Annotated in this window: 115 protein-coding genes, 1 pseudogene and 1 other annotated feature (1 of these 117 cut by a window edge); of the genes and pseudogenes, 101 read left to right on the forward strand and 15 right to left on the reverse strand. The window is 44.7% G+C overall.

From position 1 onward, the window contains the following. From V6W81_RS11275 to V6W81_RS11520, 50 genes are all read left to right on the forward strand, one after another. Positions 1 to 1,316, forward strand: the end of a protein-coding gene (locus V6W81_RS11275) for a PolC-type DNA polymerase III (RefSeq protein WP_338543215.1). The gene continues 3,004 nt to the left of window position 1, outside the view; 1,316 of the gene's 4,320 nt are visible here — the last part of the coding sequence; its start codon lies off the left edge, out of view; its stop codon occupies positions 1,314 to 1,316. Between the two features lie 252 nt (positions 1,317 to 1,568). After that, positions 1,569 to 2,030, forward strand: a complete 462-nt coding sequence (gene rimP, locus V6W81_RS11280) for a ribosome maturation factor RimP (protein ID WP_145046355.1) — start codon at positions 1,569 to 1,571, stop codon at positions 2,028 to 2,030. Positions 2,031 to 2,153: 123 nt separating this feature from the next. Then, positions 2,154 to 3,251: a transcription termination factor NusA gene (nusA, locus tag V6W81_RS11285; protein WP_062326087.1), complete on the forward strand. Its 1,098-nt coding sequence runs from the start codon at positions 2,154 to 2,156 to the stop codon at positions 3,249 to 3,251. A 25-nt stretch (positions 3,252 to 3,276) separates the two neighbouring features. After that, a complete protein-coding gene (rnpM, locus tag V6W81_RS11290; protein WP_056700658.1) occupies positions 3,277 to 3,585 on the forward strand; it encodes an RNase P modulator RnpM in 309 nt (102 codons plus the stop codon). Beyond that, positions 3,575 to 3,904, forward strand: coding sequence for a YlxQ family RNA-binding protein (locus V6W81_RS11295; RefSeq protein ID WP_145046357.1), 330 nt, complete (start codon positions 3,575 to 3,577; stop codon positions 3,902 to 3,904). Before rnpM ends, V6W81_RS11295 begins: the two co-directional genes overlap by 11 nt. Then, complete coding sequence (gene infB / locus V6W81_RS11300; RefSeq protein WP_338543219.1) at positions 3,897 to 6,470, forward strand: translation initiation factor IF-2; 2,574 nt, start codon at positions 3,897 to 3,899, stop codon at positions 6,468 to 6,470. The genes V6W81_RS11295 and infB overlap by 8 nt, the downstream gene beginning before the upstream one ends. Before the next feature lie 25 nt (positions 6,471 to 6,495). Next, positions 6,496 to 6,855, forward strand: a complete 360-nt coding sequence (rbfA, locus tag V6W81_RS11305) for a 30S ribosome-binding factor RbfA (RefSeq protein ID WP_056700664.1) — start codon at positions 6,496 to 6,498, stop codon at positions 6,853 to 6,855. Between the two features lie 19 nt (positions 6,856 to 6,874). Continuing rightward, on the forward strand, positions 6,875 to 7,852 hold the full coding sequence (locus tag V6W81_RS11310; RefSeq protein WP_338543222.1) for a DHH family phosphoesterase: 978 nt from the start codon (positions 6,875 to 6,877) through the stop codon (positions 7,850 to 7,852). After that, the gene (truB, locus tag V6W81_RS11315; protein ID WP_338543224.1) at positions 7,846 to 8,769 is read left to right on the forward strand and encodes a tRNA pseudouridine(55) synthase TruB; all 924 of its coding nucleotides are present in this window, start codon (positions 7,846 to 7,848) and stop codon (positions 8,767 to 8,769) included. Before V6W81_RS11310 ends, truB begins: the two co-directional genes overlap by 7 nt. Positions 8,770 to 8,836: 67 nt before the next feature. Then, a complete protein-coding gene (locus tag V6W81_RS11320; protein ID WP_338543226.1) occupies positions 8,837 to 9,775 on the forward strand; it encodes a bifunctional riboflavin kinase/FAD synthetase in 939 nt (312 codons plus the stop codon). Between the two features lie 159 nt (positions 9,776 to 9,934). Next, positions 9,935 to 10,204: a 30S ribosomal protein S15 gene (rpsO, locus tag V6W81_RS11325; RefSeq protein ID WP_056700672.1), complete on the forward strand. Its 270-nt coding sequence runs from the start codon at positions 9,935 to 9,937 to the stop codon at positions 10,202 to 10,204. Positions 10,205 to 10,480: 276 nt separating this feature from the next. Further along, positions 10,481 to 12,583: a polyribonucleotide nucleotidyltransferase gene (pnp, locus tag V6W81_RS11330; protein ID WP_145046367.1), complete on the forward strand. Its 2,103-nt coding sequence runs from the start codon at positions 10,481 to 10,483 to the stop codon at positions 12,581 to 12,583. 193 nt (positions 12,584 to 12,776) lie between these two features. Next, positions 12,777 to 13,772, forward strand: a complete 996-nt coding sequence (locus tag V6W81_RS11335; protein WP_338543231.1) for a polysaccharide deacetylase family protein — start codon at positions 12,777 to 12,779, stop codon at positions 13,770 to 13,772. A gap of 102 nt (positions 13,773 to 13,874) precedes the next feature. Further along, a complete protein-coding gene (locus tag V6W81_RS11340) occupies positions 13,875 to 15,158 on the forward strand; it encodes a M16 family metallopeptidase (RefSeq protein ID WP_338543233.1) in 1,284 nt (427 codons plus the stop codon). Next, positions 15,118 to 15,564 carry a dUTP diphosphatase gene (gene dut / locus V6W81_RS11345; protein ID WP_174715284.1) on the forward strand — a complete coding sequence of 149 codons (447 nt, stop codon included), beginning with the start codon at positions 15,118 to 15,120 and terminating at the stop codon, positions 15,562 to 15,564. The genes V6W81_RS11340 and dut overlap by 41 nt, the downstream gene beginning before the upstream one ends. Positions 15,565 to 15,742: 178 nt before the next feature. Continuing rightward, on the forward strand, positions 15,743 to 16,642 hold the full coding sequence (gene dpsA / locus V6W81_RS11350; RefSeq protein ID WP_338543235.1) for a dipicolinate synthase subunit DpsA: 900 nt from the start codon (positions 15,743 to 15,745) through the stop codon (positions 16,640 to 16,642). Then, positions 16,639 to 17,235 carry a dipicolinate synthase subunit B gene (locus V6W81_RS11355; protein WP_145046375.1) on the forward strand — a complete coding sequence of 199 codons (597 nt, stop codon included), beginning with the start codon at positions 16,639 to 16,641 and terminating at the stop codon, positions 17,233 to 17,235. Before dpsA ends, V6W81_RS11355 begins: the two co-directional genes overlap by 4 nt. Before the next feature lie 411 nt (positions 17,236 to 17,646). Next, positions 17,647 to 18,864, forward strand: a complete 1,218-nt coding sequence (gene dapG / locus V6W81_RS11360) for an aspartate kinase (protein ID WP_145046377.1) — start codon at positions 17,647 to 17,649, stop codon at positions 18,862 to 18,864. A 42-nt stretch (positions 18,865 to 18,906) separates the two neighbouring features. After that, positions 18,907 to 19,782 (forward strand): 4-hydroxy-tetrahydrodipicolinate synthase, encoded by an 876-nt coding sequence (gene dapA, locus V6W81_RS11365; protein WP_056700689.1) that lies wholly within the window; start codon positions 18,907 to 18,909, stop codon positions 19,780 to 19,782. Positions 19,783 to 20,271: 489 nt separating this feature from the next. Further along, complete coding sequence (locus V6W81_RS11370) at positions 20,272 to 21,951, forward strand: ribonuclease J (protein WP_145046379.1); 1,680 nt, start codon at positions 20,272 to 20,274, stop codon at positions 21,949 to 21,951. A gap of 214 nt (positions 21,952 to 22,165) precedes the next feature. Then, positions 22,166 to 22,939, forward strand: coding sequence for a ClpP family protease (locus V6W81_RS11375; RefSeq protein WP_313960630.1), 774 nt, complete (start codon positions 22,166 to 22,168; stop codon positions 22,937 to 22,939). Next, a complete protein-coding gene (locus V6W81_RS11380; RefSeq protein WP_338543242.1) occupies positions 22,936 to 23,154 on the forward strand; it encodes a YlzJ-like family protein in 219 nt (72 codons plus the stop codon). Before V6W81_RS11375 ends, V6W81_RS11380 begins: the two co-directional genes overlap by 4 nt. A 102-nt stretch (positions 23,155 to 23,256) precedes the next feature. Beyond that, positions 23,257 to 25,983: an FtsK/SpoIIIE family DNA translocase gene (locus V6W81_RS11385; RefSeq protein WP_338543244.1), complete on the forward strand. Its 2,727-nt coding sequence runs from the start codon at positions 23,257 to 23,259 to the stop codon at positions 25,981 to 25,983. Between the two features lie 193 nt (positions 25,984 to 26,176). Beyond that, entirely contained in the window at positions 26,177 to 27,004 is an 828-nt protein-coding gene (sleB, locus tag V6W81_RS11390) for a spore cortex-lytic enzyme (RefSeq protein ID WP_056700695.1), read from the forward strand. A gap of 217 nt (positions 27,005 to 27,221) precedes the next feature. After that, positions 27,222 to 28,502: an EF-P 5-aminopentanol modification-associated protein YfmF gene (yfmF, locus tag V6W81_RS11395; protein ID WP_338543246.1), complete on the forward strand. Its 1,281-nt coding sequence runs from the start codon at positions 27,222 to 27,224 to the stop codon at positions 28,500 to 28,502. Positions 28,503 to 28,505: 3 nt separating this feature from the next. Beyond that, on the forward strand, positions 28,506 to 29,786 hold the full coding sequence (gene yfmH / locus V6W81_RS11400; RefSeq protein ID WP_338543247.1) for an EF-P 5-aminopentanol modification-associated protein YfmH: 1,281 nt from the start codon (positions 28,506 to 28,508) through the stop codon (positions 29,784 to 29,786). 1 nt (position 29,787) lies between these two features. Next, positions 29,788 to 30,561 carry an elongation factor P 5-aminopentanone reductase gene (gene ymfI, locus V6W81_RS11405; RefSeq protein ID WP_145046387.1) on the forward strand — a complete coding sequence of 258 codons (774 nt, stop codon included), beginning with the start codon at positions 29,788 to 29,790 and terminating at the stop codon, positions 30,559 to 30,561. Between the two features lie 121 nt (positions 30,562 to 30,682). Continuing rightward, entirely contained in the window at positions 30,683 to 30,946 is a 264-nt protein-coding gene (locus V6W81_RS11410; RefSeq protein WP_145046389.1) for a DUF3243 domain-containing protein, read from the forward strand. Between the two features lie 198 nt (positions 30,947 to 31,144). After that, on the forward strand, positions 31,145 to 31,912 hold the full coding sequence (locus V6W81_RS11415) for a DUF3388 domain-containing protein (RefSeq protein WP_056700702.1): 768 nt from the start codon (positions 31,145 to 31,147) through the stop codon (positions 31,910 to 31,912). A gap of 194 nt (positions 31,913 to 32,106) precedes the next feature. Continuing rightward, a complete protein-coding gene (locus tag V6W81_RS11420; protein ID WP_145046391.1) occupies positions 32,107 to 33,141 on the forward strand; it encodes a helix-turn-helix domain-containing protein in 1,035 nt (344 codons plus the stop codon). 73 nt (positions 33,142 to 33,214) lie between these two features. Then, on the forward strand, positions 33,215 to 33,379 hold the full coding sequence (locus V6W81_RS11425; RefSeq protein WP_164848671.1) for a hypothetical protein: 165 nt from the start codon (positions 33,215 to 33,217) through the stop codon (positions 33,377 to 33,379). 153 nt (positions 33,380 to 33,532) lie between these two features. Beyond that, positions 33,533 to 34,024 (forward strand): YajQ family cyclic di-GMP-binding protein, encoded by a 492-nt coding sequence (locus V6W81_RS11430; RefSeq protein WP_145046393.1) that lies wholly within the window; start codon positions 33,533 to 33,535, stop codon positions 34,022 to 34,024. A gap of 319 nt (positions 34,025 to 34,343) precedes the next feature. Next, on the forward strand, positions 34,344 to 34,931 hold the full coding sequence (gene pgsA, locus V6W81_RS11435) for a CDP-diacylglycerol--glycerol-3-phosphate 3-phosphatidyltransferase (protein WP_338543252.1): 588 nt from the start codon (positions 34,344 to 34,346) through the stop codon (positions 34,929 to 34,931). Between the two features lie 106 nt (positions 34,932 to 35,037). Then, positions 35,038 to 36,294 (forward strand): competence/damage-inducible protein A, encoded by a 1,257-nt coding sequence (locus tag V6W81_RS11440; protein WP_338543254.1) that lies wholly within the window; start codon positions 35,038 to 35,040, stop codon positions 36,292 to 36,294. Between the two features lie 240 nt (positions 36,295 to 36,534). After that, the gene (gene recA / locus V6W81_RS11445; protein WP_145046399.1) at positions 36,535 to 37,599 is read left to right on the forward strand and encodes a recombinase RecA; all 1,065 of its coding nucleotides are present in this window, start codon (positions 36,535 to 36,537) and stop codon (positions 37,597 to 37,599) included. A 407-nt stretch (positions 37,600 to 38,006) separates the two neighbouring features. Next, positions 38,007 to 38,747: a regulatory protein RecX gene (locus V6W81_RS11450; RefSeq protein ID WP_338543255.1), complete on the forward strand. Its 741-nt coding sequence runs from the start codon at positions 38,007 to 38,009 to the stop codon at positions 38,745 to 38,747. A 306-nt stretch (positions 38,748 to 39,053) separates the two neighbouring features. Further along, positions 39,054 to 40,595, forward strand: coding sequence for a ribonuclease Y (rny, locus tag V6W81_RS11455; RefSeq protein ID WP_239289469.1), 1,542 nt, complete (start codon positions 39,054 to 39,056; stop codon positions 40,593 to 40,595). Between the two features lie 108 nt (positions 40,596 to 40,703). Beyond that, a complete protein-coding gene (locus tag V6W81_RS11460; protein ID WP_128101453.1) occupies positions 40,704 to 41,498 on the forward strand; it encodes a TIGR00282 family metallophosphoesterase in 795 nt (264 codons plus the stop codon). A 117-nt stretch (positions 41,499 to 41,615) separates the two neighbouring features. Beyond that, positions 41,616 to 41,876, forward strand: a complete 261-nt coding sequence (locus V6W81_RS11465) for a stage V sporulation protein S (protein WP_019005392.1) — start codon at positions 41,616 to 41,618, stop codon at positions 41,874 to 41,876. Between the two features lie 90 nt (positions 41,877 to 41,966). Continuing rightward, positions 41,967 to 42,944 (forward strand): dipeptidase, encoded by a 978-nt coding sequence (locus tag V6W81_RS11470; protein ID WP_338543262.1) that lies wholly within the window; start codon positions 41,967 to 41,969, stop codon positions 42,942 to 42,944. A 276-nt stretch (positions 42,945 to 43,220) separates the two neighbouring features. Continuing rightward, a complete protein-coding gene (gene pduL, locus V6W81_RS11475) occupies positions 43,221 to 43,793 on the forward strand; it encodes a phosphate propanoyltransferase (RefSeq protein ID WP_017689107.1) in 573 nt (190 codons plus the stop codon). Between the two features lie 307 nt (positions 43,794 to 44,100). Beyond that, a complete protein-coding gene (miaB, locus tag V6W81_RS11480; protein ID WP_338543265.1) occupies positions 44,101 to 45,657 on the forward strand; it encodes a tRNA (N6-isopentenyl adenosine(37)-C2)-methylthiotransferase MiaB in 1,557 nt (518 codons plus the stop codon). Positions 45,658 to 45,973: 316 nt separating this feature from the next. Beyond that, positions 45,974 to 46,387 carry a RicAFT regulatory complex protein RicA family protein gene (locus V6W81_RS11485; protein ID WP_430701349.1) on the forward strand — a complete coding sequence of 138 codons (414 nt, stop codon included), beginning with the start codon at positions 45,974 to 45,976 and terminating at the stop codon, positions 46,385 to 46,387. Positions 46,388 to 46,622: 235 nt separating this feature from the next. After that, positions 46,623 to 47,048 (forward strand): PaaI family thioesterase, encoded by a 426-nt coding sequence (locus V6W81_RS11490; RefSeq protein WP_338543268.1) that lies wholly within the window; start codon positions 46,623 to 46,625, stop codon positions 47,046 to 47,048. Between the two features lie 58 nt (positions 47,049 to 47,106). Then, positions 47,107 to 47,910 (forward strand): NUDIX hydrolase, encoded by an 804-nt coding sequence (locus V6W81_RS11495; RefSeq protein ID WP_056700728.1) that lies wholly within the window; start codon positions 47,107 to 47,109, stop codon positions 47,908 to 47,910. A gap of 65 nt (positions 47,911 to 47,975) precedes the next feature. Beyond that, positions 47,976 to 48,536, forward strand: a complete 561-nt coding sequence (locus V6W81_RS11500) for a cysteine hydrolase family protein (protein ID WP_145046406.1) — start codon at positions 47,976 to 47,978, stop codon at positions 48,534 to 48,536. Between the two features lie 192 nt (positions 48,537 to 48,728). Then, positions 48,729 to 50,186: a nicotinate phosphoribosyltransferase gene (locus V6W81_RS11505; protein ID WP_338543271.1), complete on the forward strand. Its 1,458-nt coding sequence runs from the start codon at positions 48,729 to 48,731 to the stop codon at positions 50,184 to 50,186. Positions 50,187 to 50,559: 373 nt separating this feature from the next. Next, a complete protein-coding gene (locus tag V6W81_RS11510) occupies positions 50,560 to 51,210 on the forward strand; it encodes a hypothetical protein (protein ID WP_145046410.1) in 651 nt (216 codons plus the stop codon). Between the two features lie 159 nt (positions 51,211 to 51,369). After that, the gene (locus tag V6W81_RS11515; protein ID WP_338543274.1) at positions 51,370 to 52,383 is read left to right on the forward strand and encodes an acryloyl-CoA reductase; all 1,014 of its coding nucleotides are present in this window, start codon (positions 51,370 to 51,372) and stop codon (positions 52,381 to 52,383) included. Between the two features lie 92 nt (positions 52,384 to 52,475). Continuing rightward, the gene (locus V6W81_RS11520) at positions 52,476 to 53,030 is read left to right on the forward strand and encodes a hypothetical protein (protein ID WP_145046414.1); all 555 of its coding nucleotides are present in this window, start codon (positions 52,476 to 52,478) and stop codon (positions 53,028 to 53,030) included. Between the two features lie 109 nt (positions 53,031 to 53,139). Here V6W81_RS11520 and V6W81_RS11525 read toward each other — a convergent pair whose 3' ends face one another. Then, positions 53,140 to 53,658, reverse strand: coding sequence for a MogA/MoaB family molybdenum cofactor biosynthesis protein (locus V6W81_RS11525; RefSeq protein ID WP_338543276.1), 519 nt, complete (start codon positions 53,656 to 53,658; stop codon positions 53,140 to 53,142). Positions 53,659 to 53,830: 172 nt separating this feature from the next. On the opposite strand from V6W81_RS11525, the gene V6W81_RS11530 reads away from it, so the two are divergent. The 7 genes from V6W81_RS11530 to V6W81_RS11560 all read left to right on the forward strand — a co-directional run bounded on the left by V6W81_RS11530 (position 53,831) and on the right by V6W81_RS11560 (position 60,843). Beyond that, the gene (locus V6W81_RS11530; protein WP_338543278.1) at positions 53,831 to 55,003 is read left to right on the forward strand and encodes a CobW family GTP-binding protein; all 1,173 of its coding nucleotides are present in this window, start codon (positions 53,831 to 53,833) and stop codon (positions 55,001 to 55,003) included. A 67-nt stretch (positions 55,004 to 55,070) separates the two neighbouring features. Then, a complete protein-coding gene (locus tag V6W81_RS11535; RefSeq protein WP_145046419.1) occupies positions 55,071 to 55,409 on the forward strand; it encodes a four-helix bundle copper-binding protein in 339 nt (112 codons plus the stop codon). Between the two features lie 256 nt (positions 55,410 to 55,665). Next, positions 55,666 to 55,950, forward strand: a binding site (T-box leader). Positions 55,951 to 56,018: 68 nt separating this feature from the next. Then, positions 56,019 to 57,746 carry an arginine--tRNA ligase gene (gene argS, locus V6W81_RS11540; RefSeq protein WP_338543281.1) on the forward strand — a complete coding sequence of 576 codons (1,728 nt, stop codon included), beginning with the start codon at positions 56,019 to 56,021 and terminating at the stop codon, positions 57,744 to 57,746. A 7-nt stretch (positions 57,747 to 57,753) separates the two neighbouring features. After that, a complete protein-coding gene (locus V6W81_RS11545) occupies positions 57,754 to 58,842 on the forward strand; it encodes an ABC transporter ATP-binding protein (protein ID WP_338543283.1) in 1,089 nt (362 codons plus the stop codon). Beyond that, complete coding sequence (locus V6W81_RS11550) at positions 58,839 to 59,549, forward strand: ABC transporter permease (protein ID WP_338543285.1); 711 nt, start codon at positions 58,839 to 58,841, stop codon at positions 59,547 to 59,549. Before V6W81_RS11545 ends, V6W81_RS11550 begins: the two co-directional genes overlap by 4 nt. A gap of 101 nt (positions 59,550 to 59,650) precedes the next feature. Then, a complete protein-coding gene (locus tag V6W81_RS11555) occupies positions 59,651 to 60,202 on the forward strand; it encodes a hypothetical protein (protein ID WP_056700750.1) in 552 nt (183 codons plus the stop codon). Next, positions 60,199 to 60,843 carry a YdcF family protein gene (locus V6W81_RS11560; protein WP_145046426.1) on the forward strand — a complete coding sequence of 215 codons (645 nt, stop codon included), beginning with the start codon at positions 60,199 to 60,201 and terminating at the stop codon, positions 60,841 to 60,843. Before V6W81_RS11555 ends, V6W81_RS11560 begins: the two co-directional genes overlap by 4 nt. A 65-nt stretch (positions 60,844 to 60,908) precedes the next feature. Here V6W81_RS11560 and V6W81_RS11565 read toward each other — a convergent pair whose 3' ends face one another. From V6W81_RS11565 to V6W81_RS11585, 5 genes are all read right to left on the reverse strand, one after another. Continuing rightward, entirely contained in the window at positions 60,909 to 61,082 is a 174-nt protein-coding gene (locus tag V6W81_RS11565) for a hypothetical protein (protein WP_239289443.1), read from the reverse strand. A 14-nt stretch (positions 61,083 to 61,096) separates the two neighbouring features. After that, a complete protein-coding gene (locus tag V6W81_RS11570) occupies positions 61,097 to 61,891 on the reverse strand; it encodes a DUF4097 family beta strand repeat-containing protein (RefSeq protein WP_338543289.1) in 795 nt (264 codons plus the stop codon). Continuing rightward, positions 61,881 to 62,582 (reverse strand): TetR/AcrR family transcriptional regulator, encoded by a 702-nt coding sequence (locus V6W81_RS11575; RefSeq protein WP_338543291.1) that lies wholly within the window; start codon positions 62,580 to 62,582, stop codon positions 61,881 to 61,883. The genes V6W81_RS11570 and V6W81_RS11575 overlap by 11 nt, the downstream gene beginning before the upstream one ends. A gap of 206 nt (positions 62,583 to 62,788) precedes the next feature. Then, the gene (locus tag V6W81_RS11580; protein WP_338543292.1) at positions 62,789 to 64,876 is read right to left on the reverse strand and encodes an ABC transporter ATP-binding protein; all 2,088 of its coding nucleotides are present in this window, start codon (positions 64,874 to 64,876) and stop codon (positions 62,789 to 62,791) included. Between the two features lie 12 nt (positions 64,877 to 64,888). Beyond that, positions 64,889 to 66,634, reverse strand: a complete 1,746-nt coding sequence (locus tag V6W81_RS11585) for an ABC transporter ATP-binding protein (RefSeq protein WP_145046434.1) — start codon at positions 66,632 to 66,634, stop codon at positions 64,889 to 64,891. Positions 66,635 to 67,275: 641 nt separating this feature from the next. Between V6W81_RS11585 and V6W81_RS11590 the strand changes: the two genes are divergently transcribed. After that, entirely contained in the window at positions 67,276 to 67,572 is a 297-nt protein-coding gene (locus V6W81_RS11590) for a HesB/YadR/YfhF family protein (protein ID WP_145046436.1), read from the forward strand. Between the two features lie 126 nt (positions 67,573 to 67,698). Then, complete coding sequence (locus V6W81_RS11595; RefSeq protein WP_338543295.1) at positions 67,699 to 68,142, forward strand: NUDIX domain-containing protein; 444 nt, start codon at positions 67,699 to 67,701, stop codon at positions 68,140 to 68,142. Between the two features lie 228 nt (positions 68,143 to 68,370). Here V6W81_RS11595 and V6W81_RS11600 read toward each other — a convergent pair whose 3' ends face one another. The 3 genes from V6W81_RS11600 to V6W81_RS11610 form a co-directional block, all read right to left on the reverse strand. Beyond that, the gene (locus V6W81_RS11600) at positions 68,371 to 68,883 is read right to left on the reverse strand and encodes an ADP-heptose synthase (RefSeq protein WP_145046439.1); all 513 of its coding nucleotides are present in this window, start codon (positions 68,881 to 68,883) and stop codon (positions 68,371 to 68,373) included. A gap of 174 nt (positions 68,884 to 69,057) precedes the next feature. Further along, a complete protein-coding gene (locus V6W81_RS11605) occupies positions 69,058 to 69,501 on the reverse strand; it encodes a DUF441 domain-containing protein (RefSeq protein ID WP_128101478.1) in 444 nt (147 codons plus the stop codon). Between the two features lie 5 nt (positions 69,502 to 69,506). Next, a complete protein-coding gene (locus tag V6W81_RS11610) occupies positions 69,507 to 70,505 on the reverse strand; it encodes a YpdA family putative bacillithiol disulfide reductase (protein WP_145046441.1) in 999 nt (332 codons plus the stop codon). A gap of 188 nt (positions 70,506 to 70,693) precedes the next feature. Between V6W81_RS11610 and V6W81_RS11615 the strand changes: the two genes are divergently transcribed. The 5 genes from V6W81_RS11615 (at position 70,694) to V6W81_RS11635 (ending at position 75,692) form a co-directional block, all read left to right on the forward strand. Next, positions 70,694 to 71,287, forward strand: a complete 594-nt coding sequence (locus V6W81_RS11615; RefSeq protein ID WP_145046542.1) for a metalloregulator ArsR/SmtB family transcription factor — start codon at positions 70,694 to 70,696, stop codon at positions 71,285 to 71,287. A gap of 670 nt (positions 71,288 to 71,957) precedes the next feature. Beyond that, positions 71,958 to 73,049 carry a ribosome small subunit-dependent GTPase A gene (gene rsgA, locus V6W81_RS11620; RefSeq protein ID WP_338543299.1) on the forward strand — a complete coding sequence of 364 codons (1,092 nt, stop codon included), beginning with the start codon at positions 71,958 to 71,960 and terminating at the stop codon, positions 73,047 to 73,049. Positions 73,050 to 73,106: 57 nt separating this feature from the next. After that, on the forward strand, positions 73,107 to 73,445 hold the full coding sequence (locus V6W81_RS11625; protein WP_056700775.1) for a L,D-transpeptidase: 339 nt from the start codon (positions 73,107 to 73,109) through the stop codon (positions 73,443 to 73,445). Between the two features lie 61 nt (positions 73,446 to 73,506). Next, positions 73,507 to 74,046: a GNAT family N-acetyltransferase gene (locus V6W81_RS11630; protein ID WP_338543302.1), complete on the forward strand. Its 540-nt coding sequence runs from the start codon at positions 73,507 to 73,509 to the stop codon at positions 74,044 to 74,046. Between the two features lie 164 nt (positions 74,047 to 74,210). Further along, positions 74,211 to 75,692 (forward strand): aldehyde dehydrogenase family protein, encoded by a 1,482-nt coding sequence (locus tag V6W81_RS11635; protein ID WP_338543303.1) that lies wholly within the window; start codon positions 74,211 to 74,213, stop codon positions 75,690 to 75,692. 300 nt (positions 75,693 to 75,992) lie between these two features. On the opposite strand, the gene V6W81_RS11640 is transcribed toward V6W81_RS11635, so the two are convergent. Next, entirely contained in the window at positions 75,993 to 76,271 is a 279-nt protein-coding gene (locus tag V6W81_RS11640) for a hypothetical protein (protein WP_338544086.1), read from the reverse strand. Then, on the reverse strand, positions 76,210 to 76,449 hold the full coding sequence (locus V6W81_RS11645) for a hypothetical protein (protein ID WP_082560509.1): 240 nt from the start codon (positions 76,447 to 76,449) through the stop codon (positions 76,210 to 76,212). The genes V6W81_RS11640 and V6W81_RS11645 overlap by 62 nt, the downstream gene beginning before the upstream one ends. Positions 76,450 to 76,869: 420 nt before the next feature. Between V6W81_RS11645 and V6W81_RS11650 the strand changes: the two genes are divergently transcribed. From V6W81_RS11650 to V6W81_RS11700, 11 genes are all read left to right on the forward strand, one after another. Next, a complete protein-coding gene (locus V6W81_RS11650) occupies positions 76,870 to 77,190 on the forward strand; it encodes a hypothetical protein (protein WP_338543306.1) in 321 nt (106 codons plus the stop codon). A gap of 100 nt (positions 77,191 to 77,290) precedes the next feature. Beyond that, positions 77,291 to 81,292, forward strand: coding sequence for a type VII secretion protein EssC (gene essC, locus V6W81_RS11655; protein ID WP_338543308.1), 4,002 nt, complete (start codon positions 77,291 to 77,293; stop codon positions 81,290 to 81,292). A gap of 16 nt (positions 81,293 to 81,308) precedes the next feature. Beyond that, a complete protein-coding gene (locus tag V6W81_RS11660; RefSeq protein WP_145046453.1) occupies positions 81,309 to 82,139 on the forward strand; it encodes a hypothetical protein in 831 nt (276 codons plus the stop codon). 6 nt (positions 82,140 to 82,145) lie between these two features. Next, the gene (locus V6W81_RS11665; protein ID WP_338543309.1) at positions 82,146 to 82,694 is read left to right on the forward strand and encodes a WXG100 family type VII secretion target; all 549 of its coding nucleotides are present in this window, start codon (positions 82,146 to 82,148) and stop codon (positions 82,692 to 82,694) included. A gap of 197 nt (positions 82,695 to 82,891) precedes the next feature. Continuing rightward, positions 82,892 to 83,167, forward strand: coding sequence for a WXG100 family type VII secretion target (locus V6W81_RS11670; RefSeq protein WP_056700792.1), 276 nt, complete (start codon positions 82,892 to 82,894; stop codon positions 83,165 to 83,167). A 156-nt stretch (positions 83,168 to 83,323) separates the two neighbouring features. Continuing rightward, positions 83,324 to 85,405: a hypothetical protein gene (locus V6W81_RS11675; RefSeq protein WP_338543310.1), complete on the forward strand. Its 2,082-nt coding sequence runs from the start codon at positions 83,324 to 83,326 to the stop codon at positions 85,403 to 85,405. Between the two features lie 39 nt (positions 85,406 to 85,444). Next, the gene (locus V6W81_RS11680) at positions 85,445 to 86,197 is read left to right on the forward strand and encodes a vWA domain-containing protein (protein WP_056700796.1); all 753 of its coding nucleotides are present in this window, start codon (positions 85,445 to 85,447) and stop codon (positions 86,195 to 86,197) included. A gap of 22 nt (positions 86,198 to 86,219) precedes the next feature. Next, the gene (locus V6W81_RS11685) at positions 86,220 to 87,053 is read left to right on the forward strand and encodes a protein phosphatase 2C domain-containing protein (RefSeq protein ID WP_260985319.1); all 834 of its coding nucleotides are present in this window, start codon (positions 86,220 to 86,222) and stop codon (positions 87,051 to 87,053) included. A 193-nt stretch (positions 87,054 to 87,246) separates the two neighbouring features. Next, the gene (locus tag V6W81_RS11690) at positions 87,247 to 88,053 is read left to right on the forward strand and encodes an SDR family oxidoreductase (protein WP_338543312.1); all 807 of its coding nucleotides are present in this window, start codon (positions 87,247 to 87,249) and stop codon (positions 88,051 to 88,053) included. A 341-nt stretch (positions 88,054 to 88,394) separates the two neighbouring features. Beyond that, complete coding sequence (gene hrpB, locus V6W81_RS11695; RefSeq protein ID WP_338543313.1) at positions 88,395 to 90,914, forward strand: ATP-dependent helicase HrpB; 2,520 nt, start codon at positions 88,395 to 88,397, stop codon at positions 90,912 to 90,914. A gap of 142 nt (positions 90,915 to 91,056) precedes the next feature. Beyond that, positions 91,057 to 91,659 (forward strand): general stress protein, encoded by a 603-nt coding sequence (locus tag V6W81_RS11700; RefSeq protein ID WP_239289421.1) that lies wholly within the window; start codon positions 91,057 to 91,059, stop codon positions 91,657 to 91,659. Positions 91,660 to 91,790: 131 nt separating this feature from the next. Here the strand turns inward: V6W81_RS11700 and V6W81_RS11705 are convergent, their stop codons facing one another. Next, positions 91,791 to 92,174: a YidH family protein gene (locus tag V6W81_RS11705; RefSeq protein WP_338543315.1), complete on the reverse strand. Its 384-nt coding sequence runs from the start codon at positions 92,172 to 92,174 to the stop codon at positions 91,791 to 91,793. A gap of 88 nt (positions 92,175 to 92,262) precedes the next feature. Here V6W81_RS11705 and V6W81_RS11710 point away from each other — a divergent pair, with 88 nt between their 5' ends. The 5 genes from V6W81_RS11710 to V6W81_RS11730 all read left to right on the forward strand — a co-directional run bounded on the left by V6W81_RS11710 (position 92,263) and on the right by V6W81_RS11730 (position 97,528). Beyond that, positions 92,263 to 93,438: an acyltransferase gene (locus V6W81_RS11710; protein ID WP_338543317.1), complete on the forward strand. Its 1,176-nt coding sequence runs from the start codon at positions 92,263 to 92,265 to the stop codon at positions 93,436 to 93,438. A gap of 348 nt (positions 93,439 to 93,786) precedes the next feature. Beyond that, a complete protein-coding gene (locus tag V6W81_RS11715) occupies positions 93,787 to 94,161 on the forward strand; it encodes a helix-turn-helix transcriptional regulator (protein WP_056700809.1) in 375 nt (124 codons plus the stop codon). A 2-nt stretch (positions 94,162 to 94,163) separates the two neighbouring features. Continuing rightward, a complete protein-coding gene (locus V6W81_RS11720; protein ID WP_338543320.1) occupies positions 94,164 to 95,174 on the forward strand; it encodes a Gfo/Idh/MocA family protein in 1,011 nt (336 codons plus the stop codon). A gap of 277 nt (positions 95,175 to 95,451) precedes the next feature. Continuing rightward, on the forward strand, positions 95,452 to 96,744 hold the full coding sequence (locus tag V6W81_RS11725) for an MFS transporter (RefSeq protein ID WP_338543321.1): 1,293 nt from the start codon (positions 95,452 to 95,454) through the stop codon (positions 96,742 to 96,744). Positions 96,745 to 96,907: 163 nt separating this feature from the next. Continuing rightward, a complete protein-coding gene (locus V6W81_RS11730; RefSeq protein ID WP_056700815.1) occupies positions 96,908 to 97,528 on the forward strand; it encodes an ArsR/SmtB family transcription factor in 621 nt (206 codons plus the stop codon). Between the two features lie 231 nt (positions 97,529 to 97,759). Here the strand turns inward: V6W81_RS11730 and V6W81_RS11735 are convergent, their stop codons facing one another. Then, positions 97,760 to 98,326 carry a TraR/DksA C4-type zinc finger protein gene (locus V6W81_RS11735; RefSeq protein ID WP_056700816.1) on the reverse strand — a complete coding sequence of 189 codons (567 nt, stop codon included), beginning with the start codon at positions 98,324 to 98,326 and terminating at the stop codon, positions 97,760 to 97,762. A gap of 206 nt (positions 98,327 to 98,532) precedes the next feature. Here V6W81_RS11735 and V6W81_RS11740 point away from each other — a divergent pair, with 206 nt between their 5' ends. The 3 genes from V6W81_RS11740 (at position 98,533) to V6W81_RS11750 (ending at position 100,200) form a co-directional block, all read left to right on the forward strand. After that, a complete protein-coding gene (locus V6W81_RS11740; protein WP_128101499.1) occupies positions 98,533 to 98,910 on the forward strand; it encodes a DivIVA domain-containing protein in 378 nt (125 codons plus the stop codon). A 313-nt stretch (positions 98,911 to 99,223) separates the two neighbouring features. Next, a complete protein-coding gene (locus V6W81_RS11745; RefSeq protein WP_338543322.1) occupies positions 99,224 to 99,658 on the forward strand; it encodes an Rrf2 family transcriptional regulator in 435 nt (144 codons plus the stop codon). 44 nt (positions 99,659 to 99,702) lie between these two features. Then, positions 99,703 to 100,200, forward strand: coding sequence for a metallophosphoesterase family protein (locus V6W81_RS11750; RefSeq protein WP_145046478.1), 498 nt, complete (start codon positions 99,703 to 99,705; stop codon positions 100,198 to 100,200). A gap of 114 nt (positions 100,201 to 100,314) precedes the next feature. Here the strand turns inward: V6W81_RS11750 and V6W81_RS11755 are convergent, their stop codons facing one another. Next, entirely contained in the window at positions 100,315 to 101,025 is a 711-nt protein-coding gene (locus V6W81_RS11755; RefSeq protein WP_338543323.1) for a hypothetical protein, read from the reverse strand. 267 nt (positions 101,026 to 101,292) lie between these two features. On the opposite strand from V6W81_RS11755, the gene V6W81_RS11760 reads away from it, so the two are divergent. The 7 genes and pseudogenes from V6W81_RS11760 to V6W81_RS11790 all read left to right on the forward strand — a co-directional run bounded on the left by V6W81_RS11760 (position 101,293) and on the right by V6W81_RS11790 (position 108,098). Next, positions 101,293 to 102,207, forward strand: a complete 915-nt coding sequence (locus V6W81_RS11760; RefSeq protein WP_338543324.1) for a sugar phosphate isomerase/epimerase family protein — start codon at positions 101,293 to 101,295, stop codon at positions 102,205 to 102,207. Next, positions 102,204 to 103,376 (forward strand): Gfo/Idh/MocA family protein, encoded by a 1,173-nt coding sequence (locus V6W81_RS11765; protein ID WP_338543325.1) that lies wholly within the window; start codon positions 102,204 to 102,206, stop codon positions 103,374 to 103,376. The genes V6W81_RS11760 and V6W81_RS11765 overlap by 4 nt, the downstream gene beginning before the upstream one ends. A gap of 59 nt (positions 103,377 to 103,435) precedes the next feature. After that, complete coding sequence (locus V6W81_RS11770; RefSeq protein WP_145046485.1) at positions 103,436 to 104,533, forward strand: Gfo/Idh/MocA family protein; 1,098 nt, start codon at positions 103,436 to 103,438, stop codon at positions 104,531 to 104,533. 222 nt (positions 104,534 to 104,755) lie between these two features. Beyond that, positions 104,756 to 105,139 carry a hypothetical protein gene (locus tag V6W81_RS11775; RefSeq protein WP_338543326.1) on the forward strand — a complete coding sequence of 128 codons (384 nt, stop codon included), beginning with the start codon at positions 104,756 to 104,758 and terminating at the stop codon, positions 105,137 to 105,139. A gap of 154 nt (positions 105,140 to 105,293) precedes the next feature. Further along, positions 105,294 to 105,527 (forward strand): annotated as a pseudogene (locus V6W81_RS11780) (CPCC family cysteine-rich protein); the annotation flags it as partial. Positions 105,528 to 106,125: 598 nt separating this feature from the next. Beyond that, complete coding sequence (locus V6W81_RS11785; RefSeq protein WP_338543985.1) at positions 106,126 to 106,407, forward strand: GNAT family N-acetyltransferase; 282 nt, start codon at positions 106,126 to 106,128, stop codon at positions 106,405 to 106,407. A gap of 422 nt (positions 106,408 to 106,829) precedes the next feature. Beyond that, a complete protein-coding gene (locus V6W81_RS11790; protein WP_338543328.1) occupies positions 106,830 to 108,098 on the forward strand; it encodes an FAD-binding protein in 1,269 nt (422 codons plus the stop codon). Here V6W81_RS11790 and V6W81_RS11795 read toward each other — a convergent pair. Continuing rightward, positions 108,068 to 108,280 carry a hypothetical protein gene (locus V6W81_RS11795; protein ID WP_338543329.1) on the reverse strand — a complete coding sequence of 71 codons (213 nt, stop codon included), beginning with the start codon at positions 108,278 to 108,280 and terminating at the stop codon, positions 108,068 to 108,070. The genes V6W81_RS11790 and V6W81_RS11795 overlap by 31 nt on opposite strands. Positions 108,281 to 108,681: 401 nt before the next feature. On the opposite strand from V6W81_RS11795, the gene V6W81_RS11800 reads away from it, so the two are divergent. From V6W81_RS11800 to V6W81_RS11850, 11 genes are all read left to right on the forward strand, one after another. Continuing rightward, the gene (locus tag V6W81_RS11800; RefSeq protein WP_338543331.1) at positions 108,682 to 109,266 is read left to right on the forward strand and encodes a hypothetical protein; all 585 of its coding nucleotides are present in this window, start codon (positions 108,682 to 108,684) and stop codon (positions 109,264 to 109,266) included. A 150-nt stretch (positions 109,267 to 109,416) separates the two neighbouring features. Beyond that, entirely contained in the window at positions 109,417 to 109,824 is a 408-nt protein-coding gene (locus V6W81_RS11805) for an SMI1/KNR4 family protein (RefSeq protein ID WP_338543332.1), read from the forward strand. 143 nt (positions 109,825 to 109,967) lie between these two features. After that, entirely contained in the window at positions 109,968 to 110,528 is a 561-nt protein-coding gene (locus tag V6W81_RS11810; protein ID WP_338543334.1) for an SMI1/KNR4 family protein, read from the forward strand. A gap of 95 nt (positions 110,529 to 110,623) precedes the next feature. Then, a complete protein-coding gene (locus V6W81_RS11815) occupies positions 110,624 to 110,974 on the forward strand; it encodes a GNAT family N-acetyltransferase (RefSeq protein ID WP_338543335.1) in 351 nt (116 codons plus the stop codon). A 274-nt stretch (positions 110,975 to 111,248) separates the two neighbouring features. Next, positions 111,249 to 111,644, forward strand: a complete 396-nt coding sequence (locus V6W81_RS11820) for a YxiJ family protein (protein ID WP_338543336.1) — start codon at positions 111,249 to 111,251, stop codon at positions 111,642 to 111,644. Between the two features lie 163 nt (positions 111,645 to 111,807). After that, positions 111,808 to 112,224, forward strand: coding sequence for a hypothetical protein (locus tag V6W81_RS11825; protein WP_145048169.1), 417 nt, complete (start codon positions 111,808 to 111,810; stop codon positions 112,222 to 112,224). Positions 112,225 to 112,276: 52 nt separating this feature from the next. Continuing rightward, positions 112,277 to 112,852, forward strand: coding sequence for a hypothetical protein (locus tag V6W81_RS11830; RefSeq protein ID WP_338543337.1), 576 nt, complete (start codon positions 112,277 to 112,279; stop codon positions 112,850 to 112,852). Next, positions 112,845 to 113,291 (forward strand): DinB family protein, encoded by a 447-nt coding sequence (locus V6W81_RS11835; RefSeq protein ID WP_338543338.1) that lies wholly within the window; start codon positions 112,845 to 112,847, stop codon positions 113,289 to 113,291. Before V6W81_RS11830 ends, V6W81_RS11835 begins: the two co-directional genes overlap by 8 nt. Before the next feature lie 165 nt (positions 113,292 to 113,456). Next, positions 113,457 to 114,026, forward strand: coding sequence for a GNAT family N-acetyltransferase (locus tag V6W81_RS11840; RefSeq protein WP_338543339.1), 570 nt, complete (start codon positions 113,457 to 113,459; stop codon positions 114,024 to 114,026). 104 nt (positions 114,027 to 114,130) lie between these two features. Continuing rightward, positions 114,131 to 114,481: a DUF952 domain-containing protein gene (locus V6W81_RS11845; RefSeq protein ID WP_145048175.1), complete on the forward strand. Its 351-nt coding sequence runs from the start codon at positions 114,131 to 114,133 to the stop codon at positions 114,479 to 114,481. A gap of 56 nt (positions 114,482 to 114,537) precedes the next feature. Then, positions 114,538 to 115,065, forward strand: a complete 528-nt coding sequence (locus tag V6W81_RS11850; protein ID WP_338543340.1) for a lysozyme inhibitor LprI family protein — start codon at positions 114,538 to 114,540, stop codon at positions 115,063 to 115,065. The last annotated feature ends 278 nt before the right edge of the window (positions 115,066 to 115,343 follow it).

Raw genomic sequence — 115,343 nt, forward strand, 5'->3', positions numbered from 1 at the left:
TAGCCGAGAAAACTGCATTTGGATTTGCCAAGAAATACGAGGAAGAGCATCATAAGAAGTGGCGCGGCGCCGAGCTGAATCGGTTAGCTTCAGGATGCACGGGCGTAAAACGGAGTACTGGACAGCATCCCGGCGGGATCGTCGTCGTACCCGATTACATTGAAGTAGAAGATGTAACCCCAGTACAATACCCGGCAGATGATGTTACCGCAGAGTGGAAAACGACGCACTTTGACTATCATGCTTTTGAAGAAAATCTGTTGAAACTCGATATCTTAGGACACGATGATCCGACAATGATGCGGATGCTGCAGGATTTGACAGGTGTCGATCCAACGACAATTCCTATGAATGATCCGAAAGTCATGAGTATGTTCAACTCTACAGAAGCTCTTGGTGTAACGCCTGAACAGATTCGTTCCCCTGTTGCCACATTTGGAGTACCGGAGATGGGAACGAAATTTGTGCGTCAGATGTTGATTGAATCCCAGCCAACATCGTTTGCCGATTTATTGCAGATTTCTGGTCTGTCTCACGGAACAGGAGTGTGGTTAGGTAACGCGCAGGATCTGATCAAAAACGGAACATGTAACATCAAAACCGTAATTGGTTGTCGGGATGATATCATGCTGTTCCTTATTTATAAAGCTGGCATGGATGCAAGTTTGGCATTTAAAATTACGGAAAGTGTACGTAAGGGTAGAGGTTTGCCCCAAGAATGGATTGATGAGATGAAAAATTGCAAAGTGCCGCAATGGTACATTGATTCTTGTCTTAAGATCCAGTACATGTTCCCTAAAGCCCATGCGGCTGCTTATGTCATTTCCGCAGTTCGTACTGCGTTCTTCAAGCTTTATCACCCAATTGAATATTATGCAACATACTTCACAGTACGTGCAGATGAGTTTGACATTGGACTAGTATGTCAGGGGTATGAAGCGATCTATAAGAAGATCGTAGAAATCGAACAATTAGGCTTCCAAGCACCACCAAAAGAAAAAAACATGCTGCCAATCCTCGAAATGGCGCTAGAGATGACGGCTCGTGGGTTCTCGCTGAAGCCAATTGATCTCTATCGATCTGAAGCAACTAAATTTATCGTAGATGGCAACTCATTGGTTCCTCCATTTTCCGCTTTGGCTGGAATTGGTGACAATGCTGCGCGTAATATCGCAGGTGCCAGAGAACATGGCGAGTTCCTGTCGATTGAGGACTTCCAGCAGAAGTCTAAAGCGTCTAAAACGATTGTAGAGCTGCTGTCTAATATGGGTTGTTTCCGGGGTCTTCCTGAGAGTAATCAACTATCTCTTTTCTAATGTAGCTCATACTGGGAAAGCATGGTTGAAGTCAACTCGTAATTTTTTCTTCATTAGTGTGTAATTTGCCTTAAAGATCGCTTACTTGTCACTATTACCAGACTATGTTATAATTTTTGAAGTGAACGAGATAGTACGAATTTCTGAAGAGTGGGGAAACCCACTCTTTAGTCTTTGGTATACAAGAATCTTGGGTATTTAATCATCTGCCAGCGATGATGCTGGTGTAACCTAAGTTGGAGGTTATCGGTTTTGAGCACAACGAACATTAAAGATACCGTGGAAGAAATGATCCAACCCTACTTGAATGAACAAGGCTTCGAGCTGGTTGACATCGAATACGTCAAAGAAGGCAGCAACTGGTTTTTACGGGTGTATGTCGACAAAGAAGGTGGCATCGACATCGACGATTGCGTCTTGATCAGCGAAAAGCTGAGCGCCAAGCTGGATGAGAACGATCCGATTCCTACCGTCTATTTCCTTGAAGTGTCTTCTCCCGGTGCGGAACGTCCACTGAAAAAAGCAGAGGATGTTGCCAAAGCCGTAGGCAAAAATGTGTTTGTAACAACCTACGAGCCGGTGAATGGATTGAAGGAATTTGAAGGTAAGTTACTTTCCTTTGATGACGGAACACTCGTGATCGAAGCAGGCAAGAAACAGCATACCGTTTCTTATGAAAAGGTTGCCAGTGCGCGTCTAGCTATTTTGTTTTAAGTGCCTTGTTCACTTTATTAATGAAAAAGACACATCTCACGATAACGGCAAGGTGCTCAGGAGTTCAGAGCCTTTCGCCGTTTTACGTATGAGATGCCATGTTTGAAAGGGGGATCAACATTCATGAGTATGGATTTTATTGAAGCAATGAATGAGTTGGAGCGTGAAAAAGGGATCAGTAAGGATGTGCTGTTCGAAGCGATCGAGGCTGCCCTGATCTCCAGCTATAAGCGGAATTTCAACACCGCTCAGAACGTGCGTGTTGATATGAACCGCAATACTGGGGTTATCCGGGTATATGCTCGCAAACTGATCGTGGAGGAAGTCCTGGATTCACGTACCGAAATTTCATTGCCTGCTGCACGAGAAATCAACCCACACTTCCAGCTGGAAGATATTGCGGAGATCGAAGTAACGCCGCGCGATTTTGGCCGTATCGCCGCACAAACTGCCAAACAGGTAGTGACCCAGCGGATTCGTGAAGCTGAACGTGGCCTGATCTACAACGCTTTCGTTGATAAGGAAGAGGATATCGTTACGGGAGTAGTGCAGCGTCAGGATTTGCGCAATATCTACATCGATCTGGGCAAAATCGAAGCGGCTTTACCGCTGACCGAATTGATGCCGAACGAGAAATTTGTTCATGGTGATCGTATCAAAGCCTACATCACCAAGGTCGAGAATACGACCAAAGGGCCACAGATCATTTTGTCCCGTACACACCCGGGCTTGTTGAAACGCCTCTTTGAACTGGAAGTTCCTGAAATTTTCGACGGTGTAGTTGAGATTAGATCCGTTGCGCGTGAAGCTGGCTTCCGCTCCAAAATTGCTGTGCATTCCCGTAATGAGGAAGTAGATCCAGTTGGATCTTGCGTAGGGCCCAAAGGGATGCGCGTGCAGACCATTGTGGGTGAGCTGCGCGGTGAAAAAATTGACATCGTTCGTTTCTCCGATCAGGTGGACGAATATGTGGCTAATGCACTGAGTCCTTCCAAGGTGTTGGAAGTTCAAGTGTTTGAGGAAGAAAAGATGGCTCGGGTTATCGTTCCTGACTATCAACTTTCCCTCGCGATCGGGATTAAAGGTCAAAATGCCCGATTGGCAGCCAAGCTGACCGGCTGGAAAATCGACATTAAGAGCGAGAGCCAGGCGGAACAGGAATTCGGCAGAGAAAAAGATTCTTCTTCGGAAATGCATCAAGATTCCGTCTCCGTCGACTAAAGTAAAGCACGGGGGGCGTTAACGTATGAAAACCAAAAAAGTACCGCTGCGCAAATGTGTGGCGTGCCAGGAAATGATGCCTAAAAAGCAACTGATCCGAATCGTTAAAACGCCAGAGGATGAAGTGCTAATTGATTTAACTGGCAAAAAATCCGGACGTGGTGCTTATTTATGCGGTAAGGAATCCTGTTTTAAGCTTGCACTCAAAAACCGATCTTTGGATCGGGCGCTGAAAGGCAAGGTCTCACCGGAAATTTATGAGCAATTGGCTGCTGACTTTATTAAGGTAGAGGATGCATTCAAAGCTGCACAGGAGCGTGAAGATGATGAATAATAAGGCTTTGTCTTATCTAGGACTTTCCATGCGTGCAGGTAAGCTTGTAACAGGTGAAGAAATTGTGCTCAAAGCAGTCCGTTCTTCCGAAGCTAAAATGGTTATTGTTGCGGGCGACGCCTCGGCCAATACACAAAAGAAATTTCGCGACAAATGTGGAACGTATAAAGTTCCGCTCGTAATCGGATTTGACCGGGATAGTCTAGGTTCAAGTATCGGTAAAGAAACGCGGGTTGTCCTTGCAGTAACGGACCGGGGGTTTGCAAAAATGATCTCCAAGCAAGTCGGTATAATGTCGGAGGTGGAGTATATTGAGTAAACAGGAAAACAAGGATAAATTGCGGGTTTATGAATATGCGAAGTCCCTTAATATGAGCAGTAAAGAAATTATAACCATTCTTAAAAAGCTGGATATTCCCGTAAACAATCATATGAGTGTCATGGAGAATGGATCAGTGGGTAAGGTGGAACAATTTTTTAAAGATATAAAATCCACTGCAGCCTCAAAACAAAGTAACGAAGTAAAACAAGTTGCTACTTCCGCAGTGGGTAGCAATAAAACAGTGGACAACAGCAAGCCGGCCGGCGGAGTGAACACGCCGAGTGACAGTAATTCATCCGGTAGTCCCGTACTAAAAAAAATACAACAGGAAAAGCAGGTAGGTATGAACAATAGACCAAATTCCAACAATAACAATGGCTCCCAAAGACCTAGCGGCCAAGATAGCCGCAACAGAACAAACTCTTCCCAAGGCTCCAGCCAAGGAGGACAATCAAGTAATCGTCCAAGACCAGCTCAAGGCGGACAAAGCAGTACTTCATCCCGTCCGCAAGGTTCAGGACAACAACGTCCAAACAATAGCGGTGGCGGTCAAGCAAGAAGCGGAGGACCAAGCGGTGGTGGCACTGGTGGCAACCGTACTGGCGGCCAAGGTCAAAGCCAAGGGCAAGGACAACGCAGAAGCGGACAAGGCAACTCAGGTAATAACAACAACAGTGGCAACCGTTCTAACAGCGGTGGCGGCGGTCGTCGTTATGACGACAATCGTGGCGGTAACTTCCGTGGCCGTGGCGGAAAAAACAATCGCAACAGAAATCAACAACAGTACCAACAACGTGAGAAAATTGATAACACGCCTAAGAAAATCATCGTTCGCGGTGACATGACTGTAGGTGAAACTGCTAAGCTTCTTCACAAAGATGCTTCCGAAGTTATCAAAAAACTCATCGGCATGGGCGTTATGGCTACAATCAACCAAGAACTCGATATTGACACTATTCTTCTGCTTGCAGGCGAATTCGGCGTTGAGGTTGAAGTGAAGATCGTTCTTGAAGATGATCGTTTCGAAACGGTAGAAGAGAATGATGATCCAGCAGATCTTCAATCCCGTCCTCCAGTTGTAACGATCATGGGTCACGTTGACCATGGTAAAACAACATTGCTTGATGCGATTCGTTCTACCAATGTAACGGGCGGCGAAGCTGGCGGAATCACGCAGCATATCGGTGCTTATCAAGTTGAAATTAACAACAAAAAAATTACGTTCCTCGATACTCCGGGTCACGAAGCGTTCACAGCGATGCGTGCACGTGGAGCTCAAGTTACGGATATTACGATTATCGTCGTAGCTGCTGATGATGGTGTTATGCCACAAACGGTTGAAGCAATCAACCATGCCAAAGCAGCAGGCCTACCGATTATCGTTGCTGTTAACAAAATCGATAAGCCAGGTGCAGATGCGGATAAAGTGAAGCAAGAATTGACTAACTATGAACTCGTTCCAGAAGAATGGGGCGGAGACACGATCTTTGTTAACGTTTCTGCGAAACAAAGAATCGGTTTAGAAGGTCTGCTTGAGATGATCTTGCTCGTTGCAGAAGTGAATGAATACAAAGCGAACCCGGACAAACGTGCCCGTGGTACAGTGATCGAAGCCGAGCTGGATAAAGGACGTGGTCCAGTTGCACGTATCCTCGTACAGCACGGTACATTGAAAGTCGGAGATGCATTCGTAGCTGGTAACTGCTTCGGTCGTGTACGTGCGATGGTCAATGACAAAGGTCGCAGATTAAAAGAGGCAGGACCATCCACACCTGTAGAAATTACAGGTTTGACTGAGGTACCAGGTGCTGGTGATCCGTTTATGGTGTTTGAAGATGAGCGTAAAGCTCGTTCTATCGCTGATAAGCGTGCGATTACACAACGTGAATCCGATCTGGGTACAAACACTCGCGTAACGTTGGATGATCTGTTCCAACACATCAAAGACGGTGAAATTAAAGACTTGAACGTAATCATCAAAGGTGACGTACAAGGTTCGGTTGAAGCATTGAAAGGTTCCCTTGCTAAAATCGAGGTTGAAGGTGTGCGCGTGAAGATCATTCACAGTGGTGCTGGTGCGATCACAGAATCCGATATCATCTTGGCAGCAGCATCTAATGCGATTGTGATTGGTTTCAACGTTCGTCCAGATAACCAAGCGAAGGTTACAGCAGATCAAGAGCAAGTTGACATTCGTCTGCATCGTGTTATCTACAGTGTTATCGAAGAAATTGAACAAGCGATGAAAGGTATGCTTGATCCGGTTTACAAAGAAAAAGTTATCGGTCATGCTGAAGTTCGGAGCACATTCTCGATTAGTAAAGTGGGTACAATTGCTGGATGTATGGTTACTTCAGGTAAAATTACTCGCTCTGCAGAGGCACGTTTGATTCGTGATGGCATCGTCCTTTACGAAGGCAAACTGGATTCCTTGAAGCGTTACAAAGATGATGCTAAAGAAGTAGCTCAAGGCTACGAATGTGGTATCACGCTGGATAAATACAATGATCTCAAAGAAGGCGACGTTATCGAAGCCTTCATTATGGAGAGCGTACAACGATAAGCAAGGAAGCATGAGGTGAACAACAATGGCTAAGATTCGTACAGGTAGAGTGGGCGAGCAGATCAAGAAAGAACTCAGTGTGCTCATCCAGTCAGAACTGAAAGATCCACGGATCGGTTTTATTACCGTAACGGGAGTTGAAGTAACTGGCGACTTGTCGCAAGCCAAAGTTTATCTGAGTGTCTTCGGTGAACAGGAACAGAAGGATAACTCGCTCAAAGCTCTGGAAAAAGCAAATGGATTTTTGCGTTCTGAGCTGGGCAAGCGTATCCGGTTCCGCCATGTTCCCGAGTTGATATTCAAGATCGACGAATCCATCGCTTATGGTAGCCGGATTGAGAAGCTGCTTGGCGATATTGGTTCAGACAAGAACGAATCCCAGTAACAGAATAGAGGAGACGGCAATGCACACTTATGAACAGGCGCTTCAAAGTGGAAAGAAATTTCTACTGGAGCATGATGATTACCTGGTCGTGTCGCATGTACAGCCGGACGGTGACGCAGTCAGCTCGACGGTAACGGTGGGCTGGCTGCTGTCATGTCTGGGCAAGACATTCACGATGATTAATGAAGGTGAAATCCCCGGGCGTATGCGCTTCTTATGGGGAGCAGATGACATCGTGAACATGACCGAACAACCACCAGCGCGAAAATTTAAAGCAGTCATTTGTGTGGACTGTGCTGATTTTGCACGAGTAGGCTTGACTCGTCATTATTTTGAAGAGGATGCAGTCATCTTAAATATTGATCATCATCCAACCAATAATGCATACGGAACTGTGAACATTATTAAATCAGATGCTGCAGCAACGGCAGAGATTTTGTTTGATTTGGTAAGTCTGTTTCCAGTGACGTTGAATAAAGATGCAGCGACAGCCATTTATACGGGGTTATTAACCGATACAGGTGGTTTTCGTTATGCCAACACAAGTCCAAATGTAATGACAACAGCTTCGAAGTTGCTTGAACATGGTGTGGACGGTCCATACCTAGCTCAGACATTACTAGAGCAAGTTACTCTTCCTCAAGTTCGTATTTTGAATCAGGCACTGAATAGCCTGCAAATGACGGATGATGGCAAGATTGCTTGGGTTATTATCACGCCTGAAGATATGATTACTTGTGGTGCGGCAAATGAAGATCTTGAAGGTATTGTGAACTACCCGCGTAATATTCAAGGGGTAGAAGTAGGGATCTTTTTCAAAGTTATTAATGATTCGGCCGTAAAAGTATCGCTTCGCTCTGCAGGTAAGGTCGATGTAGCTGAACTTGCACAAACATTTGGTGGGGGTGGCCATGTACTTGCTGCAGGCTGCCGACTGGAAGGTACGCTGGAAGACATCGTAGCTAAGGTACTGAAGCAGGTGAATGCACAATGGTAAAATCGTTTGAAGGAATACTAGCGGTATATAAACCAGCAGGTTACACTTCACATGATGTCGTTGCCAAACTGCGTCGTATTCTGAAAATGAAGCGTATCGGACATACTGGAACATTAGATCCACAGGTTACGGGGGTTCTTCCGCTTTGTCTTGGACGTGCAACACGGGTGGTTGAGTATATGCAGGAACTGCCTAAGGAGTATGTGGCTACACTACGTCTTGGTCTCTCGACAGATACAGAGGACATGACAGGTGAAGTCATTGAGCGTTCGGAAGAAGCTGTCAACGTGACGGAGGAGCAGGTACGTCTGGCGCTAGAGAAGTTTCAGGGTACGATCTCTCAGGTTCCACCGATGTATTCAGCCCTCAAAGTGGATGGCAAACGTTTATATGAACTGGCACGTGAAGGAAAAACTGTCGAACGCAAAAGTCGCGAAGTGACGATCTATGAGCTTGAATTCACCGGGATTGAGACTCATGGAGACACAACGGATATCTCATTCCGTGCTTTGTGTTCTAAAGGTACGTATATTCGAACGTTATGTGTGGATATTGGGCGTGAGCTAGGTTATCCTTCCACGATGGTACAGCTCGAACGCACCATGTCGGCAGGGATTCCCGCAGATCGTTGTTTGACAATTGAAGAGATTGAGCAACGCATGGCAGAGAATACAATAACCGAAGCATTCATACCAGTAGACGAAGCAATTGACTTTATACCGTCACACACGGTTAATGATGAACTAGCCAAAGGAGCTCTTCAGGGTCAGAAGTTGTCTGCGCGTTTGTTAGAGCCACCTGTAGAACAACCTGGCCTTCTGCGGTTATACACCCAGGACGGGACGTTCCTGGGCATTTTTGAACGAGACGAACTTAAAGCTACAGTCAGAGCAGTCAAGGTGTTTTTACCAGAGTAAAGGATCTTGAGTTTAGACTGTGTAGATGATAAGCTCTGTCTATCAAGTGAAATGCAGGTGAATGATTGTGAAAACCGTAATGCTAACATATCCGCAGACATTGACTTCCGATGAGCTGCATACACAGCCCCAAGTGCTAGCTATTGGTCAATTTGACGGATTGCATCTCGGACATGCAAGCGTCATTTTGTCAGCTGTCCGCATTGCGCGTGAAACTGGTGTGCAAGCGGCGGTAATGACCTTTCATCCTCATCCGAAGGAAGTTATGCGCAAAGGCGATTACGAAGGATATCTGACTCCACTGCAAGACAAAGAAGAGATCCTGGCGGGGCTTGGCGTAGACATACTATATGTTGTTGAATTTAACGACGAGTTCTCGAAATTGACTCCGGAGCAATTCGCTCGCGATCTGTTGTTGCCACTTCAGACGCGTACGGCTGTTGTTGGTTTTGATTTCCGATTTGGACATCAAGGAGCAGGCGACGAACAACTGCTTCGGTCGTTAGGTGGTAACGACATGACGGTTGAGACGGTACCTCCGTTCTTGTTAAACGGGGAGAAGGTAAGCAGTTCCCTCATCCGAGGTTTGCTCAAACGTGGGCAGATGGATGAAGCTAGTCAGTGGCTGGGTCGACCTTACAGTATCCGAGGAACCGTGGTTCATGGGGAAAAGCGTGGTCGTACCATTGGTTTCCCGACGGCTAACCTTGAACTGTTGGATCGTTATGTGATTCCAGCCAAAGGTGTATATGCAGTTCGGGTGCAATATGGAGAACAGATGCTACGTGGAGTTATGAATTTAGGTGTGAAGCCGACTTTCCACGAAAGTGGGATGAAACCTACGTTTGAAGTGCATCTGCTTGATTTTGAAGGGCAGTTGTATGATCAGGAACTGAAGGTAGAACTTGTTCACTATATCCGTGAAGAGCGTAAATTTGCTTCAATTGATGCATTGATCAGCCAGATCCGTGAGGATGCATTGACGGCTGCTCGTTTGTTATCCTAAAAAAATGAAACAAAATGTAGGTTGAGATTTACTTTAGCCTACGAACTATGATACAATGTACTACGTTGTCGATTGAGACAACAAATAACCTTAGCTTGGTTGCATGCTCTCACCGGCGGTTACGAGGCTAATGGCGATTATATGAAGGAGGTGAATAGGATGGCATTGACTCAAGAACGTAAACAACAACTGATCGACGAGCACAAAACTCACGAGTCCGATACAGGATCTCCAGAGGTGCAAGTTGCTATCCTTACGGAAAACATCAGAAGTTTGACAGACCACTTGCGTACGCATAAGAAAGACCACCACTCACGTCGTGGACTTTTGAAAATGGTAGGTCAACGTCGTAAGCTTTTGGCTTACGTGAAAAACAAAGATGTTAAACGTTACAGCGCATTGATCGAGAAACTCGGATTGCGTCGTTAATTATCGTACATGTTTTCAAAACCAACCTGGCTGTTATCCGCCTTCCTTTTGTCTAAAAGGACAAGCGGAACCTACAGCCGGGTTGTTTTGTAGATGAACATGTTGCCATATATTTGTAGATGGGAGCTCCGCAAGGGGCTTTTGTTTTGCTAGAGGGCTTGTTGTCCTCTTAATGAAATGTTGAAACCTGCCGATGCTAATGAATGTTGGACAAGCAGGAAATACTGTGAAGATGCAGAATCCATTGTGTTAGGAACGATTAAAAGGAGGGATTTCATGGAAAAGCGTGTTGAAATGCAACTTGGTGGAAGAACGCTTGTGCTTGAAACAGGTCGTTTGGCTAAACAAGCTAACGCTGCGGTTAAGGTGACGTACGGAGATACCGTTGTATTGTGTACCGTTACAGCATCCAGCGAACCAAAAGATTTAGACTTTTTCCCATTGACGGTTAACTATGAAGAGAGATTGTACGCTGTAGGAAAGATTCCTGGGGGATTCATCAAACGTGAAGGCAGACCGAGCGAAAAGGCGATCCTTGCCAGCCGTCTGACTGACCGTCCGATTCGTCCGTTGTTCCCAGAAGGCTTCCGTAATGATGTTCAAGTTCTCAACATCGTTATGAGTGTTGATCAAGACTGTGAACCACAAATTGCTGCGATGATCGGTACGTCGGCTGCATTGAGCATTTCTGATGTTCCATTCAGCGGGCCAATCGGTGGTGTGAAAGTGGGACGAATTAATGGTGAATTCATCATTAACCCAACAATTGCACAGCTTGAAGTAAGTGAGATCGAGCTTGTGGTAGCTGGAACGAAAGATGCCATTATGATGGTTGAAGCTGAAGCTAACGAAGTGCCAGAAGAAATCATGCTGGAAGCAATCATGTTTGGTCACGATGAGATCAAAAACATTGTTGCTGTGATTGAACAACTGGTAGAAGTAGCTGGCAAAGAAAAAATGGCTGTGAAACTGCATGCAGTTAACGCTGATGTAAATAGCGCTGTTCGTGAATTTGCGAGTGCACGTCTCGTTGAAGCAGTTAAAATTGCGGAAAAACATGCTCGTCAGGATGCAATTGATGTAGTGAATGACGAAACGGTTGCTCACTTCGAAGAGAAATATATCGAAACACCTGAACTGCTCAAAGATGTAAAAGAAGTGCTTCACGATATTGTAAAAGAAGAAGTACGTCGCCTCATTACACATGATAAGGTTCGTCCGGATGGTCGTGGCCTGGCTGAGATTCGTCCAATTGAATGTGACACATCCCTGTTGCCACGTACGCATGGCTCTGGTCTGTTTACGCGTGGTCAAACACAAGCCCTTAGCATTTGTACGCTTGGTGCGTTAGGTGATGTTCAGATCTTGGATGGTATCAGTCTGGAAGAAACCAAACGTTTCATGCACCACTACAACTTCCCACCGTTCAGCGTAGGTGAAGCTCGTCCATTGCGTGCGCCTGGTCGTCGTGAAATCGGACATGGTGCATTAGGTGAACGTGCCTTGGCGAAAGTGATTCCTTCCGAAACAGATTTCCCATACACCATTCGTCTTGTATCTGAAGTACTTGAATCCAACGGTTCCACTTCACAAGCAAGTATCTGTGCGAGCACGCTCGCAATGATGGATGCTGGTGTACCAATTAAAGCTCCAGTAGCCGGTGTTGCTATGGGTCTGATCAAAGACGGCGATCATGTTTCAATCTTGAGCGATATTCAAGGTATGGAAGATCACCTGGGCGATATGGACTTTAAAGTTGCTGGAACACCTGAAGGTGTAACTGCAATTCAAATGGACATCAAAATTGATGGTATTGATCGTCAAATTTTGTCTGAAGCATTGGCTCAAGCCAAAGAAGGTCGTATGCACATCTTGGGCAAAATGACTGAGGTAATGAAAACTCCACGTGAGCAATTGTCACAATATGCTCCTAAAATCACGACGATGCACATTAACCCGGACAAAATCCGTGATGTTATCGGTGCAGGTGGTAAAATTATCAATAAAATCATCGAGGAAACCGGTGTTAAAATTGATATTGAACAAGACGGACGTGTCTTTATCGCTTCCTCTAATCAGGAAATGAACGATAAAGCAAAAGCAATCATCGAAGGGATCGTGCGTGAAGTACTGGTTGGCGAAATTTATGTCGGCAAAGTAAAACGTGTAGAAAAATTCGGTGCATTTGTTGAAGTTCTTCCGAATAAAGAAGGTCTGGTACACATCTCACAATTGTCCACAGAACGTGTTGCCAAAGTGGAAGATGTTGTAGCTATTGGTGATTCCATTACGGTTAAAGTAACGGAAATTGACCCACAAGGTCGCATCAACCTTTCACGTAAAGCTGTATTGACGGCAGAAGCTCCGGCTCAGTCTTAAGTTCACAGCTGAAGATACAAAGGTTCATTGAATCAAGAGACAGAAGGTTGTATTTCTGGCTCTTTTTTTAACGCCCAAAATAACTTTCATCCACGAAAAGCTGCAAGAAAAGCGATAGCAGGCAGTGTGTTTTATTCATATTCTTGCCCTTGTCCTCATATGATGGGGACAAAGACGGCGGGAGGATGGAGCTGTGAGAAAAAAGTCTAAAAAGCTGGCTGCAGTTCTGGCGGGTATAATCACGGTTATATTGGTCGGACAAGTAGGCAGTGTTCGTACATACATCACGGAGATCCGTGATGGACCGGGAACTCAAAATGCATTTGACATGTTCAAAGAGGCTACGGGTGAAGATGCTTTGTTAACAGCTATTCGGGAAAAAGCGGCTGAAACCAAAATTGCTCCAATGAATGCCAGAGTAGATCGGGTATGGAAAGCAATTCCCGGATATAATGGAACAGAGATTGACGTGGAGGCTACATATCGAAAGGCGCTTGGGGGAAACCTGAATACCAAAATTTCGTATGTTTATCGGCAAACGGAACCGGAGATTGGCCTTGAGGATCTAGGGGCACATCCGATATACCGCGGTAACCCAGAGAAGCCTATGGTATCTTTTATGATCAATGTAGCTTGGGGGAATGAATATATTGTCCCGATGCTCGATACACTCGATGCAGAGCAGGTCAAAGCGACTTTTTTCTTGGATGGTAGTTGGTTAAGCAAAAATGCGGAACTTGCAAAAGAGATTCAAAAACGTGGACATGAGTTATCAAACCATGCATATTCCCACCCCAATATGAGTCGATTAAGTGCAGAACGGGCAAGGCTGGAGATTAGTAAGACTCAGGATTTACTGCAAAAGACGTTGGGGGTAGAAAATCGTTGGTTTGCACCTCCATCTGGAGACTTTAATCAAAAAACGGTAGATATTGCTTCCAGCATGGGTTTACAGACGGTGTTATGGACACTGGATACCGTGGACTGGCGTAAACCAAGCTCAGCGTCGGTTGTAGCCAAAATTGCCAAAAACGTGGATGCTGGAACCTTAATCCTAATGCACCCAACGGCTGCTTCCTCAGGTGCGTTAAAAGGCATGATTGATTCTATTCGAGCCAAAGGACTTATCTTAGGTACCGTCACGGAAACCTTGTCTTCGGAGCGAGTGAAGGCTAAGCCGGTTGAGTGAACGATGTTTTTTTGTTAATATCAAACAGTTGGAACCAAATGTCGATTTCAATTTTAGTTTTATTGAGATCAGCACAATTATAGAGATGTAGGAGGGCCAACCGTGAAAAAAATTCAGCTGGGCAATGGCCTCAGAGTTGTCATGGAACAGATCCCGACCTGTCGTTCCGTGTCTTTCGGTATATGGGTCAAAACAGGTTCGCGTAACGAACAGCTTGCAAGCAACGGGGTTTCTCATTTTATTGAGCACATGTTGTTCAAGGGAACCGATCGTTATGATGCAAAAGCGATTGCGGAACAATTTGATGCTATTGGTGGTAATGTTAATGCCTTTACTTCCAAAGAATACACTTGTTATTATGCAAAAGTATTGGACGAACATCTGCCGATTGCAGTAGACGTATTGTCTGATATGTTTTTCCGATCCAAAATGGATGAGGGTGAACTAAGTAAAGAAAAGAATGTCATCCTTGAAGAAATATCGATGTACGAGGATACACCAGATGATATGGTGCATGATCTTATGGCACTTGCTGCTTATGGCGAGCATCCGCTGGCTTATCCGATCTTAGGTACGGAAGAACGTCTCAAGACGATGGATTCGAGCCATCTGCGTGCATATATGAAAGAGCACTATACCATCGAAAATACCGTCATTAGTATTGCTGGTAATATTGATGACAGTGTCATTGAATTAATGGAAAAGCATTTTGGTGAATTCGATGTGAATGGGGTTGCCGAGCAAGTTACGGAGCCTAAGTTCCACAGTGGACAGCTTTTCCACAAGAAGAAAACCGAACAGAATCATATTTGTATTTCCTTCCCAGGCTGCAAAATTGGTGATCCGCTTCAATTCGCTATGGTTGTGTTGAACAACGCCATTGGTGGGGGAATGAGTTCTCGACTATTCCAGGAAATTCGGGAGAAACGTGGTTTGGCCTATTCAGTCTATTCCTATCATAGCTCTCATGCGGATAGCGGACTCTTTACAATCTATGCAGGTACTGCACCGAAACAGACGAAGGAAGTATTGGATCTGACAAAAGAGGTGCTTAATGATCTGGCAGTTCATGGTTTGTCCGAAGATGAACTACGCAAAGGAAAAGAGCAGCTCAAAGGAAGTCTGATTCTCAGTTTGGAGAGCACGGGCAGTCGTATGAACCGTCTTGGTAAAAACGAGCTTATGCTGGGCAGACACCATACGTTAGATGAAATGATTGCCAAAATTGAACAAGTAACCATGGACGATATCGATGCTGTACTAGACCTGATGTTCGCTGAGCCTTTTGCTCTCGCGATGGTTGGGGCTTCGGATCGATCGATTGCCGGACTCAGAAGGGATGATTTTGTTGCATTACGTTCAAATTCAAAAGCTACCGGGCAATGAAGATATTAAGCTGCCACAAAAAATGTCGGAGCTTGCTTCCGGTTTTGATGTAGTAGCCGCATTACAGGAAGAAGTTACATTGCAACCAGGTCAACGTACACTTATTCCAACAGGTCTCGCAATGGCTATGCCGGCAGGACTTGAAGCACAGATCCGTCCACGTAGTGGACTTGCATTCAAACACGGGATTACGTGTCTGAACACACCTGGCACCATTGATGCCGACTATCGTGGAGAAGTAAAGGTGTTGCTCATTAATCTTGGGCAAGAGCCATTTACTATTGTACGTGGTGAGCGGATTGCTCAAATCGTTTTCCAAACCGTACCTGCAGTGGAGTTATCTGAAGTAAGTGAGCTTTCGGAAACGATTCGTGGAGAAGGCGGATTCGGCCATACAGGAAAATAAATGAAGTACATATGAATTCTTGGTGGAGTCGATCGCGATGACCAGGTATGCGCATATGAACGGATAAGGAAGAGTCATCCCGAGATAGTGGGATGGCTCTTTTTTTAATGTGTTTTCACCCCTATGTAGGCAACTGCATACGATAAGGCATACGTGTGGTGAAAGGAGTGACGTCCCGATGCTGACCGGTGTCCGGATAGTAGTCCTGGGCGGAGATGCGCGGCAGCTTGAAGTCATTCAAAAGTGCGCAGAGTTGGATGCTACGGTAACCGTGGTTGGATTCGACAGGCTGGAGTGCTCTATTCCGGGAATTGAACTTCAGGAATTGGATGATGAAGTATTCGCTTCTGCAGATGTATTGGTTCTACCCGTCGTAGGTTGTGATGACCAGGGTAAAGTGAATACATCATTCAGTGAGTCGCCGATTTTTCTAAAAAAGGAGCATGTTGCGGCATTGCCGGAGCATTGCATTGTCTTTACAGGCATGGCTAAACCATTCTTACGTAATCTGTGTCAAGAGAATGGACTGCGATTAATTGAAGTGTTAAATCGTGATGATATTGCGCTCTATAACTCTATTCCGACAGCAGAGGGCGCTATCGCTATGGCGATTCGCGAGACGGACTTCACGATCCACGGATCGGAATGTATTGTGCTTGGTTTAGGTCGTACGGGATTCACAATGGCCAAAACACTGCAGGGACTTGGAGCAAATGTGCGGGTTGGAATCAGGCGTGAAGAGGATGTTGCTCGCGCGACAATTATGGGCTGGAAGCCTTTTATGACAACGGATTTGGCTGCTCAAACCGGGGAAGTTGACTTGCTTTTTAATACGATACCGACTATGATAATCACAGCACAAATCCTGTCCAGAATGCCGCAAAAAGCAGTCATTATCGACCTTGCATCTGCCCCTGGTGGCTGCGATTTTCGGTATGCTGAGAAACGCGGTATGAAGGCGCTACTAGCGCCTGGCCTCCCCGGTATAGTTGCTCCCAAAACGGCTGGCGGTATAATTGCCGACGCGCTGATCCGTTTGCTTTTGGAAGAACAAAACGCACGGGAGGTTGAACAATGAACTGGCAGGGAAAAACGGTAGGTTACGCAATTACAGGGTCTCATTGTACGTTTGAAGAGGTTATGCCGGTCATTAGCCGGTTCGTAACTGAAGGCGCAAATGTGATCCCTATTATTTCCAATTCAGTTTTAACGACGGATACACGTTTTGGAACGGCTCAGAATTGGCAGAAACAGTTGAAAGATATAACGGGTAATGATATTATTTCTACAATTGTTGAGGCGGAACCGTTAGGGCCTTCCAAATTGCTGGATGTACTCGTTATCGCTCCTTGCACAGGAAATACGACGAGTAAGCTCGCTAATGCAATGACCGATAGTCCTGTACTGATGGCAGCCAAAGCGCAGATGCGCAATCAGCGTCCTGTCGTACTCGCTATTTCTACGAATGATGGTCTGGGTCTGAATGCTGCCAACATCGCCAAATTGCTTGTAGCGAAATACATGTATTTTGTGCCGTTCGGGCAGGATGATCCGGTGAAGAAGCCTAATTCGTTAGTAGCCAAGATGGAACTGATTCCAGAAGCTTGCTGGAGTGCACTGGACGGTAAACAGCTACAGCCAATGATTGTTGAACGTTCTCCACAAGCTTAATGTAATATAATCTTGGTCTGTTGTTAAATACGGTTTCGCAGAGGAACAAGTTCAAGGATAACGGTTATACGCTTGAAGAGATGCATAAGGTTCGATAGACAAAGAAAATCATGGGGGACGATAAACCAGGTGTGAATACCAGCCTGTGTCCGCGTTCCTGTCGTGTAAGGGCATTCCTGTTTGCGATGCTTAAGCTCACCGCAAGCGGGATGCGTTCATAGGTCTTGCGTATTATGGCGGTAACATTTGTGACCTGTGTGTAGATTGTCAGGTGCAAACATTCTACTAACGGGTATGCCATGTATGCCGTACAGTGGGTGAAGTTATCGCATCGGGACGCTCCCTAGGTTGATCCATTTGTTGATTTGGCCCGTGTCTAGTCTTCTTGCGTACACAAATGGAGGAATAAAGATGCGCATCATGGTACAGAAATTCGGTGGCACGTCGCTATCTACCGTTCAGGCTAGAGAGCACGTGCTCCGTCATATTAAACGTGAGCTTGAAGCAGGCCTAAGTTTGGTGGTTGTTGTTTCCGCCATGGGTCGCCGAGGTGAGCCTTACGCAACAGATACATTACTGGACTGGACTGCCCAGAACGGAAATGCCATATCTGCACGTGAGAGGGATTTACTGCTGTGCTGTGGTGAAATCATATCGGCAACTACACTTAGCAGTTTGCTGGAACATGAAGGGATATCCACGACAGTGCTGACCGGAGCGCAAGCAGGGTTTGTGACGGACGACAATTTCGGGAATGCCCGGATTTTGGATGTCCGTCCTGTTCGTGTACTGGAGCAGCTTGAGCAGGGACGGGTCGTTATTGTTACAGGGTTTCAAGGGCAGACAGAGAATGGAGACTTTACTACGCTTGGTCGTGGTGGAAGTGATACGTCGGCTACAGCATTGGGTGCTGCACTACGTGCGGAGATGGTTGATATTTATACCGATGTCAATGGCATATTGACTGCCGATCCGCGGATCGTTGAAGATGCACGTCCTTTGACTGTGGTGAGTTATGCCGAAATCTGCAATATGGCGCATCATGGTGCCAAGGTCATCCATCCCCGTGCGGTAGAGATTGCCATGCAAGCTCAAATTCCGGTGCGTGTACGCTCTACTTTTGCGGACAGTGAAGGTACGCTGGTAACACATCCTGAAGGATTTCAAGATGTACAGACAGGCATTATTGACCGTTATGTAACAGGTATAGCTTATGTAAGCAATGTGACTCAGATTGCGGTTGAAGTTCCTGGCGGTGCGGATCGGTTACAGCTCAAGGTGTTTAAAACGATGGCTGAGAATTCGATCAGTGTCGATTTTATTAATGTGACCCCATCGGGAGTCGTATATACGGTGTTTGACAGTGATTCTGAGAAAGCGATTCAAGTTCTGCAGGAGATTGGTCTTAAACCCCAAAGTTTGTCTGGCTGTGCCAAAGTATCAGTGATCGGTGGGGGCATTAATGGTGTACCAGGGATCATGGCTAGAATTGTGGAGTCATTAACGCTAGCCGATATTCAGATTCTGCAATCCGCAGATTCCAACACGACCATCTGGGTACTCGTAAAAAAAGAAGATATGGTTCAGGCATTGAGGGCGCTTCACGCCTCATTCGAACTTCATTTATAAGCTGAATTGAACCGAGCAGACCTGTTTTGAGGAGGAATCGAAGTGGACTTTGGAAGATTGATTACAGCAATGGTCACTCCGTTTAACGATCAAGGAGAGATTCATTGGGAGGAAACAGCACGACTAATTGACTATCTGATTGTAGAACAAAAGTCTGAAACACTTGTTGTTTCTGGAACGACAGGGGAGTCTCCCACGCTTAGCGATTCGGAAAAGGTACAACTTTTCGAGTTTACAGTCAAACATGCTGCTGGCCGTTGCAAAATTATCGCCGGCACGGGAAGTAATAACACGGCTCATTCGATCCATCTAACACAAGAAGCCGAGCGTGTAGGTGCTGATGGGGTATTGTTGGTGGTTCCGTATTACAACAAGCCAAGTCAGGAAGGGATGTTTAAACATTTTGAGGCTATCGCAGCCTCGACTAAACTCCCGGTTATGCTCTATAACGTCCCTGGACGTACGGTAGCGAGCCTTACTGCGGCTACAACGCTTCGTCTTGCTCAGATTCCAAACATCATTGCAACGAAAGAGTGTGCCTCGTTAGAGCACGTTACGTTAATCGCTGCGGATGCGCCTGAGCATTTCAGAGTGTACACAGGAGACGATGCTTCTGGATTACCAGCGCTTGCCGTAGGTGCCCATGGCATCGTTAGTGTAGCTAGTCATGTGATTGGGGCAGAGATGAAAACGATGATTGATTCGTTTGTCGGAGGAGATCCTCTGCAAGCTGCGAAGATTCATCAGAAACTTTTCCCGATATTCAAAGGGCTATTTGAGTGTCCACAGCCTCTCCCTAACCCGGTCGCGGTTAAATATGCACTGACAATGCGTGGATTAAACGTAGGTTCAGTGCGTCTTCCGCTCATTGCTCCAACCGAGGAAGAGCAAGTGTATATTCGAGGGCTATTTAACTAGAGTAAGTCAGCAATACTTAGGATAATTATTTTATTAATATTTTCCAGAATATTAAACGCATCAAGAACCGTTCTTCTGCTCTATAAGAAGACGGTTCTTTTTTTATTCCCCTATTTTAGGCTGATTCACATTCAATGTCAGAGGGAAACCTATGTATAACGACACAGTGACTTGTTTTTTTTGTTTTTAATCATGTATAATGATGTCAAGTGACTGGGTGCGGTATTTTTTTGAAATTGAAAGCGACATCGTTAGGTGATGTGGCTTTGCGGTGAAAAGGGAAGGAACGGCTAAGAAGGAATCATTTCAAAAATCCAACTTGTTGGTGAAGGGGAATAACTTCGAAGAACTTCTTCCAAATATCGTGAATAGAGGCGTTCATATACATTGATACCTAATATTTAGGTTGAAGATGTGAGGACTGCTTTTCTTAACTTACAATAAATAATAAGGTACGACGTCCAACTACCATAGGAGGTTTAGATTCATTTGTCTAAGAAAAATAATAACGATAAACTGATGATTTTTGCACTGGGCGGCGTAGGTGAAATTGGTAAAAATATGTACGTCATCCAATATGCCAACGACATTGTTGTCGTAGATGCTGGTCTTAAATTCCCTGAAGAAGATATGCTTGGAATCGATATTGTCATTCCTGACATCTCTTATCTGACTGAAAATCGTGACAAAGTAAGAGGCATTATTTTGACTCACGGACACGAGGATCATATCGGCGGCTTGCCATATGTTCTGAAACACTTGAACGTTCCGGTATACGGAACAAAACTTACCCTCGGTCTTGTAGAAAACAAGCTGAAAGAAGCGAATTTGCTGGGTGAAACCAAACGGATTTTGATCGATGCTGATTCCGAGATTCAACTGGGTTCTGTGCTGAAAGCCACATTCTTCGCCACTAACCATAGTATTCCGGATTCTGTGGGTGTATGCGTGGAAACACCAGAAGGTGCTGTTGTTCATACAGGTGACTTCAAATTTGACCACACACCAGTCAACGGTCAATATGCGGATCTTCAACGTATGGCACAGATCGGAACGAATGGCGTCCTTGCTCTCTTGTCCGATAGTACAAATGCAGAGAAGCCAGGATTCACGCCTTCGGAGAAAAATGTGGGCATCGTTCTGGAAGATATTTTCCGTAAAGCGAGTCAACGTGTTGTTGTAGCAACATTCGCTTCGAACGTACACCGGATTCAACAGGTCATCAATGCAGCGGAAGTGACTGGACGTAAAGTTGCAGTTATCGGACGCAGTATGGTGAACGTAGTAGGGATCGCTTCTGAGCTGGGTTATCTTGAAATTCCAGATGGCATGATCATTGAACCGGAAGAAGTAGGCAAAATGGCTGCTGACCGTGTTGTAATTCTCTGCACAGGAAGCCAAGGCGAGCCAATGTCCGCTCTGACTCGGATGGCTCGTTCGACGCATCGTAAAGTAGATATATTGCCAGGTGATACTGTAATCATTGCAGCAACACCAGTTCCTGGTAATGAAAAATATGTGGGACGTACAATTGATGAATTGTTCCGTCTGGGTGCTAACGTGCATTACAGCGGTGCCAACAGTGGCGTTCACGTATCCGGTCACGGTAGTCAGGAAGAATTGAAATTGATGCTCAACTTGATGAAACCAAAATTCTTCTTGCCAATCCACGGTGAATTCCGTATGCAACGTCGCCATGCAGTACTTGGTGAATCGGTTGGCATTGATCCGGATAACATTTTTATCACTGATATTGGTGAAGTAATAGAAATCCAAGGTGGCTCTGCTCGTAGAGCAGGTAAAGTTACTGCAGGTAATGTATTGATTGATGGCCTGGGTGTAGGCGACGTAGGTAATATCGTACTTCGTGACCGCAAACTGTTATCTCAAGATGGTATTCTGGTTGTTGTAGTAACGCTCAGCAAACAGGATGGCAAAATTGTATCAGGTCCGGACATTATCTCCCGTGGTTTTGTATACGTACGGGAATCCGAAGGACTGCTTGATGAAGCGAATCGCATTGTAAGTAGCACATTGCAGAAGCTGATGAGTGAGAACGTTAACGAATGGGCTTCACTCAAAACGAATGTCAAAGATGCACTGGGACGCTTCTTGTATGAGCAAACTCGTCGTAGACCGATGATTTTGCCAATCATCATGGAAGTTTAAACGTACGATAAACAAACATATATTCAGGCACACAGTCGCCCCTTCTCTACGAGTAATATTGGACGGTTCCTCGTAGAGAAGGGGCTTTTTTGTGTTCGTTACATCTTTTCTGCCACGTGACACACCTATTTGAATATGAAGTGGGTATAAGGAGGCTGGAAAATTCCCCATACTAAGGCATACATCAAATGTATTGGAGAAGGGGAATAGCCTAATGAAAAATGAAATGAATGAAAGACAGATGTCTAAATCGAATCAACCTGAGACAGAGCTACCAGAAGTGCCCGACAAAGAGGACAAAGGCATGGCGCCTGTCACGGAGGCGATCCAGCAATTTGGACAAACACAGTCACCTGCAGGGGAGTCCAATATTTTTTGTATGACCATCATTGGTCAGGTGGAAGGCCATCTGATCTTGCCTCCTCAGAACAAAACGACAAAATATGAACATATTATTCCGCAGTTGGTTGCAGCTGAGCAGAACCCACGTATTGAGGGAATATTAATTATTTTGAATACAGTAGGTGGGGACGTTGAGGCAGGTTTGGCAATTGCTGAGATGATTGCTTCTCTGAGCAAACCTACAGTTACGGTTGTGATTGGAGGAGGACACAGCATCGGTGTTCCAATTGCGGTAGCCTCGACTTATTCGCTAATTGCAGGAAGTGCAACGATGACCATTCATCCAATCCGTATGAACGGACTGGTTATTGGAGTACCTCAGACGTTTGAATACATGGAGAAGATGCAAGAACGGGTTGTACGCTTCGTCACCACGCACTCTAATATTTCAGAAGAGATGTTCAAGGAACTGATGTTTAAGACAGGTGAGCTGAATCGAGATATTGGAACTGCGGTAGGAAGTGCAGATGCTGTTAAGTATGGATTAATGGATGCTGTTGGCGGAATTGGTCAGGCCATTGCTCAATTGAATCAGTTGATTGGAGACAAGAAACAAACGATGCAAGTAGGAGGGTATACGCAATGACCATGTATACCGTAATGCCTCCTGAACAGCTCTGGTCTGGAATGTGGCAAGAGGGTGAGGCTACGAGAGAGGTTAAGGTAAACGGTTTGTTGATGCAGGTTAGACCTATCAGCGAGACGGAGGCTGTCATTATTCGTTTGCTGGATTGCCCCCTTGAAGCGTATTTGGATGCTTCCAATACACCTGGATCGAGGGTGCCGCTTTCCGGTAACTAGGAATTAACATGACGCGACGAAATAAGACAAATAGAGCAAGAAAAGAACATATGTACGGATTATATTTGTATGGTATAATATTCTTCTGGGGGTGACCTGATTTTGGCCAGAAGAAAAAAGAAGAAGAAAAAGGCTGCTGCGTTTGGTGGCGTTTTAAAATATGAAATCTACGGGATTGTCCTGATTACCCTTGCGGTCATTGCACTTTCAGGTGAAGCAACGGTAGGACGTTCCCTGTCCAAGATGTTTGGACTAATGTTAGGCAAATTTTATTTTATAATTCCGTTGATCGGAATTTATTACGGATTAATGGTAATGATTCACCGGAAATGGCCGAGTGGTTGGACTACACGCAAGACGGGACTAGTCCTTCTAGTGTTCGCGTTAACCCTAATGAGTACAGTTTCCGCGATGCACCAGAAGCTAATTCCCGTTGGAGCACTTGAACCAGGTGCGGTAATTACGCAGGTACATAATGATATGCAGACCGAGTTGCTTCAGCATGCACCGGGTGAACGAGAATCGATGCTGGGCAAGGATATTAGTGGCGGATACCTTGGAGCAGGTCAGTTTGCTCTTTTCTTATGGTTGTTTGGCAGTTTAGGTGCACGTCTGATTATGATTGTCATGTTTATTATCAGCTTCATGCTGATTACGAATCTGTCCTATGTCGACCTGATTCGTATCTTCAGAACAAAGGTGTGGGATGCGGGCACAACCATGTACAAGAGGTTTGAATCCAGACCTACACGAGTTGCTACGGCAGGTAAGAAGTCGAGCAACAAGCGTAAAGTGGTACCTGTCCCAGCAGACACTTATGAAGATGATGAAGATGACGATCTTGAAGATGCACAGCTTCCTAAACGCAAGACGCCAATCTTCCTCCAATTGTTTGGGAAATGGGGGGCAGATCGTGAACAGACGAATGCTGAACCGAGCAAGCATCAAGATGATGTGTCTGCTTCAGAGCAAGTTTTGTATCGAGCGGCACAAGAAGATGTAGCGGAAACATGGGGTGAAGAGTCTCGCTATACTGCGGAGGCAACGCCTACACCAACTGGAGCTGTGCCAACTAGAGCCAGTTCTGCTCCGATCATTCGTGATTTCTTTGAACATGTTCGTTCAGAGGATAGCAACAAGGATGATGATCTGGATGACGCATATCCATTTCCAGCGGATATAAGTGACCCTGGTAACGAAGGGGATCATGGGATTAAGATCAAAGATGAATCACTTGGCTCTGATGAAGATTGGTCTGTGCCTGAGGAAGGTGTTGGTGAGGTTCATACTGGTGACCACGTTCTGACTGCTGGAGCCACAGAGGACAATTCCACACCGCTTGATCCTGCATCGAATAGTGGTAATGAAGAAGCACAACCTATTCAGCCACCACCACCGCCACCGAAGCCTTATAAATTACCTTCGTTCCGCCTTCTCTCTAAGCCGAACAATGGCGGTAAGGCTGGGGATCAGAAGGATTATATGCAGACAGCACGTAAGCTAGAAGCTACTTTGGAAAGCTTCGGAGTTCGGGCTAAGGTTCTTGAAGTCGTTCGAGGACCTGCGGTGACGCGGTACGAGATTCAACCTGATATCGGTGTGAAGGTCAGCAGAATTGTCAGTCTTACGGATGATATTGCATTGGCTCTCGCAGCCAAGGACATTCGTATGGAAGCACCGATTCCTGGTAAATCAGCCATAGGTATTGAAGTACCTAATGGAGAAGTTTCTATGGTAACCATGAGAGAAGTCATGGAGACGGCAACCTTCCAAGATGCTGAATCCAAAGTGACGATTGCTTTTGGACGCGATATCTCGGGTCAGACCATCATTGGTAATTTAGCTCGGATGCCCCATCTTCTTGTTGCTGGTGCCACGGGTTCGGGTAAATCAGTATGTATTAACGGAATCATCACAAGCATACTGTACAAAGCTAAGCCAGACGAAGTGAAGTTCTTGATGGTCGATCCCAAAATGGTCGAGCTGAACGTATATAACGGCATCCCGCATCTGATGGCTCCTGTTGTAACGGATCCCAAACGGGCGTCGCTTGCTTTGAAAAAAATTGTAGTTGAGATGGAGAAGCGATATGAGCTATTTTCCAAATCGGGTACTCGGAATGTAGAAGGTTACAACAACTTGATGAAGGATAATCCAGCAGCATTTTTACCTTACATCGTAGTTATTGTAGATGAGCTTGCAGACCTTATGATGGTCGCTGCAGGTGACGTGGAGGATGCGATTGCGCGATTGGCTCAGATGGCGCGTGCCGCAGGGATTCATTTGATCATCGCAACCCAGCGGCCTTCGGTTGACGTTATTACAGGGGTAATCAAAGCCAACATCCCATCACGAATTGCCTTTGGCGTGTCTTCCCAAGTCGATTCACGAACAATCCTTGATATGGGTGGTGCGGAGAAGCTTTTAGGACGTGGAGACATGCTGTTCATGCCTATGGGGGCTTCCAAGCCTGTGCGGGTACAAGGAGCGTTCATGAGCGATGAAGAAGTTGAGAACATTGTAAATTATGTACGTGGCCAAGGTGAAGCCCAATATGATGAATCGATCGTGCCTGAGGTGGATGACTCGGTTCAGGCGGCGGACGAAGTACAGGACGAGCTGTATGAGCAGGCTGTACAGATTATATTGGAGGCTAAGCAAGCCTCAGTATCACTATTGCAGCGCCGGATGCGAGTTGGTTATACCCGGGCTGCACGTTTAATTGATTCCATGGAAGCCCGAGGTGTCATAGGCCCTTATGAAGGTAGTAAGCCGAGGGAAGTATTAATCTCACTGGAGCAATATCAGCAAAATAAAATAAGCTCGTAATGTTATAGGTTATAACAGACGACAGAGGAACCCCTCAATCCATTGGATTGAGGGGTTTTTTTGTGTTCAGTTGTTTGATGCATTGGCATCTTGTCCAATCCTCGGGAGAATTGGTGCATAGGAAACAGGCAGGCTTGTCATAATAAGCTTAGCGATTCTGTTAATCCCACAAGAGAAAGGTAGAGCACAATCGATGCGAAAAATGAACATATGGCTTTTCACTGCTATTTTGCTGATGTCCGCATTGGGACTTCGTTATTTGCTCCCTCACAATGCGGCAACGGAAAGTACTAGTCCAAGTAAGCCGCAAACGGAAGAGACGGCTATGCCCACCTTTAGTAGTAATGCTGTTAAGTATGGGAGCTATGGTCAGGATGTCTATGAGTTACAGGGTAGACTGAAGTATCTCGGATTCTACAATGGTAAAATTGACAGTAATTTTGGCAGTAGCACGTTAAAATCTGTAAAGTGGTTTCAGTCCGAATTCGGAATGAAAGCAGATGGAGTCGTTGGCGCTAAGACCAAATTGAAGCTGTACAATGCAACCAAACAGTGGTCACCTACTGAGCCTCCTTTGCATAAGCAGCCGGCTGGAAATAAACAAGGGAATGCGGATTCGGCTAATCAAGAACAGAGTGATATGGGTTCAGCCAACACGATGGGACTTTCCGAGAACGAACTCAAAATTATGGCGAATGCCGTATATGGAGAAGCACGAGGCGAACCCTTTGAAGGTCAAGTCGCTGTAGCAGCAGTCATATTGAATCGTGTCAACTCCCCAAGCTTCCCAAGCACACCGTCAGGAGTGATCTTCCAACCTGGTGCGTTTACTGCGGTAGCGGATGGTCAGATTTATTTAGAGCCTAATGCGCAAGCGCGTAAGGCTGTTGAACAAGCGATGAATGGCTGGGATCCATCAGGTGGATGTCTGTATTATTTTAATCCGAAGACAGCAACATCGAAATGGATCTGGACTCGTCCTCAGGTAAAAACAATTGGTCAGCACATCTTCTGTATGTAATGATCTTATAAGGAGCAGCCATGAAGTCCATTTCTTACTATTTAGGAATATCAATACGGACGTTTTGAATGTTCTCAAGAAGCAACCAGAAGGCGTGTCTTTGGTTGCTTCTTGGCTTTTGGATGGGTTAAAATGGTTGATACGCTTAAGGTTTGCTACGCTTAACATCACAACGCAATCGTGTATGACAAATGACGCCGTAAAGGGGTTTTGACAGTTGAATACATCAGGCTTTGAACGAGGAAGTCGGAAACAATTCCGTATACATGTACTGCCTACGAAACGTTTCAAGACATTCGCTATATCGCTTTACGCGGGGGTTCCTTTACAAGAAGATACAGTTACAAAGGTGGCTCTAACCCCTTTTGTACTTCGACGGGGAACAGAATCATATCCTGAAACAACGCAGTTCCGTGAACAACTGGAGCATTTGTATGGTGCTGGGTTTGGGTTTGATGTATATAAACGCGGAGACTATCAGATTGTACAATTTCGGATGGATACCATTAATGATTCGTTTGTAGGTGGAGATGAGCAGCTGCTGGATCGTTCTTTTGCTTTCCTAGGGGAAGTGCTCACTCGCCCTGCTCAGGAGAACGGACATTTCAGGTCATCTTATGTACAGGCTGAGCGTGAAACGGTACGCAAAAAGCTGGAATCCATCGTGAATGATAAAATGCGTTACGCTGCAGAGCGAAGCATTGAGGAGATGTGTAAGCATGAGCCTTACCGTCTGCATCCATTGGGTGAACGCAAAGATCTTTCTACTATTGAACCTCAGGGTTTGACAAATTCATATCAATCATGGTTGCAGGATGCAAGTATGGATCTCTATGTGGTCGGAGATACAACGTTGGAAGAAGTGGAGAACCTGGTCGAGCGACATTTTAATGTGGAGCGAGTAACGTCTGCTGACTATCATGCGCAAGAAGCTTCTGTCGGAGATAATGAAGTCAATACAGTGGTTGAACGAATGAGTGTCAGTCAAGGTAAACTTAATATGGGATTACGGACATCGATCACGTACAGAGACCCTGAATATGCATCGGCCTTGCTGTACAATGGTATTTTGGGTGGGTATCCTCATTCGAAGTTGTTCGTTAATGTTCGTGAGAAAGAAAGTTTAGCTTATTACGCTTCTTCACGTTATGACGGTCATAAGGGGATTGCAACCATTCAATCAGGGATCGAAATTCCCAATTATGAGAAGGCTGTGACCATTATCAAACAGCAGCTTGAAGAGATGAAAAGTGGAGCAATCACGGATCTGGAGATGTCGCAGACCAAGGCGATGATTCGCAATCTTTTGAAAGAAATGCAGGATTCTGCTTATGAGATGATCGCCTATGATTTTAATCGCCAATTATCAGGGAAAGATCGTACAGTTGAAGAGCTGCTGAATCAAGTAGAGTCCGTTAGCAAAGTTGATGTTCAACAAGCAGCGGAGAAGTTCCGTCTGGATACGATTTATTTCTTGCGCGATGAGAAGGAGGAATAACCGGTGGAGAGCATAAGATATGAACATTTGCAGGAAACGCTGTATTACGAAGTCATGGAAAATGGACTGCATGTCTATATACTGCCTAAGCCGGGATTCCAGAAAACGTATGCTACGTTTGCTACGAAATATGGATCGGTTGATAATCATTTTCGAGTAGAGGGACAAGAAGAGGTGAAAGTGCCAGATGGCATTGCTCACTTTTTGGAGCACAAAATGTTTGAAGAGCCCACTGGTGATATTTTTGCTACTTTTGCGTCTAATGGTGCTTCGGCGAACGCATTTACCAGCTTCGATCAGACCGTTTATTTGTTTTCTGCCACAGAGCATATTAACGAAAATATACAAACATTAATCAATTTTGTGCAAAATCCGTATTTTACGGATCAAAATGTGGACAAGGAAAAAGGTATTATCGGCCAAGAAATTAATATGTATTCCGATAATCCCGATTGGCGTGTTTACTTTGGCTTAATTGAAGCTATGTATCAGAAACATCCTGTGCATATCGACATTGCGGGTACTGTTGAATCCATAAGTGGGATCACGAAGGAAACGTTATACAATTGTTACCATTCTTTCTACCATCCGAGTAACATGCTCTTGTTTGTTGTTGGCGGGGTAGACCCAGAAGAAGTGATGGAGCTGGTTCGTAGGAACCAGGCGGAGAAAAGTTTTGAGTCCCAAGGACAGATCGAGCGTCTGTTCGAGGATGAACCAGAGCAAGTAGGAGAGGCCAGACGGGAATCCAAACTCGCTGTATCCTTGCCTAAGTGTCTCTTTGGTTTCAAGGAAACAGAGGTTGGATTCACTGGAGAAGAATTGCTGCGTCGCGACATGGCTACCAAATTAATGATGGATCTACTCTTTGGCTCCAGTACACCACTGTTCCAGAAGCTGTATGATGAGGATCTGATCTCAGATAGTTTCGGATTTGAATACAACAGCTCGCCGCAGTATGCATTCTCGGCTATTGGTGGTGACACGAAGGATCCAGATCTGCTGCTCACCCGAATCCGTGAAGAAGTCGATGCTATCGTGGCGAAAGGATTTGAAGCCTCTGATTTTGAACGGGCTCGCAAAAAGAAAATAGGTGGATATTTACGAATGCTGAATTCACCAGAGAACATTGCACATGAATTTACACGTCAACAATTCCGTGGAGGGGACTTCTTCAACATGTTACCGGTGTATGAATCCCTTACCTTGGAAGAAGTAAATGACAGATTAAAAGAACACATTCGTTGGGATCAACTAGCGGTATCGCTTGTCGTGAGTCCTTAACATGGAGAGGGGAACAGGACAAATGTTGAAGCCGATTGGAGAAATGACAGTGCTGGTTACTGGTGCGAGTGGAGGCATTGGAGCAGCCATTGCAGAGCGCTTTGCGAGAGTTGGCATGAATGTGGTAATCCACTACATGAAATCACATGAAGCAGCCAATGAAGCGGCTAGAAGATGTATGGAGCAAGGTAGTGGCAAGGTAATGACGGTATCTGCGGATCTTCGCAGCCGGGAACAGATTGGACGTATGCGAGAGAAGCTGGAAAGTCACGGGCTTATGCCTGATATACTGGTCAACAACGCGGGGATATCCCATTACGGAATGCTCGCAGATGTCACGGAAGAAATATGGGATGAAGTGATGGCAATCAATCTGAAAGGTACATTTATGTGTACACAGGAAATGATGCCGCATATGATCTCACAACGATATGGACGAATTATTAACGTGTCATCCATATGGGGGTTGTCAGGTGCCTCCTGTGAAGTGCTGTATTCCACGACTAAGGGAGGCTTAAATGCCTTTACCAAGGCGTTAGCCAAAGAGCTTGCACCATCTGGGGTGACCGTAAATGCGGTCGCTCCCGGGGCGGTTCAGACATCAATGTTAGATCATTTAGATCAGAATGAGTTGAAATTGTTAGAAGAGGAAATTCCCGCTGGAAGACTTGCTCAGCCTGATGAAATTTCGTCACTGGTTTATTTCCTCGCCTTACCAGAGTCTGGATACATTAATGGGCAGATCATAAGTCCTAACGGAGGCTGGCTTACGTAATTCGCTTGGATCATGAGACTGGAGCATTGCTGGATGATTTACCCTGTATATAAAATGTTCGGAAAGCACATATTACAACTGTTGATTTTAAATCTCATGCGACAGCTAAGGAGGATTTATCATGTCAACAGAAAAAACAGTGGTCTCTAACTTTGACACTTGGAAGAAGTTCTTAGGTGATCGCGTACTGCAAGCAGAGAAGATGGGTATGAGTGAAGATACCATCAACAAACTTGCCTACGAGATCGGTGACTTTCTGGATGAGAAAGTCGATCCGGCGAACCATTCCAACCGGGCATTGAAGGAATTATGGGATGTCGGCGATGCAGATGAGCGTCGCACGATCGCGTGCCTGATGGTCAAATTGGCCAAACAAAACGCATAAGTTTAACAGATGGAGAGCTCCCGCAAGGGGGCTTTTCTCTAATGATTACAGACTGATTACAGACCTGTTCTTGTAATTCATTTTCATTTTATATATCATTAACGTGACCCATTTTTAGAAGATGACTCAGTTTGCTGTCTTAAGGACGCGTTCTGTTGCTGTCGAATAATGTGGAATAATGCATTACGGGGTGTTCAAATGGAATCTAAACAATGGTATATGGAATACAAAATACATAAGAACAGACCCGGCCTTTTGGGGGATATCGCCTCCATGCTGGGGATGCTTGAAGTGAATATATTGACCATCAATGGTGTTGAGGGCAAAACTCGTGGTATGCTTCTTGAATCGGATGATGATGAGAAGATTCGTCTTTTAGGCGAGATGCTTGCTAAAGTTAACAGCATTACCGTGTCAGCTTTGCGCCAACCGAAGCTAGTTGATATACTGGCTGTTCGTCATGGTCGATATATCGATCGTGATTCTGATGATCGTAAAACATTTCGTTTTACACGTGATGAACTTGGGTTACTTGTGGACTTTTTGGGTGAAGTATTTAAAAGGGAAGGCAACCAGGTTATCGGGTTACGCGGTATGCCGCGCGTAGGGAAAACGGAATCTATTATTGCGGGTAGTGTGTGCGCGATGAAACGTTGGACCTTTGTGTCGTCCACCCTCCTTCGTCAGACCATAAGGAGTCAACTATCCGAGGACGAAATGAATCCAAACAATGTATTTATCATCGATGGTATTGTCAGTACGATTCGTTCGAGCGAACGGCACTATAACTTGTTACAGGATATCATGACGATGCCAAGTACTAAGGTCATTGAGCATCCAGATATTTTTGTACAGGAATCCGAGTATGATTATAATGATTTTGACATTATCATTGAGCTTCGGAACAATCCAGGCGAAGAAATTATTTATGATACGTTTACGGCCAGCTACACCGATGAACTGTAAGGCTGCGTGAAAGATCATGAAATAGATTAGCACCAACTAGAGCATTTTGCACAATCCGAAAGATCAACTATCAAACCCATAGGATCTAGGCGAGACTTCGTTTTTCGTCTAGATCTTGTACCCTTGAGCATGTGGGATCGAATGATGCAAAATGCTGACTACAGAGAAAAAGAAAAACTGAAGGAGGAGATGGCATGTCTGAACTGGGTCAGCAGTTGAGAGAGGCCCGGCTGCAAAAAGGGATGAGTCTTGACGACGTACAGGAAATGACTAAAATTCGCAAAAGGTACTTGGAGGCAATAGAAGCAGGGGATTACAAGGTGCTTCCAGGTAGCTTCTATGTGCGTGCGTTCATTAAAACCTATGCGGAAACGGTTGGACTGAACCCTGATGAGCTGTTAGAGGGTCACAAAAAGGATGTACCGGCAGAGGAAGCCGAAGCGACTATGGAGCCTGTTATTCAGAAACGTTCCAGTCGTCCGGTCGAGCGGAATAATCGCTGGATGTCAGTCGCTTTAATGTGGACATTCCCATTACTAATTCTAGTGTTGCTTTATGCCTTCTGGTCTTCGGGCAAGGGTGGAGAAGAAACTCCAAGTCTGGATGATACAAAGATTACAGATAGCCAGCAACAACCAGATGATAAGCCAGATCAACCTGCGGATAACGGACAGGCGGCTAATCCACCATCTACGGAAACAGGTGGAGATGAAGGTACTGCAGGTGGTAACGGCGGGGGTCAAGAAGATACGGGACAGACAGGTGAACAAACCGATGATTCTGAAGGCCAAACGCCTGAGGACACGGAGGAGGAGCCAACTAGTCCGCCTACAGGGGTAGCTGTGACTGAAGATGGCAAATCAGGCAATATCACAAACTTTAAAGTGAGTGGAAGTGCAGGACAGCCTGTGACGGTAACGATTAATGCTTCAGGTGAGAGCTGGCTTGAGGTGTACAAAGGTGAAAATTCCAGCGGCGAAAAACTGCAGTTCGGTATGACTGCTGATGGAAACTCATTTACGTTTAATTTGGATAGTTCAGGTCTTTACATTAAATCCGGTCGTGCTTCAGCAACGACTATTGAGGTAGGCGGACAAGTGGTAACAGACGGTAAAGCCACGAATCGGATCCGTTTACAGCTTGGGGATGACAGTGCTGCTAGCACAACAACGGATAGTGTAGACTCTACATCAACGGACGGAAGCGAAGGCACAGCCACTGGCGAATAACCGAAGTCACTGTGGGGGACACTAACGTTGTCTTAACTTGCAGTTAATCTTCGGTAAAGCGAGGTGGAAGGCTATGACAGTCAGCTGGATCGTAACAGGTTTAGGGATTATTGTCAGCCTCCTGGGGTACTATTTAACCCCGAGCGCTTGGGGTTACGGAATTTTGGGTTTTGGACTTGCACATGTGATTCTGGGTGTGCTTGATATGTTCAGACAACCAAACCGCAGCAGGTATTAGGCTATAAACAACAGAAAAAGCATTCTTGATCAGCCAACCATGGAGGGTCAAGAATGCTTTTTCTGTTGTTTATCTTCTCTAAAATTAGACTTTTCAATAGGCTATCCTCTATAATGTTACACAGAACATATGATAACTGAAAGGGTGACCGGTTTGAGTTCAGAAAATTCTTTTGATATCGTGTCTAAGATGGACTTGCAGGAACTGACTAATGCCGTAACACAAACGGAAAAGGAAATAGGCACACGTTATGATTTTAAGGGGAGCAAGAGTAGCTTGAAATTGGACAAAGATGCTCTAACAATTGTGTCTGATGATGAGAGCAAGCTCAAGTCTGTCATTGATGTGTTGCAATCGAAGATGGCTAAACGAGGGCTACCTCTGAAGAATATTGATTATGGCAAGGTTGAACCAGCTTCTTCGGGAACCGTTCGTCAACGTCTGAGCTTCAAACAGGGAATTGACCAGGATATTGCTAAAAAAATCAATATTTTGATTCGTGATTCCAAGATGAAAGTGAAGAGCCAGATTCAGGGTGATCAACTACGGGTAACTGGAAAAAGTAAGAATGATTTGCAAGCGGTAATGCAATTGTTGAATGGTGCAAATCTGCCACTAGATCTGCAGTATACCAACTTTAAATAAGCCATGCGTTCAGAACGCTTGAAATTCACAAGCGTTTTTTGACACTGCAATGGGCGTATATTATACTAAGTGTGCATTGCTGGCAATCCATCATATTAGCCCAGTCATCATCGTTTGCTGACTTTGTGATAAGCAGTACATTTTCTGGAAGTCACCGGAACGTTTTAAACGCTTTTACGTTTGAACGGTGGACTTTATTTTTGCGTTTTTTACATAGTGAGGCATGTTGCTGAAGTGTACAAATTACAAGTTTCTGATGATGCATCTGGGATAAAGATGAGTGTTTGGAGTTATTGGAGGATAAGAGGGAGGGCGTCTTGTGAATTTACCCAACCGGATTACGCTTGCACGAATTTGCTTAATCCCTTTTTTGATGGTGTTTCTGCTCGTGGATTTTCCATTTTATCCAGAGCCGTTGCAGCTTGGAAGCTTGTCGCTTCCTTATAATCAATTGATTGCGGTTGTAATTTTTGTCATTGCAGCAAGTACAGATGGACTCGATGGTTACTTGGCACGCAAGAACAATATGGTTACTAATCTTGGCAAACTGCTTGATCCTTTGGCAGACAAGCTGTTGGTGACTGCTGTACTCATTTCACTCGTAGAAATGGGCAAGTTAGATTCATGGATTGCTGTCGTGATCATTAGCCGTGAATTTGCAGTCACAGGTCTTCGCCAGATTGCATTGCTGGATGGATCTGTTGTAGCGGCAAGCAATTGGGGCAAGCTAAAAACCGTTGTGCAAATTGTAGCTATTGTACTGCTTCTGCTGAATAATTTCCCGTTCTCTTACACAGGGATCCATATGGATGTTATCGCAGTGTGGGCTGCAGCGATTATAACAATCTGGTCAGGAATTGATTATTTCGTTAAAAACAAAAACTTGCTTAATTTATCAAAAGCGTAATCGTTCCGGAAAACGGGTAATTTAGAAGGAACAACTTGTACTAAGGGCAATAGGAATACATCCTATTGCCCTTTGAATACTCACAGCGTGTACAGGAGGATACAGAATGAAGGCAGAAATCATTGCGGTTGGCACAGAGCTATTGCTTGGACAGATTGTGAATACCAATGCGAGATATTTGTCTCGCGAATTAGCCGCGATCGGAATTGATGTGTATTTCCAAACAGTTGTTGGGGATAATCTGAGTCGCCTTAGTGAAGCAATTCGAATTGCTCAGAGTCGGGCAGATGTCATTTTATTTTCCGGTGGCATTGGGCCGACACAGGATGATCTAACCAAGGATGCTCTGGCTGAAGTGTTAGGTCGTAAGCTTCATATAGATCGACTGGCGATGGACAAAATAGAAGGCTTTTTCCGGGATCGCAATGTTACGATGACCGAGAATAATCGCCGTCAGGCTATCGTGATTGAAGGTGGAACACCTCTAGCTAACGAGACGGGGCTTGCAGCGGGAAATGCTATCTCGGACAATGGAAAACACTATGTAGTTATGCCTGGGCCGCCTAAAGAGCTGATTCCTATGTTTGAGCAGGAGGTTAAACCTTGGCTATTCCAACACGTTCTGACAGAAGAGATGCCGATCTATTCCAGAATGCTGAAGTTTGCAGGTATAGGGGAGTCGGCTTTGGAGGATCGTCTGCTTGATCTGATCGACGGACAGACAGACCCTACGATTGCACCGTATGCAAGCGAAGGGGAGGTTACCGTGCGTGTCTCTACCAAAGCACCGAATGAGGGAGAGGCGAAGGTTAAGCTGGATGCGATGGAAGTTCAGATTCGTGAGCGTTTGCCAGAGCATCTGTACGCCAACGAGGATGTGCCTATTGAGTATACGATTGTTACGATGATGGCTGATATGGGTCTGACTCTTAGTGCTGCTGAGAGCTGCACAGGCGGGCTTGTCATGCAGAGCCTGACATCAATTCCAGGCAGTGCGGCAATTCTTAAAGGCGGAATTGTATGTTATTCCAATGAGATGAAAGAAAAACTGCTGAACGTTCCTCATGATTATCTTGAGGGAGAAGATGCGCCCGGAGCCGTAAGTCCTGAGGTTGCTAAAGTATTGGCAGAGCAGGTACGCATGATTGGGGATGCTAATTTTGGATTAGCTGTTACAGGTGTCGCAGGGCCGGGTTATTCTGAGCGTAAGCCACCTGGTCTCGTCTTCATTGCTCTAGCTGAACGTGGCAAAGAGACGGAAATCCATGAATTACGTATTAACGGTAATCGGGAAACGGTTCGCATCCGTTCGACCAAATCTATCTTCTACCGATTGTGGCGCAAGCTTGTTGAACTAGATTAGTTCTTCTGCTTGGTTTGCTTTTACAGTGCAAAACAGGTATACTTTTAACAGACGGAAGAACCGTAGAATCAGGCACTGTAGCCCTGTTTACGGTTCTTTTTTCTGTTTAATTCCAGGTTTTCTTGAGGAAGAGGCGCCTCGGCCTTTACAAAAAAAACGAATGTATGTTCGAAAAAAAGCTTGGCAAACGTGTTAAAACAAGGTATCATTATCTTATAAACAGTAAAGGGTGTGAGCATATTGTCAGACCGTCGTGCCGCGCTTGATATGGCGCTCCGTCAAATAGAGAAGCAATTTGGTAAAGGATCCATCATGAAACTGGGTGAGTCGACCCACATGCAAGTGGAAATCATTCCCAGTGGTTCCTTGGCTTTGGATATTGCATTAGGAACAGGCGGCTTGCCTAAAGGCCGGATTGTTGAAATATATGGACCTGAATCTTCTGGTAAAACAACTGTAGCACTACATGCGATTGCTGAAGTGCAAAAAGTAGGAGGACAAGCTGCATTTATCGATGCTGAGCATGCTCTTGACCCTCAATATGCAAGTAAGCTTGGTGTTAACATTGATGAATTGCTTCTGTCTCAGCCAGACACGGGTGAGCAAGGGCTTGAAATTGCAGAAGCACTCGTTCGCAGTGGTGCTGTAGATATTATCGTTATTGACTCCGTTGCTGCATTGGTACCAAAAGCTGAAATTGAAGGCGAAATGGGGGATTCCCACGTTGGTTTGCAGGCACGTCTGATGTCACAGGCGTTGCGTAAATTGTCGGGTGCAATCAGCAAATCCAAAACAATCGCAATCTTCATTAACCAGCTTCGTGAAAAAGTTGGGGTTATGTTTGGTAACCCTGAAACAACACCTGGTGGTCGTGCCTTGAAATTCTACTCCACAGTTCGTTTGGATGTTCGTCGGATTGAAAGTATCAAGTCAGGCAATGACATCATCGGGAACCGTACACGTGTAAAAGTCGTTAAGAATAAAGTAGCACCACCGTTTAAACAAGCTGAAGTGGATATCATGTACGGTGAGGGTATCTCTAGAGAAGGTAGTATCATTGACATTGGTACAGAACTGGATATCGTTAACAAAAGTGGTGCATGGTATTCCTATGAGGGCGAGCGTTTGGGACAAGGTCGCGAAAATGCGAAGCAATTCATGAAAGAGCACAAAGAAATTGCCCAAGTAATTGAGCAAAAAATTCGTGAAGCAAGCAATTTAACGACGCTAGTTCCTGCTCCAACGACTGAGGATCAGCAAAAAGAAGAAGCAGAAGAACAAGAATTGTTTGAAATTAACGAGTAATGTACTGAACTCCTGAGGCTTGTCTGATTGTGACTTGACTGTGCGCAGGAAATTAGGTTTGTGGCTCGCATTGTCTAACAGCCTCTGTCCCATGGGACAGGGGCTGTTGGCACACTAACTGTATAAGATATGGCCGGGCTGAACTCCCGGCCTTTTATAATAATATCTGATCTCCTGTAGAGAGCAGAGCTATATAAGTTCAACTAAACTTTTTACACGAGAACGGAGAGGACAGAAATAACGTGAAGAAGCGAAGCGTTCGCCTTTATCCCCGGATTTTCCCTTTGAAGAAGGGAATTCAAAAAATCTGGGGATAACAGTGATCGGAAGGTTATTCTGTCATCGAAGTGACAAGTGTAAACTTCTATAGTTGAACCTATATAGCAACGATGAAAGGAGATTAAGGCATGGACAAATATGATGAGGATTTATTTGAAGAAGCAGAGCTAACGGGAATCTCCCAATTTCCCGATCATGAGGAATTGACCATTACAAGGGTTGAGCGGTTGCTGAAGGGACGAGTGGCGAGATATCGTATCGAGTTCGGTATGCACTCAATTACTGTTCTGGAAGATGTAATGATTAAATATCGGTTGACGCGGGGTAACACATTTGTAAAAAAGGATCTTGAGGAAATTGTTATGGCTGATGAGCGCCAACAGACATATGTTCAGTCTTTGCGTTACCTCGAATTTAAGCCGCGTACACGTCATGAATTAAGCCAGCGCTTGCGGCAGAAGCAGTTTGCGCCTCCGTTGATTGAAGAGGTGTTGGATCGGCTGGAGCAGGAGAGATTGATTGATGATGAAGCATTTGCGAAGGAATGGACACGTCAGCGTATGGAGGGTCAGCGTAAGGGAAAACTGTGGATAAGGCAAGAACTTCGTCAGAAGGGCATTGCTAATGATCTAATTGCTGAAGCCTTGGAAACCGTGAGTGGAGATACAGAATTTGAGACTGCTTTGACCGCAGGACGTAAGAAGTGGAATCAAGTCAAAGGCGACATTTCTGAGAAGAAACGCAAAACGCTTCCTTTTCTGATGCGGCGTGGTTTTCCAATGGATATGGTGCGCCGTGTCGTTAATTGTTTAATTGAAGAAACTGAGGCTAAAGACCCTGATGATGACGACGCTTTACTGTGGGATTAGGAGACAGGACACTCTATGTCGCATTCTCTTGACAATTTCTTTCGTCAAATACTAAAATGGACATGAGTCTTATTGAAATGGAAACCCTTTTTCCTTCCAAAAAAGCGGTTTCGGTTCTTGAGATTTCAACCATTCATGATTATGGGTTCGCTTGAGAGCGAATAGTACGTGGTGAACATGTACACTTGAAATGAAAATCGGCGGGGGATCGCCGTAGGTAATCTTTATTCCCAAACATATGTAAGGCTTGAAAACTGAAATTGACCCAAGGAATGCCTTGGAGGAATCAACGAGGAGGTGAACAGTATGGAAACTGCTATCATGATCGCTCTCGTTGTAGCCGCGCTATTCATTGGGTTCGGAGTAGGATATTTTATTCGCAAATCTCTTGCAGAGGCTAAAATCTCTAGTGCGGAACAAGCTGCCGTACAAATCGTGGAGAACGCGAAAAAAGAGGCAGAGGCACTGAAGAAAGAAACGGTGCTGGAAGCGAAGGATGAAATTCATCGCATTCGCGCCGAGGCTGAAAAAGACACTCGTGAACGTCGGAACGAAATTCAACGACAAGAAAGACGATTGTTGCAAAAAGAAGAGTCGCTGGATAAAAAGATGGAATCACTCGAACGTAAAGAAGAGCAAGTGGCTAACAAAGAGAAACGTATTGATGAGACACAGCAGCAAATTGAAATGATCTACAAAAACCAGGTGACTGAATTGGAGCGTATATCCAATCTCACTATGGAAGATGCACGCAGTATCATACTGTCCAACGTAGAACAGGAAGTTCGTCACGAGACGGCTCAAATGATCAAGGACATTGAACAGCAGGCGAAAGAAGAGGCGGACAAGAAATCTCGCGAGATTATTACGCTTGCTATCCAACGTTGTGCGGCTGATCACGTTGCCGAAACAACGGTATCTGTTGTGACATTGCCGAATGAAGAAATGAAAGGCCGGATTATCGGTCGTGAAGGACGTAACATCCGTGCGCTTGAAACCCTTACGGGGATTGACCTCATTATCGATGATACGCCAGAAGCAGTTATTCTGTCGGGCTTTGACCCGATCCGTCGTGAGATCGCTCGCACTGCCCTGGAGAAATTGGTGGCAGATGGACGAATCCATCCGGCACGCATTGAAGAGATGGTTGAGAAGTCTCGTAAAGAAGTGGACGAGCGTATCCGTGAGTACGGTGAGCAGGCAACCTTTGAAGTTGGCGTACATGGACTGCACCCAGACTTGATCAAAATTTTGGGACGACTGAAGTTCCGTACAAGTTATGGTCAAAATGTCTTGAAACATTCTATGGAAGTGGCTTACTTGACTGGGCTGATGGCTGGCGAACTCGGAGAAGACGTAACGCTGGCAAGACGTGCAGGTCTATTGCATGACATCGGTAAAGCGCTGGATCACGAAGTGGAAGGATCACACGTCGAAATTGGCGTGGAACTGGCGAAGAAATACAAAGAACATCCTGTAGTAATTAACAGTATCGCGTCCCATCACGGGGATTGCGAAGCAACTTCGGTTATTGCGATGCTGGTTGGCGCAGCAGATGCGCTCTCTGCAGCAAGACCGGGTGCACGCCGCGAAACACTGGAAACGTATATCAAACGACTGGAGAAATTGGAAGAGATTTCAGAATCGTTCGAAGGTGTCGAGAAATCGTACGCTATCCAAGCTGGACGCGAAGTTCGCGTTATGGTACAGCCTGAGAAGATCGACGATGCTGAGGCATTCCGTCTCGCACGTGACATTACGAAGATGATCGAGAATGAACTCGATTATCCGGGTCACATCAAAGTCACCGTCATTCGGGAAACCCGTGCGGTTGAATACGCAAAATAGAGTATTTTGGGAAAAGTGGCCGCAGTAATGGGCCACTTTTCCTGTTGATAACCATGTATTGCAAGTGTCAGAATCTGAAGCTTTGTAGGGAATGAAGGAGGCAGTACCATGAAAGTTCTGTTTATTGGTGATATTGTAGGCAACGTTGGGCGGAAAGCATTGAAAGAAAATCTTCCATACCTGAAAAATAAATATAAACCACATGTCATTATCGTTAATGGTGAAAATGCAGCCGCAGGTCGAGGAATTACAGGTGCAATTGCTAACGAATTTTTCAATTGGGGTGTGCATGGGATCACCCTCGGTAACCACACATGGGATAACAAGGATATTTTTGATTTTATAGATGATGAACCACGTATGATTCGCCCAGCGAACTTCCCTCCTGGTACACCAGGAAGAGGGTATACTGTGGTCAAAGGCGAAGGTAAAGAACTTGCCATCGTAAACTTACAAGGACGGACTTTTCTACCTGCACTGGACTGCCCGTTCCGTGTAGCTGATGAAATTGTAGATGAGCTACGTCAGGATTATAAATGTATTCTCGTGGACATGCACGCTGAAGCGACTTCGGAGAAAATCGCGATGGGATGGCATCTTGACGGACGTGCGTCTCTTGTCGTAGGTACACATACTCATGTACAGAGTAACGATGATCGCATTTTGCCAGGTGGAACAGCTTATCTGACAGATGCAGGTATGGTTGGACCACGTGATGGTATTCTTGGTATGGAGCGTGAAGCGGTGCTCCGTAAGTTCTATACGCAACTGCCTGTGCGTTTTGTCGTAGACGACGGTAAATGGCATTTTCACGGCGTAGTGGTCGAGATTGACGAATCTACAGGTGCAGCAACAAGAATTGAAAAAATCCGTCTGACAGAAGACGAGTGGCGCATGGAATAGGGGCAATGTCCCATTTTGCAAGGAAACCCGTCTAAAAAGAAGGAATTTTTTTGCCTCCCGCGAATAACATCTAGTAAGTGGAAACAAACATTCAACATTCCCAGGGAGGTACTTACCATGGAAGTATTAAAAGTTTCAGCAAAGTCCAATCCCAATTCCGTAGCCGGCGCACTTGCAGGAGTTCTTCGTGAACGTGGAAATGCTGAACTGCAGGCCATTGGAGCGGGAGCACTGAACCAAGCCATTAAAGCGGTAGCGATAGCCCGGGGATTTGTAGCACCAAGCGGAGTTGACTTGATTTGTATTCCAGCTTTTACAGACATTGTGATTGACGGTGAGGACCGAACGGCCATTAAGCTGATTGTGGAGCCCAGATAATACATGCATTCTTAGCAAGAACCTGTTTACGAAGTAGACAGGTTTTTTGCGTTCTATTCGCTATATTAGCGTAGAAAAGGGGGAATTCGAATGAAAAAATGGCTCATAGCAGACTATCATTGTGATGTGCTTAGCAAAATGTTGACACAGCCGGAGATTTCCTTTCTAGATGCTCCAGAGCTTGATGTGAACTGGCAACGGCTGCAAGCTGGCAACATTGGACTGCAAGCATTTGCTGTGTATTTACCCGAAGTGTTGGGCAGAGGTAAGTTTGAACATGTGATGAGCCAGTTGGAAATATACCGTACTAAGGTAGAACTTAATCACGAACGCCCAGAAGGCACACAGACGCTGTTATGGCGTGAACAACTTACTCAGGAGGCAGCACAGCCTCATCCATGGGGCTTGCTTACGTTGGAGGGTGTGGATGGGCTGGAAGGGAACCTCTTCTATCTAGAGATCTGTTATCGGATGGGTGTTCGCATTGTGGGTGTAACGTGGAATTATGCCAATTGGGCGGCAGACGGAATTATGGAACAGCGAGGAGCGGGTCTGACTGAGAAAGGCAGACAATTGATTCAACGTTGTAATCAGATAGGCATGTTGCTAGACGTGTCACACTTAAGCGAAAAAGGGTTTTGGGAACTTGCCGATCTTAGTGAACGTCCTTTTATTGCTTCACACTCCAACAGTTATACGGTATGTCCAAATGTACGTAATCTGAAGGATGATCAGATTCGTGCGATTATTACACGGGATGGCCGAATAGGACTCACGTTTGTTCCTTGGTTTGTGAAGCAGGAAGGTGATGTTAAGATCGAGCATTTATTGCCACATATTGAACAGATCTGCTCTCTAGGTGGTCAGCATCATTTGATGCTTGGATCTGATTTTGACGGAATCCCTACATATATCGAACAGCTTGAACACGCAGGACACTATCCGAACTTAATCAATACGCTATGCAAGCACTACGATGAATCCTTGGTTCGTGGCTGGATCTGGGGAAACGGTGTGAGCTATTTGAGCAAAAATTTGCCTGAAATCGAACCTGTCGGAAAACGTTAAAGTTTAAACAAAGTCGTAAGGGGCATGATGATTTGAGAGAAGTGTGCGTCTGATATGTTAACTCGTGCTCGTGCTATAAGGTCATAATCATTGATGGAATAGAGTGGGTTTTATCAAACGACAGATTTCCCAAAAACAGGTTTAAATTCAGGTAAAATAAGTGTATTTCATGAATTTTCATCAGTTCATTTTCATTTCACTGCAAAAAGGAGTATAATACCCTTGAATTGTTAAGAGCCTAATGAGGCCATAGATAAACAAGGAGTGAAATTCACAATGAGTAAAACAGTACCTGTGGGCGTATCAGCCCGCCACATTCATGTATCCCAAGAGCACGTTGAAATTTTGTTTGGTAAAGGTTACGAATTGACTGAGTTTAAACCTCTGTCCCAACCTGGACAATATGCTGCTAACGAAACAGTAGCTGTAATTGGTTCCAAAGGACAGTTTGATAAAGTGCGTATCCTTGGTCCAGTTCGCCCTGAAACACAACTGGAAATTTCGATGACGGATTCCTTCGCTATTGGTGTTAAAGCACCTGTACGCGAGTCCGGAAGCATTGAAGGTACACCAGGCATTACAATTAAAGGACCAGCTGGCGAAGTAACGATCGATAAAGGTGTTATTGTTGCCGCTCGTCACATTCACTTCCATACGTCCGATGCTGCAAAATGGGGCATTGAGGACAAACAAATGCTGAAAGTTCGTCTGGGCGGAGATCGTGGTCTGGTATTGGAAAATGTACTGGCTCGTGTTTCTGATTCCTTTGCATTGGACATGCATATTGACACAGATGAAGCCAATGCAGCTGGCGCACGTAACGGCGATACTGCTGAGATCATCGACTAGTCATTTGTAATATGTCAATTGTGGAGTTGCCCTGGTGCTCCATTCATACAATAACCCGAGTACCCCTTACAGCTGGATCATCCAGCGGGGCTCGGGTTTTTTGTTGCATTTGAAGCACAGACAGGACACTCATTCGTCATCTGTTAGAGGAGAAGGTGCGTGCGCTTTGCATGTGGAACTAGAGCCCAATACATGTTATAATTTACTGTAATGCTCTTCTGAATTATGGAGTATAAAGCATATATGCGACCTAGAGATGAACTAACGAATTTTTATTAATAGAGGCTGTAAGGAGTGACCGAAGGAAATGGCTAAAGACTCAAAAAAGGATTACTCCCAATATTTTGATTTCTCCGATGCCAAAGTAATTTCGCAAGATGAATTCAGCAAAAAGATTCGAATTCGGGGCCGGGACATCAATATCAAATCGGAGCCGAATCATCGTCAGGAGAAACAGCGGGGCAAGGAAGACGTACAGGTACTATACGATAACGCCATCCCAGATGAACTGAAAAACATAGGAAAAGGCAAACACTATATCGTATATACGTACGGCTGCCAGATGAACGAGCATGATTCTGAAACGATCAAAGGGTTACTGGAATCCATGGGATACCAGTCCACAGAAGATCGCAAAGAGGCAGACATTATACTACTGAATACATGCGCGATTCGGGAAAACGCGGAAGATAAAGTATTCGGCGAGCTAGGACATCTGAAAACGCTCAAACTCGAACGTCCAGGACTATTGCTTGGTGTGTGCGGCTGTATGTCTCAGGAAGAAGGCGTCGTTAACCGCATTATGCAGAAGCATGGTTTTGTCGATATGATCTTTGGTACGCATAATGTACACCGGCTGCCACATCTGATTCAGGAAGCATTGTTCAGTAAAGAGATGGTCGTTGAAGTATGGTCCAAAGAGGGCGATATCATTGAGAATCTGCCGAAAAAACGCGAAGGTATGCGCGGGTGGGTGAACATTATGTACGGCTGCGATAAGTTCTGTACATATTGTATCGTTCCATTTACGCGAGGAAAAGAGCGGAGCAGACGGCCAGAAGATGTAATCGCTGAGGTTCGAGATCTGGCAAGACAGGGATTCAAAGAGATTACATTACTTGGTCAGAACGTAAATGCTTACGGTAAAGACTTCACGGATCTGGAATACAGCTTCGGTGACTTGATGGATGATATTCGCAAGATCGATATTCCACGGGTACGTTTCACAACCAGTCATCCACGTGACTTTGATGATCGCCTGATCGAGGTGTTAGCCAAAGGTGGAAACTTGGTTGAGCATATTCATCTTCCAGTGCAATCAGGAAGTACAGAAGTGCTCAAACGTATGAGTCGGAAGTATAATAGGGAACACTATCTGCAGCTTGCAAACAAAATTAAAACAGCCATTCCGGATGTCGTATTGACCACTGACATTATCGTTGGTTTCCCGGGAGAAACGGATGAGCAGTTTGAAGATACATTGTCACTCGTTCGGGAAGTCGGTTATGACTTCGCATATACCTTTATCTACTCTCCGCGTGAGGGTACGCCTGCAGCGGTGATGGAGGATAATGTACCGATGGAAGTGAAAAAGGAACGTCTGAAACGGTTGAATGAAACGATCAACGAGTATAGCCAGAGCAGCAATGAGAAACAGCGTGGCAAAGTGGTAGAAGTTCTCGTTGAAGGGGAAAGCAAACGGAATTCGAATGTTCTGGCTGGACGGACGCGCAGCAATAAATTGGTTCATTTTGAAGGATCCAAGGATTTGATCGGTACATTCGTACATGTGGAGATCACAGATCCGATGACGTTCTATATTCGCGGTAACCTGCTCAACGAGCCAGTAGCTGCCAACCAGTAATATATCAATATCAGTACCCACAACCAATAAGATGGAATGATGCGATGTGCACGGAGCTAATACGGCGGATGTAGCGAAAGGATCGGAATCGATTCTGTAGAAGCGAAGCGCTCGCCTTTGTCCCTGTATTTTACCCATTGAATAATCTAATCAAAAAATACAGGGACAACAGCGATCGAAAGAACGATCCGAGCATGCAGCGGTCACATAAGCAGTCATTTTGGTTCGGTGCAGGACGTGTATTCCATCTTATATTATCTCATAGAATGGAGCGATTTCAGTGGCGCAGGAGCAAGTGCAGTACAACCATTATGGTATGCCGACCTACGATACGCGCAATCTGGTCATACGCGACGATATTATGGGAAAAGCCAAAGAATTGGCGGATATGCTTGGAACCAGCGAGGAAGTTAAGCAGTTCCAGCAGGCAGAATCCAAAATTCGCGACCATGAGCGCATTCAGCAGTTGATTACAACGATTAAGAAGAAGCAAAAAGAGATTGTTGCCTTCGAAAGTTTCAAAAATGCTGATATGGTAAACAAGATCGAACAAGAAATTACCGATTTGCAGGACGAACTGGATAGCATTCCATTGGTAACTGAATTCCAGCAAAGCCAGAGTGATATTAACTATCTGCTTCAGCTTGTAATTTCTGTTATTCGGGATACAGTTTCAGAGAAAGTAAATGTAGAAGCTGGCACGGATTCACCTCCGACGAGCTGTGGTTAAGTTGTAGAAGGGTGCGGACGCAGTCCGCGCCTTTTTGATGTATAGTATGTGTGTTCAATTTCGGAACAGCCTCTTATAGGACGAAGCAGGGAACAGACTCGAATGTAATTAGATATTATATTGAGAGGCTCCACTTCGTGGGGTTATTTTGTGTGAGTTCATGCTGTAGAAGATTCATTAAAACACAGGACATCAAGAGACATATACACCAAAGAGAATAAAGGGGAAATCAATAATGAGTATTTTGGACAAAATGGTTGAAGAGGGCGAGAAGCGCTTCTGGGGCTTCCTAGGCTGCCGATATATTAAAGGTGATGAAAAAGAAGTACAAATTGGACTCACCGCAGGTGAGCACCATACCAATTCCATGGGTATTATCCACGGTGGTGTGCTGACATCTCTGATGGATCAGGCGATGGGAATGGTAGCAACCGCTGCAATGGCAGTGGACAGTTGTGTAACTACGAATCTGAATGTACATTTTCTAGCTCCGATGAAACAAGGGGAATTAATGGTGACCTCGACGGTACTGCATCAAGCAGGACGCAGCGTTACAGCACAATCGGAGGTTCGCGACGCTACCGGTACACTCGGTTGTATGGCAACAGCGACATTCCGTATTGCAGGGGTTAAAAAGCAAACGACTGAATCCAAAGGTTGACAAAAGATTTTATTATGTCATAATGAGATTATCAAATTGAAAATAGTCGGTGGTGCCCATGAGCGAAAACTACGAACACTTAAATGCTGATAGCGATGAACAAGCGGCTCGTGCTTATAGTTCCAAGAAATATCGTACTCCCGATGGCGTGCCAGCGGATATCGTCATGTTCACCTTGACCAAACGAGAGCGGAAGACGGTCACGAAGACCCTTCCTATTCGGGAACTCAAGGTTATGCTTATTAAACGCAAAGGATGGCCTTTTGCGGGAAGATGGGCTCTGCCGGGTGGATTTTGTCAAGAGAACGAGTCTATCTACGATGCTGCGAAGCGGGAACTGATGGAGGAAACAGGCGTCGATGGTGGACATTTAGAATATCTGAATGTATATAGTCAACCAGGGCGTGATCCACGGGGCTGGATTATCTCACATGCGTTCTTTGCACTGGTGGAGGAATGGATGCTGGAACACCGTCAGGCTGCAGACGATGCAGAAGATGTTGGACTCTTTACGATTCAAGAAGCGCTCGAGGAGCTTGAGCTTGCATTTGATCATCGAACCATTATAGAGGATGCATATCGCCGGATTCAGCAACAAATGCTGGAAACGACGATTGCACGCCAGTTCCTTCCACGTGACTTTACGTTAAGTGAATTATACCAGGTCATTCAGAGTGTTGTCCCTGATTTTGAAGAACCGAATTTCATCCGTAAGATTACTTCGACGCGTAGTCGTAAAGGGATCGTAGAAGAAGTAAGAGATGAAGAGGGCAATCTACTCAGTTCGAATCAATATTCACAGCGTCCGGCGCAGCTCTATCGTTTCACAGAACTTGTGCCGCGCTTATCCATTTATACCTAACTGGCCAAGTTAACTTCGGATTGAATCAGGCTTAGACTATTCTCAAAATAAAGGGAGTGCAGACGATGAAAGCATTGATTGTCATCGATTTTACCCGAGATTTTGTGACAGGCGCTTTGCCTGTTGGTGAGCCGGCAGTTGAGATTGAAGAGACTGTAGCTGCAATTACTGAGAACTACTGTGATCATAAGCATGAAGTCATTATGGCTGTAGATTTGCACGAACAGAATGATCCGTACCATCCGGAAACAACACTTTTTCCGCCTCATAACATTAGGGATACAGAGGGAAGGCTACTATATGGACGCTTAGCCCAAGTTATGGAGGATCGGAAAGAGCATATTCGTTGGATGGATAAGACGAGATATAGTGCCTTCTGTGGAACAGATCTGGAGCTTCGGCTCAGGGAACGTGGAATTACAGATATTGCACTCATAGGTGTGTGTACCGATATATGTGTATTACATACAGCGGTGGATGCCTACAACAAAGGCTTTCACATCACGGTGTATGAGGATGCTGTGGCCAGTTTTAACGCTGCTGGACATGAGTGGGCACTAGAACATTTCCGTTCGAGTCTAGGGGCTCAAGTCGTGAAAGCAAGAGAGACTATTCTTGCACGGTAGCTTAACTAATCCTGCGAACTGTAATTATGTTAGATTGGCGTTAAATATGGTGAATGAAACAAACCGGAGACTTTTTTGGATTCACAACGAATTGGTTAATGTTATGTAATCATGAAGAGAGTCTCCACATGTTAACCTGTGTTCAAAGGTAATGCCTATGAACATGAGCGGAAGTCAGAGAGGATGAGACAAATGCAGACGACTAGCCTGGCTTTACATACAGATAAATATCAGATCAATATGATGTATGCCCACTGGGTGAATGGAACTCACAAGCGAAAAGCGGTGTTTGAAGCGTATTTCCGCAAGCTCCCGTTTGGAAACGGATATGCTGTTTTTGCCGGATTGGAACGCATTGTGAATTACATCAGCCAACTTCGCTTTAACATGGACGACATCAAGTATTTATCGAAACAAGAGGAAAATTACGATCCTGTCTTCCTCGAAGAATTGCTCCAGTTTTCCTTTCAGGGCACAATTCATTCGATGAAGGAAGGGGCAATCGTATTCCCTGATGAACCGCTTATTCGGGTAGAAGGCTCAATTATGGAGACGCAACTTGTGGAGACGGCGATACTTAACTTCATGAATTATCAAACATTGATTGCTACAAAGGCATCGCGGATCAAGCAAGTAGCAAACCAAGATACCTTGCTCGAATTCGGAACAAGACGTGCACAAGAAGCGGATGCGGCGATCTGGGGAGCACGTGCGTCTTATGTTGCTGGGTTCCATGCCACATCTAATATGCTGGCAGGAGAGCGTTTTGGAATCCCAACAGCGGGAACACATGCGCATTCTTGGGTACAGAGCTTCATGAGCGAGCAGGAGGCCTTTGACGTGTATGCCAAAGTATTACCAGATCAGGTAACCTTGCTGGTAGATACGTTTGATACGTTGAATAGCGGTGTGCCTCATGCGATCAAAACAGCGAAAATGCTGGAGAGTCAAGGCAAGAGAATGAATGCGATTCGTTTGGATAGTGGTGACTTAGCATATCTATCCATTCAAGCACGTCAAATGCTGGATGAAGCAGGTCTGGATTATGTGAAAATTGTAGCCTCCAACGATCTGGATGAGAATACCATCTTCAACCTTAAGGCTCAAGGCGCACGCATTGACACTTGGGGCGTCGGTACACAGCTAATTACAGCTTCTGACCAGCCTTCTCTCGGCGGCGTATATAAGCTGGTAGAACGTGAAGTTGATGGTGGTGAGATGCTACCTACGCTTAAGATATCAGCTAATCCTGAAAAAGTATCTACGCCAGGTAAAAAGGAAGTGTTCCGGATCATTGATCCGAAGCATGGCAAAGCAATCGCGGACTATATCTGTTATCCGGGTGAAGAGCAGCCATTGCAGGGTGGGCCGCTAAAACTGTTCAACCCGCTACACCCTTATCTGAAGAAGACGGTAACCCGCTACGAAGCGATTAACATGCTAGAGCCAATCTTCGTGAATGGACGCAAAGTATACGAGTTACCAACCTTAGATGAGATCCGCAGCTACCATCGGGAACAGATGAATCTTTTCTGGCCAGAATATCAGCGGAAGCTCAATCCAGAGATTTATCGTGTGAACATCAGCCCGGCAGCTTGGAATATGAAACAGAAGCTGATTGCAGAGCATGTTCAATTCACAGAAGAATAGCGCCTAATATAGAGTAAGGCATAACCGGGGAGTTACTCGGCTTATGCCTTTTTTTCATCTGCGTGTTCTTTCCTTGGTAGTTGGCGAGCGTGGTATTGAACCTAAGTGGTTATGACTTTCATCGAAGTTGTGTGATTCATCATGGACAAGAAGTCAGATGATTACGATATACTACGTGTAACGGAAACTGATAGTAAGCGGAAATAGCATCATTATTTCTCGGGAAAGCGCAGGAGACGCCAAATCTTGCAATCGATGAGTTCTTAGTTCGACATATCGTACCTCTCTTTACCAAATAACTTCACCGATCAGCCGCTGGATTGCTGTTTCAAGCAAACATTCGTGGGGGATGAAAGATAGAGGAGGTGTTCATATGAGATGGGTTTTAGGATTAGTATGGGTGGTTTTTATCATTTATGCTTGGTTATGGGCACCAGGACAGCCACCTGGCAATGACCCCATATTTGGAGAATTGATTACGATGCAGAGCAGGGAGCCGTGGCTACTTGTCGTATTTTCGTGGCTGGGGATATTCCCCGCGATCTATGCTTGCTTATTATTACGGACATCACCTCAAGAGCGAGGCAGTCGCTTTCCGGCATGGCCGTTCGTTATACTATCGTTTGGGTTGGGAGCATTTGCGCTGTTACCTTATTTCGCGTGGGTCTCAGCACATAAGTTAACTCCAGCACACACAAGCTTATCCTTCGGCAATGGTCGTAGGACAGGTATTCGTCGATTGGCAGGAAATAAGTTAACGCATGGGATTTTGCTGTTATTGACCCTCGGGACGTTTTTTTATGGGCTGACACAGGGGAACGTCGAAGCATATGTGGAAGCGTTCAGTCAATCCTCATTTGTACACATTATGACTATTGACTTTGTCATACTGTCCCTGCTATCTGTGCTTGCCATATATAGAGATGCCGTAATTAGTAGACGTTCACAGGCTTGGGCTTGGATCGGTCTTATTCCACTAGTCGGGCCGTTAGTATACCTTTTAACGAGTAACAGACAGAATTAAGCAGTAAAGTGAATTAAGGGCTCGCTAACCGGGAAAACGAAACTTATGAATTATTGTGATGAATAATTCACTACATGAATTGAATTTCATTTCCTTAACTGCTTCATGAAATGAGCTACTCCAAAAATAAAAGAAAAAAAACAATAGGAGACGATAACGATGGAGAACACTTTTCCAGCATACGTAGTTCGAAAAGAACAAGATGGGGAGGTCAAGGCTTCCATAGAACAGCTTAGAAAAGAGGATTTGCCTAACGGAGACGTTACACTACAGGTTCAATACTCTAGTGTCAATTATAAGGATGGACTTGCTACGATTGAAAAAGGAGGCGCTGTGCGTGAATATCCTATAGTGCCGGGCATAGACCTCGCGGGAACGGTGGAGGAATCTGTGAGCGGACGATTTGCCCCAGGTGACCGTGTAATCAGTACGGGGTATGAACCGGGAGTATCTCACTTTGGTGGCTATAGCCGGTATGCACGTCTCCGTAGTGAATGGCTGGTTCCACTGCCACCAGGTCTCAGTGAAAAAGAAGCCATGGCGATTGGAACAGCAGGTTTTACCGCAGCACTTTCTGTCGATGCCCTGGTTCAAGCGGGTGTAACCCCTGAGATGGGCAAAATTTTGGTGACAGGTGCAACGGGTGGTGTGGGGAGCATGGCAGTAGCCATCCTAGCAAAGCTAGGATATGAGGTGACTGCCAGCACAGGCAAAAAGGATAAGCAAGCGCAGCTGCTTCGAGATTTAGGTGCTTCACACATCATTTCACGAGAAGAAGCAGACATGCCAGCCAAAGGAGCATTGGGCAAGCAATTGTGGGCAGGCGTAGTTGATCCTGTTGGAGGCTCAGCGCTGGCTGAACGGTTAAAACAGATCCAGTACGGAGGAGTGGTTGCCGTTTCGGGATTAACCGGGGGGACAGCATTTGAGTCAACGGTGCTTCCATTTATTTTACGAGGCATTCAGCTCATAGGTATTGATTCGGTATATTGCCCTATGGAACGTCGGGAACGGTTATGGAAGCTGCTTGGTGGTGAGTGGAAGCCAGATCGTGCACTTGAACTAGGCATTCAAGAGATTACATGGGGTCAGTTGCCTCAGACATTGGGAGCGATTTTGCAAGGAGAAGCTGTTGGGCGCACGGTTGTAAATACAATGGAGACATCACTTTAATTATTGAAATCATCGAATAAGATTCGATTCTCTTAGACATGCTAACGCTACCATACGATCTCACAGCATCGTGACGGAAGGGAAGAGGTAGCGTGGATACTAGAACTCAAGATCGATTACCTAAAATGAAGCCATATGCACTTGCAAGAACAGGCCTCATGTTAGCATTAAGCATTTTGTTGCTGGTAGGTTGTTCTTCATCCTCCACTTCACAGGAAGTTAAAATCTATTCCGGGCAAGCTACAAACGAAGGGAATATCCGCGCACAATCGCAGGGGCATGGTCTGAACGGAGCTTTTATTCAAGAGTTGGATCGGGCGTTCAACGAAAAAGGCATAAAGCTGATGAATAACATGTCTGCTGATGACGGTGAGGGTGGAATAACGTACATGTATCTGCTAAACGGAAGCGGAAGGCATGTTGTAAAAGTTCATATTTTTGGCGATGATCATAAGCGGACACTTCGCATGAAAGAAATGTATGGCAACGCTGAGGATCAGGCTGTATTGCAGAATGTATTAGGCAAGACATCGATTCGAAGTAAAGGATATGTATCTATGGTCTACACTGCTTCAGGTGGGCAAAAGGATGTCTACGAGGATGAAGTATTGCAGGTGTTCGATCATATGTTATATAAGTTGGACTAAAATATGACTGTTTTCTTCGTTTCCGTGTGAACATTACGTTGGATTGACCGAACATAGCTCGGATGACGTAATTAAAATAAAACAAAACAATGAAAACCCGTCTGAGTGCTCAGGCGGGTTTGTATATTTCTCGCATTACATGTCGTAACTCAGGCAAAATAAGCTTTTCCATAGCCAGCTTGACGGCTCCTCTGGAACCTGGCATAGAGAACACGGCTGTACGTCCAATCGTTCCTGCCACGGCACGGCTAAGAATAGCTGCAGATCCAATATCCTCCGTATAACTAAGGAAGCGGAAGATCTCACCGAATCCTGGCAACTCCTTATCTAACAGTGAAGATACAGCCTCATATGTCGTATCCCTAGGTGCAATGCCAGTTCCTCCGCTGAGCAGCACTGCTTCTATATCATCACGAACAGCTGCATCCTGCAGGATTGCTCGAATCTGATCGGATTCATCAGGTGTGATGATGTAGTCGATAACTTGGTAGCCCGCTTCAGACAAGAGCTGATGCATAAGCTGACCGCTTGTATCCGTATCCTTCGTCCGAGTATCCGAGACCGTAACAATCATACATGAAACCGTGTTAGGGGCTTCCTGGCGATGTTGTTCCACTGAATTAATCATCTTAAATGATCCTCCTCATTTCATGTCTCCATAGCATAGACCATCCAGCGAAATCAGGCAATGCGAAGAGTACAGGGGCACGTACATATTGCAAAGCGAATCCTACTTGGTGTACACTCGCTAGGATAGAAATTGATTATATTCGATAGTCAGGCTAAAGAGGTGTATAACAATGAATGAAACTGTTGTAAAAAATCATTCCATCCCTGTATATATATTGTCAGGCTTTTTGGGAAGCGGTAAGACAACCCTGCTCGTTCAATTGATTGAACATTGGAAGCAACAAGGATTACGACCTGCTGTTGTTATGAATGAGTTAGGTGAAGTGAATTTAGATGGACAAGTTGTGGATTCCTCCGTTCCGATGACCGAAATGCTGGGTGGATGTATATGCTGCACGGTACGTGGGGACTTAGGACTGCAGCTTGCTGAACTTGTGCAGACAGAATCGCCCGATGTTATTATTATCGAGGCAACGGGAGCAGCCAATCCAATGGAAATTCTCGATGCAGTAACGGAAACGTCACTGTACATGCGTATAGAGCTGAAGAGCTTGATCACTGTAGTAGATGCTGCACATTTGTCTGGATTATATCTGGAGCAGAAGGGTCAGACATACAAGTTGATGCAAGAACAGATTCGCTGTGCGTCTGTATTACTATTGAACAAAATAGATCGTGTGAACGAGCAGGAACTGGACAACTTGAAGCAATTACTCGCGAAATGGAATGCTTTTGCCCCGGTCATCCCAACCGTTAAATGTGAGGTCGATCTAGATATGTTGCTTCAAAGTGGCGCTACTGTCCACGGAAGTGCATCACATAGTGAATCAGAGCAGCATCACAGTGAAGAACAACATGTCCATACGGAAGCCTGTGCAGCACATGGATGTAACCATGGACAGCATAAATTATCGCCGGATAATCCGGTAGGGCATGATCACTCTCATGAGAAATCCGATGATTCTCACGGTGACCATTCTCATAATCAAAACGATAAACAAAACCATGATCATAAGCATGACAATCATCATCAGCCTCATCCGCATGCATCACATGAACATGTGATGGTATACACGCATTATTTCAGTGCGCCGGTAAATAGTGAAGCATTTGAATCCTTTGTGTCACAATTGCCACGGGATGTGTATCGTGCTAAGGGAATTTTGACTTTTAGCGATACAGCTAGCCGGTTCTGGTTCCAATATGCTTATCGTGAGTCAGACTATATGAAAATCACCCCTCAGGGAGATGTACCTAATGTTGCGGTGTTCATCGGTGAGCATTTTGATCAAACCATTATCCGAAACCAGTTATTGGCACTCGAAGCGGTAAAAACAGGGTAATGATTCAAGGATCCTCCAGGCTGGGTATTAAGAAGCATAGGAAACTTTGCCTGGGAGGTAACTTTAAATGACACAACAACAAATTCAACAATGTATTGATGCTTGCCTGGAGTCCATGAATGCTTGCAACGTATGTTACATATCAAGCTTGAAAGAATATGATCTAGCCATGTTGCGTGATTGCATTCGTTTGAGTCGAGAATGTGCAGAGATCTGTGGCTTTGCTGCACAAGCGATGACACGCGGAAGTGATTTTATCGCTGAGATTTGCGATTTATGTGTAAAAGCATGTGAAGCCTGCGCGGCGGAATGTGAGAAGCATAAACATGATCACTGCCAAGCCTGCGCTGAAGCTTGCCGTAAATGTGCAGAGGCGTGCCGCATGATGGCGTTAGTCGTGGCATAATCGTATGTAACTAAATAACAGATTTAGCCTAGTCCCCTTAAAGCAAATGACGTTTGCAGAGCATCTACGTAGATGTGTAAACGTTATCTCTCAAGGGGATTTTCTGATGTAAACGTTGAAAGTTTGGAGACCCATGATACATCTAGAGCATAGGTCGTGCGAAATTGTACAACAAAGATAAAATGTTGGAAGTAAGGTTTACCAGTTGCCAAAGCAGGTCTCAGTCTGTATAATGATGGCAATGAATTGAAACTTACCAATATCTGTGATCAGGAGAGTAACCAGACCCATACATGACAGCGAGCCGGAGCGGGTGGAAGCCGGTATGAAATGATCTGTGTGAAACGCACCTGTGAGATGGTTGTCCGAAGTGATGTTTACATGTCTGCAGCATTGTAATTCATCAGTGTGAGGGTAATCCGGCATGCGACCGTTAATCGCACCGAGCGGAGCAGTAGTAGGACGAATCATTCGTGTACCTAGATACTGTTCACTTAGAGTGGTACCGCGGGAACTGTGAATAATAGCTCTCGTCTCTTGTTATAGGAGACGGGGGCTTTTTTGTTTTGTAATTTACGTATATTTATTAAAGATCAAGGAGTGTTTTATATGTTGAAAAAGCATGCTGCTTCACATATTGCCCCCTTAGCAGGGCTTGAAGAAGCAGAGGTGTTCAAGCTTTTGGAAGTACCGCCGCAACAGGAGATGGGGGATATTGCGTTTCCGTGTTTTGTGTTAGCTAAGTCGTTGAAAAAGGCTCCCGTAGCCATCGCAACGGAGATTGCGAGTGCATTGCAATCGGATATTCTTGAGGCTGTTCCAGCAGGGCCGTATGTCAACATCCGATTTAAACGGGAGAAGCTGGCAGCGGAGCTGCTGCAGGAGTTGGGGCAGCCTGGATTTGGCAAACTTGAGGAAGGTAATGCTGCTAAGGTTGTGATTGATATGTCCTCTCCCAATATTGCCAAACCGTTTGGCGTCGGACACCTGCGTTCAACAGTCATTGGAGCTGCGTTATATCGTCTGTATAATGAAGCGGGTTATAACGCGGTGAGTGTTAATCATCTTGGGGACTGGGGTACCCAGTTTGGCAAACAGATTGCGGCTTACAAACGGTGGGGAAACGAATCTGCTCTACAGGCAGAACCAATCCGCACTTCGCTTGAATTATATGTTCGTTTTCACGACGAGGCTGAACATGATCCCTCTTTGGAGATTGAGGCAAGAGATTGGTTCCGCAAGCTTGAGCAAGGGGATGAAGAAGCTAAGCAGCTATGGGCTTTTTTCGTTGAAGTAAGCATGAAGGAATTCGATCGAATGTATGAGCGTTTAAACGTTCAGTTTGACCACACGCTTGGTGAGAGCTTTTACAACGATAAGATGGGTGCCGTCGTAGATGAACTCCGAGCGAAAGGATTGCCGGAAGAGAGTGATGGAGCACTTGTCGTAAGGCTGGAAGAAGAGAATATGCCACCTTGCTTAATTATCAAAAAAGACGGAACAACGATCTATCCAACAAGGGACTTAGCCACGGCAATATATCGGCATGATGTAATGAAAGCGGACAAGATGTTGTATGTGGTTGGAGGTGAGCAAAAGCTGCACTTCAATCAGGTGTTCGCGGTGTTATCCCGGATGGGTCATGACTGGTCTGCAAATTGTGAGCATATTCCTTTTGGTCTCATGCGTTTCGAAGGACGGAAAATGTCTACTCGTCGTGGTAAGGTCGTCTTTTTACAAGAAGTATTAGATGAAGCGGTCTCCCGTGCAATGCAGATCATACAGGAGAAGAACCCCAACTTGCCTAATCCGCAGGAGGTTGCGGAGGCAGTAGGTGTAGGCGCAATCGTATTTGGAGATGTAAGCAACAATCGTCTGAATGATATCGATTTTTCGTTGGAAGATGCGGTGAGCTTTGAAGGTGAGACGGGGCCATATGTGCAATATGCCTATGCTCGAATTAAGAGTGTGCTGGCTAAGGCGAGCGAAGTTGGCGAAACGGAGAAAGATCTTGAAGAGAAGCTAACAGCGATTGATCACGAAAGCAACAGCACGAAGCAGAAAGTAACCACGAGTGAACCAACTTGGACGTTGTTAAAACTGCTGGCTAATTATCCTGAATTTTTGAGCAAAGCCGTGCAACGCAATGAGCCTTCCGTCATAGCCAAATATGCAATTGATGTTGCACAGGCATTTAACCGGTTCTATCATGCAGAACGGATCGCGGACGCGCCACTTGAAGAAAGAGCTTTCCGGTTAGCGTTAACGGAACGTACGGCTGAGCGTTTGGCACACAGTTTAAACTTGCTCGGTGTGAAAGCACCAGAACGGATGTGATAACTTGGTGGGTTGGAGGACAAATACACGTTCTAAGAACACAACCAACGTAGAGGAAAAACAGACATATCATTCAGGAGCCGAAGGGATTTTGCTTCAACAGGTAAGTAAACGTCTGGGCTCAGTTCAGGTGTTGAGAGAGATTAGTTTTCATGTAGCTGTAGGGGAGTGTGCTGTGTTAGTTGGTAGAAATGGCTCAGGCAAAAGCTCACTCCTACGAATGTTAGCAGGAATGATCCTGCCGAATTCGGGAAGCATGCAATCTTCCTTTAAGGGTCGAACAATGCTCGCCATTGATGGGCTACCGAAGCTCCCCTTTACAGCTAAAGAGTACCTTATGACAATGGGAAGGATTCATGGCATTCGCTCCACTGAGCTAGAACAGCGCATCAAACAATGGAGCGAACGATTATTCCTGGATGCAGCAATTGATCAGCAGCTCCCCCTGTTGTCTAAGGGCACCCTTCAGAAGGTGAACATAATCCAATCCCTGCTGCCAGGTCCAGGTGGGCTTATCCTGCTAGATGAACCGTTGTCCGGCCTGGACCATGCGGCACAGGAAGCCATCGTATCACTGTTACAACAATGGAAAGAGCAAGGGACAACGATTATAACGGCTTGTCACGAGCCCTTAATCATAGAACGTATGGCAGATCATGTGATCGTTCTGCAACATGGACAAATTCTTCGTCATTGGAGACAATCCGATTTGGCATGCATTGGTGAGCCTGACATGCGAATCCAGAGTTTAATGAGACATGCGGTAGATTCGCGACAAGTAGATCAGATAGCGAACACTACTGGACAACTAGGTGTTCGATCTGTTCATAGCTCTCGTGCAGAACGACAGGGGGATATTTTACATAACGAATGGGTGTGGGATTGGAGAGTAAGTCGCAGCTCTGCAGACCAGATCATTGCACAGATTGTTGCTTCTGGTGGTTCTATCGTATCTGTTCAGCAGGATAAAAGTTTAATTCAGATGGAACGTTTGTTAGAAGGGGATTCACCTATCCAAGCGATCGCAGACGAAAAGGATACTTCATCTCTTGATGCTCCATCCGCTGCATCTGTTGTTAAGGAGGATGCGCAATGAAGTATTTAATCAAGTACTTGTTACAACAGAACATTCGTTCACAGAAATACCTCGCACCTGTCGTGTTTTATACGATCGTTATGTTGCTTATGTACTCATATAAACCTAATCCAGTAGCGGATAGTTATGGGGTAACGGCCATGCTGCTCTTCTTTGGATCAGCTTGGTTAGGTCTAACTGTTATGAACGCCGAACCCCCGAATCAGATTCAATTATTGGTGCTCCATACGGGAAGTAGACGAAAGGTAGCAATTGGGCAATTGATCTGTGCAGTGGTTATGCAATTAGCCCTGACCTTAATTACGATTGTATATCCTATCATTACTGGCATGTTTGAGAGGCAGCCGACCACCCATGAGTGGATCGTTGCTTGGTGTGGACATCTTGTGTTAGCACTTCTTGGTCTTAGCATCAGTGTTTTCTTTCAGAACGCTTACATATCCCGGCTCAGCTGGAGTTTACCCATCTTCATCGTTGTATTACTGTCATCATTCGTACAAGTATCGTTATCGGAGCGTTTACCCGAATCACTTCAATGGATATCGTACATACTACCACCTGCGTTCTACCTTGTTCAGAAGATGATGTTGTTTGATGGGGGCGGTTTAGGTCAGATTGTTCTGGTCTGCACATGGTCGGCCGTATATGCAATGTTGCTTTTGAGCACTCATATTTGGCTATCTGGTAGAAGGGATCTACGGAGTTAGAAGCCGTCCTCATCGTTAACTTGAATGTTAGTCCCGGTTTGGTTACGATAGAGGGACATGATGATGGAGTAACATTTACGGTGATAAGGGGGCGCTCGCTTATGCACAACACAGGCATGAAGAATGGTGACATGCTGGATAGCGAACACTCCAGAGAATTGTTTGCTTATTACGGGTTAGCGGTTTATTATGGACAGTCCCTTGAACAGCAGTTGGTTAATCTGATCTTATTAATGAAATTATCGCAGGGTAAAGTGATGACAGATGAAGATCTGGAGGATCTATATGAGCGGAAAATGAGCAGTTCATTGGGGCAGCTCATCCATGAAGTTCGCCATCACTTTACGTTCTCGGATGATGAGACCCGGCAATTAAACGAACTATGGCAGCAACGCAATAGCATCGTGCATCACTATTTCAAGGAACGAATCCATGAGACATTTAGCCCGGAAGGGCGATCAAGGATGATAAGTGAATTAGAGGATTTTAAGAACCGTGCGCAAGAACTGGAAATGACCCTGCAGATATACACGGCTGCATGGATTGCCCAACTTGGTCTAGATGCGGAGTCTGCCGCAGCATTGCAACGGCTTGAACGTATGCACGAGGAGAGCGTGCATTGTCGTTCAACCGAAGAGGATGAGGCATTGTGACTAGAGGCATGTCAGACAAGATGAAGCCAAAGTTGAAGCGAATAATACTAATTTTCTTGGCATCCATCGTTAGTGTTGGAGTCGTATGGGCTTTTATCACGGCTTGGCTAATCACGACGTATAGTGAGCAAGCATCAACACGTATTTCGGATGCGGCTATCATACTTGGCGCAGCAGTGGTAGGAAACGAACCTTCACCGGTGTTTCGCGAACGTATTGAACACGCCATATTGTTGTATCATCAGGGTGCAGTAAGTCAATTGCTGTTCACTGGTGGTGCAGGCAGTGTGGATCAACGTTCGGAAGCTGAGGTTGGACGTGATTATGCCATAGCACATGGAGTGAATCCGGCAGATATTCAGCTTGAGACACAATCGCACATTACAGAGGAGAACTTTAAGTATTCAATCGGTGTCGGAGAGCGAGCAGGCTTCCACACGTATACGATTGTAAGTGATCCTTTACATATGAAACGAGCGATGATGCTTGCCAGCGGTTTGGGCATGGATGTTGTGCCTTCTCCAACACTCACGACAGCCTACCAGACGTGGCGCAGCAAGCTTCCTTTTCTATTGCGAGAGACGATTCTATACATGGGATATGTATGCAAAGGTTGGATAGACAATCCGCAGCAGCCATAAGGCTTTTGCGGATTGTTTTTATTTCACTATATAAATATGACTGTTTGGACAAGTGCAACTGACATTCAGGTTCCTGGATAATTAATCGCCGCACTGATCAGGGCTGCTACGCTAAACCCGATAAGCCACCATGGCCAACGAACCTTACGTTGTCTTCGAGTAGCTTGGTTCAAACCGACAAGTCCAGACAACAATACGATGATAGCTAAGGAAGTACCCACAATCCAACCAATGCTCATAACGTTTCCTCCTCCTATAGCGAATGGGGTGAATACGTACCTATGGTGAATCGTCCACCTCGAACTTGTGCGTGAATAGGGACGGATGCCTTTCCATAGATGTGTTCGCCACGATCGAATTGAAGGGGGAACTCACTCTGTATTGTGCCTCCGACATGCTTATACTGCAATCGGAACCCTTCGTTTGGGTTAGGAATTCGTAAATTGACACTACATCCGGTAGCTATGCTATTCACCGATTGTGGCATAGTGGCTGAATGAATGGAGAGTGTTCTGCCCGTCGTTCTGGATTGAATATGAGAGAACTGACCTGTTAGCTGAATGAGTGAAGATGTCCCCTTAATATTTAGGTGTTCCGCAGTTAAATTCTGTGATTGTATATGGCTGCCCACCATGCGTAAACTGAGCTGCTGTGTGTAACCGGAGATATGCAGCTGTCCGGATGTACACCTACACTCGCAATGGTTAATTTGAGCATCTTCTACAATAAACCGCGTACCTACACCTCGAATGTATACTTGCTCCAGTGTAGATGGAGGGAGTCCAATGGCTAACGATGTACGCTGAAAGTGAATACCGATTGGAAACGACTTCGAACGACCGTCACTAATATGAAGTGAACCTTCGTGGTAACGAGTTGTGAAGCATCGCTTACTTGGAAAATGCACAGCTGCTCGCTGAATAATTCGAACTTGCTGTTCGGTACTCGGGTATAAGTGTACTTCGCCTTGCATCCAGTCGAGAGAGAGGAAACGGACAGGCTCTTGAACAAGCCATTCTTTGCGAATGAGATGTGTGTTAATTTTCATTGGATGCATCTCTTGTATGCTGCTGAGCACCCTGAACGGAATAGGTATAAGCTCCCATCTCGTTATGTTGGTGGATAATCTGATCAATTAACGTGTTAGTAACGATCGGAACACCGATGGTGTGCATCATGTGTTGCAAGAAGTGTAAACGATCCTTCGTCTCCTCAGGTGTCCGGCTGAATAAGGTTGGATTAATCCAAATATTGATTAACATCAAGAAAATTTCTGCACAGGCTTCAGGATTTCCTGTAGTGATCGAGCCGTCTGTAACGCCTTCGCGCATGATGGCAGCTATGATCGGTGCATCAATTTGAACCGTTTGCTGAATGCCTTTGACGATAAATAATGGATTTTTGATTTGCGTTAACAGCACTCGATCTAAGGAGTGTACCTGTTGATTAGAGACAATGTGTTCTAGTATATAGACCAATTTGTCCTTGGCTGAGATGGCGTTAACATCCTCCACAAGTTGATCCAACATTTGAGCCGCAAAAGCAAACTGTCTCTCCATAACCGCATCAAGGATCTCTTCTTTGGATTTGAAATGATGATAGACCGCACCTTTGGACATGCCTAAATGATCAATAATGTCCTGAATGCTCGTCTTCTCATAGCCTTTCTCGGTGAATAATTGTGCTGAAACGGTAAGGATGTGTTCTAACGTCTGTTCAGGGAATTTGTTTCTAGCCATAGTTGCCGCCTCCTTTTAATACCGACCGTTGGTATGTATAATACGAGAAGACGATGAGATTGTCAATAAGAGGAAATTGGGACACAGAGAAAAGCTTTAAAAAACCGATGCATATCAACAGACAAGATGTCTGCGATACACATCGGTTTATTTTCATGCACATTGTAGATTCAATTTAGCTTAGATGTAAAACAACATGATCCTCTTTAGGCGTTGCCTCCAGCGAAAGAGGACGTGCGTATTGCTTCAGGGGCTGTGTCTTGAGCTTGATCGGCATGAACAGCCTGAGCACCTTGTTGCAGTTGATACATCTGATAGTATCTACCTTGCAGCGCCATTAACTCATCATGTGCTCCTTGTTCAACAATTCGTCCACGATGCAGTACCAGAATCTGATCTGCTGAGCGGATGGTAGAGAGACGATGGGCGATGATGAAGGTTGTACGTCCTTTTTTGAGTACTTCGAGCGCATTTTGAATCAAAGCTTCGGTTTCCGTATCAATATTGGCTGTAGCTTCATCCAGAATAAGAATGGCTGGATCGAACGCCAACGCACGGGCAAAGGATATCAGTTGACGTTGCCCAGCAGACAGCGTACTTCCTTTTTCAATCACCGGTTCATCAAAACCTTGTGGCAAATGGGCTAGAATACGTTCTGCACCTACGTCACGAAGTGCCTGTTCAACCTGTTGACGAGTAATCTTCCGATCCCCGAGGCTGACGTTAGAGGCAATCGTTCCTGTGAATAGATAAGGATCTTGTAATACAATTCCCATATGTTCACGAATCCACTGTTTGGGCAGGTCCTTCACGTTTTGTCCATCAATGGTAATCTTACCTTTTTGCGGGTCGTAGAATCGGAATAGCAAATTGATAATGGAGCTTTTGCCTGAACCGGTATGACCCACCAACGCAACCGTTTGACCCTGTGAAGCCTGGAACGAGATGTTGTTTAACACAAAGTCTTTGTTGTAGGCAAAGGATACGTCATCAAAGACAACATTTCCTTTGTATCTTGGCATTGAACCATCGGTAACAGCTTCTCCCTTCTCATCCATCAGTTCGAATACACGTCCAGCAGATACGAGAGAGGAGTCGAGGTTCGCCAGCTGGTTTACCATACCTGTTATCGGCTGGAACAGACGACCGAGTACATCCACGAATGCGTACAATACACCTAGCGAGATGATACTGGTGCCATCCAGCACACTTGATCCGAAATACCACAGGACAACCGCAAAAGCGATATTTCGCAATACGTTAACCAGATTGTGCGAGGTAAAGGCGTTCAGGTTAAGCATTTTGTTCTGATGTTTCATATAGTCGTCATTCAGATCTTCGAATTCCTGTTTGGTTTGCTTCTGGTGGCGGAACACGCGGATGATGGACATCCCTTGAATGGACTCGTTAATGATCGCATTAATCTCGCTGAGTCGTGAACGAATGATCGTATTGTAGCGAGTAGCGAATTTTCGATATAGTACAATCCAAGCAATAAGCATAGGAACAACAAATAAGGAGATAAGTCCAAGTCGAACATCGAGCAGGAAGAGGGCAACATACACCCCAGTGATCGTAATGATTCCTGAGAAGAAGTTTGACAGTACCGCAACGAACAGATCTTTAACGGCCTCTGTATCGTTGGTCACTCGTGAGACGACCTTACCTGCAGGCAGATTGTCAAAGAAATTCACGGGCAGGCGCTGAATGTGGGCATACACATCATTACGAAGTCGTTGAATGACCTTGTTGGCGGACGATTGCAGCCAGTAGGTTTTACCAAACTCCATAATGACCGAGATGACAAGAAAAATCATGTAGTACACGATTAATTGATAAATGCTTGGCATTTCCGGTTTGTAAAAAGCAAACAGTTCTCCAGCCGACAGAGGTACTGCTGCATATTGACCGGTGACTTCACCTGCGCGGGTTACCGTCAGGATACCATCAGCATAAGAGCGGTCTCCATCAGGTGTACTCACGGGTTCATTTACAAAATAAAAGCTACGTCCAGCTTGCAGTATGCGCACCTCGGCGCCTTTACTTTCCGTGGGTTCGAATAATCCTTCGCGTTTATAATTCTTTCCTTGATATACCGCCGCATCTTCTGAAGCAGATGTCTCGTAGAAGGGCTGTTCAATAGCTAACAAATGATTGTCGATCATATTTTTGGCGATAAAAGGGCCGGCGAGCTCTGCCGCAACACCGATCGTAAGCATAATTAATGCGGCTATAAATGTACCTTTGGCTTTTAAGGCGTACTGTAATAGCCGTTTGCCTGTATTCGATTTCAAAACGTTGACCTCCTACGTGGACAGATTGGACTCCACCTGTTGCCGTTCATATTGTTCACGGTACCAACCGTTCATGGCAAGTAGTTCCTGATGGGTTCCTTCTTCCGTAATTTTCCCGTGCTCAAGTACAATGATTCGGTCAGCATGTTCAATAGCGGACAGGCGATGAGTCGAGATCAGCGTTGTTTTACCCGAGCGTTTGTTGCGTATATTTTCAATGATTTTAGCTTCGGTTCTAGCATCAACTGCGGAAAGGGCATCATCCAGAATAAGAATATCCGGGTCCGAGATGAACGCACGCGCGAGGGATACCCGCTGCTTTTGTCCACCAGATAGAGCAATACCTTTTTCGCCAACGAGTGTATCGAGTCCGTCAGACAATGTTCCAAGATCTCCGTCAAAAGCAGCTGTGCGAATCGCTTCCATGATGACGTCATCACTTGCACCAGGTTTACCAAACTGAATGTTTTGACGAACCGATTTGGAGAATAGCACTTGCTCCTGCGGCACATAACCAATCCAGCTATGCAAGTCGTCTTTAGCAATTTCCTGAATTGGGTGACCCGAAATGCTTAACTTACCTGATCCAGCAGGGTATTCGTGTAGCAACTGCTTCAGCAGTGTGGACTTACCACTACCTGTACGACCGACAATGCCCAGCGTCTGACCGCGGCGTAGTGAAAAGTTAATATGACTAAGATTGTCTACTGTAGAACTAGGATAACGGAACGTAACATCTTGCATGACGATCTCTTCCGGATTCGAAATGTGAGCGGGTTGTTCAACATCTTGAACAGCGGGTTCCACCGATAAAGTCTCGTTGACCCGATCAAGGGAGGCGCTACCGCGCTGCATCAGGTTAATTAACTCACCAATGGCGAACATCGGCCAAATCATCATCCCCAGGTACATATTAAAAGATACGAGATCCCCCAGAGTGATTTCATTGTGAAACACAAGATATATACCGTAAGCAAGCGCAATGACATAACTAAGTCCAACGCAAAGTCGGATTGTAGGTTCAAACAACGCATCCATCCGTGCGACAGCTAAATTTTTGCGGTACACGTCTTCGGTAACATCGGCAAAACGCTTCTCATCTAGACGCTCCTGAACATACGCGCGTACTACCCGAATTCCCGCAATGGATTCAAGTACTTGGTCGTTCATATCACCGAAGGCATCTTGAGCGAGAGTATAGCGCTGATGCACGGCTTTACCGTAGATCATCATAGCGATGGCAATAAAAGGCAGGGGTAGAATCGCTGCCAGAGTCAGCTTCCAGCTAACTAGAAAACCCATAGCGAGCAATACTGTTGCCAAGAAAGCAGTAGAGTCTGTTAACGTAAGCATGCCGAAGCCTGCTGTGGTTGCAATCGAACGAAGATCGTTGGTAGCACGAGCCATAAGGTCGCCGGTTCTGTTCTTTTCAAAAAAGGGCGGTGTCATCCGTAACAGATGATCCATGAAGCGAGAACGCAATAGACGTTCTACCAAGTTAGCTCCGCCAAATAATTTGTGCATCCATATGTACGTGATCAGATAGATAATAACGACGGTTCCTAAAATAAGTAAAATGTAGCTGGTAAGTGATGCTCCTGTAATCGACCCACGTACAATCTCGTCAATGGCATTACCGAGAAGACGAGGGGGCAGGAGTTCTGCGACACCTACAAGAATGAGCAAAATGACACCAATCAGGTATCTTTTGCGCTCTAGCCGGAAAAACCAGGCTAGGTTTTTGAGTACTGAGAACAAGTGCTATCCCTTCCTTTCCATATCTGCGAAATACATTATTGTTCATATACTTACTTGTGACCACAAAAAAAGACACACCGCACGCAGGCGGTATGTCTTAGGTATCATTCATACGGCAGCATGGCTCCGAGAGCAGAGCCACCACCGTACATAATTATATTGTGAGTTCACAACATAGTATATCTGATCAACAGATTGCTATGATGCAGAAATTATGAACGAAATAATGATTTCGGGGCTGCTCCGGTATTCAGTTGTAAGTTAGTTAGAACAAACATATCTCTATTAAACACCGTAATCACCCTTTCTTTTTTGGGAATAAATTCAATGTGAATCTCGTATGTTTGCATCTTAACACCGCATTTTGCAATCTGTCAAACTTTTTTCACAAATGAGCAATGTCTGGTTTAGAGAAGCCAGGAATGGAGTAACGAGCCGCGAAGTAATATGGCTTTATACCACTGTTGTCCTATATTGCAAATTACAGTTATGGTCTTACCTTTTTATTTTATGTTCCGTGAAGTAAATTTATTTCCTGAATATTGTTCGTTATTCGGTAATTTGTTCTGTTGTACAGTTTGTATTCCGAGCATTCTAGCGATATGATGTAACATATATATAGAGAAGGAGCTGACGACCACATGAGTACCATACATGTAACTGACCGCGCTGCGCGCTGGTACAAGGAAGAGCTTAATTTGAACGACGGGGATAGCATTCGATTTTTTGCCCGTTATAGCTCAGGCGGAGGTCTTCATCCCGGATTTTCGTTAGGTATCGCTGTTGAGGAACCAAGACATCCTGCTGAGCAAACAGAAGCATCTGGTATTCACTTTTTCATGGAGGATCACGATTATTGGTATCTAAAAGGTCATGAGCTTCATGTGGATGTTGTTGATGAAGGTCAAGATATTGAATATCGATACACTGAAGTATAATCCCTTTCTATTTTTGGAATAAATATATGCCTTTAGAACGTTCCGTAGGTTGGAGAGAAATGTGTTGCACTGATCTGACTATAGATCTAAGTCGTCTCTTCGGCTTGGAACAGGAGGGGATAAATATTGAATCCGCCAGCCCGAGATTTGGCTCAGTATATTGCTAACCGAGCGTTTATCGTCGTAAAGGCTGCTATATGGGCCGAGAACGAACATGGTGAAGTATTGTTGATCCAGCATGCAGACCACAGTCATTGGCGAATTCCTGCAGGTCAGATGCGTCCAGGAGAATCGATTGAAGAGACTGCTCATCGAGAGCTGTGGGAGGAGACCGGCTGGACCACAGATCATATGGTGTTAGAAGGTCTCCATTCAGGACCAGAGCTGAGACAGCTTCACACGAGCGGGGATGAAGACTACTATGTGATCGCCCTGTTTCGAACTCGAATCATCCAAGATGACCTCGTGGAGTCTCGTGTGAATAGTGATGCAGGTCTAAAGTTTTTTCACACGGAGTCTCTCCCTGTCCTCAATGAATTTACCCGAATGTTGTTAGCACGCTCCAACTGAAATGAATGATCTGAGTGCAAGCCAAGCGCTAATTAAGCAAAAAAAACGAGTAAAACTTAGCGCAAATAATTACAAACCGAGTGCGAATGAAGTACAAATAAAGTACAAACTGGAATAATGATAAAAGCCTCCCGGCAGGGAGGCTTTTGTGTTTTATAATCATCCATGCAATGCCAACTAAGAATGTTCTCAGTGGGTACACATCCACAATAATCAATAACTATAATCTTACACCTGATCAAGTGATTCCTCATCCATTGCAAAGTCAAAGTCGTCAATATCATACACTTGAACCGGAGCAGAAGATTCAATAATACGAGCAATCAATTCGACTTGATCTGTAAGGATAGGAATGCTCAAACGTTGTGAAGTAAGTATTAATTCCGTCTCAATTGGGTCGAAATACTCGCCATACTGAGCCGTATCAACAGCGTTAATTATAGCAATGGAGACTTGATCACCGAACAGAATCGATGGGCTCTTGGCCCAAGGAGTAAGTAGCGCACGTTCTATTTTTTTCTTATTTAACGGTTCCTCAAAATAAGAAATCATCTCGTTAATTTTGGTCTTCACATGCTGATCATCCGCAGGGTTACCCATCAGAGGATCACTGCTGGCTTGAAACTCGTATAATTCAAGGATGGTGGTGTATGGAACAATATATTCAACAGACGCGGGTGACGCGAGCAATTGACCATAAATAGCCACCATCACGGCTTCTGTAACAAACTGACGTGACATGATTCCTGAATCCTCCTGCGGCCATAATAGTTGCGAGGTGAATCAATGTTGAATGTTAGACGAACAAAAATCAAATTGATGTCTCCGCTATGGACTCGTGATATGAATAGAAGTATATCATACAACGGTGGGAATTACAGCCAGTTGACAGAGGGGAGTCAAGTCCAAATTCAATCAGGATTTGCCCAAAAGCAAGGATAAAATGCCTGCTGCAATAAGTGGACCTACAGGTACACCTTTGAACAAAGCAACTCCTAATACAGTACCGATGAGAAGTCCAGCGACGACAGTGGGCTGCGTACTCATCAATGTAGCACCTCTACCACCAAGGTAAGCAACAAGCAGCCCAACACCAATGGCAAGCAGGGACTTCCAGTGCAGGAAGGACTCCCCAATCGTCTGCAAACTTATTTTACCGCTGGCAAGTGGAGCCATTACTCCAATAGTTAGGATGATGATCCCAATGGTCAGCCCATACTTCTCAAGCCAAGGAAATGCCTGATTCAGATTCAATACACGCAGCAATAATAGAAATACCATAGCTACAGCCACTGGAGTATTACTGCTGATGATGCCAAGCGCGGCGAATCCGAGTAACAGCAGCGAAGTTATATCCATTGATTTCATTTCCCTTCGGAAAGTTTACGATTCTTGCTCACAATATGTTCTGCAATGTATTTTCCGTGCCAGCGCCCAGATTCAATAAATACCTCATTGGCATTACGACCTGATGCAATAACACCGCCCACATAAATGCCGGGAACACTACTTTCCATCGTTTGGGGATCATACTTGGGTTTATCCATATCTTCGGACATTTCCACCCCAACAGAAGTGAGTAGTTTACGATCGGGACGGAAACCAGTCATGGCTAATACAAAATCATTTTCCAATTCACTGGTTGTTCCATCATGATGCAATAGACGGACTGAATCATCCAAAATTTCATTAACACGTGAATTGAGATGCAAGGTAATCCGTCCTTTTTGAACCATGCTCTCAAATAATGGGCGTACCCAAGATTTAATATGTTCAGACAATCCGCTTCCACGGTATACCATATCAATATGAGCACCTACACGAACGAGTTCCATCGCGGCATCTACGGCAGAGTTGCTTCCTCCGATAATGGCAACACGGGTCTGAGCGTAAGGGTGGGCTTCACGGAAATAATGCGTAACCTTATCTTTGTCTTCTCCCGGAATGCCGAGGTAGTTAGGATGATCGAAATAACCTGTAGCTACAACGATATTACGTCCTTCATGAATAACAGTCTGCCCACGTCGGTTCATCGTATGTACTTCGAACGTTCCATCGTCCTTACATTTGATTGCGTGAGCTTCCTCATAGTTATGAACACGAAGGTTAAAATGTTCAGCGACCTTGCGATAATAGGCAAGCGCCTCATAACGAAACGGCTTGTCGTTAGGCGTGCTGAACGGAACATTTCCGATCTCAAGCAACTCAGCCGTGCTAAAAAATTGCATATGGGTTGGATACAGATAGATGGATTGTACAATGTTGTACTTTTCTACGATTACAGCAGATAATCCCAACCGTTCACATTCGATGGCAGCAGATAGACCACAGGGTCCTCCACCGATAATAATGACATCTTCCATGTTCTTACTCCTCCTTAAATTCAGCAATATAATCCTACCGTAAATAACACTCTAATGCCAGCGTAAGGAGGTATATAGGCTGAACTGCCACACAAAAATAAAGGATTTGACTTTAATTGGACAAAAGACTAACATCAAATTAGATAATCATCTAATTTATTGAGGTTGAAATGGAGCTGAACACATTCATGCAGTTGGAGAAAATTGTGGCTTATCACAAAGCATTAGCTGATCCAACCCGACTTCGCATGCTGTTGTTGTTATCCCAAGGAGAATTGCACGGCCATGCTCTCGCTGAGCGGTTGAACTTGTCCCAGCCAACGGTGACACATCATGCATCGAAACTACGAGAAGCTGCCCTCATTAAAGAAAGAAGAGAGAAGAACATTGTATATTTCTCCTTAAATCCTTCTTTCATTCGTGAGCATGCACAAGCTTCCGTTGATTTTATTTTTAAAAGTGAGGAGGTTGCTGAGATGAGTGAGGTCAATGAAACGCTGAAAGCATCCGTGATGCGGAATTTTTTCTCCAAAGATGGGCGAATTCGCCAAATTCCAGCGCAATATAAGAAAAAGCTGATTGTTCTTGGTCATTTGGCCGAGCAACTGGAATTCGGTCGCAAGTATACGGAGAAGGAAATTAATGTTTTCATTCAAAATTATCATGAAGATTTTGCTACGATCCGCCGTGAGTTCATCATGCACCAGTTCATGTATCGTGAAGACGGAGTTTACGAACTGAATCCCAAAGAAATGTGGACACGTTGGGATCAAGTTAAATAATTGGTCTTGACAACAATTCAGTAAGGTGTGTAATATGTTGGATAAATCTACAAGATAATGTTCAAAAAGATCGGTTTTCAGTACCGAGAAGATGGGATGAAGGTAGAAATGGAGTAGCGGAGCGTAGGCAAACTACGTGAGCAACTACATGTTTCCGAAGGAAACAAGCTGCGTAAGCATCCACTTATTTCGGCTGAATTCAAGCTTCGATGTTGCGATGCCAGCAGGCATCCTTCGTAATCAAAAGCGGACTTTTTGAACAACATCTACAAGGGAGGCGATGTAATATGACAAACTTAATGGCACTATACGTTAATTTGAATATGAACAGCGTCTCCGGAACGGATCAGAGCATATAATTATACAACCACAGGACAGTTATGTCTGTTATGCGGGTATGTATTATTGCATGCAACAATGAAGCCACGGGTGACGTACCTGTGGCTTTTTATGTTGCTATTAGGAATGTTCTTTTATTGCGGTCAGGGGATCTCTAACGTATGAACCTCTGAATCTTACCCGATGAAGGTCATCCTTTAATTCACTTAACAATGATTTGCCACGGGTGCTTGGGACTCGTGGTTTTTATTTTGGATACCGAACCGGGGCACACAGGTCAATCTGTCGTTATGTCCGAATCACATTATCATTTTTGGGAGGAAACACGAATTTGAATAAACTTTTGGAAGAGTATGGATGGTCTACGCATTGGCAAGAGCACTGGATAACGTTAGACATGAATCATGCCGAGAGGAAACCAGCTAGAATCATTGCAGATCATGGACATTTACTACGAATAATGACTGCCGATGGTGAGGGTTGGGGAAGAGCAACAGGCCGATTACGCCGCGAGCATGAGGAGACTGGTACAGGTCTTACGGTAGGGGATTGGGTTGAGGTTTCGGGACAAGCGGGTGACGAGGCAATGATTCACAGTATGTTGCCAAGACGAAGCAGAGTATCTAGACAGGCTGCAGGAAACGTAACAAAAGAACAACTGATTGCGGCTAATGTGGATACATTGCTAATTGTCGCCGCGCTTAACTATGATTTTAATCTCCGACGGCTGGAACGGTATATGATTATGGCATGGAATGGAGGCGTTAGACCTGTTATCGTGCTGAGTAAAAGCGATCTTTGCTCCAATATAGAAGAACAGATGGCACTCGTGGAAGGCATTGCCCCAGGTGTTGAAGTCATTGCATTGTCGGCAGTGCAGGATCAGGGAAAAGAACAGCTTGAACGTTATCTACAACCTGGGATGACGGTTGCCTTGACAGGTTCTTCAGGAAGCGGTAAGTCGACCTTGGTCAATTGGTTACTCGGCGAGAATGTACAGCTTACTCAATCTGTCAGGGAGGCAGACAGTCGAGGCAGACATACAACGACACATCGTGAGATGTTTGTATTACCTCAAGGGGCGGTATTGATTGACACCCCAGGAATGCGGGAGCTTAACTTGTGGGAGGAAGGTGATCAGGGGTTAGCAATAGCATTTGGTGAAATTGAGCAGTTGGCTACTTCGTGTAAGTTTCATAACTGCAATCACACTCGTGAGTCTGGCTGCGCTGTAAAAGAGGCGATACAGAACGGCACGTTAGAGGGGAAAAGACTTGATAATTATTTGAAAATGCAGAAGGAATTGCAATTTCAGCAGCGTAAGGAGCTTCAGGCTTCGAAACGCCGAACAGCAACGAGCAAGCCAGTGAACACTCGCAAACCGAAGCATGTCCGAGGCATCAGAGAGTGGGATGAAGCTTGAAATCAGGCGGGCATCTGTGATGAGATTGGCATAGGATAGGTCAGGAGGGATGTTAGTATGCCGGATTACAACATCATTGTTGACCTATCAGACCATATGTTATATCTACTGGATGGCAACCAAGTGGTCAAAGGATATCCTGTAGCGACAGGGAAGATGCTCACTCAAACCCCAAGTGGAGAGTTTACGATCATTAATAAACAATCGAATCCTGGAGGACCATTTGGTGTACTGTGGATGGGGTTATCTGCACCTCATTACGGCATACATGGAACCAATGAACCCTCGTCTATAGGAAAATCCGTTTCACATGGTTGCATCCGGATGTATAACTCAGATGTATTGGATCTTTCTTCCAAAGTATCTGTAGGAACCAAGGTGAAGATCCGGCCCTAGGGTCGGATTTTTTATAACGTTAATGCTATCTTCACCCTCAATGAGAAGGAGGAAAATGATTATGCAGATTAGACAAGCCCGTGAAGGGGATGCAAAAGCTATCGCTTATGTACATACCGAGAGTTGGAAGACCACATACCGGGGGATCATACCCGATGAATTTTTGGATCATTTGACTACAGAAGCAAGAGTACCTCAGTGGGAGCAGATGATTCGTTCTAGCGAAAAGGAGCAGATTCTGTTGGTAGCCGAACAAGTGGATGGGAAAATTGTCGGATTTGCCTGTGGGGGTAGAGAGCGAGAAGGCAAGTTGCCTTATGATGGGGAGATTTATGCGATCTATTTACTGCAAGCCGCACAGGGACAGAGAATTGGAACAATGCTTGCTAATCAAGTTGTCCAATATCTTCATACACTAAAACTGCGGAGCCTACTAATCTGGGCGTTGGAGAAGAATCCAGCTTGTCGTTTCTATGAACAGATGGGTGGAACCTTAGTTGGTAGCCAGACGTTATCCATTGGTGGTGAGAATCAGCTCGAAGTTGCCTATGGATGGCAAGACTTGCAGCTTTTTGGAAAGAGGTCTACAAGCCAGGAATAATTGTATCATCACGAGGTTTTACGGACGAGGTATGAACTCGCACGAATTGTCCTGTATAGGTCAGAGAGGTCTAAATTAACGTTTGCGTAATCCTTAACAAGGTTAATGATGTACTACACTGCATCATAAGTAGACATGAATTCTTGATTAGGAGGCGTATTCAGATGACTTTAATGGACACGAAGCAAACATGGACTAAACAATATATTAATGGCGAATGGATTGAAGGCTCCGGTGAGAAAACCATGGAGAATATCAATCCGTATACAGGAGAAGTTATCGCCACTTGGCGGTCATCGAATAGAGAAGACATCGATCGTGCATATGAAGCTGCCGAAAAGGGGTCAGTGGAATGGAGTCAGACATTACCTAGTCAAAAAGAAGAAATTCTGCGCAAGGTATCCATGCTGATGCTTGAGCGCAAAGATGAAATTATCCAGTTGCTCATTACTGAATCCGGGAGTACTCGGATCAAAGCTGAAGCGGAGTTCGCTGCGGCCAAGCGCATTGTAGACGAATCGGCATCTTTCCCTTATCGAATGAAGGGGGAGATACTACCTTCTAATACAGCAGGCAAAGAGAACCGAGTTGTGCGTGAGCCCAAAGGGGTAATTGGGGTGATTGGGCCGTGGAATTTTCCGCTACATCTATGCTTGCGTTCAGTTGCACCTGCCATTGCGCTAGGTAATGGTGTTGTGATTAAGCCGGCTTCTGATACACCCATTACCGCAGGCTGGCTAATCGCAGATCTGTTTGATCAAGCCGGATTGCCAAAAGGTGTGTTGCATGTCGTTGCAGGAAGCGGAAGCGAGATTGGAGACTACTTCGTTGCTCATCCAATCCCAAAAGTCATTTCATTTACAGGATCGACAGAAGTCGGGCAAGGCATTGGTAAATTAGCTGGCGAGCATCTGAAAGAAACGGCGCTGGAATTAGGCGGTAACAATGCGATGGTTGTGCTGGAGGATGCGGATATTGAACGAGCGGCAGATGCCGCAGTATTTGGGAAGTTTCTGCATCAAGGGCAGATTTGTATGGCGCTGAACCGTATTATCATTCATACCGATATCTATGATTCCTTTGTAGATGCATTTGTTGCGAAAGCAAAACAAATCCAAGCGGGGGATCCAGCAGATTCCAATACACTGGTGGGGCCGCTTATTCGTGAAAAAGAAGTAGAACGACTGCTTGAACTTGTGAAGAACGCAGAAGATGCGGGAGCCCGGTTGTTGCTTGGTGGATCAAGCAAAGGCAGTGTGTTACAGCCTACCGTGCTGGCTGACGTGAAGCCTGAGCAGGAGATTGTGCAACAGGAGTTGTTTGGTCCGGTTGCTGTCTTAATGCGTGCAGAAGATGAGGCTGAAGCTGTCCGGTTAGCCAATGATACGCCTTACGGCTTGAGTGGTTCGGTATTTACGACGAATCTGGAGCGAGGTTATCAAGTGGCTAAACGCATCGAATCAGGCATGGTTCATGTTAATGACCAGTCCGTAAACGACGAGGCTCATGTTATGTTTGGTGGGGAGAAGTCTTCAGGCATTGGCCGATTCGGCGGCGACTGGGCGATTGAGAAGTTCACGCGCACCCGCTGGATAAGTTTACAGCATCAATATCGGACGTACCCTGGTGTGAGTGATGTCGACTAAAGGTCTACAGAACAGAAATCGATTGCAGGATGAGACCTTGTTCGTGTGAAATCGACAATAACAAGCAAAAGCCCGTTTTTACCTTTAAGGACGGGCTTTTGCACGTTTTTACATACCCTAAAAAGCATGTGAAAAAAAACGGTGAAAATGGGTTTGGGGAAGTCTGGATATGGTTATTTATGGATACACGGAAGAACAGATCCGTAAAATCCAAGGTAAAGGGGCTTGAATTTCATGTCCATTGACCGTTTTATTCTGAGGAAACTGAATTCATGTCAAGAAGAACATACACGGGCTAACTTAGTTCGATTGTTTGTCATTCGAATTCATAAAGCGGAGGTTGCAGAAGGTAGTGAGATCGGCTATAGCGTGAGCCGAGTAAATTAACCAATAGATCAGATTGTGCTTCAACATAAAAAAAGGAAGCTTGTCCTTAGTGGCAGCTTCCTTTTTCTTATAGTTCGTATAGAACGAGTGACGCAGCATCTCATTATAGATGAATTCACGTGGACTCGACTTAATATAAAGACAAGGCCAGAGAGTCATTTTCACTGCGACTGTGGAGAATGGCTTCTCCATTAACAATCTCAATACTAATCAAAGAGTGCAAACATTTTTGTAAAGCTCGTTTACCGTTGCTAATTTTGTGCTCTAGAGCACTGCTAAGCAATCTTAATGTCTTTTGCACAGGTTGTTTGTTTTCTTGATTGAAATATACAGGGATTGATTTGTTTTGAAAAGTTATTAGTGTTCTCACTTGAAATCACCTCACGGGAGTTATTTCATACAGGTAATATTAAATACCAATGCTTAAAATTACCTTAAAATCAGCTTATGAAAACATAAAGGTGATGAATGTTTGAAAAGTGTTCACAATTCAATTGTGGGCGAAGGAAAAAATGGATAGGTACTGAAGTGTTATTCCCATTTAAATGGTAGAAAACAAGCGTTTTTCGCATCCTCGCAAATTGAAAACGTAAGTCTGCCTCCAAAGTTCTGAGACCATGGGACGATATTTTAATATAAACGTGGGTCATATGTAACAAAATTACAGATAGTACATTGCAAACAAAGGGGTTATGTAAGAAAATAAGGGTTGAAACCGTGTTTCATCCGCTTTTTTTTGATTTAATCTGACATTAGGACAATTTACATATGAGACTATGGGAGGGATTTGATGATTCTTACCGTGTGTTCCGGCCGGGAGGAAGGCGAATGGTTCGACATTGAAGTCCCGGATGAATGTACGATTGAACATTTGAAAACATTGCTTGGCGTCCGTATATTTGGACAGGCGCCTGGGGATGGCATTCAATATATCCTTGAGGCTAAGTTTCCAGAGGGGCTGTGGTTCTCACCGCAGAATAGTCAGCAACTAATGGAAACGGGGCTAAGACAGGGTAGCTGTGTGCGAGTTCAACGTGCGTTCTCAACGACGTTAGAAGAAGCGCCGGTATACGGAAGACGCTCACTGTTCCAACAGGACAGCAACGAATGACGATTCAGAACGTATATATCATATTATCAACAATTAAAAAGGTTGTTCAAAAGGTTCGCTTTTGATTTTGAACACGTACTATTAAGGAGGTCTTCTCTTCGTGAATGTGTTATATCAGCGTTCTCCAAGAATGACGCCGGTTCTTAAGGAAGATAAGCTCGAAATTTTGAGGCCTCCTGCTGAACCTAGCAAACCTACATTCTCAATCATATCCATCGTTATTCCCATTATGATGACGATGGTGAGCATCGGCTTCTATGTATATATTAATCTAACAGGTAAATTTAGTAACCCTAGCTTTATGATGTTTCAGATGATGACCGTTATGATGATGTTAACTTCGTATACGATTCCATTCTTTGTATATTTAAGTAACAAGAAGAATTATCGCAAAAAGATTGAAGAACGTAAGGCGATGTACCGTGCTCAGTTGGACAAGCATCGTGAAGAGCTGAAGGAAGCTCAAGCGGAACAAGTGAAGAGTTTGTATGAAATTCACGGCGATCCGGGTGTTTGTCTACAAGTGGTAAAAAACAGAAATAGTTCCTTGTGGGAACGTTCGCCAGAAGATGATGACTTTATGCAGGTGCGGATTGGTACAGGGGAAATTCCTTTTCGGATTAAGCTTCAGGTTCCACGTCCAGATGGATATGAAAAGGATGAATTAATAGAGGCTGCTCACGAGCTTGCTTCTGAATTTGAGACTGTACCCGATGCATCAATTACTCTACCGTTATTCCAATCGAAAGTCATGGGGTTGGTAGGGAATCGTGAGGAAGTGCTGACTTCACTGCGTGTGATCGTTTCACAACTTACCGTGCGCCATTCTCCAGATGAGCTCAAAATTGCTGCTTTTTATGAAGAAAAAGAAAGCAAGGAATGGGAATGGTTGCGCTGGCTTCCCCATATTTGGGATGAAGATCAGGGACAGCGGTATATGGCCGACAGGCACAGCGGTGCGCATCAATTGGCGGACAGCTTGTTTTCCGTGTTAAACCGGCGGCGGAACAACAAGGAGGACCGTTACAAAAAAACGGTACAAACGCCTTGTTATGTGGTCATTTTGTCAGAAACACAATTAATTGAAGAAGAGCCACTGTTGCCGCTTCTGTTGGAATCGGCTCAAGAGATCGATGTGTGCACGATTATATTAGCCAATCGGAAGGAATCTCTTCCGATGCACTGTCAGCTTATTATGGAAGCTTCCAAAGGCAAGGGTGTCTATATCAAAAAAACGGAGGATGCCGATGTCGTTCAGCAAACGTACACGCCAGACGTAATCTCTAAAGAATCTGCAGAGGCGTTGTCGCGTTACATGTCTCCGATCCGTTTGAAGCGTTCTTCCGCTTCGGATATTCCACAGGTGCTTCCATTGTTCGATATGTTAAGCACATCACGCGTGGAGGATCTGGATGTTGTATCACGCTGGAGCCAAACTCGATATCCAGATACGCTGCCTGTCCCTATGGGTGTGCGTGCGGGTGGCAAGAAAATAGCCATTAACCTGCATGACAAAATTGAACGTCAGGGTCACGGGCCGCATGGTCTAATTGCAGGAACCACCGGATCGGGGAAAAGTGAAGTCATTCAGTCCATTGTTGCATCGCTTGCGGCTGAATTTCACCCGCACGACCTTGCTTTTATGTTGATTGACTACAAGGGTGGCGGGATGTCCAATACGTTTGTAGGCTTACCACACGTCGTGGGCACAATTACCAATCTAGATGGAAATCTGATTGAACGTGCGAATATTTCACTTCGAGCCGAGCTGGTTAGAAGACAGAAGATATTAAATGATGCAGGCAATCTGCAACATATCGATGAATATTACAAAATTTTACGTTCAAGGCATGAACAGCCATTGCCCCATCTCGTGATTATCATCGATGAATTTGCTCAGTTGAAACGCGATCAGCCAGAATTCATGGATGAATTGATTAGTATTGCAGCTATTGGCCGGACGCTCGGGGTGCATCTGATCTTGGCAACTCAGAAGCCGGCTGGTGTTGTCGATGACAAAATCTGGAGTAACTCCCGTTTCCGCATCTGTCTTCGCGTTCAAAGCGAAGGAGACAGCCGAGATATGATTAAGATTCCAAATGCGGCATGGATTACGAAGCCGGGTCGAGGGTATTTCCAAGTCGGCAGTGATGAAGTATTTGAAGAGATGCAGTTTGCTTGGAGCGGTGCACCTTATAATCAGCAAGAAGATAAAACCTCCGTATTGCCCGTCATGGAAGTGCGTTTGAACGGGAAGCGGGAGCCTCTGCTGACTGGTGAACGCAGAGCTGTGCTCAAAGGAGACGATGTCCCTAAACAGCTTCAGGTCTTTATCGATTATGTTGCTCAAGCCGCGGAAGAAGCTGGAATTGATCGTCTGCCAGGGCCTTGGTTGCCACCATTGCCTGAAACATTGGAATGGGATAGCCTTACCGACTGGCAGGAAGAGAAGAATAGGGAAGTGCTGCTGGATGGTGGCGCTAGCGGGTTGAAACCACTCGTAGGTTTGCTCGATGATCTACCGAACCAACGCCAAGAGCCTCTAGCACTTCCGATTGATCAAGGCCATCTCGTCGTGTACGGTATGCCTGGACTGGGCAAAACTACATTTGTACAAACCATGCTCATGTCACTTGCTAGATCTGAACGTACAGAATCATGGCATGGATACATTATTGATATGGGTCGCATGATGAAGGACTTTGCTGGTCTTCCACAGGTCGGTGGTGTGATGATGGCCGAAGAGGAAGATCGGATCAAACGATTGTTCCGATATATATTGAAGTTGTCTGCACAGCGTAAAGACATGATCTCAGAAGCTGGTGTCAAAACGATCTCGGCTTACCGTCGGACAGCTCATGAAGCTGTGCCTCAGGTCATTGTTGTGATTGACGGATATCTTTCTTTCCGAAATGCATATCCAGAGGAAAATGAATTGTTAGAGACGATTCTTCGTGAAGGTGGAAGTCTAGGCATTACTTTTGTACTCACGGCTAATCGAGTCACTGATATTTTTGAGAAATTTAGAAGTAACATACCCAATGCAGTATCTTTTGAACTATCTGATCCGAGTGACTATTATTATGCAGTCGGAAGACCTTCTAAAGCGCCAAGTCAGCTTCCGCCAGGAAGAGGGCTCGTGAAGGGACAAGTTCCACCACTGATGTTCCAGGCAGCCTTACCGTCGTCAGGTGCAGATGAAGGGAAGCGTTCATCTGAGCTGCGCCGCACGATTGCTGAGATTAGAGAAGCGTGGACAGGAGAGCAAGCGCCTCAGATTGCTCCACTTCCGGAAGAAGTGAAACTGAAAGATGTTCTTATTCGAACAGGTACGTATGGGCAAGTGAATGAGTCCTCTGTAACGGTTCCTGTAGGGTTGCTCACAGATGATTTGGAGCCATTCCTTTTAAACCTGCGTGAGGGGCCACACTTTATGGTAACGAGTCCGATGGAAGGTGGAAAAACAACATTTTTGTTGACTTGGATGTTATCATTGGCGTATCATGCTTCTCCAGAAGTAGTTCAAATATACACCGTGGATATGCGCTATGGTTCTGGCGGACTGGGTGAGATCAGCAGTTTGCCCCATGTCCGGGGACACGTATCACGGGAAGATCAGCTTGCGCCAGTGATCCAACAGTTGTACGATGAAGTACTGAAGCGAGGCGAGATTGCCGGTGGCCCGGAAATCGTGCTCACCATTGATGATGCAGAAACATTATCCAAACAATTAAATGATTTCAACGTGAAGGATCAATTAGGTGTAATTGTTCGTCAAGGTAGGGATCGGGGGATTCATGTTATCTTGTCTGGTGTTCCTGCTGACTTCCCGACCTTTGGATCTGATTGGGTAAGTGATGTAAAAGCTTCCCAAAGCGGATTGTTGTTCGGGACTTTAGACCCTAACGATCTCTCGTTCTTTCGTATTCCTTATTCCGAGTCTGGAGGTAGTTCGGCTGGGCTGAAGGTACTGCCACCAGGTCAAGGTTATTATGTAAAACGTAAATATTCCAGGGTTAAAGGTGCAGTTCCATGTGATGACAACTGGAAAATGAATGATTGGATTTTTGAAATTCGTGACCGATGGCATGTTGTAGTTTGAGGGGAGGTGGCTCATAATGTTGACGGTTCATGATTCCAAGCAAAAGGTAGTCACTTTGCAAATAAAAGAACTTTTTTTTCTGGCTGGTATTCTAGGCTCAGACCGATTGCTTGGCGTTGAAGATCCTTTCCGCGGGTATATGGCGGAAGACATTGCTTTGGAGTGGGAGCGCGTCAAAACCTCCTTGCTCGACAAAGGATATCTAATTCAGGATCAGAACAGCAATGAACTGATCATGACACCGACCGTATTCTCCAGAGTGGCCATTGCCGGATTGTCTGACAGAGCTTGTTGGATTCGCTACACGTCGAGTGGCAAGTCCTGTGAAAGTTATATTCATTGCACGGACGAGCGCGTCGTCGAAGTGTCGCGCGTTGTGGACGAACCGGATTCATTCCGGTTATCGGATCTGGGGAATGTTCGTGAAGCCATTGATTGTCTGATCGAAAGAATGAAGTGGAGTGGCCATTCTCCTGATGAGAAGCCAGCTCTTATGTGCTCTAAGAAAAAATTCTATGAAGTCTTGAATGAGTTAAATGGCAAGGAAGTTCAGGCAGTGGCAGATGAGCTAGCGCAGGAGACGAATGATTCGGATGGATCACTTGCCCTGGCACGCTGTTTGGTAAACAAGGAATCAGATGGAGAGCTGCGTTTGCTTGTGTGGAACGGAGATGAATGGAATTCACAGTCAGCGGCGTTTACCGTTAGCTCGATTTCGAATTGGTTATTCCGTATGAGCACAGCCGCTTCAGATGATTGGCTTGTTGCAGCACTGACGACTAGAGAACAGTTTCACGAGATGCTGCTGGACTGGCTTAAACAGCCTGCAGGGGAAGAGGAAAGGTGATGGTAAATGCGCATTCGTGTGGAACCGGATGTGCTTCGGGCACTGAGCAGGCAGATTCAGTATGCGGCGGAGCAAATACAGCAAAAGATGACAGTATTGGATCAGGCAATTCATTCGTTAGACTGGGAAGTTGAAGCTCGTGCTGCTGTGATGAGTGAATGGAACCACAGTAAGCGGGTCGGCGAAGATGCAGTGCGTCGTTTCATGGACTTGAGCGTGCAATTGGGACGCAAGGCCGTGGTATTCCAACAGGTTGATTTGGAGTACCGCACGGTGCTGGGTCATGTGAACACAACTTACAGCAATGCGGTTAATATGCTCCATGTGCTTGAGAACAATCATGCAGGAGAGATCTTACCCGATCATTCCGCAACTACTGCTATTGTATCCGATCCCCTTTCCGCGGTAGCGGCAGTGTATCGTGTACAGGATGCCGCTCCACCAGCTGGTTCCCCAGCGACATTAATTCAGGCTATGCAGCCTGAACCTGTAGCATGGAGATTCACAGATCCTTCCTTTCGAGGAAGGAGAGGAACCGAACCTGTTGTTTCTTAGGCTCGCAGGATAAAGAGTCCCGAGAACAGCACAGTAGAAAGTGAATTGTTTATGTGAATAGTCTGTTAGGGGAAGTTTCATTGCCTGAAAATGGGGTAAATAGGAGTAGGTCCTTCGGCTTTTGTCCGATCGATCTTGGTATAGTACAATTTGAACAAGCAAAAATTTAATTGCACAAACCAAGGAGGAATTTACACATGGCAGGACGTATTTTAGTTACCCCAGAACAGCTTGATCAGGTTTCCAACCAATTTAAACAAAGCGGTGAGCAAAGTCAGCAAATCGTATCTACATTGACTCAATCCATCACTAGCATGGAAGGACAATGGGAAGGTATGACGAAGCAACGCTTCTTCCAAGAATTCCAAGAAGCAAGCAAACAAATGCAATCTTTCGTTCAAACGCTTAATAGCATTAGTGCGGAACTGACAGCCATTGCTAACAAATTCCGTACGGCTGACCAAACTCGCTAATCTGCTATACATAGATCAGGCCGAAACGTTGTCTGAGTTCGCCCTGAATATATGCAGGCAGCTAGTTGAAGATGTGAAACTGCAACAAAAACCGGGCGTTTTACGACTCCCGGTTTTTGTTGCACTATGACAGAAATGATAGAGAGAGGGATGAGCATGTCTTTTCAACCGAATCCCGGGGATGAAGTTGTAATCAATGATATAGCCTATACGATTGGACAGCATCCTGCTGCGCCAGGTTTGGCTTATGCACAAGCCGGAAGGCAAGGGATTGTCTACCAATTGATTCCCCGTAATGGTTCTATTCATGGGGCCAAAGCACTAAAAGTGTTTTTTCCAAAATTCCGTATTCCAGCCATGGTCTATCAGTCTGAGCATATGGAGCCTTATAGTGAACTGCCAGGTTTGCAAGTATGCAAGCGTGATGTGCTCACTCCGGAAAGAAACGGAGCGCTCATTGGAGAACATCCTGATTTGTTGTACGCGGTATTGATGCCGTGGGTGCAAGGTCTGACCTGGTTTGATGTGATCAGCGATCAGAAAGAGCTAACCGCAGAGGAAAGTCTGAAGTTAGCTAGAGCACTAGCAGGAACAGGTTCGGCCATGGAGCAGCGTGGGCTTGCTCATTGCGATTTGTCCGCACCCAATGTGATGATTCCGTTTTTTTCCGAAGTGGAGAACCTGGGAGGATCAGCCGTTGAGCTTGTTGACGTAGAACAGATGTACAGCTCCAAGATGGATCGTCCGGATGCGCTCTTGGCAGGTTCACCTGGTTATGCAGCACATCGGACAGTGCATAGTGGATTGTGGAGCTCATATGCGGATCGCTTTGCTGGAGCTGTTATTATTGCAGAGATGCTAAGCTGGTCTGATCCGATAATTGTCGAGAAGGCATGGGGCGAAAGTTATTTTGATCAACATGAGATGCAGACAGTCAGTGAGCGTTATTACGCTATGCGAGACTCGTTGAATAAGCGTTGGGGCTCCAAAATGGCGGATCTATTCGTCAGAGCATGGGAAAGTCATGATCTTAGCAGTTGTCCCACATTCGGAGAATGGTATGTCGCACTAGCTGCTCTAGACGCAAACCAAGTACCTGCTATACCTATCGTTGCGGAGGAAGATGCTGCTGATCAATCTCATTTGCCAAATGATCAAGAGACAACAGTGGCAGGTGGCATAAGTGGCACATTGGCATCTGACGGAGACTCTGACCAAAATTCAGAAGCATCGACTCCGCCACCTGGTCAAGAAGCAGTGGTTCAACGTTTATTTCTTCAGGCACGAGCATTGGAAGAAGAGGGTAAGCCTGCGGCTGCACTCGAGGTGTATCGTTCATTGCACCACTTTATACCGAACAACAGTGCCATGCAGATCGAGGTCGCGGCAGCAATCAAAGAGTTGGATGAACGTTTGAATCCTAATGATGACGAAGGACAGCCTGTTCGGCTCCCTTTTTATAGATCCAAAAAATTCATGATCTCTTCGGCTGTGCTCATTGTATTGCTGGCGGGCTCTGTACCAACGGTCAAAATATTGGCTGATCAAGCAGAGGTAAAACAACAGGAGCAACAGGAGGCAGCTAGACTCGCAGAGATTAAGGCGGCAGAAGATGCCGAGGCTGCAAAGGCTGCAGCGCTCAAGCAACAGGAAGAAGAGAAAAAACAACAAGAAGCTGCTGCAGCAAAACTAGCGGCTGATGAGAAGAAAAAGCAGGAGGAAGCAGAGAAGCAACTTGCTGAAGCCAAGAAGAAGGAAGAAGAGCGTAAGGCGCTCCAAGCCAAGTATGATAAACAGGCCAAGTACGAAGCGTATCTTGCGAAGCAGGAGCAACAGAAAAAAGAAGCTGAGCGTAAGGCACAGCAGGAGAAATATGATAAACAAGCGAAGTATGAAGCTTATCTGGCTTGGAAAAAAGAGCAGGAGGCTCTAGCTGCCAAGCAAGAAGCTGCACGTAAAGCCGCAGCTGAAGCTCAGCGCAAACAGGAGGCTGCCCAAAAAGCTGCGCTTAAGAAAAAACGTGCACAGAACGTAGTCACACTGATTGCACACTACAACAAAGCATATAACGCACAAATTGGTAAAAAGACGGATAATGCTCTATCGTATGCTCGGGATTTCAAAAATCTCTATAATACCGATGCTGCCTACTTCAAAGGGGTAGGTAAAGTGGCAGCGCGTATGAGCGCGATTAACAAGTTCCTCAGCAACAGCGATTATAAGCTACCGAACCTGTAATTATAAATGTGAACAACGACGGAGGTGACCTCATCCCAGATGAACTATACAATTCAAGCATCCCAGCGCACACCTGCATTGATTATCTATTTAATTGATATTAGCGCCTCCATGAACATGGTTCTGGAAAATCGTAGACGGATTGATGTGGTCTATGATGCATTGGCTCTAGCCATCCGCCAAATGGTCTTTCGTTCGACCAAAGGCAATCGATTGACACCTCGTTACCGTATTGCCATCCTTGCGTACAGTGATGATGTGTATGACTTGCTTAACGGCATTAAAGGAATCGACGAAATTGCTGCCGTTGGTTCGTTGCCTGACCTTACACCTAAGCGGTTCTCGGATTCGGCCAAAGCTTTTCTACAAGCGGAGAAGATTCTTCAGGCTGAGATTCCTAATATGCAGGACTGTCCAGCACCGCTCGTTTGCCATATGACAGATGGCGTGGCTACAGGTGAAGATCCCGAGCCGATCGCTAAACGAATCATGGGCATGAGTGTTCCAGATGGCAATGTGCTGGTGGAGAATATCTTCATATCCGATCACTTGCTGGAAACTCCGATCTCGGAGCCAAGACGTTGGAAAGGGATCTCTTCAGAAACGGTGCTGCAGGATGAACATGGGGAGAAGCTACGGAATATGTCTTCCGTGTTGCCAGAGAGTTACCGTGAGATGCTAGTTGAAGCCGATTATCTGCTTGCCCCTGGTGCGTTGATGATGCTTCCAGGTACGTGTGCAGAACTGGTATCCATCGGCTTTCAGATGTCCGCTGCTACGCCTGTTAGATAGGAGGGGGTTTCATTTGAGGACGATGCGTTTGGCAACACTGCCCGAAGGAGATCAGAGAGTGCAAGCGAAGCAGAGGCGCGGCGACTTTCGTTATGTGAGTGTTCAGACGGGAGAACAGCCGTTAACCCGATATCAAGGTGTTCTTCAATGCCGTTATGGATATGGGAGAGCGGCTGAAACCGTGAATCAAGGAGATACAGGTCAAGATTTTGCTGCTGTTCGTATGAACGGTAATGTATGTAACTTTGTTTTATGCGATGGAGTGGGTATGAGTTACTTAGGTGATTTCGCTGCAAGGTTTCTAGGTAATTCCCTACTCGATTGGTTGGAAACCACATCTGTGCCGAGTGCAGAGGGGATCGAGAAGCTTCTTCAAGATCTCACGATCCCTGCATCGGAGCAGTTAGAGAAATTGCAGCCCCTCGATAATTCGCCATTGCTTCTACGTGAAGTGTTAATGGAGAAACGAAGCAGGGGTAGTCAGGCTATGTATGTGTGTGGTCAAATCATACTGTCTGGTGGTTCCAGAAGGAGTCGTGTCTGGATTGCCTGGCAAGGGGATTCGCGTATTCGTCTGTGGCGAAACGGACAAGAGCAATCGGCTACTTTTCAGAAATACTGCCGTACCAATGAACGTTGGTCTACACGTGAAGGGACAGTTGGCGGCAAACCGCATATTTTCGAGGCCAAGATGTCTGGGAGTGAAAAGGTTCGCCTACAGCTCTATACGGACGGTCTGAATGATCTTGATGCGATACAAGCCTATATTCCTGATGAGCATATTCAAGTGTTGCTTGATTCCAGACATACCGGAGGGCTTGAAGATGATGCCGCTTTCATAGAACTGGAATGGTAACGAGATGAACGAATGCAGAAGGATCGTTGTGTAACATGATTTATTTCTGCATGCTGATATGTAAAAAAATAGGTCATGCTTGATTTAAAAGACGCTCTTTTTGGGTAATCTTGTGAAGAATATGCTTCATGATCATTATGAAGCAACACGTACATTCTTACATAATTGCTGAGAAAAAGGAGTGGAATAGATAATGACACAACATAACGGTAAATCACGCTTCGCTGGCAAGGTCGCCATTATTACGGGAGCAGGTTCAGGGATTGGAAAAGCTACAGCGCTTAAGCTTGCTAGCGAAGGGGCTCACGTTGCCTTATTTGATCTGGTCAATGATCGCATTTCGAAGACAGAAGATGAGATTAATTCAGTCTACAAAGGTGCAGCGCGAGCATTCGATGTCGATATTTCTGACGCATCCCGTGTGGAAAAGGCTGTTCTGGAGACCGTTGAATTATTTGGAGGTCTGGATATCGTATTTGCCAACGCTGGCATTAACGGTGTATCTGCACCTATTGAAGAAATTCAGGTTGAGGATTGGCAACAGATCATTACAACGAATCTGGATGGCACGTTCTTCACCATTAAATATGCATTACCACATCTGAAGAAACGTAGCGGAGGCAGCATTATTATTACGAGTTCCATTAATGGAAATCAGCGTTTCTCAAGCTTTGGAATGTCGGCTTATAGTACGTCCAAAGCGGGACAAGTGGCTTTTGCCAAGATGGCTGCCTTGGAACTCGCTAAATTTAAGATTCGTGTAAATGTCATTTGCCCGGGTGCAATTGCAACCAATATTGATCAGAGTACGGTCAAAACCGATGATTTGCAGCAGATTGTCATTCCTATTGAGTTCCCAGAAGGGCAACAGCCACTTGCAGATGGACCGGGTCAGCCGGAACATGTTGCCGATCTGGTCGCTTTCTTAGCTTCAGCAGAATCAAAGCATATTACAGGTGCAGAGATTGTGATCGATGGTGCGGAATCACTGCTCAGCTAAAAAGAAACATTGTAGATGAGCTAAACATGTAATCAATCGTTAAAGTTAAATACGGTTTGTATTAGGGTCGTTCCTTGGGAACGGCTTTTTTTGTTATAATGCGACTATGTATGTTTAGGTGAGACCATATTTACAAGGATATTTATGAGGGACAACTCTAAAGAATATTTTAAGGTTAGAAATTTAAAGCGAACTTACTAAAATGATATGAGACAGATTGATAGGAGCAAAAGAGCGAGATTGCTTTGTTATGAGAGTGTTCTGCGTAATGTGATGCTCATGGTCTGTTGTTCGTTCAATATGTGTGCAAAGTTAGTGTGACATCAAGTGGGAGCGATGATATGAAGATAGAATTACCGATACAACAGATTATTCCTGAACTGAAGCAGCAATTGCGGGAACAGGATACGGCTGTTCTGATCGCAGAGCCGGGAGCGGGTAAAACAACAGTTGTTCCGCTCGAACTTTTGGGTGAGCCATGGGTTAATGATCGGAAAATATTGATGCTGGAGCCTCGCCGTCTGGCAGCTCGATCTGCGGCAGCTCGGATGGCGGCTTCTCTCGGGGAAAACGTGGGGGAGACCGTTGGATATCGGGTGCGCATGGATACACGAGTAAGTCAGAATACTCGGATTGAGGTTGTAACAGAGGGTGTATTAACGCGTATGTTACAGCAGGATCAGGGGCTAGAGGATACAGCGATGATTATTTTCGATGAGTTCCATGAGCGGCATTTACATGGGGATCTGGGTCTTGCACTGGCGTTGGAATCCAGAGCGATGTTGCGTCCTGATCTGAAGTTACTTGTGATGTCGGCTACACTTGACCCGGGTCCTGTCTGTGCATTGCTTGGTGAAGGGACGAGCTGGTTAGATTGTTCTGGCCGTACCTTTCCAGTGGAAACACGATACGTCCATAGACCAGCTTCTGCGCAGCTTGAGGAATTCGTTGCACGTGAGATAGCTAATGCTATTGCTGACCAAGAAGGTGACATGCTGGTATTTCTCCCAGGTGTGAGAGAAATTCATCGAACTGCGCGAGCACTCGAAAGTATGATGCTTCCTGCTAATGTCTTAGTTCAATCGTTATATGGCAGCATGTCATTAGAACGACAGGATGAAGCGATACGACCAGCGCCGCAGGGCATGCGCAAGGTTGTGTTGTCCACTTCCATAGCCGAATCAAGTCTTACGATTGCACGCATTAAAGTGGTTGTGGATGCCGGGCTTAGCCGGGCATCCGTATTCTCGGCACGCACAGGAATGAGCCGCCTTATGACGATGCCGGTATCTAAGGCATCGGCAGATCAACGGCGGGGGCGTGCAGGGCGAACTGCCCCAGGGGTGTGTTACCGGCTATGGAGCGAGGAGGCTCATGGTGCGTTGCCTGAGGCAGCGCGCCCAGAGATTACCTCTGCGGATCTTGCGCCGCTGGCGCTGGAGCTTGCCGCCTGGGGAGTCCAGTCCCCTGCAGAACTGCAGTGGCTGGACATCCCGCCTGCTGCGGCCTTCGGCCAGGCACAGGTGCTGCTGCGCCGGCTGGGCGGCCTGGATGACGCAGGCCGCATCACGCCCTTTGGGCGGCGGATGAACACGCTGGGTGTTCATCCACGACTGGCCAGCATGCTGCTCCGCGCGGCGGAGCTTGGGCTGGCCAGCTACGCCAGCATGCTGGCGGCGCTGCTGCAGGAGCCCGCGGGCCTGCGCAGCAGCGGTAGTGCAAGCGCGGGCACGGATCTGCGCCCGCGCGTAGAAGCGCTGCTGACGGCTGACAGCAGCGGCATGCCGCAGGCGGCAGCGGCTGTCGCAGACGCGGCTGCCGTGCGGCGCATGCTCCAAGAGAGCCGCCAGCTTCGCTCGGCGCTCGGCCCGGCGCAGCATTCGCTCCGGCCGGATGAGGACAGTTGCGGATTGCTACTGTCCTTTGCCTACCCGGACCGGATAGGGCAGCGCCGGGAGGATGGCCGCTATCTGCTGAGCAGCGGTCGGGGTGTACGGCTGGCAGCGACAGAATCGCTGAGCCGTTCAGCTTGGCTGGTCGCGGCGGAGGCAGACGACCAGGGTGCGGATGCACGCATCCTGTTAGCTGCGCCAGTGCCGGAGCAGCTCTTGCTGGATCATGCTGCACATTTGTTGCATGAGGAAGATCGCATCGTGTGGGATCGCAGCACACGAAGTGTAAGAGCACGCCGATTACTCCGTATTGGCGCAATTGTTGTGAAGGAGAGTGGCATTGCTCACCCTGCGGAAGACCAGATCACGGAGGCAATGATCAGTGGCATTCGTCTGGAAGGTTTGTCTTGCCTCCCTTGGAATAAATCGTCTCGGCAGCTTGCAGATCGATTACGCTTTTTGCATACCCACTTACCAGGTTGGCCTAATCTGTCTACTGACGAACTAACGACTGATTTTGAAGCAAGGCTACGACCCTTTCTGAGTGGAATGCGATCTGTCACAGATCTCAAAAAATTGTCTCTCCAAGATATTTTGTTAAGTGAACTGAGCTGGGAGCAGCGTCAGCAATTGGATCAAGAGGCTCCTACACATATTCAGGTTCCGAGTGGATCTCGGATTCCGATAGATTATAGTCGTCCTGAAGACCCTACGTTGGCAGTTAGACTCCAAGAGATGTTTGGGCAACAGGAGACACCTCGTATCGGTGGTGGACGTGTACCTCTGACTGTGCATTTGCTATCACCAGCGCAGCGTCCTGTACAAGTGACGCGGGATCTAGCGAATTTCTGGCGTGAGACCTATTTCGAAGTGAAAAAGGATCTCAAAGGTCGTTACCCCAAACATTATTGGCCAGATAACCCACTAGAAGCGATGGCAACCAATCGAGCTAAACCTCGCGGCAGTTAAACGTTTAGTGTCTCATCAATAGGTAGCGGTTGATTGTATTTTTATCATACGAACACATATTATTTCGGACAGAAACGTTTGAAAGAAATGAAGACGGGTAATAACATAGCGAACCACTCAAACCAATGAGGAGGGATTCACTATGCAGAAAAAAATCGTAGGTGTTTTTGATACAGAACGTGAGGCATCGCAGGCTATTGAGAGTCTGAAAGCTCAAGGATTCAGTTCAGATGAGATCTCAGTTGTTACACAGGATCGAGATGACCTGAAAGCTATTCGTGAAGAGACGGGCACTAAAGCGCCAGAAGGTGTAGCTGCAGGGGCTGCAACAGGTGGCGTACTCGGTGGTGTTGCTGGATTACTCGCAGGTATTGGAGCGCTCGCCATACCAGGGATTGGACCAATACTGGCAGCGGGACCAATTGCGGCGGCATTTACGGGTGCGGCTGTTGGTGCAGGAGCCGGCGGGCTTGTAGGTGGACTTGTCGGACTGGGTATTCCAGAAGAAGACGCCAAGCAATACGAGGAATATGTGCAAGGTGGTAAAATCCTGCTTCTCGTTGACTCGTCGGATCGAGACGAGCATGTCTATGATGTATTCAGTAATCACAGCCAGTTGAACCGCGACAGATACAGTGCGGATCGAACGGATGTGCCTGCTGAACGAGCAGATCTAGATATGGAAGAGCGTAGACTCGAAGCTCAGACGAAGGCGGCACGCTTCGGCAATAATACATTCCTATAAGAGATTGTTATGAATCTACCATTCATGACGACTTCTAAGATTCATGAGATAGGCATTAGCCGGTTTCCTCAAGGAAGCCGGCTTTTGAACCTGTATAGGGAACGCAGGGTCTGGACTGAAGGATGTGAACGCTATCCACTAGGGAATAACAATACATACAATAGAACGGCCAAGGCGAGTCCGATAACGAGTATGGTAATGGTTAAGAATTGAATTAAGTGCGTAGTAGCTTGGAACGTTTGTTGATTTATTTGTTTGCGTTTGCGATGATAGGAGCTTGCTGAAGTGAGAATAATGAGAATACCGCTAACCAGAGACGTCACTCCTGTAATAATTGCGGCAATATGAGCAATCTGATCATAGAGAGATGAGCTGAACCCAAATCCTGCAGCAAGAAAGCCAATACCAACTAGAGCAATCCCCGTCCGCACCCAAGCTAGAAAAGTCCGTTCATTCGCTAAATGCTGCTGTACATATTTCGAATCAATTGTAGTTTGTTCTTCCTTAGAATCCATGATGTAGATCACCCCGATCGGCACAAAATGTGTACTGTCATATTGTACTTATTATTTAACGTAAAACCAAGAAAGGCGGCTGAACGTTATGCCTCGAAAAGAACGAATTGTGGAAATTGAATCCCTTCGGGGGATGGCTTTTGCGGCCGTCGTGTTACAACATTCGATTGCACACTTTTCAATTGTTCCAGAAACCAAGCTAGAGGATGGCGTGTTATTAGCAATCCTATTAATGCTTACGAAGTTCGCAGTGCCTCTATTTATTTTTATTACAGGTATGGTGCTCTTCTATAACACAGGAGATCAGCTGAACTACAGTCGTTTTATGCATAAACGATTAACGGATGTCATCATCCCATACGTCATTTGGACCTTGATTTATTTTGTCCTTACGCCAAATGGAATTAGAGGAATCGGGTGGCAGGAACTACCGGAGCTGGGGTTGAAATTGCTAACAGGAAAAACGACCTCTCATTTCTGGTACATTATTATGCTGATTCAATTCTATGTGCTGTTTCCACTATTCCTGCGCGCCATTCGTTATGTATACAATCGATTTGGATCGAGAGGACGGGGGATAGCACTACTTCTTACTGGCGTGGTATATCTTATCCTTACTGATCAACTTGGCAACATAGCTGCCCTTATGGAGAGACTGAACATTCCTGTATTAACCGAAGCGTTTACGACCTATGCAGACCGTAATTTCTTATATTTCTTTTTCTATTTTGTACTAGGTGCGGTGGCTGGACTCTCAGTGCAACACTGGAATATGTGGATATCACGGTTACGCTGGATGTACTGGACCGTGTTTATTGTGCTCGGATTACGGTTTACATATCTATTAATGCTGGAATATCAAAAACCGGAAGGCATTCGTATCACTTTTTACACCGTGAGTCTAATCAGACCTGACATGGCAATATTCCTCATTGCTTCGATCATGGTAATGTATCAACTGGCGGGTAAGCTGCGGAATCCTTTTGCTGTTCGGTGGCTTGGATGGATTGGTGGAGTTTCTTACGGCGGTTATCTGATGCACATGCTTATGCTACGATACAGTTACATTCCGGATGAACTACTTTATGTTGCTTGGGGGATTAATCCGACCATTCGTACGATACTCACATGGATTCTCGCACTGGCATTATCTTGTGTACTGACATGGCTTATTTCGCGAATCGGTTGGGGCAAATGGATCGTCGGCACCGTACCAGGTGGTAAAAGTAACATGCGAATAAAGCAACATATGAAAAATTCATAATAATTTCAATTAGACTACCGTGGAAAATTCAAGTGAGCGCTCTGTACCCTATTTGCGTTTTTGGATTTTCCACCGTTCGCTTCAGAAGATCCGGATTTCAGGTACATAAAGATCAAAATTTTAAAAATTCAACACCTGAAAAATTCACAATAATAAACCCGTTCCTTCCACCCGCTGTCCTCTCTATTTCTTCATGTTTCGTACTTCCAAGTAATCGTTAGACTAAAGGAGGGGCGAATAAAGTCCAACAGGATAGAAGAGTCGAGAAAAACGGAGCGAGATGGCAGAAACCGAACATAAGTTTTATAATACACACAGATAGGTTAATGGATAGGAGGGGGAAACAACGTGGCATTTATGATTGCACAACGAGCATTTATCAAACTTTATCTAATAACGATGGTAGAGCAGCATAGAGGATATGGGTATGAAATGTTAGAGGAAATGAAGCAAGAATTCAAGGATTATGGTTATGTACCGCCTCAGAGCGAGATATACCGGGCACTTCATGAGCTGGTGCAGCAGGGAATCTTTTATCGAACGAAAAAGCTCAAGGGCAACGATCCCAAAGTCGACTTTCAAGAGATTGTCTTGTATCACTTTACAGATGACGGAGCAGAAAAGGCCGAGTTGTACAAAAAACAGGTCAAAACAGACTTGGATCGGTGTCTCGGCATGCTCCATAAGGCAGAGCAGGATAACTACGGTACGAAAGGAAGATAAGCATGAGCAGACTATTACAGTGGGGCATTCTGGGTACCTCGACGATTGCAAGAAATGCGGTTATACCGGCAATACAGCAGTCTGAGCGTGGCGAAGTGCTTGCCATTGCTAGTCGTAGTAAGGAGAAGGCTGATGCCATTGCAGAAGAATTGGACATTCCTAGATCCTACGGTAGTTACGAAGAGCTTATCGCGGACCCTGAGATTGAAGCAGTGTACATTCCTCTGCCGAATCATATGCATAAGGAATGGACAATCCGAGCAGCCCAAGCTGGAAAGCACGTTCTATGTGAGAAGCCTGCAGCATTGAATGCGGATGAAAGCTCCGAAATGATACAAATATGCAAAGAGTATGGCGTTATCTTCGCTGAAGCAATTATGTATCGCTACCATCCTAAGCATAGACGGGTAGAGGAGATCATTGCCAGTGGTGAGATTGGAACCGTTCGAGCCATTCATGGTAATTTTACGTGCAATACCGCAGATGATAAGGAAAATGTGAGATTCAAACGTGAAATGGGCGGCGGATCATTGTTTGACCTAGGTGTATACCCAATCTCCGCAGCACGTATGTATCTTGGGCAGGAACCAGAGGCGGTTACGGTACATGCGCTATTTTCCGATGAACATGATGGTGTAGATATGATGGCCTCAGGCTTAATTGAGTTTCCTGAAGGTGTCGCCTTAACCTTTGATTGTGGAATGTGGGCTTCTGGTCGAGCCGAGATGGAGATTCTCGGTACAGATGGTCGTATTGAACTACCGAAGGTGTTTGGCTGGGAGAACAGTGATATTCCACCACAGATCATTGTGCATACCGATTCCGTAAGTCGTGAGGAGCGTGTATCCGTTTCTAATTCGTTTGTTCTGCAAGCAGAGACGTTTGCTTCGGCTGTGCTTGAGGGTACGCCTTTACCTTTTGAACCCGAAAATACAGTGAATAATATGCGTGTCATTGATGCTTGTCTGGAATCAGCAAGAACACGTCAGCGGATAGTGATTAACAAAGCATAGGTTTCCATACCACCTGCCACCTTTTGCGTTGTTAACTTGGCACTACCATATAGCTTAATACAGGCTCCATCCTTCGGGATGAGGGTCTTTTTTGTATGTTTATTGCCGTTTAGTTGTAGAGAAGTAATAGGGAATTGTTGTTGGTGAAAAGCGAAGTAAACAATCGTTCTAAGAACTGACGATAAAATTATTTTCACGAAGGGGTTGTTTTTCGTTAAAGATTCGTTAAAATAATATTAACATTAAAAATATTTTAACGTTGAAAGGCGGATTAACAATGAGTGAAGGTATAGTGGTACGCAAGCAGGGAATTGGAGAATTGTTACGTATCAGACCGTACGTGCAGTTTATGCTAGGCAAGGTTATCGCTAGGTTTGGTGATTCGATTGATTCAATCGCTTATAGCTGGATGGTGTATATGTTAACGGGTTCGAAGTTGCTAATGGGGACACTGCTCGCGGTTAATTTCTTGCCTAATATTCTGCTGGGTCTGTTCGTAGGAGCACTGGTTGACCGAATGTCGCCTAAAAAAGTGATTGTACTCACCAATGCGGGGCGTGGATTACTTGTTGGTATCACAGCTTTGTTGTTTGGTTTGGGTCAATTGCAAGTATGGCATCTGTTCGTTGTAACCATCCTGATCTCGCTTCTAGAGTGCTTCACTTCGCCTGCAGAGGTATCCAGTGTACCGCGGTTATTGCCTCAATCCATGTTGCTTTCCGGTAATGCGATGTCGTCTTCAGCGTCAAGAGTGGCAGAGCTTGCAGGACTTGCGTTGGCAGGGGCGCTCATTGCAACAGCAGGCATTGCATGGACTATTTTTATCGATGCTGTATTGTTCGCCTTAAGCGCAATATGCATGAGTCGTGTTGTGTATCCAACCAGCAATACATCGTCTAAGCATGAGAATCGAGCTATACATGATGATTCGGTGAATCAGTCTTCTAACGCCAAAAGTATATTTTCCGAAATGATGGATGCCTTTCTTTTTGTTCGTAAACATGTCCTTCTGCTCATCGTCTCCATCTTGTTTGCTTTCGTCAATTTCTGTCTAATGCCCTTTAATGTTCTACGAACGCCGTATGTCATGGAGACACTTCAGGCAGGAGCGGGCGGATTGAGTCTGCTTAGTGGACTGATGGTAGGGGGAATGGTGCTTAGTGGGCTATGGATGTCACATGCAGGAGCGAATTATCGTAAAAGCATGCTGGTCATTAGCGGCATTGTCATGCTCGGTCTTAGTTATGCATTAACTGCACTGCCTGCCTATATGTCGGACTACCAATTGCCTGCTGCCGCCGCCTGCTGCTTGCTGATGGGATTCGGGATCCCACTCGCTACGACACCACTTGCCTCTTATCTGATGGAGGTTACCCCTTCCGAGATGCTCGGTAGAGTATCAGCTCTTCAAAGTATGTTATGTCTCAGTGTTGTTCCGCTTGGTAGTTTGGCTGCTGGAGCGCTGGCGGAGTGGATTGCATTGCCTGTACTGTTCATCGTATTTGGTCTGCTGCTTGCGTTGTCTGTTATTATGATTCTTTTTAGCAAAAGTTTTCGGCAGATGTCGTGAATGAAGGACATGGAATTCCGACGTCTAAGTTGTGAAAGTTCACATTCGTTCTACTAAACAACACTAATGAGTCATTGACCTTTTCATATTCCGGAGCATTTTGACCAAAGTCCTGTTGGAACGGTATAATATAGAGATAAGCCCGGAAATGAGGATATAAGGGATGCAGCACATTGTACTTTCAACAATAGAAGAGATCAAAGTGTATTCTGACCCGTACCGTATACAGATCATGAACACATTTCGTAAACAGGGAAGACCCTCTACGGTGAAAGAAGTAGCTGATTTAATGGGAGAGGTGCCTGCGAAGGTACACTATCATGTGAAAAAGCTGGAGAAGATCGGATTGCTTACCCTCGTCTCCACACGCGAAATCAATGGGATTATTGCCAAATACTACGAGCCTTTTGAAGGCGAGATTCATCTTCGGCATGAAGATGAGGGTGATTCACCGCTCAAGCAGGTCTTTCAATCGGAAACATTGAAGTTATTAAATGAAATGTATGAGCAGAGTCGTGAGAGGTTCATGAAACAGGCTAATCAAGGTGATCGTATGTTCATCTCTGACATGACCTTATATGCAACGAATGAAGAAGCAGAGCAGCTCTTTAAGGATATTACGAAGTTATGCGAGCCTTATTTTACAAATGATAAGAAACAAGATGCTCAAGAAGAGTTTCGGTTATTCTCCAGTTTGTCCAAACAATTGGAGGATGAGCCGGATTCAAAGACCGACGTAAAGCCGTCTAAGAAAAGGAAGTCCAGTTCTAAGCCGAAGTCATGATCAGGTTCAGTCTTAGAGGAATTGGATTCGTTCAGACCTCCTGATTAACTAACCGCAATGTTATCTGAAGATGAGCAAGGGGTATTATAAGACAAGTGGATGTGAACGTAGAAAAAAGCCGCCAATGGCGGCTTTTTCATGCGTGCTCAGAACAATCGCTGAGCGGCAAGGGTAGTATCGCTGACCAACAGATCAGTTAACCAATTCCATGTAGAATATTATGATTGAAGACTACATGTTCTCATCATAATCTCTTACTTCGCGTTTGGCTGCTGTTGCTGGAGAATTGGACGTGCCATACTCGCTGACCGCTTCCCATGCGTCTGCATGATCGAATTTACCTGCATTACGCTGTCTGACCTCACCAGCACCAGTTGGAGGCATGGTCATCACTTCTTCCTCGACAGGGCGATCGTTGCTTAGATCACGCTGTGGGGTATCGTCAATACAGTAGGCGGTGTAAGGGATGGCTTCCAGTCGTTCAAATGGTATATCCTTACCACAGGTGATACAGGTTCCATAAGAACCATCTTCAATTCGTTCCAACGCCTCGTTCACCTGATCGAATTCATCGCTCAAGGTATCATCTACGGCGAGATCCCGGCTACGCTCAAACGTTTCTGTACCTGCATCTGCTGGATGGTTATCGTATGATGACAGCTCACCGGTTGAATCTTTGAGAGATTCTGCTGGAGCTCCATCTTCCATGCTGGATTCAAAATGGCGCTGTAAATTTTCACGTTGCTCCAAAAGAGCATCCTTTAATTGGTGAAGTTGATCTTTCGTTAATGTACTCATATCGACTTGCTCCTTTCCCGTAATGGGTGTGTAGTCAGTCCTTACCCGATTTTAACGAGGAGCAATCATGTTTTGCTTGAAATAGAGGCTACGCTGGTTTCATATCTGAACGATAATGTGTTATAAAAAATAGAGAGAGAAATGCCGCAGACCCATAAAATTCATATGGAAGTTGCTGCGCATTTGATATAATGGAGGTTGTCATTATGGATGAACATATGAAACGAAGATTGGATAAACAAAGACAATTGTTCAAGCAACTTGGCGTGCAGCTCGATGCATTGTCAATTCATGAGAAACAATTTAACTATAAACTTCGCGGATATGACCCTGACGAGGTTGATGCATACCTAGACTTGGTCATCAAAGACTATGAGCGTTTCTACGCCAACATAGCGGATCTGATGGATAAGTGGCAGGAGCAGCAGATCGTCATCCGGGATCTGAAGTCGACGGCCAAGCCGGTAGATGATCCAACGAAGATTGACCGTAAACAACTAGATGATATTGTGAAGCAACTTGAATATAGTGTTCGGCAGCTCAAAATCAGGGCACGTCCTGAACAGAACCTATTTCCTGAATAAATAAACAGCGAGTTGCGCTTCTAAAATGTTATGGATTAAACAAGCATCTGAAATTAATGTTTGGAAATGTTAATAATAAAAGTGCGTGTTCAAAAAGGACGGTTTTCAGTACCAAGAAGATGGGATGAAGCTAGAAATGGAGTAGCGAAGCGTAGGATAAACTACGTGAGCAACTACATTGTTTCCGAAGGAAACAACCTTCGTGAGCGTCTACTTATTTCAGCTGAGTTCCATATTTGACGCTGAGATGCCAACAGGCATCCTTCGTAATCAAAAGCGTTTTTTTTGAACAACCTCTAAAAGGTGGTTAATCATGAGTACTCATTTTTCGGTCAGTGTGCATTGCTTGTTGCTGTTGTCCTTGGATGCCCCTGAACGAATCACTTCTGCAATGATCGCAGGTAGTATTAATACGAACCCTGTCGTCGTTAGACGTATTCTAGGTGGGCTGAAAAAGGTAGGTCTTGTGGATTCTTCTCCAGGAACAAGAGGATTCTATCTAGCGAAACCTTCCAGTGAAATTACGTTAGCCATGATCTACGAAGCTGCTAAGGATGAAGGGCCTCTCTTTCCGATTCACGGCAATTGCAATCCAGACTGTAATGTAGGTTTACGGATCGATGGATTGCTGAACAATCTATATAAGGTAGCTGAAGAGAAGGTACAGCAGTTTTTTGCATCAATTACCCTTGAAGATATGGAACGCTCTTGTTTGGAGATGGACGAGGTTTCAACGCCGGCGCAGTGATGGAAACCCATTCTAGGTACAGAGATAGGAAGGTGTGCAGTAACATGAAAATTATCGTGGTCTCGGATACGCACTTACCCAGAAGAGCACGTGAATTGCCTGAGCCTCTAGTACAAGAGCTGTCTGATGCTGATCTTATTTTGCATGCAGGCGATTGGTCTGACTGGAGTGTGTACAAACTGCTAAGCAACTATGCGCCAGTAGCCGGTGTTACAGGCAATACGGATCCTCCTGAAGTTGCGGATAAGCTTGGATTTTCTCGTATTGTCGAGGCAGATGGTCTTCGGATTGGGCTCGTGCACGGTCATCAGGGCTCAAAGTCGACAGAACAAAATGCCATTCAGACCTTTGCAGGACAGCAAGTGGACGCTATCGTATATGGACACTCGCATATCCCGGTTATGCATACGGTGGATGACGTGTTGGTGTTCAACCCTGGTTCACCTACGGATCGGCGTTTTCAGAAACAGTATTCGTTTGGCATTATGAAAACACATCTTGGCAAGCTACAGGCAGAACATGTATTTTTTGATCGGAAGTAAGTGAGCTGTGAGATGAGTTAGTTCACATTCCAATGCTATTAATGTTGTGATTAGACAAAGTGCCGATATTCTCTTGAGAAGAGAGTATCGGCACTTTTTTTTGTGAAAAGCTTTCTATGGATTTCTACGTTCTAAGCTTCTTTTATATAAATTGATATATTTGTACACATGATCAATGAGAAAAGGGATTGTACGATTTTTTATTACATATCTGTGCTCCTCTTCAATGGTACCAACGTATTCAGCATATGCATCTTGAACCGCAAGTTTTCCTAGATCTCCATGGACACATTTGTTTCTAATCTCTCGCAAAATCTCTGAATCGTTAAACCATGCATCTGTGACAATATCCTCGCTATACAATCTTTCGATGATTCTTGCTATAGTTATTTTCTCATTTTGTTCGTGCAATCGGATCATGCTCTCATATAACGTAAAGACATAGATATAAATTGAGTTATTATGTATTTCTTCTGGAGAAAGTGACGCTTCCTCATTCATAATTCGATCTATAGTTTGTTTGCTTTCATTCATTCTGTTAGCGATTTGATGTTGGAACCGACCAAACTCGTTCATTTTCCTAGCATATTCATTAATCTTCTCATCATCTAGCAAATTTTGCTCATGATCCTTTTTAAGGTTGGCTATTAATTGATCGTGTTTCTCCACCGTTATTGTTGCTGATTCTGCCATTGAAGTTAGTGAATCCATCGTTTCTATCATTTCTTTGTGACGTGATTGGTTGAATTTTTTCATATACCGCTCTACAGCTTCAATTTGTTTTCTAATCGTTATTGATTTTTCGTTAAATTCAGATAATAGCAATCCATATGCCTCCATTTCAATGATGTAATTACTACATCGTGAGATAATGTAAAGTTTTTTCAAGCCTCTATATTGTATCAGCTCCGCATGAGAAATCCACGCTCACTTTTTTCTTGATAACAAAGTGTTATCTCTGAATGGGGAAAATGGTCTAACTGTTATCTCTTATTCATCTGTTAACGAAAAGACCTGTTGACTCTGTTCAGGGAGTGTTACAATGCGCTTACAACCTTAAAATGAATACGTTTACATAAGGAGCTGATGGGTTTGAAATGGTCAGTATTTACGGTGGCAACTCCTGATCTCAAAGCGGAAGAGCTAGCAGCATCGGCAGCTTCAGCCGGAATAGACGGGATTGAATGGAGATTTCGCGGAATACCGGAAGATGCTCTGCAGGAAGAGCCATCCTATTGGCGGAACAATCGGTGCTCCATAGATCCCGCCTCATGGGAGGAACAAACTCCGATATTCCGTGAGGCAGCGCACAAGCATGGAAGGAAATCCATTGCACTTGTACCATATCTGAGCTGTGGTGACTTGCCAGCAACCGAACAGGCATTTCAAGCGGCTAATTCGCTCGGTGCATCCATGATGCGTGTCGGTGTACCGGGATATAATCGCACTGCAAGTTATCCTGAGTTATATCGGGAGGCCGTGCGTTATCTGAGTGAAGTTCAGGAGATGGCTAAGCAATATAAGGTAAAGGCCTTAGTAGAGACACATCATCAGACGATTGCACCAAGTGCTTCTTTGGCCTATCGACTGGTTCAATCATTGGATGCAGAGCATGTAGGTGTGTTATATGATCCAGGCAACCTGGTGCATGAGGGATACGAAAATCATCGAATGGGATTAGAGTTACTAGGTCCTTACCTCGCACATGTACATGTTAAAAATGCAGGATGGTTTCAGGATGAAGCTGTTGCGACATTTTCATCTGAACGACTGGGTGAAGATCAGAGTTCCTCACTAACAACGAAATGGAATTGTTCATGGCTTTCTTTGACAGAAGGCGTGGTGGATTGGGTGCAGGTTGTACGAGATTTACAAGCGGTTGGATACAATGGATATTACGGCATTGAGGATTTCAGTGGTGCGTTTAGCTCCGCTAAGATGTTACAGCATTTTACAGATGTATTTCAGGCTATTAAGCAACAACTTGAAGAGGAGGTTGGCGTATGAGTTTAGTTCGGGTCGCAGTCATTGGAATCGGGAACATGGGAGCAGCACATGCGAGGACGTTAATCGCTGGAGAGGTGCCCGGTGCAGAACTTGTAGCGGTGTGTGATGTGAGACAGGAGATGGCCAAGTGGGTATCGGATAACTTTCCTGCTTCGGTTGTGTATTGGCAGGATGCAGAGCAGATGATGGGGTCAGGCACCATTGATGCCGTAATCATAGCAACACCTCACTACGACCATCCGGAGCAGGCCATTCAGGCTTTTCGATATGGTTTACATGTCATGATTGAGAAGCCGGCAGGTGTGTACACGAAGCAGGTACGGGAGATGAATGAGGCAGCCAGTGCCAGCGGAAAATGCTTTTCCATCATGTACAACCAACGGACTAATCCGTTATACATCAAGCTTAGAGATCTCATCGCTTCAGGCGAACTGGGCGAGATCAGACGGACGAATTGGATCATTACCAATTGGTATAGATCTCAGAGTTATTACGATTCTGGTGGCTGGCGTGCGACTTGGGCGGGCGAAGGTGGAGGCGTTCTGATTAATCAAGACCCTCACCAATTGGATCTGTGGCAATGGACGATCGGTATGATGCCTGTTCGTATGCGGGCGTTCTGTTCCTTTGGGAAATACCGGAATATTGAAGTCGAAGATGATGTGACCGCATATGTGGAATATGCGAACGGCGCAACAGGGGTTTTTGTAACTACAACGGGCGAAGCACCGGGTACGAATCGATTTGAAGTGAATGGTGATCGCGGGAAAATTGTAATTGAAGATGGAAAATTGACCTTCTGGCGTCTCCGTGAATCCGAGCCTGAGTTTAATCAACGATTTACTGGAGGGTTTGGACAGCCGGAATGCTGGAAATGTGATGTTCCGATTACCGGGGTAGAATCAGGTCACCCAGGATTAATCCGGAACTGGGTCGATGCAATCCGTACAGGTGCACCTCTTATCGCTCCAGGCGAAGAGGGCATTCACGGACTTACATTGTCTAATGCGATGCTTCTCTCAACATGGACAGATCATTGGGTTGATTTACCGATGGATGAAGAGTTGTTCTACGAACATTTACAAGAGCGTATCGCACAATCCGTCATGAAGAAGGATCAGGGCTATAGCAAGAATCAACCAGCAGACCTGACACAAACGTTCAAGTGAAATAGAACTGAAGCGCTGATTAATTATATTCAAAATAGAAGCGGGAAGAAGGGAATCACATGGCTAAAGATGGAATGTTCTATGCACCCAAAAGTGTGAAAAAAGAGGTCGTATGTGGTGAAGGTGAGTTTACAATCGCTGCTGTAGCTTTGGATCATGGTCATATCTACGGCATGGTAGGGGGATTAGTTGAAGCGGGAGCGACTCTTAAATGGGTATATGACCCGGATCCACTCAAAGTAGAAGCATTTCGTAAACAATTTCCTCAGGCGCAGGTAGCTCAATCTGAAGAGCAGGTGTTTGCTGATGATGAAGTGAAGCTAGTAGCCAGTGCGGCAATTACTTCCGAACGTGCACCGCTCGGCATGAGAGTTTTGGCGTCAGGCAAAGATTATTTTACGGATAAGGCTCCATTTACAACATTGGATCAACTATCTCTTGCGCGTGAAGAGGTCAAGCGTACCGGCAAGAAATACATGGTCTATTATAGTGAGCGACTGCATGTTGAAAGTGCGATTTATGCAGGGCAATTAATTGAAGAGGGTGCGATTGGAAAAGTCGTACAGGTAATGGGCACCGGACCTCATCGATTAAATGCGCCAGCTCGGCCAGACTGGTTCTTCCGTCATGAACAGTATGGTGGTATCCTCTGCGACATCGGTAGCCATCAGATCGAACAATTTCTGACGTTTGCCTCATGTACGGATGCAGAAGTGGCATTCAGCCGTGTTCATAACTTCAATCATCCGCAATACCCTGAACTGGAGGATTTCGGAGAAGCGTCCCTGATTGGTAACAATGGAGCATCGGGCTACTTCCGTGTAGACTGGTTCACACCAGATGGACTCAGAACTTGGGGCGATGGCCGTACCGTGATCTTAGGGACAGATGGTTACATTGAGTTGCGTAAATACATTGATGTAGGTCGAGAAACTCAAGGGGATCAGGTTTATCTAGTCAATCACGAAGGGGAGTACCATTATGGTGTAAAAGGTCAGGTTGGATATCCCTTCTTCGGCGATCTGATCCGTGATTGCTTGGCTCGGACAGAGAATGCGATGACCCAAGAGCATGCCTTCAAGGCGGCTGAGATCTGCCTGATTGCTCAGCACAAAGCGATGAGCGAACGAGTCATCTGGAGTGGTGGAGCGAAGTAAAAGCTGTAATTGGTTTGAATCTAGTAAATTAAATAGGGTGATTAAAATTGAGGGGCAGCCGGATGTAAAGGCTGCTCTTTGAGATGTAATTGTAACTTTTAAATGGAACAATATGGTTTAAAATAGATATAGTTCAGAAATTGTAGTATTTACGAAGTTCGTAAATTTGAAGTTATGTGAAATACCCAAGGTCAAGAACATGAAGTAAAGGACGTAAAAACTATGACCATTGATGATTTTGATTACTACACGGACAAAGATTTTGAATGGACTGGAATCATAAATTTATATACTCATGCAGGATTCCGAAATAAGAAAGGCACTATTTTTAGAATAGATTTATTAGTTGCAGATGAAATTGAAGAATCAGAATTGCCTATTTTAAAGTCTTTTGGACAGTCATGGACGTGGGGAGAAGATCGTAGAATAAAAGCTTTCGAACTCTTGGATTTTCGATACATAAATAAAAGGCTTATTTTTGTTTTTAGAACGATTAGAAAGAGCCAAAGATATGATGAGATTAAATACTTCTTGTTTGATTTAGGTGCAGGAATTGAAATCGGAGGAAACAAGATTGAAGAAATTCAAGTAAGAGAGCTGAAGTGATTATTTTACAGAAGGGTAGATCACATAACATAATATTCACGCTGTGGACATTCGTCCTTGATCCGGCATTCGCCGAATACCCAACATTCGTCGGGTCGTGAATACAGAAACGTTATCGGAAAGTACAGGAAATATTTTTAATCGGAGGTCAAAAATGAATTTTGCATGTCCTTGTTGTGGATATAAAACACTAACAGAAAAACCACCAGGCACCTACGACATCTGTGAAATCTGTTTTTGGGAAGATGATGGAGTTCAATTTAATGATCCAGATTATACAGGCGGAGCTAATAAGGTCTCTCTACGAGAAGCGCAATTGAATTATAAGGAAATTGGTGCATGTGAAGAACGATGTAAACAATTTGTCAGAAAGCCAAATGAATTTGATGAATCTGAAGAACCGATTGATATCTCAAAGATCCAGAGGATGCCAATAAGTGAATTAATCAATATATTTATAGCTACAGGAGCTCCAGTGGTAAAAGTATTAGATCTATATAAGGGACTAATCAATATTAAAGAATCAAATTTCAGATTTAATTCCGATCAATTAAAAGACTATATAAGTCAAGAAGAATCGTGGGAATATACCATGTTAATGAATCGAGATAACCCTAACATACATTTTGGAGACGAAAGACTATATAAATTATCCAAGCAAGAAGTTGAAAATAAGATTCAAGCAATAAGAGATAAATTCGTAAAGACCGTTGAGCAAAGATATTGATTTAAGCTATTCAGGAAGGCCTGTACCCTCCGATAACATAATATTCATGCTTCGGGCATATGCCCCTGATCCGGCAAGTGGGAATTCATTGAAGCGAATTCAGCCGGACACACTTGGCATACTCCAAGCGTCGTGAATACAGAAACGTTATAAGAAATCCCACAAACCAAACAATTAAACCAAGTAGGAAGGAAGAGCAAAATAGAGACTGCCCTTATATGGTTTTGTACGAAAAGGAATTTAATATAAGAGTGAACTCATTGGCTATACGGATCTGGCTTACATAAAAGATCAGAGAGCAGAATTGCTAATTGCAATAGGTGTAAGCCAATACTGGGGGAAAGGCATAGGGTTTGAAGCGAGCAGAAAAATGATGGAATATGGATTGAAGGAATTTGGAATCAATTTATTTCATGCAGAAACAAATGAGTATAATATGGCCTCTAGAAGACTGCTCGAAAAGCTAGGTTATAAAGAAATAGGAAGAGAAGGGCAGCTGATCCAGTATGAATATAAAGTAGAAAACTATAAAAAGGTATAGACATTCAAAGAAAGAGGGACATCTTATAATATCATATTCACGCTGCGGACATTCGTTCTTGGCTCGGAATGCGCCAGACACTCGACATACGTCGAGTCGCGAATACAGGAACGTTATACGTAATTACTAAGAGCTGATTAAAATCGTGTGAATGACGAGCCATTCTTAAATAACGAGCCCTTCGATCGGCTGGAAGAAGACGAATTGGGAATCAAAGAACAGATAAGAAACATGTAAAGGTAAAAACGTTAAAGACGGTGTTGGCTTTAAAGTAGGGCGCCATTTCTGCGGCAGCGAATTGAAGCGTGGAAACGGTTTATCTTAAATAGGTAAAGACTAGGCCATTAAAAAGGGTAAGGTTAAAAATGACGCTCGGATTTTTAAAGAAGCACTTTATTATTTGAAACTTGGGAGGACCTCGAATGAGTTATCAAAATTGGGCCGGCAACTTTACTTACGGCGCGACCGAAATGATCTGTCCCGAAAGCGTGGAGCATCTGCAGCAGTTGGTCAAAGAGCATCGGAAAATCAAGGTTTCGGGCAGCGGCCATACGTTCAATGCGATCACGGATACGAACGGGATCTTCGTTTCGCTGCGGCATTGGAACCGCATGTTGGCCTTAAACGAAGAACGCGGCACGGTAACGGTTGAAGGAGGGATCACGTACGGGGAACTATGCGCGGAGCTCGCTCTGACCGATTATGCGCTTCATAATCTGGCATCGCTTCCTCATATCACGGTTGCCGGCGCCGCCGCTACGGCCACCCATGGTTCAGGCAGCCGTAACGGAAGCTTGGCGGCAGCGGTGGAAGGTGTCGAACTGGTCGACGCGAACGGAGAGCTGCATACATTCAGCCGCGGCGATGCAGAATTCGCCGGCGTCGTCGTGAACCTCGGCGCGCTCGGCATCGTGACGAAGCTGACGCTGAACGTCGTGCCGGCTTATTCCATCAGACAGTTCGTTTATGAGAATCTGCCGCTTTCGCAGCTTGAAGAAAACGCGGAGGGCATCTTTACGGGCGCTTACAGCGTAAGTTTGTTCACGGATTGGCAGCAGCCGAGATTTCATCAGGTATGGACAAAATGCCGGGAAGAAGATGGCGTAAGCTATGCCGGACATGCGGACTATTACGGAGCGCTGCCTGCGACGGCCCCTGTGCATCCGCTGCCGAACATGCATGCGGAAAACTGCACGGAGCAGCTCGGTAAGCCGGGGATGTGGCATGAGCGACTCGCGCATTTCCGTATGGAATTTACGCCGAGTGCCGGCAAAGAGCTGCAGAGCGAATACTTGATGCCGCGGGAGCATGTATATGAAGCGGCGCTTGCCGTTCACCGGCTGCGGGAGCATCTTGCGCCGATTTTGTTCGTTAGCGAATTGCGCACGATCGCTGCGGACGATTTATGGCTGAGCCCTTTTTGCGATCAATCTTCGGTGGCGTTTCACTTCACGTGGCGGGACGACTGGCAGGCGGTCGAGCGCGTGCTTCCGCTGCTGGAAGCAGCGCTGGCGCCGTTTCACGCACGTCCGCATTGGGGCAAACTGTTTACGGTACCGGCCGATGTCCTGCAGGGACAATTCGACAAGCTGCCGCCGTTTCGGAAGTTGATCGACAAGTATGACCCTAACGGAAAATTCAGCAATGCGTTTCTGGATACTTATGTTCGTCCAGCCCGGACGTCACGTTGAGGCTGGACGAGGCCTTCGGGAGATGAATAGGCTGCCGAATACCGGCCTCGTCCCGCGTGAGACGAGGCAGCAGCCTTTTTTTCGTCATACCGCAGAGTGGATTCCGGCAGTCCGAAATGCGCCGCCGCTTCCCCGATAGATCGATCTGCTGGATGCATAATGGAGCCTCCAAAATTGAGCATTTTATGTCGACTTCCTTATCTTCGGACTTAAAACATAGTTGAAGTCAAGCCGCGATTTCATCAGAATTTTTGTGAAGGACGGAAGGGAGCGAACATTCGGATTCCCTAGCCATTTCTACAATTAGAGTATCTCAAGGAGGAAATGTAATATGGGAAAAGCATTTAAAAACAAGAGGGTCATTTTAGAGATTACTGAATAAAACCATATTATAAAAATTAAAGGCAGGGACATCGTATAACATAATATTCACGCTGCGGCCATTCGTCCTTGGTCCAGCATTCGCCGGACACTCGACATACGTCGAGTCGTGAATAGAGGAACGTTATCGAAACTATTTGCACTGGACAATTATAAAATGCTTATTCAAAGATAAAAGATAAAAGCTTAAGGAGAATAACTGATGAATAGAAAAGTGAATTTGACGTTACTTCTTACCATATTTCTGCTGTTGACAGCTTGTCAATCTTCACAACAAATGGAGCCAAAAACAGAGAAAAACATTGATTTTGATCGAAACACCGCTATTGAAATGGTGAAGAAGAAAGAAAAAATAGTTATTGATATAGCTTCGAAAGAAAAGGTAACGAAAGTGGAGTATGAAGCATTAGAGAAATCTCTTGCTAAAGAGTTTGGAGATCATACCAGTGATATTTTGTCCATCTTCTTTATTGAGGACTTGGATGCTGATCCCGATGCAGATAGATATGCAAATAGAAACACACTATACCCAACACTTTTTCATGAAGGAGTAACCGTAACCAGCGCTGCTGTTTATAAAGCTGAATACGAGCAAGAAGCTTTCAATCAAACTGAATTAAGAATCAAGGAAGAGTATGTCGGTGATGATGAGAAATTAAAAGACTGGGACAGAGAATACCTTTTTAAGCCTGATGAAAATGAGGAATGGGAATTTACTGGATTCTCAGGAACGCTGAACGTCTCAGGAGAAGATTATAATATGAACTATTTAGAACTAAAAAGATAAATAAGAGAGAATAGCATCGGATAACATAATATTCACGCTGAGGGCATACGCCCTTGATTCGGCATTCGCCGAATACCCGACATACGTCGGGTTGTGAATACAGGAACGTTATATGAAACGGCTTAAGTCTAAATATATTTGGAGGTTCTAGTGAAGCATCTGCGCGAAAGAATAGCCACAAAGAAACCTGGGGTTGAAGACGTAGATATTGAAAAGTGCGAAGATTTGTTAAGAGCTAAGTTGCCGGATAAGTATAAACAACTAGTTCGTTTGGTAAACCAGCCAGAAATCGAAGAATGGATCTTATACCCGATAAAAGATAGTCGAAGAATCAGTAAGACCTTTGACGACATCGTTCGAAATAATAAAGATGCAGAAATACCTAACGATTTAATTGCATTTGCTGAAGATGGGACGGGAGATTTATTATGCTTCCAAGTCATTAAAGGTCAAATGAGAGAAACTATTTTATTCTGGAAACATGAGGATCAAGAATATGAGGTCATTTATGAAGATATAGAAGAGATGATCAGAGAGTTAATTGAGGAAGATTGTTGAGAGGAATTGAAGAAGAAAGCCACTTCATATAACAAATATTCACGCTGAGGACATTCCTCCTTGGTTCGGCATACGCCGAACACCCAACATGTGTCGGGTCGTGAGTACAGAAACGTTAGATGACATGCTTTAAGGAGATAAAAATGAATATTAAAAATATAGTTGAAAGGCTTAAAAAACATAATATATTACTCGATTCCGGATTATCTCAATACGAAATTGTAGAGATCGAGAACACCTTCAATATACAATTTCCACCAGATCTGAGTGAACTGCTCCGAAGTGTTCTTCCTATAAGTAAAGGGTTCATTAATTGGAGAGATAGCACGGAGGGAAATGTTAACTCAATATTCGATAGATTAAATTGGCCATTGGAAGGCATGCTGTTTGATATAGAACATAATTCATTCTGGTATGATGGCTGGGGTGTTAGACCAATCGATTTAAATGAAGCAAAAGAATTATGTGAATTTAAATACCTTGAAGTTCCAACACTCATACCGATTTACTCACACAGATATGTTCCAGCTAATCCACTGGAATACGGAAATCCAATCTTCTCAGTGCACCAAACAGACATAATCTATTATGGTGAGAACATAGAAGAATATTTTAAATTAGAGTTTAAAGATAAAGCACATAACGAAATGAATTATGAAAAGATCAAATATATAAAGTTCTGGACTGAAATAATTGTGGAATGATTCGCAAAGAAAACAAAATTTCTGCGCTTTGCGATTCGTCCTATAGGAAATCGACGCGAAAACAAAGTTCATTTTCAAAGAAGGGTGAGGTCAAAGTGCATATTGAATTTGATGGATTTCTTATTTCTGATAACAAATCCTTATTAGATTATGAAACTATATGCGGATTCTTACTAAGAAGTTATTGGGCTAGTAAGAGACCTAAAGAAAAGATTATAAGATCATTCCAATCATCAGAATGTGTTGGTGTCTATCATGGCAATAGACAAGTCTGCGTCGCGAGGTTAGTTACTGACTATGAGACTGTCTATTGGTTATGTGATGTATTTTTAGATGAAGATTATCGCGGTAGAGGTATAGGAAAGAAATTAATCGAAAGTATTACAACGTCTGATGAATATAAGAATTTATTTGGTATTCTCGGAACGAAGGATGCCCATGGATAATATGAAGAATATCAATTTGTAAAAGACAAAAATAGATTTATGGGGCGAATGCCCGATTTTTTAAGGGATAAACCATAAAGTATATTGTGAAAGTATCTAGGTGAAGCCGTCGACATTTTATCACATAATATTCAAGCTGCGGCTCTGATGGAGCCTTGGTCTGCGGAGGGATTTCGGAGATACATTTCAGCATACGACCCTTCGGGATTCATGAATACAGGAACGTTATCTGAAATAACACAAGAACTAGAAACTTAATTAAAAGGAGAATTCTTTGAAGAAAAAGCTTGAAGAAGTTTTGGAATTATACCAGCAGTTCCAGCACAGTGGACAATCGCTGTATCAAGATTTCGAAGATTTACAATACAATTTTGCAAAAGAGTTTAGAGAGCAAGTTCCACAAGAGATAATTTATGCAGATTTTAGTACCTATACGGCATATACTTATGGGTTATCTTCAGGAGGTATAATCCAAAAACTTGAAGATCCATTAGAGCGATACAAAACGAGAGAATGGCTACAGAAATCATTTTTTGAATGGTTTCCAAAATACAGATTTATTGAAAGGTATCAATTAAATGAATATAAAACTCTTGATAAAGAATTGGAATTGATTAATGAATTGAGAAAAAAGCTGATTGAATTAATTGATTTGAAAGACAAAGAGTGAATTTGAAGCAGCTAAAGAAGAATGTTACTTCAGATAACATAATATTCAAGCAGCGGCATTCGCCTTGGGTTCGGCAGTAGCCAGAACACTCAGAATGCGCTGGGTCGTGAATACAGGAACGTTATGTGAAATTCTCAATTAAAACATAAAGCAAGGTGAATGAATGAAGCAAATAAAAAATACTCAAATGCCTCCATACTTTAAGATGCTCAATTGTAATACCTTGAATGTTCTAGAAAAATTTCTAATTGGCGATAATTCAATTATGTTTTTGGATGTATATCACGAAGAAGATGTTGATACATTTTTGACCAACAGCAATCTAACTAAGCTGGATCATGTTATACAAGTTATTAATTATTCGAATAGAATTTGCTTTTTTCCAGATATCAAGTCAGCGAAGGAATTAAGAAAAGAGTTTATGAACCAAGATTGGGGATTTTGTTGCATTGTTTTCGATAATAATTTAAAACCTCTTCTTTATATCAGAGGAATAGAGGAAGAAGGCGTACATGGAGTTAGAATTAAAGAGTTGGAGACGGGTGTTTACAACAAATATTTAATGAATTATCAAGAATAATAGGCGAAGTATTGCGCTGATTTGTAAAGATTGTAAGAATTAGAGGTGAACTATGGAAATTCACTCAAAGAAAGATGAGAAATTCAAACCAGATAAATTGTCTATAGACATGAAAATAGAGACTAGAAAAATATACAAGAATATAACAAAAGTGAAGGGTCGAATGATTTCTAGCGTTGATTGGAAACTAATGTTATACATCAATGAGAACAAATTAGATGAAGATGAAGTATTTGTTGTAGAAGAATTTTTTAAGTCTTTACTTAATCCAGGAACATATCCTCTATTTACATGCAGCTGTGGAGTATTTGGTTGTGGTGGTTATTATGTTGAAGTCGTTCATGAGACTGAAAGAATAATTTGGTTAACTGAGCAATCTCCTTTCAATGATCAGACTATCGAGAGTTCTAATAAGTTTGTTTTTTCATGGGTTCAGATTATAAAATTTTCTAAAGGATTAATACAAGAATTCGAGCATCTTAAAAGTATTATGAATGCCAATGAATTAGAATTTAATTTTGATATTGAAAAATATCACCGGATAATTAATGAAATTATAGAAAGATACAGTAACGTTAGGCGAAATCCATGTAAAGTCAATTCAGGAGGGATTAAAGAAGATGAATAAGAAACTATTAGAACAGTTTGGAAATTTTAATGATTTTGTAGAATCGATTGATGATGTGACTTGGCAAAAGCCGATCTCTCCTGGGAAATGGACGGTGAAGGAAGTCGTGGCTCATCTATGGAATTGGGATACGTATACTTTGAATACAATGCTCCCTCACATAAAAGATCAAGTGAAACTGCCAGAGTTCGTCGATCATGATACTCATAATTTAAAAGCGATAGAGAAGGCTAAGGAATTCACAGATAGAGAAAGTATGGTTAAAACCTTTATCGAAACTCGAACTCATTTAGTCAATCAATTCCATAAGGTGGATCAGTCAGAAATTCGATTTTTTATAGGAAATGATAAACGACCTTATACTTATGAAAGATATCTAAAAATATTCGTACATCATGATGAACATCATAAGAAACAAATAGAAAACCTATTAGGGTAATTCATAGAATAGAAGACATGGACATCTTATAGCATAATATTCATTCTGCGGGCATACGCCTTGGGTTCGGCAGTAGCCGGATACTCGACATACGTGGAGTCATGAATACAGGAGCGTTAGATGAAATTGATCTAATACAAAAAAGAAAAAATCGGGAGGATCATTATGCCATTCAAAGATGCATTTAATACTTTTCCTAAGCTTGAAACAGAGAGGTTTATATTGAGAGAATTACGTTCGGAGGATGCGAAGGATTATTATAGTTATTTCTCCGATGATGAAGTAACAAAATATTGGGGATATAAAGGACCCAAAAATATTGAGACAGCTTCAAAGACATTCGCAAGATTTGAAAACGCATTCAATAGAAAAGAAATGATCACTTGGGGAATCGCTACCAAAGAAGATGATAAAATTATTGGAACTTGCATATTTAACGATTTCGTTAGAGCATCCATGGTTGACGTATCCTATAACCTATCCAAAGTGTATTGGGGAAAGGGAATAATGACGGAAGTGCTCAGTACAATTATTCCGTATGCATTTAATGTACTTGATATGAACCGAATACAAGCTAAAGTAATGCCGGAAAATAATTCATCTGTAAAACTCTTATCCAAGGTAGGTTTTGTGCAGGAGGGACTACTTCGGGATTATATATTTGGTGAGATAATTACAGATACCTTGGTATTTTCCATTCTAAAGAAAGATTTAATTGAAGGCCTTTCAACTTAAGAGTTACCTAAAGGGTGAACAACAGAATGTTAGGCAAAATACCTACTTTGATAAAAATCTCATTTAGAACTATTAATATGAGTTGTTTATAAGGAGGAGTCGACATGATTATTGTGCATGCACTTTTGAGAACGGAATGGGAGTCAGCATTAGCAAAAGGAGTATATAAAGGAGATTCTCTAGAGAAGGAAGGATTTATTCATTGCTCACCTATTGAGAAAATTGCATCTGTCGCCAATTATAATTTCAGAGGAGTAAAGGGATTAATATTACTTTGCATTGATGAATCAAAAGTAAAGTCTGAAGTTAGATGGGAAGATTTGTACAATGAAGGAAGAGAGTATCCACATATATATGGTGAGATGAATATAGACTCAGTAATAAAGACTGTTGATTTCGAGCCTAATGAAAGCGGCACGTTTTTATTACCTAGAGAATTAGAAGAGATGATATAAAATTAGGATTATAGACTGGAATTTTTGAGGTGATTTATTGTATGGGGTCCAGAATCATGCATTTGATTATAGGTTATAAAATTGCCGAGAGATCAATTATGAAAGGTAGGATACTTTTATTCATTTTTATTATGATAATGCTTTCATCTTGTCAGAATATTAGTCAATCGACTACTTCGAACAGCGAAACTGAAACAATAAGAAATTCTGAACCGTCTCCTGAAGTTGAAGTAGTGAGTGCAGGTAATGAAACAGAATCGAAAGAAATAACTGAAAATTCAGTAGAAACTTCTAGTAATACAGTGTTACCCATGAACATCGGGAACCTTGATTTGAAAGGAGATTTTTATGATGAAATGCTTCGAAATCCTATAGATCATGATTATGAAGTGGAATCTAATGAATTTCAAAATTCTAAAGAGATTGTAACAACCATGGAATGGGGGGCGTTGCAAAGCAAATATACAGAGATATGGGATAAAGAGTTGAACCAAATATATAAAAAGCTTCTATCTACGTTGGATGAAGAACCAAGGGAAGCCCTAATTGAAGCGCAGAAGGAATGGTTACAGTATCACTTATAGGAAACAAAATTTGTAGAGGATACATTTATTTATAATGGTTACCTTGGATCAAGAGGACCGGTAAGCTTAGGCACAGTAATAAAGGAGAGATTAAGGGAGAGAACAATACAATTATTTGAATATCGATATTTATTAGATGGTGAAATTGAGTTTTTATATCAAGCTACAAAATAGAGTTGGAATCTTGATCAAAAGTTTTTGGATGATGATGCTTCGAGAAGTGAGATCCAGCTGGTTGTTGGTGGTCAGTTAGGAAATTATTGTGATAATATTTGTAT

The organism is Paenibacillus tundrae, assembly GCF_036884255.1.
GTDB lineage: Bacteria > Bacillota > Bacilli > Paenibacillales > Paenibacillaceae > Paenibacillus.

What these genes read in the sequence shown, in the direction of transcription:
- nusA (WP_062326087.1), top strand. Translation starts at nt 2,154, where the DNA reads ATGAGTATGGATTTTATTGAAGCAATGAATGAGTTGGAGCGTGAAAAA.
- rnpM (WP_056700658.1), top strand. Translation starts at nt 3,277, where the DNA reads ATGAAAACCAAAAAAGTACCGCTGCGCAAATGTGTGGCGTGCCAGGAA.
- V6W81_RS11295 (WP_145046357.1), top strand. Translation starts at nt 3,575, where the DNA reads ATGATGAATAATAAGGCTTTGTCTTATCTAGGACTTTCCATGCGTGCA.
- rbfA (WP_056700664.1), top strand. Translation starts at nt 6,496, where the DNA reads ATGGCTAAGATTCGTACAGGTAGAGTGGGCGAGCAGATCAAGAAAGAA.
- V6W81_RS11310 (WP_338543222.1), top strand. Translation starts at nt 6,875, where the DNA reads ATGCACACTTATGAACAGGCGCTTCAAAGTGGAAAGAAATTTCTACTG.
- truB (WP_338543224.1), top strand. Translation starts at nt 7,846, where the DNA reads ATGGTAAAATCGTTTGAAGGAATACTAGCGGTATATAAACCAGCAGGT.
- rpsO (WP_056700672.1), top strand. Translation starts at nt 9,935, where the DNA reads ATGGCATTGACTCAAGAACGTAAACAACAACTGATCGACGAGCACAAA.
- pnp (WP_145046367.1), top strand. Translation starts at nt 10,481, where the DNA reads ATGGAAAAGCGTGTTGAAATGCAACTTGGTGGAAGAACGCTTGTGCTT.
- dpsA (WP_338543235.1), top strand. Translation starts at nt 15,743, where the DNA reads ATGCTGACCGGTGTCCGGATAGTAGTCCTGGGCGGAGATGCGCGGCAG.
- V6W81_RS11355 (WP_145046375.1), top strand. Translation starts at nt 16,639, where the DNA reads ATGAACTGGCAGGGAAAAACGGTAGGTTACGCAATTACAGGGTCTCAT.
- dapG (WP_145046377.1), top strand. Translation starts at nt 17,647, where the DNA reads ATGCGCATCATGGTACAGAAATTCGGTGGCACGTCGCTATCTACCGTT.
- V6W81_RS11375 (WP_313960630.1), top strand. Translation starts at nt 22,166, where the DNA reads ATGAAAAATGAAATGAATGAAAGACAGATGTCTAAATCGAATCAACCT.
- V6W81_RS11380 (WP_338543242.1), top strand. Translation starts at nt 22,936, where the DNA reads ATGACCATGTATACCGTAATGCCTCCTGAACAGCTCTGGTCTGGAATG.
- sleB (WP_056700695.1), top strand. Translation starts at nt 26,177, where the DNA reads ATGCGAAAAATGAACATATGGCTTTTCACTGCTATTTTGCTGATGTCC.
- ymfI (WP_145046387.1), top strand. Translation starts at nt 29,788, where the DNA reads ATGGAGAGGGGAACAGGACAAATGTTGAAGCCGATTGGAGAAATGACA.
- V6W81_RS11410 (WP_145046389.1), top strand. Translation starts at nt 30,683, where the DNA reads ATGTCAACAGAAAAAACAGTGGTCTCTAACTTTGACACTTGGAAGAAG.
- V6W81_RS11415 (WP_056700702.1), top strand. Translation starts at nt 31,145, where the DNA reads ATGGAATCTAAACAATGGTATATGGAATACAAAATACATAAGAACAGA.
- V6W81_RS11420 (WP_145046391.1), top strand. Translation starts at nt 32,107, where the DNA reads ATGTCTGAACTGGGTCAGCAGTTGAGAGAGGCCCGGCTGCAAAAAGGG.
- V6W81_RS11425 (WP_164848671.1), top strand. Translation starts at nt 33,215, where the DNA reads ATGACAGTCAGCTGGATCGTAACAGGTTTAGGGATTATTGTCAGCCTC.
- V6W81_RS11440 (WP_338543254.1), top strand. Translation starts at nt 35,038, where the DNA reads ATGAAGGCAGAAATCATTGCGGTTGGCACAGAGCTATTGCTTGGACAG.
- V6W81_RS11450 (WP_338543255.1), top strand. Translation starts at nt 38,007, where the DNA reads ATGGACAAATATGATGAGGATTTATTTGAAGAAGCAGAGCTAACGGGA.
- rny (WP_239289469.1), top strand. Translation starts at nt 39,054, where the DNA reads ATGGAAACTGCTATCATGATCGCTCTCGTTGTAGCCGCGCTATTCATT.
- V6W81_RS11460 (WP_128101453.1), top strand. Translation starts at nt 40,704, where the DNA reads ATGAAAGTTCTGTTTATTGGTGATATTGTAGGCAACGTTGGGCGGAAA.
- V6W81_RS11465 (WP_019005392.1), top strand. Translation starts at nt 41,616, where the DNA reads ATGGAAGTATTAAAAGTTTCAGCAAAGTCCAATCCCAATTCCGTAGCC.
- V6W81_RS11470 (WP_338543262.1), top strand. Translation starts at nt 41,967, where the DNA reads ATGAAAAAATGGCTCATAGCAGACTATCATTGTGATGTGCTTAGCAAA.
- pduL (WP_017689107.1), top strand. Translation starts at nt 43,221, where the DNA reads ATGAGTAAAACAGTACCTGTGGGCGTATCAGCCCGCCACATTCATGTA.
- miaB (WP_338543265.1), top strand. Translation starts at nt 44,101, where the DNA reads ATGGCTAAAGACTCAAAAAAGGATTACTCCCAATATTTTGATTTCTCC.
- V6W81_RS11485 (WP_430701349.1), top strand. Translation starts at nt 45,974, where the DNA reads ATGCCGACCTACGATACGCGCAATCTGGTCATACGCGACGATATTATG.
- V6W81_RS11490 (WP_338543268.1), top strand. Translation starts at nt 46,623, where the DNA reads ATGAGTATTTTGGACAAAATGGTTGAAGAGGGCGAGAAGCGCTTCTGG.
- V6W81_RS11495 (WP_056700728.1), top strand. Translation starts at nt 47,107, where the DNA reads ATGAGCGAAAACTACGAACACTTAAATGCTGATAGCGATGAACAAGCG.
- V6W81_RS11500 (WP_145046406.1), top strand. Translation starts at nt 47,976, where the DNA reads ATGAAAGCATTGATTGTCATCGATTTTACCCGAGATTTTGTGACAGGC.
- V6W81_RS11505 (WP_338543271.1), top strand. Translation starts at nt 48,729, where the DNA reads ATGCAGACGACTAGCCTGGCTTTACATACAGATAAATATCAGATCAAT.
- V6W81_RS11510 (WP_145046410.1), top strand. Translation starts at nt 50,560, where the DNA reads ATGAGATGGGTTTTAGGATTAGTATGGGTGGTTTTTATCATTTATGCT.
- V6W81_RS11515 (WP_338543274.1), top strand. Translation starts at nt 51,370, where the DNA reads ATGGAGAACACTTTTCCAGCATACGTAGTTCGAAAAGAACAAGATGGG.
- V6W81_RS11525 (WP_338543276.1), bottom strand. Translation starts at nt 53,658, where the DNA reads ATGATTAATTCAGTGGAACAACATCGCCAGGAAGCCCCTAACACGGTT.
- V6W81_RS11530 (WP_338543278.1), top strand. Translation starts at nt 53,831, where the DNA reads ATGAATGAAACTGTTGTAAAAAATCATTCCATCCCTGTATATATATTG.
- V6W81_RS11535 (WP_145046419.1), top strand. Translation starts at nt 55,071, where the DNA reads ATGACACAACAACAAATTCAACAATGTATTGATGCTTGCCTGGAGTCC.
- argS (WP_338543281.1), top strand. Translation starts at nt 56,019, where the DNA reads ATGTTGAAAAAGCATGCTGCTTCACATATTGCCCCCTTAGCAGGGCTT.
- V6W81_RS11550 (WP_338543285.1), top strand. Translation starts at nt 58,839, where the DNA reads ATGAAGTATTTAATCAAGTACTTGTTACAACAGAACATTCGTTCACAG.
- V6W81_RS11555 (WP_056700750.1), top strand. Translation starts at nt 59,651, where the DNA reads ATGCACAACACAGGCATGAAGAATGGTGACATGCTGGATAGCGAACAC.
- V6W81_RS11565 (WP_239289443.1), bottom strand. Translation starts at nt 61,082, where the DNA reads ATGAGCATTGGTTGGATTGTGGGTACTTCCTTAGCTATCATCGTATTG.
- V6W81_RS11570 (WP_338543289.1), bottom strand. Translation starts at nt 61,891, where the DNA reads ATGAAAATTAACACACATCTCATTCGCAAAGAATGGCTTGTTCAAGAG.
- V6W81_RS11575 (WP_338543291.1), bottom strand. Translation starts at nt 62,582, where the DNA reads ATGGCTAGAAACAAATTCCCTGAACAGACGTTAGAACACATCCTTACC.
- V6W81_RS11590 (WP_145046436.1), top strand. Translation starts at nt 67,276, where the DNA reads ATGAGTACCATACATGTAACTGACCGCGCTGCGCGCTGGTACAAGGAA.
- V6W81_RS11600 (WP_145046439.1), bottom strand. Translation starts at nt 68,883, where the DNA reads ATGTCACGTCAGTTTGTTACAGAAGCCGTGATGGTGGCTATTTATGGT.
- V6W81_RS11605 (WP_128101478.1), bottom strand. Translation starts at nt 69,501, where the DNA reads ATGGATATAACTTCGCTGCTGTTACTCGGATTCGCCGCGCTTGGCATC.
- V6W81_RS11610 (WP_145046441.1), bottom strand. Translation starts at nt 70,505, where the DNA reads ATGGAAGATGTCATTATTATCGGTGGAGGACCCTGTGGTCTATCTGCT.
- V6W81_RS11615 (WP_145046542.1), top strand. Translation starts at nt 70,694, where the DNA reads ATGCAGTTGGAGAAAATTGTGGCTTATCACAAAGCATTAGCTGATCCA.
- V6W81_RS11625 (WP_056700775.1), top strand. Translation starts at nt 73,107, where the DNA reads ATGCCGGATTACAACATCATTGTTGACCTATCAGACCATATGTTATAT.
- V6W81_RS11630 (WP_338543302.1), top strand. Translation starts at nt 73,507, where the DNA reads ATGCAGATTAGACAAGCCCGTGAAGGGGATGCAAAAGCTATCGCTTAT.
- V6W81_RS11635 (WP_338543303.1), top strand. Translation starts at nt 74,211, where the DNA reads ATGACTTTAATGGACACGAAGCAAACATGGACTAAACAATATATTAAT.
- V6W81_RS11640 (WP_338544086.1), bottom strand. Translation starts at nt 76,271, where the DNA reads ATGGAGAAGCCATTCTCCACAGTCGCAGTGAAAATGACTCTCTGGCCT.
- V6W81_RS11650 (WP_338543306.1), top strand. Translation starts at nt 76,870, where the DNA reads ATGATTCTTACCGTGTGTTCCGGCCGGGAGGAAGGCGAATGGTTCGAC.
- V6W81_RS11660 (WP_145046453.1), top strand. Translation starts at nt 81,309, where the DNA reads ATGTTGACGGTTCATGATTCCAAGCAAAAGGTAGTCACTTTGCAAATA.
- V6W81_RS11665 (WP_338543309.1), top strand. Translation starts at nt 82,146, where the DNA reads ATGCGCATTCGTGTGGAACCGGATGTGCTTCGGGCACTGAGCAGGCAG.
- V6W81_RS11670 (WP_056700792.1), top strand. Translation starts at nt 82,892, where the DNA reads ATGGCAGGACGTATTTTAGTTACCCCAGAACAGCTTGATCAGGTTTCC.
- V6W81_RS11675 (WP_338543310.1), top strand. Translation starts at nt 83,324, where the DNA reads ATGTCTTTTCAACCGAATCCCGGGGATGAAGTTGTAATCAATGATATA.
- V6W81_RS11680 (WP_056700796.1), top strand. Translation starts at nt 85,445, where the DNA reads ATGAACTATACAATTCAAGCATCCCAGCGCACACCTGCATTGATTATC.
- V6W81_RS11685 (WP_260985319.1), top strand. Translation starts at nt 86,220, where the DNA reads ATGCGTTTGGCAACACTGCCCGAAGGAGATCAGAGAGTGCAAGCGAAG.
- V6W81_RS11690 (WP_338543312.1), top strand. Translation starts at nt 87,247, where the DNA reads ATGACACAACATAACGGTAAATCACGCTTCGCTGGCAAGGTCGCCATT.
- hrpB (WP_338543313.1), top strand. Translation starts at nt 88,395, where the DNA reads ATGAAGATAGAATTACCGATACAACAGATTATTCCTGAACTGAAGCAG.
- V6W81_RS11700 (WP_239289421.1), top strand. Translation starts at nt 91,057, where the DNA reads ATGCAGAAAAAAATCGTAGGTGTTTTTGATACAGAACGTGAGGCATCG.
- V6W81_RS11705 (WP_338543315.1), bottom strand. Translation starts at nt 92,174, where the DNA reads ATGGATTCTAAGGAAGAACAAACTACAATTGATTCGAAATATGTACAG.
- V6W81_RS11710 (WP_338543317.1), top strand. Translation starts at nt 92,263, where the DNA reads ATGCCTCGAAAAGAACGAATTGTGGAAATTGAATCCCTTCGGGGGATG.
- V6W81_RS11720 (WP_338543320.1), top strand. Translation starts at nt 94,164, where the DNA reads ATGAGCAGACTATTACAGTGGGGCATTCTGGGTACCTCGACGATTGCA.
- V6W81_RS11725 (WP_338543321.1), top strand. Translation starts at nt 95,452, where the DNA reads ATGAGTGAAGGTATAGTGGTACGCAAGCAGGGAATTGGAGAATTGTTA.
- V6W81_RS11730 (WP_056700815.1), top strand. Translation starts at nt 96,908, where the DNA reads ATGCAGCACATTGTACTTTCAACAATAGAAGAGATCAAAGTGTATTCT.
- V6W81_RS11735 (WP_056700816.1), bottom strand. Translation starts at nt 98,326, where the DNA reads ATGAGTACATTAACGAAAGATCAACTTCACCAATTAAAGGATGCTCTT.
- V6W81_RS11740 (WP_128101499.1), top strand. Translation starts at nt 98,533, where the DNA reads ATGGATGAACATATGAAACGAAGATTGGATAAACAAAGACAATTGTTC.
- V6W81_RS11745 (WP_338543322.1), top strand. Translation starts at nt 99,224, where the DNA reads ATGAGTACTCATTTTTCGGTCAGTGTGCATTGCTTGTTGCTGTTGTCC.
- V6W81_RS11750 (WP_145046478.1), top strand. Translation starts at nt 99,703, where the DNA reads ATGAAAATTATCGTGGTCTCGGATACGCACTTACCCAGAAGAGCACGT.
- V6W81_RS11765 (WP_338543325.1), top strand. Translation starts at nt 102,204, where the DNA reads ATGAGTTTAGTTCGGGTCGCAGTCATTGGAATCGGGAACATGGGAGCA.
- V6W81_RS11770 (WP_145046485.1), top strand. Translation starts at nt 103,436, where the DNA reads ATGGCTAAAGATGGAATGTTCTATGCACCCAAAAGTGTGAAAAAAGAG.
- V6W81_RS11775 (WP_338543326.1), top strand. Translation starts at nt 104,756, where the DNA reads ATGACCATTGATGATTTTGATTACTACACGGACAAAGATTTTGAATGG.
- V6W81_RS11790 (WP_338543328.1), top strand. Translation starts at nt 106,830, where the DNA reads ATGAGTTATCAAAATTGGGCCGGCAACTTTACTTACGGCGCGACCGAA.
- V6W81_RS11795 (WP_338543329.1), bottom strand. Translation starts at nt 108,280, where the DNA reads ATGCTCAATTTTGGAGGCTCCATTATGCATCCAGCAGATCGATCTATC.
- V6W81_RS11800 (WP_338543331.1), top strand. Translation starts at nt 108,682, where the DNA reads ATGAATAGAAAAGTGAATTTGACGTTACTTCTTACCATATTTCTGCTG.
- V6W81_RS11810 (WP_338543334.1), top strand. Translation starts at nt 109,968, where the DNA reads ATGAATATTAAAAATATAGTTGAAAGGCTTAAAAAACATAATATATTA.
- V6W81_RS11825 (WP_145048169.1), top strand. Translation starts at nt 111,808, where the DNA reads ATGAAGCAAATAAAAAATACTCAAATGCCTCCATACTTTAAGATGCTC.
- V6W81_RS11830 (WP_338543337.1), top strand. Translation starts at nt 112,277, where the DNA reads ATGGAAATTCACTCAAAGAAAGATGAGAAATTCAAACCAGATAAATTG.
- V6W81_RS11835 (WP_338543338.1), top strand. Translation starts at nt 112,845, where the DNA reads ATGAATAAGAAACTATTAGAACAGTTTGGAAATTTTAATGATTTTGTA.
- V6W81_RS11840 (WP_338543339.1), top strand. Translation starts at nt 113,457, where the DNA reads ATGCCATTCAAAGATGCATTTAATACTTTTCCTAAGCTTGAAACAGAG.
- V6W81_RS11845 (WP_145048175.1), top strand. Translation starts at nt 114,131, where the DNA reads ATGATTATTGTGCATGCACTTTTGAGAACGGAATGGGAGTCAGCATTA.
- V6W81_RS11850 (WP_338543340.1), top strand. Translation starts at nt 114,538, where the DNA reads ATGCATTTGATTATAGGTTATAAAATTGCCGAGAGATCAATTATGAAA.